At 47.0% G+C, this 114,941-nt stretch carries 113 protein-coding genes, 1 tRNA gene and 2 pseudogenes (1 of these 116 running past the window's edge); 55 read left to right on the forward strand and 61 right to left on the reverse strand.

The window, feature by feature from the left end; all coding sequences use genetic code 11:
* Positions 1-105: 105 nt before the first annotated feature.
* A complete protein-coding gene (locus tag ACFW2W_RS04885) occupies positions 106-816 on the reverse strand; it encodes a hypothetical protein (RefSeq protein ID WP_378174097.1) in 711 nt (236 codons plus the stop codon).
* Positions 817-1,023: 207 nt separating this feature from the next.
* Complete coding sequence (locus ACFW2W_RS04890; RefSeq protein ID WP_378174100.1) at positions 1,024-3,081, reverse strand: S-layer homology domain-containing protein; 2,058 nt, start codon at positions 3,079-3,081, stop codon at positions 1,024-1,026.
* A 99-nt stretch (positions 3,082-3,180) separates the two neighbouring features.
* On the opposite strand from ACFW2W_RS04890, the gene ACFW2W_RS04895 reads away from it, so the two are divergent.
* The 5 genes from ACFW2W_RS04895 to purU all read left to right on the forward strand — a co-directional run bounded on the left by ACFW2W_RS04895 (position 3,181) and on the right by purU (position 9,190).
* Positions 3,181-4,233, forward strand: a complete 1,053-nt coding sequence (locus ACFW2W_RS04895) for an ABC transporter ATP-binding protein (protein WP_378174103.1) — start codon at positions 3,181-3,183, stop codon at positions 4,231-4,233.
* Complete coding sequence (locus ACFW2W_RS04900) at positions 4,234-5,037, forward strand: ABC transporter permease (RefSeq protein WP_378174105.1); 804 nt, start codon at positions 4,234-4,236, stop codon at positions 5,035-5,037.
* Between the two features lie 396 nt (positions 5,038-5,433).
* Positions 5,434-7,323, forward strand: coding sequence for a GldG family protein (locus tag ACFW2W_RS04905; RefSeq protein WP_378174108.1), 1,890 nt, complete (start codon positions 5,434-5,436; stop codon positions 7,321-7,323).
* Positions 7,308-8,339, forward strand: coding sequence for a DUF4340 domain-containing protein (locus tag ACFW2W_RS04910; RefSeq protein ID WP_378174111.1), 1,032 nt, complete (start codon positions 7,308-7,310; stop codon positions 8,337-8,339). The genes ACFW2W_RS04905 and ACFW2W_RS04910 overlap by 16 nt, the downstream gene beginning before the upstream one ends.
* Positions 8,336-9,190, forward strand: a complete 855-nt coding sequence (purU, locus tag ACFW2W_RS04915) for a formyltetrahydrofolate deformylase (protein ID WP_378174114.1) — start codon at positions 8,336-8,338, stop codon at positions 9,188-9,190. The genes ACFW2W_RS04910 and purU overlap by 4 nt, the downstream gene beginning before the upstream one ends.
* Before the next feature lie 28 nt (positions 9,191-9,218).
* On the opposite strand, the gene ACFW2W_RS04920 is transcribed toward purU, so the two are convergent.
* From ACFW2W_RS04920 to ACFW2W_RS04930, 3 genes are all read right to left on the reverse strand, one after another.
* A complete protein-coding gene (locus ACFW2W_RS04920) occupies positions 9,219-10,130 on the reverse strand; it encodes a hypothetical protein (RefSeq protein WP_378174117.1) in 912 nt (303 codons plus the stop codon).
* Positions 10,131-10,161: 31 nt separating this feature from the next.
* Positions 10,162-11,109: a peptidoglycan-binding domain-containing protein gene (locus ACFW2W_RS04925; RefSeq protein WP_378174120.1), complete on the reverse strand. Its 948-nt coding sequence runs from the start codon at positions 11,107-11,109 to the stop codon at positions 10,162-10,164.
* A gap of 394 nt (positions 11,110-11,503) precedes the next feature.
* On the reverse strand, positions 11,504-12,415 hold the full coding sequence (locus ACFW2W_RS04930) for a peptidoglycan-binding protein (protein ID WP_378174123.1): 912 nt from the start codon (positions 12,413-12,415) through the stop codon (positions 11,504-11,506).
* 325 nt (positions 12,416-12,740) lie between these two features.
* Here ACFW2W_RS04930 and ACFW2W_RS04935 point away from each other — a divergent pair, with 325 nt between their 5' ends.
* From ACFW2W_RS04935 to ACFW2W_RS04950, 4 genes are all read left to right on the forward strand, one after another.
* Positions 12,741-16,361, forward strand: a complete 3,621-nt coding sequence (locus ACFW2W_RS04935) for an NB-ARC domain-containing protein (protein ID WP_378174126.1) — start codon at positions 12,741-12,743, stop codon at positions 16,359-16,361.
* Between the two features lie 282 nt (positions 16,362-16,643).
* Positions 16,644-17,303, forward strand: a complete 660-nt coding sequence (locus ACFW2W_RS04940) for a sigma-70 family RNA polymerase sigma factor (RefSeq protein WP_378174129.1) — start codon at positions 16,644-16,646, stop codon at positions 17,301-17,303.
* A gap of 65 nt (positions 17,304-17,368) precedes the next feature.
* Positions 17,369-17,500, forward strand: a complete 132-nt coding sequence (locus tag ACFW2W_RS04945) for a hypothetical protein (RefSeq protein ID WP_378174131.1) — start codon at positions 17,369-17,371, stop codon at positions 17,498-17,500.
* A gap of 182 nt (positions 17,501-17,682) precedes the next feature.
* Positions 17,683-18,246 (forward strand): anti-sigma factor family protein, encoded by a 564-nt coding sequence (locus ACFW2W_RS04950; RefSeq protein WP_378174134.1) that lies wholly within the window; start codon positions 17,683-17,685, stop codon positions 18,244-18,246.
* A 56-nt stretch (positions 18,247-18,302) separates the two neighbouring features.
* Here the strand turns inward: ACFW2W_RS04950 and ACFW2W_RS04955 are convergent, their stop codons facing one another.
* The gene (locus tag ACFW2W_RS04955) at positions 18,303-18,518 is read right to left on the reverse strand and encodes a gamma-glutamylcyclotransferase (RefSeq protein ID WP_378174137.1); all 216 of its coding nucleotides are present in this window, start codon (positions 18,516-18,518) and stop codon (positions 18,303-18,305) included.
* 291 nt (positions 18,519-18,809) lie between these two features.
* Between ACFW2W_RS04955 and leuS the strand changes: the two genes are divergently transcribed.
* Positions 18,810-21,383 carry a leucine--tRNA ligase gene (gene leuS / locus ACFW2W_RS04960; protein ID WP_378174140.1) on the forward strand — a complete coding sequence of 858 codons (2,574 nt, stop codon included), beginning with the start codon at positions 18,810-18,812 and terminating at the stop codon, positions 21,381-21,383.
* Positions 21,384-21,482: 99 nt separating this feature from the next.
* Here the strand turns inward: leuS and ACFW2W_RS04965 are convergent, their stop codons facing one another.
* Both ACFW2W_RS04965 and ACFW2W_RS04970 read right to left on the reverse strand, forming a co-directional pair.
* A complete protein-coding gene (locus ACFW2W_RS04965; protein WP_378174143.1) occupies positions 21,483-22,655 on the reverse strand; it encodes a patatin-like phospholipase family protein in 1,173 nt (390 codons plus the stop codon).
* Positions 22,656-23,115: 460 nt separating this feature from the next.
* The gene (locus ACFW2W_RS04970; RefSeq protein WP_378174615.1) at positions 23,116-23,913 is read right to left on the reverse strand and encodes an SDR family oxidoreductase; all 798 of its coding nucleotides are present in this window, start codon (positions 23,911-23,913) and stop codon (positions 23,116-23,118) included.
* Here ACFW2W_RS04970 and ACFW2W_RS04975 point away from each other — a divergent pair.
* Positions 23,861-24,049 carry a hypothetical protein gene (locus ACFW2W_RS04975; RefSeq protein ID WP_378174654.1) on the forward strand — a complete coding sequence of 63 codons (189 nt, stop codon included), beginning with the start codon at positions 23,861-23,863 and terminating at the stop codon, positions 24,047-24,049. The genes ACFW2W_RS04970 and ACFW2W_RS04975 overlap by 53 nt on opposite strands.
* A 25-nt stretch (positions 24,050-24,074) precedes the next feature.
* Here the strand turns inward: ACFW2W_RS04975 and ACFW2W_RS04980 are convergent, their stop codons facing one another.
* Both ACFW2W_RS04980 and ACFW2W_RS04985 read right to left on the reverse strand, forming a co-directional pair.
* Complete coding sequence (locus ACFW2W_RS04980) at positions 24,075-24,524, reverse strand: VOC family protein (RefSeq protein WP_378174146.1); 450 nt, start codon at positions 24,522-24,524, stop codon at positions 24,075-24,077.
* A gap of 359 nt (positions 24,525-24,883) precedes the next feature.
* Entirely contained in the window at positions 24,884-28,336 is a 3,453-nt protein-coding gene (locus tag ACFW2W_RS04985) for a lipoxygenase family protein (RefSeq protein ID WP_378174148.1), read from the reverse strand.
* A 1,058-nt stretch (positions 28,337-29,394) separates the two neighbouring features.
* Between ACFW2W_RS04985 and ACFW2W_RS04990 the strand changes: the two genes are divergently transcribed.
* Entirely contained in the window at positions 29,395-30,846 is a 1,452-nt protein-coding gene (locus ACFW2W_RS04990; RefSeq protein WP_378174151.1) for an NB-ARC domain-containing protein, read from the forward strand.
* A gap of 10 nt (positions 30,847-30,856) precedes the next feature.
* On the opposite strand, the gene ACFW2W_RS04995 is transcribed toward ACFW2W_RS04990, so the two are convergent.
* The 5 genes from ACFW2W_RS04995 to pstC form a co-directional block, all read right to left on the reverse strand.
* Positions 30,857-32,389 (reverse strand): family 10 glycosylhydrolase, encoded by a 1,533-nt coding sequence (locus ACFW2W_RS04995; RefSeq protein ID WP_378174154.1) that lies wholly within the window; start codon positions 32,387-32,389, stop codon positions 30,857-30,859.
* 455 nt (positions 32,390-32,844) lie between these two features.
* Entirely contained in the window at positions 32,845-33,246 is a 402-nt protein-coding gene (gene psb27, locus ACFW2W_RS05000) for a photosystem II protein Psb27 (protein WP_378174157.1), read from the reverse strand.
* Between the two features lie 387 nt (positions 33,247-33,633).
* On the reverse strand, positions 33,634-34,440 hold the full coding sequence (pstB, locus tag ACFW2W_RS05005) for a phosphate ABC transporter ATP-binding protein PstB (protein ID WP_378174161.1): 807 nt from the start codon (positions 34,438-34,440) through the stop codon (positions 33,634-33,636).
* Between the two features lie 230 nt (positions 34,441-34,670).
* The gene (gene pstA, locus ACFW2W_RS05010; protein WP_378174618.1) at positions 34,671-35,573 is read right to left on the reverse strand and encodes a phosphate ABC transporter permease PstA; all 903 of its coding nucleotides are present in this window, start codon (positions 35,571-35,573) and stop codon (positions 34,671-34,673) included.
* Between the two features lie 136 nt (positions 35,574-35,709).
* Positions 35,710-36,630 (reverse strand): phosphate ABC transporter permease subunit PstC, encoded by a 921-nt coding sequence (gene pstC, locus ACFW2W_RS05015; RefSeq protein WP_378174621.1) that lies wholly within the window; start codon positions 36,628-36,630, stop codon positions 35,710-35,712.
* 293 nt (positions 36,631-36,923) lie between these two features.
* Between pstC and bioB the strand changes: the two genes are divergently transcribed.
* Positions 36,924-38,009, forward strand: coding sequence for a biotin synthase BioB (bioB, locus tag ACFW2W_RS05020; RefSeq protein ID WP_378174163.1), 1,086 nt, complete (start codon positions 36,924-36,926; stop codon positions 38,007-38,009).
* Here the strand turns inward: bioB and ACFW2W_RS05025 are convergent.
* On the reverse strand, positions 37,999-38,325 hold the full coding sequence (locus ACFW2W_RS05025; protein WP_378174166.1) for a hypothetical protein: 327 nt from the start codon (positions 38,323-38,325) through the stop codon (positions 37,999-38,001). The two genes, bioB and ACFW2W_RS05025, sit on opposite strands and share 11 nt — an antisense overlap.
* Here ACFW2W_RS05025 and ACFW2W_RS05030 point away from each other — a divergent pair.
* The 3 genes from ACFW2W_RS05030 (at position 38,312) to ACFW2W_RS05040 (ending at position 42,153) form a co-directional block, all read left to right on the forward strand.
* The gene (locus ACFW2W_RS05030; protein ID WP_378174169.1) at positions 38,312-38,896 is read left to right on the forward strand and encodes a biotin transporter BioY; all 585 of its coding nucleotides are present in this window, start codon (positions 38,312-38,314) and stop codon (positions 38,894-38,896) included. The two genes, ACFW2W_RS05025 and ACFW2W_RS05030, sit on opposite strands and share 14 nt — an antisense overlap.
* A gap of 359 nt (positions 38,897-39,255) precedes the next feature.
* Positions 39,256-39,759, forward strand: a complete 504-nt coding sequence (gene lspA, locus ACFW2W_RS05035) for a signal peptidase II (protein WP_378174172.1) — start codon at positions 39,256-39,258, stop codon at positions 39,757-39,759.
* Between the two features lie 144 nt (positions 39,760-39,903).
* Positions 39,904-42,153 carry a transglycosylase domain-containing protein gene (locus ACFW2W_RS05040; protein WP_378174175.1) on the forward strand — a complete coding sequence of 750 codons (2,250 nt, stop codon included), beginning with the start codon at positions 39,904-39,906 and terminating at the stop codon, positions 42,151-42,153.
* Between the two features lie 80 nt (positions 42,154-42,233).
* Here the strand turns inward: ACFW2W_RS05040 and ACFW2W_RS05045 are convergent, their stop codons facing one another.
* From ACFW2W_RS05045 to ACFW2W_RS05060, 4 genes are all read right to left on the reverse strand, one after another.
* On the reverse strand, positions 42,234-42,461 hold the full coding sequence (locus ACFW2W_RS05045) for a type II toxin-antitoxin system MqsA family antitoxin (RefSeq protein WP_378174178.1): 228 nt from the start codon (positions 42,459-42,461) through the stop codon (positions 42,234-42,236).
* 17 nt (positions 42,462-42,478) lie between these two features.
* The gene (locus ACFW2W_RS05050; protein ID WP_378174181.1) at positions 42,479-42,625 is read right to left on the reverse strand and encodes a hypothetical protein; all 147 of its coding nucleotides are present in this window, start codon (positions 42,623-42,625) and stop codon (positions 42,479-42,481) included.
* Between the two features lie 197 nt (positions 42,626-42,822).
* A complete protein-coding gene (locus tag ACFW2W_RS05055) occupies positions 42,823-43,419 on the reverse strand; it encodes a Uma2 family endonuclease (RefSeq protein WP_378174184.1) in 597 nt (198 codons plus the stop codon).
* Positions 43,420-43,520: 101 nt separating this feature from the next.
* Positions 43,521-44,885 (reverse strand): NB-ARC domain-containing protein, encoded by a 1,365-nt coding sequence (locus ACFW2W_RS05060; RefSeq protein ID WP_378174187.1) that lies wholly within the window; start codon positions 44,883-44,885, stop codon positions 43,521-43,523.
* Between the two features lie 305 nt (positions 44,886-45,190).
* On the opposite strand from ACFW2W_RS05060, the gene ACFW2W_RS05065 reads away from it, so the two are divergent.
* From ACFW2W_RS05065 to ACFW2W_RS05075, 3 genes are all read left to right on the forward strand, one after another.
* Positions 45,191-45,436, forward strand: a complete 246-nt coding sequence (locus ACFW2W_RS05065; protein WP_378174190.1) for a hypothetical protein — start codon at positions 45,191-45,193, stop codon at positions 45,434-45,436.
* A gap of 254 nt (positions 45,437-45,690) precedes the next feature.
* Positions 45,691-45,891, forward strand: a complete 201-nt coding sequence (locus ACFW2W_RS05070; protein WP_378174192.1) for a hypothetical protein — start codon at positions 45,691-45,693, stop codon at positions 45,889-45,891.
* A complete protein-coding gene (locus tag ACFW2W_RS05075; protein WP_378174195.1) occupies positions 45,891-46,145 on the forward strand; it encodes a hypothetical protein in 255 nt (84 codons plus the stop codon). The genes ACFW2W_RS05070 and ACFW2W_RS05075 overlap by 1 nt, the downstream gene beginning before the upstream one ends.
* A 119-nt stretch (positions 46,146-46,264) precedes the next feature.
* On the opposite strand, the gene ACFW2W_RS05080 is transcribed toward ACFW2W_RS05075, so the two are convergent.
* Entirely contained in the window at positions 46,265-46,501 is a 237-nt protein-coding gene (locus tag ACFW2W_RS05080) for a hypothetical protein (protein WP_378174197.1), read from the reverse strand.
* A 23-nt stretch (positions 46,502-46,524) separates the two neighbouring features.
* On the opposite strand from ACFW2W_RS05080, the gene ACFW2W_RS05085 reads away from it, so the two are divergent.
* From ACFW2W_RS05085 to ACFW2W_RS05100, 4 genes are read left to right on the forward strand one after another with little or no spacing between them, the layout of a single operon-like run.
* Positions 46,525-46,881: a hypothetical protein gene (locus ACFW2W_RS05085; protein ID WP_378174200.1), complete on the forward strand. Its 357-nt coding sequence runs from the start codon at positions 46,525-46,527 to the stop codon at positions 46,879-46,881.
* 12 nt (positions 46,882-46,893) lie between these two features.
* A complete protein-coding gene (locus ACFW2W_RS05090) occupies positions 46,894-47,391 on the forward strand; it encodes a type II toxin-antitoxin system VapC family toxin (protein WP_378174624.1) in 498 nt (165 codons plus the stop codon).
* A gap of 29 nt (positions 47,392-47,420) precedes the next feature.
* Complete coding sequence (locus ACFW2W_RS05095; RefSeq protein ID WP_378174203.1) at positions 47,421-47,552, forward strand: hypothetical protein; 132 nt, start codon at positions 47,421-47,423, stop codon at positions 47,550-47,552.
* Positions 47,549-47,737, forward strand: coding sequence for a hypothetical protein (locus tag ACFW2W_RS05100; protein WP_378174204.1), 189 nt, complete (start codon positions 47,549-47,551; stop codon positions 47,735-47,737). Before ACFW2W_RS05095 ends, ACFW2W_RS05100 begins: the two co-directional genes overlap by 4 nt.
* Positions 47,738-47,789: 52 nt before the next feature.
* Here ACFW2W_RS05100 and ACFW2W_RS05105 read toward each other — a convergent pair whose 3' ends face one another.
* From ACFW2W_RS05105 to ACFW2W_RS05125, 5 genes and pseudogenes are all read right to left on the reverse strand, one after another.
* The gene (locus tag ACFW2W_RS05105) at positions 47,790-48,209 is read right to left on the reverse strand and encodes a type II toxin-antitoxin system VapC family toxin (protein WP_378174206.1); all 420 of its coding nucleotides are present in this window, start codon (positions 48,207-48,209) and stop codon (positions 47,790-47,792) included.
* Complete coding sequence (locus ACFW2W_RS05110) at positions 48,209-48,481, reverse strand: hypothetical protein (protein WP_378174209.1); 273 nt, start codon at positions 48,479-48,481, stop codon at positions 48,209-48,211. The genes ACFW2W_RS05105 and ACFW2W_RS05110 overlap by 1 nt, the downstream gene beginning before the upstream one ends.
* 32 nt (positions 48,482-48,513) lie before the next feature.
* A complete protein-coding gene (locus ACFW2W_RS05115; protein WP_378174212.1) occupies positions 48,514-48,828 on the reverse strand; it encodes a hypothetical protein in 315 nt (104 codons plus the stop codon).
* Positions 48,815-49,214: pseudogene (locus tag ACFW2W_RS05120) on the reverse strand (PIN domain-containing protein). The gene ACFW2W_RS05115 and the pseudogene ACFW2W_RS05120 overlap by 14 nt, the downstream one beginning before the upstream one ends.
* A complete protein-coding gene (locus ACFW2W_RS05125; protein WP_378174214.1) occupies positions 49,211-49,411 on the reverse strand; it encodes a type II toxin-antitoxin system VapB family antitoxin in 201 nt (66 codons plus the stop codon). The pseudogene ACFW2W_RS05120 and the gene ACFW2W_RS05125 overlap by 4 nt, the downstream one beginning before the upstream one ends.
* A 330-nt stretch (positions 49,412-49,741) precedes the next feature.
* Between ACFW2W_RS05125 and ACFW2W_RS05130 the strand changes: the two genes are divergently transcribed.
* Together ACFW2W_RS05130 and ACFW2W_RS05135 are read left to right on the forward strand one after the other, a co-directional pair.
* Complete coding sequence (locus ACFW2W_RS05130; protein WP_378174217.1) at positions 49,742-49,897, forward strand: DUF2281 domain-containing protein; 156 nt, start codon at positions 49,742-49,744, stop codon at positions 49,895-49,897.
* A gap of 114 nt (positions 49,898-50,011) precedes the next feature.
* Positions 50,012-50,149: a hypothetical protein gene (locus ACFW2W_RS05135; RefSeq protein WP_378174220.1), complete on the forward strand. Its 138-nt coding sequence runs from the start codon at positions 50,012-50,014 to the stop codon at positions 50,147-50,149.
* Positions 50,150-50,165: 16 nt separating this feature from the next.
* On the opposite strand, the gene ACFW2W_RS05140 is transcribed toward ACFW2W_RS05135, so the two are convergent.
* Positions 50,166-50,453 (reverse strand): hypothetical protein, encoded by a 288-nt coding sequence (locus ACFW2W_RS05140; protein WP_378174222.1) that lies wholly within the window; start codon positions 50,451-50,453, stop codon positions 50,166-50,168.
* Positions 50,454-50,596: 143 nt separating this feature from the next.
* A complete protein-coding gene (locus ACFW2W_RS05145) occupies positions 50,597-52,561 on the reverse strand; it encodes a dynamin family protein (RefSeq protein ID WP_378174225.1) in 1,965 nt (654 codons plus the stop codon).
* Positions 52,562-52,647: 86 nt separating this feature from the next.
* On the opposite strand from ACFW2W_RS05145, the gene ACFW2W_RS05150 reads away from it, so the two are divergent.
* Complete coding sequence (locus ACFW2W_RS05150; RefSeq protein ID WP_378174228.1) at positions 52,648-53,913, forward strand: hypothetical protein; 1,266 nt, start codon at positions 52,648-52,650, stop codon at positions 53,911-53,913.
* 116 nt (positions 53,914-54,029) lie between these two features.
* Here the strand turns inward: ACFW2W_RS05150 and ACFW2W_RS05155 are convergent, their stop codons facing one another.
* The gene (locus ACFW2W_RS05155) at positions 54,030-54,176 is read right to left on the reverse strand and encodes a hypothetical protein (RefSeq protein WP_378174657.1); all 147 of its coding nucleotides are present in this window, start codon (positions 54,174-54,176) and stop codon (positions 54,030-54,032) included.
* On the opposite strand from ACFW2W_RS05155, the gene ACFW2W_RS05160 reads away from it, so the two are divergent.
* Together ACFW2W_RS05160 and ACFW2W_RS05165 are read left to right on the forward strand one after the other, a co-directional pair.
* Positions 54,159-54,335: a DUF6888 family protein gene (locus ACFW2W_RS05160; RefSeq protein ID WP_378174231.1), complete on the forward strand. Its 177-nt coding sequence runs from the start codon at positions 54,159-54,161 to the stop codon at positions 54,333-54,335. The genes ACFW2W_RS05155 and ACFW2W_RS05160 overlap by 18 nt on opposite strands.
* Positions 54,335-54,559, forward strand: coding sequence for a DUF6887 family protein (locus ACFW2W_RS05165; protein WP_378174234.1), 225 nt, complete (start codon positions 54,335-54,337; stop codon positions 54,557-54,559). Before ACFW2W_RS05160 ends, ACFW2W_RS05165 begins: the two co-directional genes overlap by 1 nt.
* Positions 54,560-54,903: 344 nt before the next feature.
* Here the strand turns inward: ACFW2W_RS05165 and ACFW2W_RS05170 are convergent, their stop codons facing one another.
* The 4 genes from ACFW2W_RS05170 to dapF form a co-directional block, all read right to left on the reverse strand.
* Positions 54,904-56,022 (reverse strand): hypothetical protein, encoded by a 1,119-nt coding sequence (locus tag ACFW2W_RS05170; protein ID WP_378174237.1) that lies wholly within the window; start codon positions 56,020-56,022, stop codon positions 54,904-54,906.
* A 39-nt stretch (positions 56,023-56,061) separates the two neighbouring features.
* Positions 56,062-56,202: a hypothetical protein gene (locus ACFW2W_RS05175; RefSeq protein ID WP_378174239.1), complete on the reverse strand. Its 141-nt coding sequence runs from the start codon at positions 56,200-56,202 to the stop codon at positions 56,062-56,064.
* Positions 56,202-56,972, reverse strand: a complete 771-nt coding sequence (locus ACFW2W_RS05180; protein ID WP_378174242.1) for a glutathione S-transferase family protein — start codon at positions 56,970-56,972, stop codon at positions 56,202-56,204. The genes ACFW2W_RS05175 and ACFW2W_RS05180 overlap by 1 nt, the downstream gene beginning before the upstream one ends.
* Positions 56,973-57,117: 145 nt before the next feature.
* Entirely contained in the window at positions 57,118-57,957 is an 840-nt protein-coding gene (dapF, locus tag ACFW2W_RS05185; protein ID WP_378174244.1) for a diaminopimelate epimerase, read from the reverse strand.
* A gap of 116 nt (positions 57,958-58,073) precedes the next feature.
* Here dapF and ACFW2W_RS05190 point away from each other — a divergent pair, with 116 nt between their 5' ends.
* Positions 58,074-58,286 (forward strand): RNA-binding protein hfq, encoded by a 213-nt coding sequence (locus tag ACFW2W_RS05190; protein WP_378174247.1) that lies wholly within the window; start codon positions 58,074-58,076, stop codon positions 58,284-58,286.
* Positions 58,287-58,314: 28 nt separating this feature from the next.
* On the opposite strand, the gene ACFW2W_RS05195 is transcribed toward ACFW2W_RS05190, so the two are convergent.
* On the reverse strand, positions 58,315-60,651 hold the full coding sequence (locus ACFW2W_RS05195) for a cation:proton antiporter (RefSeq protein ID WP_378174250.1): 2,337 nt from the start codon (positions 60,649-60,651) through the stop codon (positions 58,315-58,317).
* Between the two features lie 217 nt (positions 60,652-60,868).
* Here ACFW2W_RS05195 and ACFW2W_RS05200 point away from each other — a divergent pair, with 217 nt between their 5' ends.
* Both ACFW2W_RS05200 and ACFW2W_RS05205 read left to right on the forward strand, forming a co-directional pair.
* Positions 60,869-61,807, forward strand: coding sequence for a M23 family metallopeptidase (locus ACFW2W_RS05200; RefSeq protein ID WP_378174253.1), 939 nt, complete (start codon positions 60,869-60,871; stop codon positions 61,805-61,807).
* A gap of 501 nt (positions 61,808-62,308) precedes the next feature.
* Positions 62,309-62,866 (forward strand): late competence development ComFB family protein, encoded by a 558-nt coding sequence (locus ACFW2W_RS05205; RefSeq protein WP_190816154.1) that lies wholly within the window; start codon positions 62,309-62,311, stop codon positions 62,864-62,866.
* A gap of 24 nt (positions 62,867-62,890) precedes the next feature.
* On the opposite strand, the gene ACFW2W_RS05210 is transcribed toward ACFW2W_RS05205, so the two are convergent.
* A complete protein-coding gene (locus ACFW2W_RS05210) occupies positions 62,891-63,538 on the reverse strand; it encodes a L,D-transpeptidase (protein WP_378174257.1) in 648 nt (215 codons plus the stop codon).
* A gap of 122 nt (positions 63,539-63,660) precedes the next feature.
* Positions 63,661-65,568 (reverse strand): DUF1565 domain-containing protein, encoded by a 1,908-nt coding sequence (locus tag ACFW2W_RS05215; protein ID WP_378174260.1) that lies wholly within the window; start codon positions 65,566-65,568, stop codon positions 63,661-63,663.
* Positions 65,569-65,948: 380 nt separating this feature from the next.
* Here ACFW2W_RS05215 and ACFW2W_RS05220 point away from each other — a divergent pair, with 380 nt between their 5' ends.
* From ACFW2W_RS05220 to ACFW2W_RS05235, 4 genes are all read left to right on the forward strand, one after another.
* Positions 65,949-66,107 carry a hypothetical protein gene (locus ACFW2W_RS05220; protein ID WP_378174262.1) on the forward strand — a complete coding sequence of 53 codons (159 nt, stop codon included), beginning with the start codon at positions 65,949-65,951 and terminating at the stop codon, positions 66,105-66,107.
* A 13-nt stretch (positions 66,108-66,120) separates the two neighbouring features.
* Positions 66,121-67,230 (forward strand): thiamine phosphate synthase, encoded by a 1,110-nt coding sequence (locus ACFW2W_RS05225; protein WP_378174627.1) that lies wholly within the window; start codon positions 66,121-66,123, stop codon positions 67,228-67,230.
* Positions 67,223-67,444, forward strand: coding sequence for a sulfur carrier protein ThiS (thiS, locus tag ACFW2W_RS05230; protein ID WP_378174265.1), 222 nt, complete (start codon positions 67,223-67,225; stop codon positions 67,442-67,444). The genes ACFW2W_RS05225 and thiS overlap by 8 nt, the downstream gene beginning before the upstream one ends.
* Positions 67,445-67,750: 306 nt before the next feature.
* Entirely contained in the window at positions 67,751-68,743 is a 993-nt protein-coding gene (locus ACFW2W_RS05235) for a DUF1517 domain-containing protein (protein WP_378174268.1), read from the forward strand.
* A gap of 324 nt (positions 68,744-69,067) precedes the next feature.
* On the opposite strand, the gene ACFW2W_RS05240 is transcribed toward ACFW2W_RS05235, so the two are convergent.
* Positions 69,068-69,919, reverse strand: coding sequence for an ABC transporter permease (locus ACFW2W_RS05240; protein WP_378174271.1), 852 nt, complete (start codon positions 69,917-69,919; stop codon positions 69,068-69,070).
* Between ACFW2W_RS05240 and ACFW2W_RS05245 the strand changes: the two genes are divergently transcribed.
* Both ACFW2W_RS05245 and ACFW2W_RS05250 read left to right on the forward strand, forming a co-directional pair.
* Positions 69,909-70,046 carry a hypothetical protein gene (locus tag ACFW2W_RS05245; protein ID WP_378174274.1) on the forward strand — a complete coding sequence of 46 codons (138 nt, stop codon included), beginning with the start codon at positions 69,909-69,911 and terminating at the stop codon, positions 70,044-70,046. The two genes, ACFW2W_RS05240 and ACFW2W_RS05245, sit on opposite strands and share 11 nt — an antisense overlap.
* Before the next feature lie 225 nt (positions 70,047-70,271).
* Positions 70,272-70,664: a hypothetical protein gene (locus tag ACFW2W_RS05250; RefSeq protein ID WP_378174276.1), complete on the forward strand. Its 393-nt coding sequence runs from the start codon at positions 70,272-70,274 to the stop codon at positions 70,662-70,664.
* On the opposite strand, the gene ACFW2W_RS05255 is transcribed toward ACFW2W_RS05250, so the two are convergent.
* A complete protein-coding gene (locus ACFW2W_RS05255; protein ID WP_378174278.1) occupies positions 70,639-70,827 on the reverse strand; it encodes a hypothetical protein in 189 nt (62 codons plus the stop codon). The genes ACFW2W_RS05250 and ACFW2W_RS05255 overlap by 26 nt on opposite strands.
* On the opposite strand from ACFW2W_RS05255, the gene ACFW2W_RS05260 reads away from it, so the two are divergent.
* A complete protein-coding gene (locus ACFW2W_RS05260) occupies positions 70,817-70,960 on the forward strand; it encodes an HNH endonuclease (RefSeq protein WP_378174281.1) in 144 nt (47 codons plus the stop codon). The genes ACFW2W_RS05255 and ACFW2W_RS05260 overlap by 11 nt on opposite strands.
* Positions 70,961-71,121: 161 nt before the next feature.
* Here ACFW2W_RS05260 and ACFW2W_RS05265 read toward each other — a convergent pair whose 3' ends face one another.
* The 5 genes from ACFW2W_RS05265 to ACFW2W_RS05285 all read right to left on the reverse strand — a co-directional run bounded on the left by ACFW2W_RS05265 (position 71,122) and on the right by ACFW2W_RS05285 (position 75,086).
* Complete coding sequence (locus ACFW2W_RS05265) at positions 71,122-71,220, reverse strand: type II toxin-antitoxin system RelE/ParE family toxin (protein WP_378174284.1); 99 nt, start codon at positions 71,218-71,220, stop codon at positions 71,122-71,124.
* Positions 71,221-71,381: 161 nt separating this feature from the next.
* Positions 71,382-71,666 carry a type II toxin-antitoxin system prevent-host-death family antitoxin gene (locus tag ACFW2W_RS05270; RefSeq protein WP_378174286.1) on the reverse strand — a complete coding sequence of 95 codons (285 nt, stop codon included), beginning with the start codon at positions 71,664-71,666 and terminating at the stop codon, positions 71,382-71,384.
* Between the two features lie 28 nt (positions 71,667-71,694).
* A complete protein-coding gene (locus ACFW2W_RS05275; RefSeq protein ID WP_378174630.1) occupies positions 71,695-72,564 on the reverse strand; it encodes an ABC transporter permease in 870 nt (289 codons plus the stop codon).
* A gap of 188 nt (positions 72,565-72,752) precedes the next feature.
* Positions 72,753-73,880: a PotD/PotF family extracellular solute-binding protein gene (locus ACFW2W_RS05280; protein ID WP_378174288.1), complete on the reverse strand. Its 1,128-nt coding sequence runs from the start codon at positions 73,878-73,880 to the stop codon at positions 72,753-72,755.
* 78 nt (positions 73,881-73,958) lie between these two features.
* Positions 73,959-75,086: an ABC transporter ATP-binding protein gene (locus tag ACFW2W_RS05285; RefSeq protein WP_378174291.1), complete on the reverse strand. Its 1,128-nt coding sequence runs from the start codon at positions 75,084-75,086 to the stop codon at positions 73,959-73,961.
* 367 nt (positions 75,087-75,453) lie between these two features.
* Between ACFW2W_RS05285 and mrdA the strand changes: the two genes are divergently transcribed.
* Complete coding sequence (gene mrdA / locus ACFW2W_RS05290) at positions 75,454-77,250, forward strand: penicillin-binding protein 2 (RefSeq protein ID WP_378174294.1); 1,797 nt, start codon at positions 75,454-75,456, stop codon at positions 77,248-77,250.
* A 68-nt stretch (positions 77,251-77,318) separates the two neighbouring features.
* On the opposite strand, the gene ACFW2W_RS05295 is transcribed toward mrdA, so the two are convergent.
* Positions 77,319-78,710 (reverse strand): DUF4335 domain-containing protein, encoded by a 1,392-nt coding sequence (locus ACFW2W_RS05295; RefSeq protein WP_378174296.1) that lies wholly within the window; start codon positions 78,708-78,710, stop codon positions 77,319-77,321.
* Positions 78,711-78,892: 182 nt separating this feature from the next.
* Positions 78,893-79,516, reverse strand: a complete 624-nt coding sequence (locus ACFW2W_RS05300) for a DUF3038 domain-containing protein (protein ID WP_378174298.1) — start codon at positions 79,514-79,516, stop codon at positions 78,893-78,895.
* A 400-nt stretch (positions 79,517-79,916) separates the two neighbouring features.
* Between ACFW2W_RS05300 and ACFW2W_RS05305 the strand changes: the two genes are divergently transcribed.
* The 4 genes from ACFW2W_RS05305 (at position 79,917) to ACFW2W_RS05320 (ending at position 82,521) form a co-directional block, all read left to right on the forward strand.
* Positions 79,917-80,429 (forward strand): adenine phosphoribosyltransferase, encoded by a 513-nt coding sequence (locus ACFW2W_RS05305; protein WP_378174301.1) that lies wholly within the window; start codon positions 79,917-79,919, stop codon positions 80,427-80,429.
* Between the two features lie 108 nt (positions 80,430-80,537).
* Positions 80,538-81,599, forward strand: coding sequence for an ABC transporter permease (locus ACFW2W_RS05310; protein WP_378174633.1), 1,062 nt, complete (start codon positions 80,538-80,540; stop codon positions 81,597-81,599).
* Between the two features lie 69 nt (positions 81,600-81,668).
* Complete coding sequence (locus ACFW2W_RS05315) at positions 81,669-81,959, forward strand: hypothetical protein (protein WP_378174304.1); 291 nt, start codon at positions 81,669-81,671, stop codon at positions 81,957-81,959.
* A gap of 178 nt (positions 81,960-82,137) precedes the next feature.
* Positions 82,138-82,521: a low temperature-induced protein gene (locus tag ACFW2W_RS05320; RefSeq protein WP_378174307.1), complete on the forward strand. Its 384-nt coding sequence runs from the start codon at positions 82,138-82,140 to the stop codon at positions 82,519-82,521.
* Positions 82,522-82,709: 188 nt separating this feature from the next.
* Here ACFW2W_RS05320 and ACFW2W_RS05325 read toward each other — a convergent pair whose 3' ends face one another.
* Both ACFW2W_RS05325 and ACFW2W_RS05330 read right to left on the reverse strand, forming a co-directional pair.
* A complete protein-coding gene (locus ACFW2W_RS05325) occupies positions 82,710-83,336 on the reverse strand; it encodes a methyltransferase domain-containing protein (protein ID WP_378174636.1) in 627 nt (208 codons plus the stop codon).
* A gap of 319 nt (positions 83,337-83,655) precedes the next feature.
* Positions 83,656-86,856, reverse strand: a pseudogene (locus ACFW2W_RS05330) (zinc-ribbon domain-containing protein); the annotation flags it as partial.
* A gap of 51 nt (positions 86,857-86,907) precedes the next feature.
* Between ACFW2W_RS05330 and ACFW2W_RS05335 the strand changes: the two are divergent.
* The gene (locus tag ACFW2W_RS05335; protein ID WP_378174310.1) at positions 86,908-87,099 is read left to right on the forward strand and encodes a hypothetical protein; all 192 of its coding nucleotides are present in this window, start codon (positions 86,908-86,910) and stop codon (positions 87,097-87,099) included.
* Positions 87,100-87,128: 29 nt separating this feature from the next.
* On the opposite strand, the gene ACFW2W_RS05340 is transcribed toward ACFW2W_RS05335, so the two are convergent.
* From ACFW2W_RS05340 to ACFW2W_RS05375, 8 genes are all read right to left on the reverse strand, one after another.
* Positions 87,129-87,533, reverse strand: a complete 405-nt coding sequence (locus ACFW2W_RS05340; RefSeq protein WP_378174313.1) for an endonuclease domain-containing protein — start codon at positions 87,531-87,533, stop codon at positions 87,129-87,131.
* Between the two features lie 232 nt (positions 87,534-87,765).
* A complete protein-coding gene (locus ACFW2W_RS05345) occupies positions 87,766-87,888 on the reverse strand; it encodes a hypothetical protein (protein ID WP_378174315.1) in 123 nt (40 codons plus the stop codon).
* Positions 87,859-87,929: transfer RNA gene (locus ACFW2W_RS05350), tRNA-Gly, on the reverse strand. The genes ACFW2W_RS05345 and ACFW2W_RS05350 overlap by 30 nt, the downstream gene beginning before the upstream one ends.
* 81 nt (positions 87,930-88,010) lie before the next feature.
* Positions 88,011-89,255: a hypothetical protein gene (locus ACFW2W_RS05355; protein WP_378174318.1), complete on the reverse strand. Its 1,245-nt coding sequence runs from the start codon at positions 89,253-89,255 to the stop codon at positions 88,011-88,013.
* A 43-nt stretch (positions 89,256-89,298) separates the two neighbouring features.
* Entirely contained in the window at positions 89,299-90,009 is a 711-nt protein-coding gene (gene modB, locus ACFW2W_RS05360) for a molybdate ABC transporter permease subunit (RefSeq protein WP_378174321.1), read from the reverse strand.
* Entirely contained in the window at positions 89,999-93,769 is a 3,771-nt protein-coding gene (locus ACFW2W_RS05365; RefSeq protein ID WP_378174324.1) for a response regulator, read from the reverse strand. Before ACFW2W_RS05365 ends, modB begins: the two co-directional genes overlap by 11 nt.
* 70 nt (positions 93,770-93,839) lie before the next feature.
* Positions 93,840-94,205: a hypothetical protein gene (locus tag ACFW2W_RS05370; protein WP_378174326.1), complete on the reverse strand. Its 366-nt coding sequence runs from the start codon at positions 94,203-94,205 to the stop codon at positions 93,840-93,842.
* Positions 94,206-94,328: 123 nt separating this feature from the next.
* Complete coding sequence (locus ACFW2W_RS05375; protein WP_378174329.1) at positions 94,329-94,526, reverse strand: hypothetical protein; 198 nt, start codon at positions 94,524-94,526, stop codon at positions 94,329-94,331.
* Between the two features lie 107 nt (positions 94,527-94,633).
* Here ACFW2W_RS05375 and ACFW2W_RS05380 point away from each other — a divergent pair, with 107 nt between their 5' ends.
* Positions 94,634-95,305: a GNAT family N-acetyltransferase gene (locus ACFW2W_RS05380; RefSeq protein ID WP_378174332.1), complete on the forward strand. Its 672-nt coding sequence runs from the start codon at positions 94,634-94,636 to the stop codon at positions 95,303-95,305.
* Positions 95,306-95,754: 449 nt separating this feature from the next.
* Entirely contained in the window at positions 95,755-96,306 is a 552-nt protein-coding gene (locus ACFW2W_RS05385; RefSeq protein ID WP_378174335.1) for a hypothetical protein, read from the forward strand.
* Between the two features lie 66 nt (positions 96,307-96,372).
* Here ACFW2W_RS05385 and ACFW2W_RS05390 read toward each other — a convergent pair whose 3' ends face one another.
* Positions 96,373-97,515, reverse strand: a complete 1,143-nt coding sequence (locus tag ACFW2W_RS05390; RefSeq protein WP_378174337.1) for a histidinol-phosphate transaminase — start codon at positions 97,513-97,515, stop codon at positions 96,373-96,375.
* Between the two features lie 25 nt (positions 97,516-97,540).
* On the reverse strand, positions 97,541-98,374 hold the full coding sequence (locus ACFW2W_RS05395) for a metallophosphoesterase (protein WP_378174340.1): 834 nt from the start codon (positions 98,372-98,374) through the stop codon (positions 97,541-97,543).
* Positions 98,375-98,780: 406 nt separating this feature from the next.
* On the opposite strand from ACFW2W_RS05395, the gene ACFW2W_RS05400 reads away from it, so the two are divergent.
* From ACFW2W_RS05400 to ACFW2W_RS05410, 3 genes are all read left to right on the forward strand, one after another.
* Entirely contained in the window at positions 98,781-101,459 is a 2,679-nt protein-coding gene (locus ACFW2W_RS05400) for a PAS domain-containing protein (protein ID WP_378174342.1), read from the forward strand.
* 319 nt (positions 101,460-101,778) lie between these two features.
* Positions 101,779-102,249, forward strand: coding sequence for a Panacea domain-containing protein (locus ACFW2W_RS05405; protein ID WP_378174345.1), 471 nt, complete (start codon positions 101,779-101,781; stop codon positions 102,247-102,249).
* Positions 102,250-102,762: 513 nt separating this feature from the next.
* A complete protein-coding gene (locus tag ACFW2W_RS05410) occupies positions 102,763-103,524 on the forward strand; it encodes a Uma2 family endonuclease (RefSeq protein ID WP_378174348.1) in 762 nt (253 codons plus the stop codon).
* Positions 103,525-103,537: 13 nt separating this feature from the next.
* On the opposite strand, the gene ACFW2W_RS05415 is transcribed toward ACFW2W_RS05410, so the two are convergent.
* On the reverse strand, positions 103,538-103,858 hold the full coding sequence (locus ACFW2W_RS05415; protein ID WP_378174351.1) for a TMEM14 family protein: 321 nt from the start codon (positions 103,856-103,858) through the stop codon (positions 103,538-103,540).
* A gap of 88 nt (positions 103,859-103,946) precedes the next feature.
* On the opposite strand from ACFW2W_RS05415, the gene ACFW2W_RS05420 reads away from it, so the two are divergent.
* The 5 genes from ACFW2W_RS05420 (at position 103,947) to ACFW2W_RS05440 (ending at position 110,592) form a co-directional block, all read left to right on the forward strand.
* Complete coding sequence (locus tag ACFW2W_RS05420) at positions 103,947-105,272, forward strand: ATP-binding protein (RefSeq protein WP_378174353.1); 1,326 nt, start codon at positions 103,947-103,949, stop codon at positions 105,270-105,272.
* Between the two features lie 63 nt (positions 105,273-105,335).
* Positions 105,336-106,430: a tellurite resistance TerB C-terminal domain-containing protein gene (locus tag ACFW2W_RS05425; RefSeq protein WP_378174356.1), complete on the forward strand. Its 1,095-nt coding sequence runs from the start codon at positions 105,336-105,338 to the stop codon at positions 106,428-106,430.
* Between the two features lie 145 nt (positions 106,431-106,575).
* Complete coding sequence (locus tag ACFW2W_RS05430) at positions 106,576-107,898, forward strand: ATP-binding protein (protein ID WP_378174359.1); 1,323 nt, start codon at positions 106,576-106,578, stop codon at positions 107,896-107,898.
* Entirely contained in the window at positions 107,895-110,075 is a 2,181-nt protein-coding gene (locus ACFW2W_RS05435; RefSeq protein WP_378174362.1) for a DEAD/DEAH box helicase, read from the forward strand. Before ACFW2W_RS05430 ends, ACFW2W_RS05435 begins: the two co-directional genes overlap by 4 nt.
* Positions 110,076-110,145: 70 nt before the next feature.
* Positions 110,146-110,592 (forward strand): acyl-CoA thioesterase, encoded by a 447-nt coding sequence (locus ACFW2W_RS05440; RefSeq protein ID WP_378174365.1) that lies wholly within the window; start codon positions 110,146-110,148, stop codon positions 110,590-110,592.
* Between the two features lie 16 nt (positions 110,593-110,608).
* On the opposite strand, the gene ACFW2W_RS05445 is transcribed toward ACFW2W_RS05440, so the two are convergent.
* The 3 genes from ACFW2W_RS05445 to menA are packed head-to-tail and all read right to left on the reverse strand — an operon-like array spanning position 110,609 to position 114,042.
* On the reverse strand, positions 110,609-112,021 hold the full coding sequence (locus ACFW2W_RS05445; protein ID WP_378174368.1) for a 2-succinylbenzoate--CoA ligase: 1,413 nt from the start codon (positions 112,019-112,021) through the stop codon (positions 110,609-110,611).
* An 11-nt stretch (positions 112,022-112,032) separates the two neighbouring features.
* A complete protein-coding gene (locus ACFW2W_RS05450) occupies positions 112,033-113,112 on the reverse strand; it encodes an o-succinylbenzoate synthase (RefSeq protein ID WP_378174371.1) in 1,080 nt (359 codons plus the stop codon).
* A 3-nt stretch (positions 113,113-113,115) separates the two neighbouring features.
* Positions 113,116-114,042, reverse strand: a complete 927-nt coding sequence (gene menA, locus ACFW2W_RS05455) for a 2-carboxy-1,4-naphthoquinone phytyltransferase (RefSeq protein ID WP_378174374.1) — start codon at positions 114,040-114,042, stop codon at positions 113,116-113,118.
* Between the two features lie 722 nt (positions 114,043-114,764).
* Here menA and ACFW2W_RS05460 point away from each other — a divergent pair.
* Positions 114,765-114,941: the 5' end (the start) of an isochorismate synthase MenF gene (locus ACFW2W_RS05460; RefSeq protein ID WP_378174377.1), read on the forward strand. Its footprint extends 1,263 nt past the window's final position; only the first 177 of its 1,440 coding nucleotides appear in the window; the start codon lies at positions 114,765-114,767; the stop codon falls past the right edge of the window.

Raw genomic sequence — 114,941 nt, forward strand, 5'->3', positions numbered from 1 at the left:
GAGGAACGAAACCCAACACCCATAAGTTGGGTTTCGTTCCTCAACCCAACCTACTAGCTACTAAAAATTAAAAATGGGGATTATTCATTTTTAATTTTTAATTGCTTAAGCATCTTCATCACTCTGGGCGACGGCTTTGAGTTTGTGGTAAAAATCCGAATCATCTGCGGTTGGGATGAATTGGTGTATTGGGCGTTTGCTGACATCCCAACGCGACCAATTTGCTTGATAATTTTTGTGACTAGAACGCAGCGAGAAACTGGTGCTGGCGTCTTCTGAATTGGCAACGTCCCTAGGGTTGTTGGTGTCCGTCGGTTCTGAGACGGAAGCGGCAGCCTCTGGGGAAAGCGGCGTCTGGGCGATCGCTCGACCAGTTGCGATCGCTCTAGCATCGTCACTGGCATCTGCGGCTGCTTCCGTTGAGGATGAATAAACTGGATTCATCGCGTCTCTAGCATTGACTCGCTCTAGACTTGACTCAGAGTTAGAAGCTAAGTTTGCCGGTAGCGGATCGGCTGCTTCGGTCAAATTTTGGGGAAAATTGCGACAAACCAAGCGCTCAAAATCATGGTTAAAGTGATACAGCGCTTGACCGCGCCGAGACCAGAAATTTAAGATTTGCTCGACAGAAATCGCTTTGTAACGTCCCTGATAGAGCGCCTCAATCACGGCTAGACGCACCCAGTTGGCACCATAGTTGTGGAGCCACTGGGCTACCAATTCCTCAGCCGTGTAACCCCTAATCAGTTCAAAACAATAGTAAAGAAGCAGCGTTGTTGCGTAGGCAGTAGCTGAGTCTTGAGTTGACTCTGTCATCAGACCTTAACTTGGCAGACCAGAAATAATATTAATCGCAGATTAGCGATTAGCTGTCATCAGTCATTAGTCATTGGTTATATTTACATCTTGCACTCTAAGCGCTAGTCCAGTAGAAGTATTTGACAAGACAAGCAAAATATGCATTCTTTAAGGGTTTACGCCTACGGGCGATAATTTATCGCGATCGCCCAAATGCGAAAGCCCCTACTGAGCAGGCAATCGCCCAGTGGTGACTAATGCCTGATAAACCATAGCAGCTGCCTCGGCTCGCGTGGCTTCTCGATTTGGATTGAGTTGTGCGGGTGCCGGGTGGTTGACAACGATGCCCCGTTGTGTAGCGGCAGCAACAGCAGGGCGGGCATAGGCGGGAATCGCCTCGCGGTCTTCGTACTTGTCTAAGAGTTTTTCATCCCCAGAGGCAAAGCCCAATCCACTCACCAGAGAAACAATCAGCTGGACTCTCAGAACCGGCTGCTGGGGGCGGAAGGTTTGGTCGGGAAATCCGGTAATGAAGCCACCGCTATAAGCTTGTTGAATGACCGCCTGCGCCCAAAAAGTAGGGGGGATATCGGTGAACTGGATGGCGGGGCGTTTGGAAGTGGGGTTAAAGGCTTTGACCAACAAAGCAGCAAATCCCGCCCGATTGAGTCGATCGTCTGGTTTGAAAGTGCCATCGGCAAAGCCACCCAGCAGGTTTTGATTAGCCAATCCTCGAATAGAATTTTCTGCCCAATGTCCCTGAATGTCGCTGAAGCTGGGAAGGGACGAGTCGGGATTGGCATCAGGATTGACAATATAGGGAGAAGCGATCGCCTTGAGTTCCCCAGTCGTGACTAATGCCTGGTAAATGAGTGCGGCAACTTCGGCACGGGTAATGTCTCGCATCGGTTCGAGTTGTTGAACTTGGGGATAATTCACCACCATGCGCCTCGTGGTGGCAACGGCGACAGCATCTGTGGCGTAGCTGGGAATTTGAGCGCGATCGCCATAAACTCCCAAGACGCTAGAATTGCCCCCGGTGAGTGCCAAACCACTGACTAAAGATGCGATCGCTTGCACCCGCGTCAGATTTTGCCCCGGTCGAAATGTGCTATCTGGAAACCCAGAGATAAAACCCATAGACGCAGCCTTAGCGATCGCCCCCGCCGCCCAAAAATCTGCTGGAATATCCTTGAAACTGCTGGGATTTCCCGGTCGTGGCGGCAAGTTAAAGGTTTTAGCGATCGCTGCTGCATATTGGGCGCGAGTCATTGCCGCTTCTGGCTGAAACGTCCCATCCGGGAAGCCACTCATCAGATTTTTCGCCACCAGCGCCTGAATAAACGCTTCCGCCCAATAACCCGCAACATCGCTAAACTGGGCAGGTCCCATTGTAAAATTAGCGGCAACCGTCGCCGCCACAAATTCCACCGTTCCCTGCACCCGCGCCGGATTCAGCTGATTTCCCGCTGAGACAATTGTGAACCGGGTCAGATTTTGCAGATCGACTTCCCCATTATCCCGCAAAATATTCCCCGCTGGCTCTTGACGACTCCCTAGCTGGGGTTTTGCCGCATCATTGACAATTAGCCCTGCTTGTGTATTTTTCTCAATTAGATTGCGACGCAGCACGGGTGTGGCGTCACGAGACAGAAAAATCCCCGCCCGATTCGCAAAAATCTTATTATCGGTAATTAGGGGAGCCGCCCGATCCCCAATCAAAATCCCGTAACCCGTTCTGTCTGCCACATTCCGCCGCACTTCCCCCTTGGCATTACGGAAGAGGGAAAGACCTGTGGCGGCATTTTGGGTAAATACATTATCCAAAATTGCCGGTTTAGCCGTACCCGTGACAAAGACGCCATCTCGACTGCAACTGGTGAAAGTATTATTTGCCAGCCTTGGCGATGTAGATTCTATCCAAACCCCTGTCCCCTTCGCCCCCCGATTTGTCACCGTTACTCCCCGCAGTTGGGCATCCGTTTCCAGCCGCAGGGTAATGTTTTGGGAGCCAAAGCTTGGGCTAATATATTCCCCACTGCCTTCTATTTGAATTCCCTTGCCTTTGCTGGATTCATTCCCTACCACCGTCACCCCAGCCGGGATAACCAGGGGAAACACTTCTCCCCCAGCCGCATTGTAAATCCCCGATGCCAACTGAATCGAAGTTCCGGCTTGAGCCTGCTTCAGGGCACGAGTAAGCGTCTTCAGTGGGGCAGATGAGTTACCGACACTGTTATCTTTGCCAGTCGCTGGGTTGACATAAAGCATTGGTTGACCCATAAAGTAAAGAGTTTTGAATTTAGTCCTTTGTCATTCGTCCTTAGTTGTTTGCTTTTGACCAATGACCAATAACCAATGACCAATGACCAATGACCCATAATGATCGAAGTTGAAAATTTAAGCAAAATCTATGGCTCGACCCCAGCCATACAGGATGTCACCTTTAAAGTGGAACCTGGGGAAATTTTGGGTTTTTTGGGACCGAATGGTGCCGGAAAAACGACAACCATGCGGATTTTGGCGGGATATTTACCCGCCTCCAGTGGGACTGCCCGGATTGCTGGGTACGATGTGCATGAAGATTTAATGGCGGTGCGACGGCGGATTGGATATTTACCGGAGACGCCACCTTTGTATCCTGACATGACCGTGGAGGGATTTTTGCATTTTGTGGCGCGGATTAAGGGCGTTCCCAGACGCGATCGCAAAGCCCAAGTCAATTCGGCAATGGAACGCTGCAACCTCACTGAAAAGCGCAAGGTACTCATCCGCAAGCTTTCTAAAGGCTTCCGCCAACGGGTTGGCATTGCCCAAGCGATCGTCCACGACCCACCCGCTATTATTTTAGATGAACCCACGGTTGGTCTCGATCCCCGGCAAATTATCGAGGTTCGCAACTTAATTAAAAGCCTTGCCGGTAGCCACACAATCATTCTCTCTACCCATATTTTGCCGGAAGTTAGCATGACTTGCAGCCGAGTGGCAATTATCAATCGCGGTCGGCTTGTGGCAACGAATAGCCCGGAAAATCTGGTAGCACAGCTAGCTGGCGGATCTGGCTATGAATTGGAAATCGACGGGGATGTAGAAGCTGTGCAACAGATGCTTTTAGTTTTGCCAGGAGTTCGTTTTGTAGAATCCATCCCCAGCCAGGAATTACCGCCCAATCGCTGTCTAATCCGTGTAGTATCAGAACCGGGCACCGAACCGGCGCGTGATATTGCTGCGGTTTTAATTGGGGCGGGGGTGGCATTGTATGAAATGCGCCGCACTCGCGCTAGTCTTGAGGACGTGTTTATCGAACTGACGACCCAAGAAAAGGTAGTCGTAGATCCCGATACGGATGAAACCGATGGCAATGGGACATCCGCCACCTCGCCCGCAGAAGCTGCTGTCATCGTTGCCAATGAGCAATCTGGAGGAGTTGAATAAATGGGCGTAATCATTAGTAATATTTTGGCAATTTACCGCAAGGAATTGCATGGCTATTTTGCTTCGCCGCTGGCATATATAGTGGCGGGTGCTTTCTGGTTTTTAGCTGGATTATTCTTCCTCACTGCATTGCAAGCTGAGAGCGATCGCGCTTTGGATATTTATTTTCAAGGACAGCAAATCGGCGCACCCGTTCCTCCTATCGATGTCGCCTATAACACTCTCCAAAGCTTTCTAGGGGCAATGTTTTTTTTATCGTTATTTATTCTGCCCATTCTCTCAATGGGGCTGTATTCCGAGGAACGCAAGCGAGGGACTTTAGAGCTATTAGCCACCTCGCCGATCACAAACTGGGCGGTGGCGGTGGGTAAATTGTTGGGGGTACTGACATTTTTTATCACAATGGTGGTGCCGTTGCTGGTATACGAAGCGATCGCTTTTAATGCCTCAAGCCCACCCCTGCCGCCTGCGGTACCGCTATTGGGTCATGCAGCATTAATCTTGGTTGCCGCAGCGATTCTTAGCTTGGGAATGTTTATTTCTTCCCTCACCGAAAGCACAATCTTGGCAGCCATTCTTACCTTTGTGCTAATTTTATGTTTCTCGCTGATCGAGCTTTTAGCTAAACTGACTGGCGGCGTTTTAGGAGAGGCGTGGAATCATTTATCCTTAGTCAAACATTACAACACTCTGGTGCAAGGTGTGGTTGATACTAGCAGTCTGATTATGTTTGCTAGCTACATTATCTTAGGCGTGTTTCTCACTGCCCAATCTATCGATACCTTGCGCTATCAGCGTTCTTAAATGGAACAGTGGAGTTGTTTAGATGGGAAGACCGAATGCGTGAAAACTTGCAAGTAGCCCACACCCTAAAGGGTGGGGCTGGCGCGTACAAAGACCGCCTTCGCGGTCTCATGCATCTCTATAGCCTGCTCCCGGCAGGCTTCGTTTGTATAGCCCTAGGCTTCAGCCTACGGGGTAGATTTATTGACAGATGAACAGATCAATACACTCAAACCTATAGCAATCCTAAATGATTCGCGAACCCTTGTAGAGACGCGATAACCCTTGTCTCTACACTAAGGCGAATACTCGCGCACAACTTAAATAGGATTGCTATATCATTGATGAACTGTCACCCAAGCTAAACGCTTACCTAAAATCCATTGGCAGCAGTTAGCAATCCTTCAATTAGCCAACATGAAAACCATCAATTGGAAGTATTTAAAATATCTCTTTTTGCTTGGCCCAGTTCTGGCAATTACGGGTCTAGTTGCTGGATTGGTATCCAGTAGCTGGGGGGCGGTGCCCGTAGGTTTAATCGTTGCTGGAATCGTAATTATTGGGTTATGGCTGCTATCTTTGGGCGGTTCGCCAAATGGCTTTTGGGGACGCAGGTCAACTCAGGCGGGAACCAATGCTCTGGCGGCAACGCTGGCGGTGGTGGTGATTTTGGGGCTGATTAATTTTCTGGGTGTTCGCCGTGCCGTGCGAGTGGATTTAACTGAAAATCAGCTATTTACCCTCGCCCCCCAGTCGCAGCAATTGGTGCAAAATTTGTCGCAGCCAGTCAAGGTGTGGGTATTTGAGGAAAATCCCAATCCTCAAGACCAACAATTGCTGGAAAATTATCGGCGATATGGCTCTCAATTTAGTTTTGAATTTGTCGATCCGCAACTGCGACCCGGACTGGCTCAAAGGTTTAACCTTCAATCCCTAGGGGAAGTTTATCTGGAATCGGAGGGGCGACGAAAGCTCATCGAGACAGTGAACCCGCAGCGGGGGGAGAGCCTTTCGGAAACAGGGCTGACGAATGCGATCGCCCAAATTACTAGCGATCGCGTGGGCAAGGTTTATTTCCTCCAAGGTCACGGCGAACGTCCCTTACAAGCGGCGCAAGGAAGTATCTCTCAAGCGGTGAGTAGCCTGGGAGAGAAAAGCTACACCACTCAAACCCTAGACTTGGCTAAAACTTCAGGAATTCCCCAAGATGCTAACCTCATCGTCATTGCTGGCCCCAAACGGGCGCTGTTTGCAGCCGAAGTCACAGCTTTGAGCGATTACCTGAAGCGTGGCGGTAGTCTGCTGGTGATGGTAGACCGGAATACCAATCCCGGTCTGGATAGCTTGCTGAAAGATTGGGGAGTGAGGCTGGATAATCGTCTTGCGATTGACCTGTCCGGCGGTCAGGCGGGGCTGAGTCCGGCGGTGATTATGGTTACGCGCTACGGTCAACATCCCATTACTAAAGATTTTCAGGATGGTCGTTCTTTCTACCCGTTTGCACGACCGATTGAAGTGACTCCCATCGCCGGTATCCAGGCGACGCCTTTGCTGGTGACAAAGGACGAGAGTTGGGCTGAGAGCAATCCCCAAAGCGATCGCTTGCAGTTTAATCCCGAAAGCGATCGCCAAGGACCTCTAATTCTCGGCGTCGCCCTAAATCGCGTCTATCCTCCCCAAAGCGCGTCTGTACCATCCCCAACCCCAACGGCGACGACATCAGCTTCTCCCACTCCAACTCCAACTCCAACGACAACCGCTAGCCCCAGTGCGTCCCCAACTCCAACGGCGACGACATCAGCTTCTCCCACTCCAACGGCAACCGCTAGCCCCAGTGCGTCCCCAACTCCAACGGCGACGACATCAGCTTCTCCCACTCCAACTCCAACGGCGACAACCGCTAGCCCCAGGGCGTCCCCAACCCCAACGGCGACGACATCAGCTTCTCCTACTCCAACGGCGACAACCGCTAGCCCCAGTGCGTCCCCAACTCCTACCAATTCACCGGCAAAGACGGAAAATGCTGACCAAAAGGCAGCAGAATCCCGTCTGGTTGTCTTGGGTAATTCTGACTTTGCTAGCGATGGTTTGTTCGATCAGCAACTAAATGGAGATGTATTCCTCAACTCCGTCAGCTGGTTAAGCAAACAGGATGAGCAACTTTTATCTATCCGTCCCAAACAAGTAAAAGATCGTCGCATCAACCTGTCCCAAGACCAAGCCAATATATTGGGTTGGATAGCTGTGTTGATTATGCCCTTAATCGGGTTTATTACAGCCGGACTGGTTTGGTGGTTAAGACGTTAGTAATTTTGGATTTTGGATTTAATCTAAAATCAACTCGCGTGTTGATTATGAAGCTAAAACGAACAACTTGGATTCTGATACTGTTGGCGCTTAGTTTGGGGGGATTCGTTTATTTTTATGAAATTAAAGGTGCCCCCCAACGAGAAGCAGCACAGGCAAAACAAAAGGATATCTTTTCTTTTGAAAAAGACCAGATACAGGCTTTGACAGTTAAAAGTCAGGAACAAACCTTGAAGTTTGAGCGAGTCACTCAGCAAGCTGTGGACAAGCCTAGTATTTCTCAATGGCAGATGAAAGCGCCCAGCGACGCCCCAGCCAGCGATCCATCTGTTTCATACTTGCTAGATTTACTGGTAGATGGCAAGAGCGATCGCACTCTCTCTATCTTTGCTAACCAGCTGCAAGAATATGGACTCGACAAACCCCAAGCTACGATAGAAGTAAGGCTGAACAATCAGCAAACTCATCAGATAATTTTGGGGAAGCCTAACTTCAATAGTAGTTTCTTGTATGCTCAAGTTGACCCCCCCGCGCCGACGCCTCAGCAGCTAGAGGTGCTTTTAGTACCAATAGACTTCGAGTATGGTGTAAAACGCCCTCTGTCAGAATGGCAAGCCAAGGAAGCGGTTAAAAAAGATAGTCCGGATAATACCTCTGACAAAGTAACACCATCTCAGTCACCTCAGCCCAGTCCGTCTTCCCCAGAAAGTAAGAAAGATACTTCGGATAAAACCTCTGACAAAGCAACACCATCTCAGTCAGATAAACCTAGTTTTTCTCCCTCTCCAAAAAATACTAAAAACGAGACTTCTGAAACAGCAACACCGTCTCAGTCAGATAAGCCCAGTCCTTCTCCTTCCCCAGAAAGTAAGAAAGATACTTCGGACAAAAAATCAGACAAAGCAACACCCGCTAAGTCACCTCAGCCCAGCCCTTCTCCCTCTCCAAAAAATAGTAAAAACGAGACTTCAAAAACCGAAAAGTTAGAGAATCCCAGTCCCTCTCCTTCCCCATGAACAGCCCCACCGCAACGCTGCTAGTTTCCTGCCCCGATCGACGAGGATTGGTGGCAAAAATTGCTAACTTCATCTACGCTAATGGCGGCAATATTATTCATGCCGATCAGCACACCGACTTTGCTGCTGGGTTATTTCTCACTCGAATTGAGTGGCAGTTAGAAGATTTTAATCTACCGCGTGAGTTGATTGGCCCAGCATTTAACGCGATCGCGCAACCTCTACAAGCTAACTGGCAGCTGCACTTTTCCGACACTGTACCCCGCATTGCCATCTGGGTAAGCAAACAAGATCATTGCCTCTTTGACCTAATTTGGCGTCACAGAGCAAAAGAATTCTCCGCCGAAATTCCGCTAATTATCAGCAACCATCCCGATTTAAATGATGTAGCCGCTCAATTTGGCATCGACTATCATCACATTCCGATTACCAAAGAAACCAAATCACAGCAGGAAGCCAAACAATTAGAACTACTGCGGCAATACAACATTGATTTAGTTGTCCTGGCGAAATATATGCAAATTGTCAGCCCTGATTTTATCAATCAATTTCCGCAAATTATCAATATCCATCACTCATTTTTACCGGCATTTGTAGGAGCCAATCCCTACCACAAAGCCTACGAACGCGGCGTCAAAATTATCGGTGCAACGGCGCACTATGTCACCACCGACTTGGATGCAGGCCCAATTATTGAACAAGATGTAGTGCGAGTCAGCCACCGGGATGAGGTTGACGATTTGATTCGCAAAGGCAAAGATTTAGAGAGAGTCGTGTTAGCAAGAGCAGTGCGATCGCACTTGCGAAATCGTGTGTTGGTGTACGGGAATCGCACAGTAGTATTTGAGTAAGCGATCGCACACTTAAAATGCAACAGTTTTACTGTTTAGGAGGTAGAGTCTTTTCAGGAACACCTAATTTTGACTTCCCTTCTATATCCTTGATTCCCGTAGGATCGAAGCCAAGGGGGACTTTATGTAATTCAGCCAGTTTTAGGTCAATATAAAGAATCAACCGACTGGTTTCTGGACGACTAAACTCATTCGGTTTTTCTGGATCTGCACCGACTGTTGCACCAGTGGCTAAATAGCTGCGGACTTGATTTCTTAGAGAGATATGTCCGAGATATAAATCACGACTGGCTGCACTATTTTCATTATGTCTAAATAGTTCCGGCAAATCTCCAAAAAATATTACAGCACTAGAAGTAACAATGAAGACATTAATTAAAGCATTATTTGCATCCTGCCATCCTTTTTTACTGATAAAGAACAAACAAATCCCCGCTACTAAAGCTGAAGCCGACGTCAGGGAAATTGAGATGTAGTAGTGCTGGTAAAAAAATATCATCATATCTGAGTATCGATTAATACGTAACTCAATTTGATTGAGTTGTTCGGCTAATCTCACTTTTTCAGTTGCTGTAGCATTTAATTTTTCGCCAAGAGGGGTAAATTCTTCTTGAGGTCCCAGCCACTCCTTGGCTTGTTTAGCTCCATACCAGGAGAGTGAAAAGTAACCAAACCCAATTAGGATTAGCAAGCTACTTGAAATCAAGAAATGTCCCAGGAGAGTCGGCTGTTGATTCGGTCTTCCCTTAAATGTTTTCCTAAAAAATTGGCGAAACCTGCTATCTTTTGGTGGGGTAGTGCTTATCTCATTTTGGAGAGATGAGTTTGTCTCTACCCTGGAAAGTTCCAAGTTATTTCCTTGTGTCATTTTATCAACTCCTGAAATCAAAAAAGTTTTTAGAAGGGATGCGATCGCATTAGGAAAAGAAAGCGATCGCATCGCCAGCTTTTAACAAAATTCGCCCTAATAGCTAGCCTGGGAACTGCTTCACCAAATCATCTCCGGGAATAATTGTTGTCACGAATCTGTATTCTTTATTGAGCTGGTAACGCTTGTCCTGCTTGATCAGTGCCATGAAATCCCTGTGACCTTGCCGGGTGCGTCCGACAAGACAGCCAGCGCCAGCCATACCAATGTCATTGCGCGGATAGTCAAACCCATAGTGCTGATTGATGTCAAAATTGCCTGTGTCCAGAAAGTCGCCCTTACGAATAAAGTCTTTGTTTTTGTCCCGGTAAACAGAGACGGGTGACACCTGCTCCAAAGCTTCGTGGGGTTCTGCACCCTTACCCCAATGTGTACCGACCTTCCAGGCTTTATACTGCCCAAAAGCAATCCGAGCTGCTCCTAAGGCGTTCATCGGTGTAAGGGTGAGGGTAGTACCGGGTTCTGTAGTGCCTTCCCAGTTTTGCCTGAGAATTGGTACTTCATTGGGAATCTCAATCACCATGCGGCGATCGTTAAACTGGTTAGGAGCATCGCTATTTAGGCTACCGTCCGCATTCATGCCCTCGACATAAACAATGTTGTACCTTTGCTGTCCTACCGAAACGCGGTAGTTCATTTTCAGCATATAGGCGATGATGCGGGCTTCCAGGTTATTTTTGGTTAGATCCACTTCAGGCTTAGGTACTTCATCGGGTGAAGTTTCAATCAATAACCTGGCTGTCACCACTCCAAGAAACCCTCTTTCCTCAGACACTGCTGGCTCAGACGACTTCATTACATCCTGAAACTCAACCAGAGCGTTAGAAGAAATCGGACCAAACTTGCCATCAGCAGGTGGATCGAGAAACTTCAGCCAAATTAGAACCTCTTGAATATGTGTGGTTAATTCTTCGTCAGCAGCGATCGCGTCAATGCCATAGTCCACACTTTGGTTATTTAGTCTGGCTTGATAGAAAGTTTGCAAACGCATTGCTCTAAACCTCCAAAAGAATAGGTGATATGAGTGCTAAAAAAAGACAGTCAGCAAGCGTTGAATCCCTAATCAACGCTCTGGGATGAACGCCTTAGTCGATTGCAATGTTTTGTACTTAAGGCGGAAGGAGTATCCAAAAATCACTGCCCTATTTCTGCCGAGTTTTATCCTTGAAAATGGCTAAGCGATCTTTGGATAGGTTCTTAGTTTGACTACTCATATCTTGCACTTACGCTGTTAGCCCGCCAGCGATTCAAATCACTGGCTAATAGCTGAAGTCCATTAAAATGGACTGAAACTCTTTCTTAGTCCTCTTCAGAGGACTTTCGCTATAAGCTGTGGAACTCAAGTTCCGGGCAGGTTATCGGGTTAGTGCAAGATATCAGACTATTTAAAGGCTGGGTGCTGCTGCAACAGGGTTTGTCAGTGCTGGCTGCGAGATACCGCTTAACGGAGTCCAACCCGGTAGCTTCTTGTGTGCATCCAGCGCCGCCCAAGTCAGCTGTCCCACGTCACCATCGTCATTCAGTCCCACGCTTCTTTGAAACTTCATAATGATGCGCTCTGTTGCTGAGTCAAAATCGTTATTAACAGTTAGGGGCCCAAATCCACAGCCATTAACTGTATGTTGAGCAACACCAACCCAAAACCCTTTGTCACCGACACGGAGGATCGGTCTTTGCCCATTTGTCAGTGCAGGTACAGTAGGTTGTAATGGATCGAAGCTAATATGTTCGAGTTGTTCGATTCGCTTGAGGATGGCGGCGACTCCTACCTGGGAAGAACCGGCATTTGGATCGAAGCGACCATCTGCGGTGAACTTACCTTTAGTCCAGTGATTAGTCTTAGACCACAGATAGGGCGAACGTCGCGGCGGCGTCGAGTTGCGCCCTGCACCTGTCTGATAACCCCAGCCGTTGTATCTCTCGCAGTACCAAAGAATTTCTTCTGGAGTATCTAAGAAATTGACCTCATCGGTGCGTTTCATTGCCAAAGCATCAGCAGCCGACTCTTCCCAGGTAAAGGGAGGAGTCCCTAAAATCGGTCTTCCTGCTGGAACGTTCTTGGTTCTGGCGCTAAGAGGATCGCCGTTGTGGAGATGCCCCTTAAAGGAAAGCGAGGCTTCAAGGTTATGAATAGCAGCAATGACAGGCCACCACACGCCACTTTCGCGCTGCGCCTGTTCGTACCGACCCCGATTGGACATAATCTTAGAAACAACTGCATCAGTGGCGCTTAAATCGGTTATTTTGACCGTGCGCCAAAGTTGCTGATAAGTGTCTTTCATCTCTGTAAATCGCATTGTCTTTCTTTTTCTGTGACTAAGGTTTTCGTTTTCGCATAAGCCCAAGTTAAGCTTTCTGTACAAGGCTTGACAGTCGGAAAATGTCATGAGAAGTGTCAGATCGATGTCAGATAAATGTCATAAAAATGGCAGGATATATACTGGAAACCTCGTGTACAAAAAGCCAGGACTGATTTTCTAGAGGGAATTCCCAGCTTTTACACGTAATCCTTAAGAAAGTGTTTGAAGTTAGAAGGCAACCTAGATCGGGCAATGCAACTACTACCCGCTATTTGTCGGATTTAAAATCGCTCACATTTACTTCTGAGGCAAGTTTTCACAAATGACTGTTGAAGAAGCGCTAGAAATTGTAGAGAGCGTTCTAGATCGAGGACGCTTAAATAAAGTTCAAAAAATTGTGTTTGAGGAATCTTGGAAAGGACAATCTTACGAGAAGATTGCAAGCAGCTTTGTTTATGACCCTGGTTACGTCAGGGATGCTGGTTCTAAGTTGTGGAAGTTACTCTCAGAGGCGTTTGGAGAGAGGGTGACAAAAAATAATTTGCAGTCAGTCTTGAAGGGGTATTCGCGCCGCGTCTTGCCAAAGTTGCAACAAATGCCGGAAGTGTTGTCTAAACCAGTAACTGCTGTTGGCGTGACTACTAACAAATGTCAAGACTGGGGAGAGGCGGTTGACGTATCGCTTTTCTATGGACGCACAAAAGAACTCGCCACTCTTGAACAGTGGATTGTAAGCGATCGCTGTCGTCTGGTAGCATTACTGGGCATGGGCGGGATTGGCAAAACTGCTTTGTCTGTAAAGCTGGCAGAACAAATTCAGAATGAGTTTGATTATCTGATTTGGCGAAGTCTCCGTAATGCGCCACCCGTTCAAGATACTCTGGCAGACATCATCAAATTCCTATCCAACCAACAAGAAACTGATTTACCAGAAACCGTAGACGGTAAAGTATCGCGGCTGATTGAGTATTTACGCTCATCGCGCTGTTTGCTGGTACTGGATAATGTTGAGTCGATTTTGCGTGAGGGCGATCGCGCTGGACATTACCGAGAAGGATACGAGGGTTATGGACAGCTATTGAGATGTGTGGCAGAAACAAACCATCAAAGCTGCTTGGTGCTAACCAGTCGGGAGAAACCCAAAGGAATAGCATCCAAGGAAGGCAAAACATTGCCAGTTAGAGCTATGCAACTAGCTGGTTTGACAGAGGTAGAAGGACATAAAATTTTTCATGCTAAAGGTTTCTTAGTTTCAGAAGAAGAGCTAAAACTCCTAATGGCTCATTATCGAGGCAATCCACTAGCCTTGAAGATAGTTGCTACGACTATTCAAGAGTTATTTGATGGTAATATTTCTCAATTTCTAGAACAAGGCACAGCAGTTTTTGGTGATATTTGGGATCTTTTAGACCAGCAGTTTAATCGCTTGTGTACTTTAGAAAAGCAGATTATGTACTGGCTGGCAATCAATCGAGAGTTGGTTTCGCTGCTAGAACTGCGAGACGATATTGTACCACCAGTATTGCAACGTGAACTATTGGAAGCGCTGGAATCTCTACAACGGCGATCGCTGATAGAGAAAAATGTGGCAACTTTTACGCAACAGCCTGTAGTAATGGAATACATGACTGACCGATTCATCGATCAGGTCTGTGAAGAAATTACCAGCGGGGAGATTTCACTCTTGAACAGCTATGCCTTAATCAAGGCTCAGTCGAAAGACTATGTTAGAGAGTCACAAATTCGCTTTATTCTGAAACCTCTTACAAATAAGCTTGTCGCAATCTTTAGAAATGTCAACAAAACTGAAGATAGATTAAATCAAATTTTATTAAATACAAAAGAGCATTTTTCAATAAAACCAGGATATGCCGGGGGGAATGTTCTCAATCTACTTTGTCAACTAAAAAGCAATTTGAGCCGTTATGATTTCTCAGGTTTAACGGTTTGGCAAGCTAATCTTAAAAATGTAAATTTGCATCATGTTAATTTCCAGAATGCCGACTTAGCCAAATCTGTTTTTACTGAAACATTCGGCAGCATTTTGTCAGTGGCATTTAGCCCAAATGGAAAACTTTTAGCCACAGCAGGTGAAACTGGCGAGATTCACTTGTGGCAAGTTGCGGATATGAAGCCACTTTTGACTTGTAAAACTCACCTCCGTTGGATACTGTCAATCGCCTTTAGCCCGGATGGTCAAATCTTAGCCAGTTCCAGTGACGACCGAACGGTGAAGCTGTGGGATGTCCGTGACGGTAAGTGCCTGAGAACTTTGGAAGGTCATAGCAGTTGGGTTTGGTCGATTGCCTTTAGCCCAGATGGTCAAATCTTAGCCAGTTCCAGTGATGATAGAACGATTAAGCTATGGGATGTCCACACGGGTGAAGTTTTGAAAATATGCCGAGGACACGCGAGTTTAGTTCGTTCAGTTACCTTTAGCCCCGATGGTCGCACCTTAGCCACTGGCAGTAATGACTGCACTGTCAAGTTATGGGATGTTAGCACGGGTAGCGACGGGTTTGAAACTCACCCTTACAAAACCTTGGAGGGACATACTCATTGGGTACAGTCAATTGCTTTTAGTCCTGATGGTCGCACCTTAGCGAGTGGCAGCGATGATTGCACTGTAAAGTTGTGGGATGTTAGCACGGGTAGGGGCGGGTTTGAAACTCGCCCCTACAAAACTTTTGAGGGACATACTTCTTTAGTGCAATCAATTGCTTTTAGTCCTGATGGTCGTACCTTAGCGAGTAGCAGTCACGACCAGACAGTGAAATTGTGGGATACCAGTACCGGACAATGCTTCAGAACTTTGCAAGGACACGAGAGTCAGGTTTGGTCAGTTGCCTTTAGTCCCGATGGTCGTACCTTAGCGAGTGGCAGTGACGACCGAACGGTAAAGTTATGGGATGTCTACACGGGTCAAGCTTTGAGAACTCTATGGGGATACACGAATCGAGTGCGATCGCTCGCCTTCTGTCCTCAAGGTAAGACCTTAGCGAGTGGCAGTGGTGACGCTACAGTGAAGTTGTGGAATGTTTCGGATGGTGTAAAGACGCTGCATACAACGTCTCTACAAACTTTGCAGGGGCATAGTCACTGGGTATTGTCAGTTGCCTTTAGTCCTCAAGGTAAAACCTTGGCTACTGCTAGCTGCGATCGCACTATCAGGTTGTGGGATGTCCGTAGCGGTCGATGCCTCAAAATATGCCGAGGACATACCAACTGGGTATTATCAGTCGCTTTTAGTCCTCAAGGTAAGACTCTGGTTAGTAGCAGTGGCGATCGCACTGTCAGGTTGTGGGATGTCAGTAGCGGTGAATGTCTGAAAACTTTGCAGGAGTTTACTAACTGGGTTTGGTCAGTTGTCTTCGACCCGCAAGGGAAGACTTTGGCGACTGGGAGTGGCGATCGCACTGTCAGGTTGTGGGATGTCAGTAGCGGTGAATGCCTGAAAACCTTTCAGGGACATACGAATGGAGTTTGGTCTGTTGCCTTCAGTCCAGATGGTCAAATACTCGCCAGCGCTAGCGATGACCGGAGTGTACGGTTGTGGGATGTTATTAGCGGTAAATGCCTGAAAACTTTCCACGGACATACTAACGGGGTTTGGTCTGTTGCTTTCAGTCCAGATGGTCAAATTCTAGCTAGTGCTAGCGATCGCACTGTGCAGTTGTGGGATGTTAGTAGCGGTGAATGCCTGAAAGCTTTCCAGGGACATACTAATGGAGTTTGGTCAGTTGTCTTCAGTCCAGATAGTCGAATACTCGCGAGTGCTGGGCAAGATGAAATGATTAAGCTTTGGGATGTAGCGACAGGCGAGTGCCTGAACACCTTGAGAAGTGAAAGACCCTATGAAGGCATGAATATTACTGGGGTTACAGGTTTAACAGATGCTCAGAAAGCGGCGCTAAAAGCGCTGGGGGCAGTAGAGTTGGAATAATATTTTCCTCATCCTCTGAAATCCTGCGTGTACTTATATTCGCCTCTAACCCCGATTAGAAATGACTTTCTCTTAAATCGCCCCTGCCCTTCTGCCTGGAAAGCCCCTATTTTCCGGATGGAGTGTTACAAGTTCGTATTTATATGAATAACTCCCGACGTTGTATCCTTCGATCCGCTAGATTGGTGTAGAGCGCCATTTAGCATCCCGCCAAAAGCGGGAACCATTGTCAAAGTGGCAGCGTCTTGGAGGGTTAGGATGTTTTAACCCCTATATCCATCCATGACTCAATCGATTCCTGTATCCTGGTCAACGGCTGAAGCAACGGTTTCTCAAGCGCCGGTGCAACCTGAAAAACTGTCAAACTACGATCTAATTCTGCATTGTCAGGCGGGCTTGCGTCCTGACCGTGCTGCCTTTGCCGAACTTTTGCGCCGGTATCAGTCTCACGTCGATAAGATTTTGTACCATCTGGCTCCAGATTGGCAAGATCGGGCAGATTTAGCTCAAGAAGTCTGGATTCGGGTTTACCGCAATATTAAGCGGTTGCAGGAGCCAGTCAAGTTCCGGGGGTGGTTGAGCCGGATTGCCACGAATCTGTTTTACGATGAGCTGCGTAAACGCAAACGGGTGTCTCATCCGCTGTCGTTGGATGCGCCTCGCATGATGGATGACGGCGAAATGGATTGGGAAATTGCATCTGACAAGCCAAGTCCCGACGAAGACATGACGACGCGGGAATTTTATGAGCAGCTGCATGAAGCGATCGCCGATCTGCCAGAGGTGTTCCGCACCACCATCGTCCTGAGAGAAATCGAAGGCATGGCTTATGAAGAAATTGCCGAAATCACAGGTGTCTCGCTGGGAACGGTAAAATCTAGAATTGCTAGAGCGCGTCAGCGACTGCAATCTCAGCTGCAAAACTACCTAGACGGAAATTAATCTAACTTAGGGATAGAATCCAGTTTCAGCTATTCGGTGGATTCGCACGTCCTGGGTTGCCGATTATGCTCAAAGCAGTAAAATTGCATTCCTTGTTCATTGAAGTGCTGCAAGGTGTGGCTTACATCGAACGATTAGGTCGTGAAAAAAGGGTTAATTTCTACTTTTTGCGATCGCTTGCCAAAAAACCAGACTAAGCGTAAATGTAAGTCCACCCTTGGTTGTCACGGATTAAGTCAGCTTGCCATCGCTTGTGTTTTAGTTCTTGACAAAACGGTTAAAATTTTAAGGAAATACAAGTTTCTACGTATATACTGATTGTGGCAAAGATTGGTGACTGCTCTGCTTTCCTGTTGTGTGACTTGCTGGTGATGTGAAAATGACCTCTGATTTTAACAATCGTAAGGATTCTGGACAGCGGTGCCCTGCAAACGCACAAGTCTCTAAGGAGATGGATATTTTGCAGCGCGATCGCTTTGAATTGCTTAGTGCCTATTTAGATAGTGAAGTAACGGCTGCGGAGCGCAAACAAGTCCAGGAATGGCTGAAAAGCGATCCCAAAATGCAGTGTTTGTATACCAGGCTGGTGAAATTACGCCAAGGCTTACAAACGCTTCCCGTTCCAGAGTCCGAGCAATCAGCACAACAAGCTGTCAATCAAGTTTTTGGACGCATCAACCGCCGCAGATCCCAACGGGTTGCTGCATGGGGTGGTGCGGCGATCGCTGCATTGTTTGTCGGTGCTTTGTCAGGAATTCTTCCGGGTAATCACTCCCTGACTCCCCAGCTAGCGCAAGCTCCCATTCCAGAGACAGCAGCGGAACCTTTGATGGTTGCTTTAAATCACCCCGCTGTGGAGATTCCCAAAGCAGCAGTCGCGGCTCCAGAAAAATTTGTCAAGCCATCAGTAGATGGAGCTGACGCCAAGGGATATCAGAATTAATCTGCTCTGCCTTAAAAAATATTGAGCAATGAGTGATGAGTTTTGCAATGAACTCATCACTCATTATTTTTTGTTAAATCAAGAAACGTAAGTAAAAACCCGTGGACTTTTGCATTGCCAGGGATCATCGCGGGATACCCTGCTGGGAGGGAAAAAAGTTCGCCGAAAGCGATCGCTCTTTTCTCTTCCACTACCTTTCCAGCACAGTATCGCTCGTAATTGCACTCTCCCGGTTTCAAAGTGCCGTAAACAAAAACTTGTAAATTACTCAAAATATGCTTGCTATAGATATGTGAAACATTGCTGCTAAAAAAATATTACTCTTGCTTAACACCGTAATTTCAAATGATTTATTAACTCCTATTCTTACTCTTTCTTCACGTTCTATATCTCTAATACATATAGGCTATAGCCCTAGGAGCATGGCAACGCGATCGCTAGTGGGTTCTAAGCGCAAAGCGCAAGTGTAGCCTCCTGTCCAGACTATGGTGAACAGACTATGGTGAACAGTTGTGTCAGAATATTGAGGCAGACACGATTACTAATCCAGCAGGAGTTTTTCCGTGGAGTCCCGTTACAACCCAGCAGCAATCGAGGAAAAGTGGCAACAGACTTGGGCAGAACAAAGCTTAGATCAAACCCCCACAGATAGCACTAAGCCCAAGTTCTATGCTCTGTCCATGTTCCCCTATCCATCGGGCAGCCTGCATATGGGACACGTCCGCAACTACACCATCACGGATGTGATTGCCCGACTCAAGCGGATGCAAGGCTATCGCGTACTCCATCCGATGGGTTGGGATGCCTTTGGTTTGCCAGCCGAAAATGCCGCCATTGACCGGGGTATTGCTCCAGGAAAATGGACCGATCAAAATATTGCTCAGATGCGGCGTCAATTGCAGCAGTTAGGGCTTTCAATCGACTGGAGGCGCGAAGTTGCCACCTGTTCGCCCGATTATTATAAATGGACGCAGTGGATATTCTTGCAGTTTTTAAAAGCCGGACTGGCTTACCAGAAAGAAGCCGCCGTCAACTGGGACCCCATCGACCAGACGGTGCTGGCAAATGAACAAGTCGATAAGGAGGGTAAATCTTGGCGTTCTGGTGCCAAAGTCGAACGGAAAATGTTGCGGCAGTGGTTCCTGAAAATTACCGACTACGCCGATCAATTGCTTAACGATTTGGACAAATTGAGCGGATGGCCCGATCGAGTAAAGTTGATGCAGGCGAACTGGATTGGTAAATCCACTGGCGCTTACTTAGAATTTCCGATTGTCGGGTTGGATGAAAAAATCGGTGTGTTCACCACCCGTCCCGATACCGTCTATGGCGTTACTTACGTGGTGCTAGCGCCAGAACATCCTTTGACCGCCAAAGTGACGACTCCAGACCGAAAAGAGGCTGTAGAAGCATTTATCCAAGAAGTAGCCCAAGAAAGCGAATTGGAACGCACCGCAGAGGATAAGCCAAAGCGCGGCATTCCGACTGGCGGGAAGGCGATGAATCCTTTTACAGGGGAAGAAATTCCCATCTGGATTGCCGACTACGTATTGTACGAGTACGGAACTGGCGCGGTGATGGGTGTTCCAGCCCACGACACGCGGGACTTCCGGTTTGCGTTTGAGCAGAATCTCCCCATTCAGGTTGTAATTGTGCCGCCAGGGGATGATGTAGAGACGGGAAATTTCGCATCTCTACCGGAGGCTTACACCGAACCAGGGATGGTGGTGAATTCAGACCGATTTAATGGGATGGATTCGACTGAAGCGAAGACAGCGATTGTTCAATACGCAGAAAAACAGGGTTGGGGGAAAGCGCGGGTGCAGTATCGCCTGCGGGATTGGTTAATTTCGCGGCAACGCTATTGGGGGGCACCCATTCCGGCAATTCACTGTCCCAACTGCGGTACGGTGCCGGTGCCGGATGAAGACTTGCCGGTTCGATTGCCGGAAGAGGTAGAATTCACGGGTCGCGGGGCGTCTCCGTTGGCTCAGATGGAAGCTTTTGTCAATGTTCCTTGTCCTGCTTGCGGCACCCCAGCCAAGCGAGAGACGGACACGATGGATACATTTATTGATTCGTCGTGGTATTTCTTGCGCTATCCCGATGCGAAGAACGAACAGCAAGTTTTCGACCCAGCAAAAACCAATGACTGGATGCCGGTAGACCAGTATGTGGGCGGGATTGAACACGCGATTTTGCACTTGTTGTACTCGCGGTTCTTTACCAAGGTTTTGAGAGACTGCGGTCTTTTGAACTTCGACGAACCCTTCCAACGCCTGCTAACTCAGGGCATGGTGCAGGGCACTACCTACAAAAATCCTGCCACTGACAAATACATTCCAGCGGCACAGGTAGACCCAGCCGATCCAAAAGACCCAGAAACGGGGGAACCGTTGCAAGTCTTTTATGAAAAGATGTCCAAGTCGAAGTACAACGGCATCGATCCAGAGGAAGTCCTCGCCAAGTACGGGGCAGATACGGCGCGGATGTTTATCTTGTTCAAGGCACCCCCAGAAAAAGATTTGGAATGGGATGATGCCGACGTTGAAGGACAATTTCGCTTCCTCAACCGCGTCTGGCGACTGGTGGCAGAATTTGTCGCTCAGATCCCCCCTAGCCCGCCTGACAAAGGGGGGGAGATGAATAAGGGCGAAAAAGACTTGCGACGGGCAATTCACGGGGCAATTCAAGCCGTTACGGAAGATTTAGAGGGCGAGTATCAATTCAATACAGCGATTTCCGAGTTAATGAAGTTGAGCAATGCTTTAGCTGACGCTAAATGCAAAGACTCGCCAGTGTATGCCGAAGGGATAGAAACTCTGATTTACCTGATGGCTCCTTTTGCCCCTCACATTGCTGAAGAACTGTGGCACACGATAGGTTACAGCGATTCGGTACACACCCAAACTTGGCCTAGCGTCGATCCGACTGCCTTGGTGGTCGATGAAATCACGCTGGTGATTCAAGTCATGGGCAAAACCCGTGGGGCGATTCAAGTGCCCGCTGATGCGAATCGGGAAGCTTTAGAACAGTACGCTTGCGAGTCAGAAGTTGCTCAGCGGTTCATCGAAGGTAAGGAAATTAAAAAGGTGATTGTGGTGCCTGGAAAGTTGGTGAATTTCGTGGTGGGTTGAAAAAAGAGACTAGGCGATCGCACTCTCGAAGAAACTCTCAGTTTGAGACTTCAGAGCGCGATCGCAATTCCATCAAATTGCCAAAGCGTCACATCATTTTCAATAATCTTCGTGCTTGAACTTCTCAAAGTCTTTAAGTGAAACTTGTTCTTCAGCAACTGCCTGACCAATCTTGCTTAATGCTTCAACTTGATCTACGCAGTCGATAGATGTCACTAAGTTTGGGTCGATGTTTGGCGGTAATTTCAACTGCTCAAAGCGTTTCTTTGTAAATGAGGTTGTATAGCGGTGATAGGTGAGCAACTTGCGATTGAAATCATCAACCGCTTGGGAGGGAGGCGTTTCAGGGTTTGAGATACCTGTTTCTAACTGTTGCATCCCGTTAATGGAGGGTACGGAAACATCTGACAGTTCGCGATTAATATGCTTCGATCTAGGTGTATCGCCAATCAGCTTCATTAAAACGTTCTGCTCTACGTTTGCGTCTTCCATTAAGTCTCCGATTGCATAACCTGCCCAGTTGAGCAGCGTGTATTTTTTTGCCTCACCCAACTTAATCGGCTGGTTACTGAACCCTGTACCAATTGAAATCAGCAAGAGGTTATCGGCACCCGTTTCCCAACCAATCCCATATTCTTTTTGAGTTGCTTCGACAAACAACTGAAATGATGGGTTGTTAAACATACTCACAGCACCATCAACAAATTCATACTGTTGATTGCCGACAGCAAACATATGAGGCGGGAAAAAAGTTGGTGCAGCAGAACTTGCTCGAACTATATGCCAGAGGGGAATTTTGCTATTACTCTTGAAGAATTGGTTATTTGGATGATTAACGAAGAACCAGGTTCCATCAGTTGTTACATTCTTGGAAACAATCATCAAGAGTGTTTTTAGTTGCTCCGAGCCAAGCGTGATGTCACCTAAAATAGACTTTAGATTTTGCTCTAGCGGCTCTGAATCGTACTTCGACCACAGTTGACCGAGCAGCCAACGTTTACTAAACATTTTATGAGCATCGTTATAAAAAATATCACGCAATGCTCGTGCTGACATTCCTTTAGCGAGTCCTGCCGCTAAAATTGAGCCTGCACTCGTGCCGCCAATGAAATCGAAGTAATCTGCCAAGCACTTCCAAGGAGAATTAGGTTGGTTGCAGAGTATGTCTTCTAACTTAATTAGAATTTCAGCAACGATCAATCCGCGAATACCGCCGCCATCCATCGACAGTAAGCGCTTGGGTCGTTTTAAATCTAGTTTATTCAAGGTCATCTCCCACTCCTTATTTAGTAGATTTTTTTGCAACATTGAGCCAGTAAAATGTTAAGCGATCGCGGCTTTCAATTACACATTTACTCGTTTAAGTATTGGTAGGTTTACAGGCAAGCTGGTTGAAACTTTACCAAAGTTTCAATTAACCTATTAAAAATGTTTGCAAATCGAATCACCTCAGCTTAAAATTTGCCTCTTGTTGCTACAAAAGCTGCTTTTTGGGATTAATTAAACATTATTTTTTGAGAGCAGTAGTTAAGAATCAGTAATCGGTTTTTCCCAGCCACCATTATCCGCTACCACAAGCAAGTTCCGTTGATTTTCACCGGATTGCTGACCGTTCCTGCTATGCCAGTTGGATTGAAAGTTCGTTGAAGATGACGTGTGGCGGCGCGATCGCAATTTCTACCAATCATAGAACGAGGGAGAATTGCGTCGCAGGTGGTGTTTGAAATCCTCGTCAAGGGAGTCGATCGCCTGACATCGCAACTACCGCATCGCCCGTGGGATCGACATATTTGCTCGATACAAGACTACGAATAAGGTCGGACGTCTGGTATCTGAAGTGTGGCACATCAGCAGTGGCAGCTTCGGCAATGACTTTTGCGACATCATCTCCTGTTTGCCCTACTGTGGCAAAGACTTGCTCCGTTGCGGCGAGGTATGCATCGAGCATCTTACTATAGGCTTCGGGAACGGGTTGCTGCAAATTTTCTCTAGTCTCTAGGACGGATGCGACGAACTCCGTATTGATCGCGCCCGGTTCGATCAGCGACACAGAGATACCGAGGCGTTTAACAACGGGAGCGAGACTCTCCATAAAACCCTCGACTGCAAATTTAGCGGCACAATAGGCATCATTGAATGGGTGCCCGATGAGACCGCCGACGCTGGTAACTGTAACGATCCGCCCAGAACCAGCAGAGCGCATTATCGGTAGGACAGCTTGAGTGACGCGCCAGACGCCGAAAAAATTGACATCCATTGTTTGATTTAGATCGTCAATTGATGTTTGCTCAAGGGTTCCCAGATAGCCTGCGCCCGCGTTATTGACAAGCACGTCGATCCGACCGTAATCGCGGACAACAGAATTTACGCACTCGTCAATGGAGGCTGCGTCCTGAACATCCAGTCTACGCACGTCGAGCGTAACATTCTCTGTCTTCGCTCGCGTTTCCAGAGGATTACGCTTTTCTAGGTTACGCATGGTCGCAACGACGGTGAAGCCTGAGTGCGCCAATAATACCGCCGTACTCAATCCAACGCCGGATGATGTGCCTGTGACGAGTGCGATTCGATTCATTCTTTTCCTCCGTAAAAAAGTATTGCATTATCAGCCCGTCATTAATAAATTTGGTAGCGATCGCACTCAATTGTTCAGTTTACCCCCATAAATATGCTGTTTTTCTCCTTAAATTGTCAATCGTGGTCTCCTTCAACAAATTGAAGTACAGTGCCATCTGGGTCAGTACAGCAAACAAAAGTGAAGTTTGTTCCTGATATGGTTACAGGTTCAGACAGAAAGTTTACGTTCTTCGCCTTCAACTTCTCATACATCTGCTGCAAGTTTTTGGTGCGAATAGAAATCCGATTAATTCCAGTGTGATAGAGATGAGGATAAGGGTCTCCTTCTGTTTTAGGCTCTATAAACTCGACCAGGTCGATTCGCGTTAATTTCGGATCGTCTCCTACACTCAATTGCACTCCCCGCACTCTTGCGTGGACCAAGCCAAAAGCTTTAGCTATTTCTGGGCTGCTCAATCCCTGGCTGTAATCTAGGATGACTTTAAATCCAAGCATTTCGTAAAAAGGTAGCGAGCGATCTAGGTCTGTGACATTCACGTTGCAGTGGAATAATGCTTCTAGCATGGTAATTACCTTTGGTGATGATGTGGACAAAACTTTCTACATATTTTCTTTAAAAAGTGCTTTTTGCCATTAGCAAAAACAGTGGATGGGATTATCATTCTTCCAAAACTATCGTGAAACCACCGTATACAAACATCTAAGTGCCGGTGATAAAAGAAGCCTCATCACTAGCTATAGATCGCAGCGGCATTGCTGATGTCCTCCGGTGTATCCATGAGCTTCATGACCTGCCGTGCCTCGACCTTTTTTACCATTTACATCCTAAGCTCCCTGATGCGGTTCGCCGTCGCTTCATGGCAAAACTTAGTAGTAGGCATTTTTGTGCCTACTACTAAGTTTTTGTGCCAGTTACCTAAGTCTTAGATATCGATGCTGGAAGCAATTCGTTTGGGTGACAGGTAGGGATAGGGAGTCTTGCCTTCCTTTTGCAGCTTTTTGTTCCGCTGCTCAATCTCCACGTCTATAAGATTGAGCTTCGCCTTAAAAATAGCGTGGATATCGGAGAACTGCTCGTTTTTTAACGGTAGTTGGAACAGGGGATTCAAAGACGGCGTGGTGAGCATATAGGCGAAAGAGATTTCAAAGTGAGAGCTGACAAAGCTCTGCAATGAACTCATCACGTATTCCATTGTGATGTCGCCTTCAGTTTCAGGTACTTCCTTATACAGAGCATTGGGTCGGTTGGGAATATAGGCTAAGTATTCCTGCTGTGGGAAGTTCACTGCCGAGTGTTGGGCACTGACTAGGAAAATAATATTGGTCAGGGTTTTTATCAACAACTCCCGCGTCTCAATGGCAGATGGAAAACCAGGAATATCTCCACGTTTTGGATCGGAAGTTTCCTGCGCCCAAGCTTGGATGACTGGATCGGCTGCCACGGCGGCATCGTCCTTATACACAGCATTTACGGTATTGCTAACGTACTCGGTATATGCATTCCAAATCTTGAAGCCATCTTCCCGATAGTAGAAGTCTTCAACGCCGTCCGAACCCTGCTCGTCAAAGCCGCGTGATAAGAGTTCTTGCGGGAAGCTCATCCCAAAAAAGTCCCAATCTTTCCATGCCTTCAGGAATATCTGCAACCCGCCCCCCGTGCCAATAGCGAAGGTGGTATCGGTAAAGGGAGCAACGTAAGAAACCAGGGTCTGACGAGCAAGATAGTTAATACCGATGGTGTCTTGGAAGTGCGGCTTCAGCAGTTGACCGATGGGGTGATCTTTGGGGAAAGCGTTGTGATGGCTGATGGCATAAGGTTCTGCCGCCAGGTGCGCGTAGCCTAAGTGAGAGATAAACTGGTGGTACTGGTTGTCAGCGCAAGACACATGAAGCTTCGCCAGCAAATACTTGTTGGGATTAGGCGAGTTAGGAGTGTAAATTTCGTTTTTGCGGTCTTTGTGGCGCGTTAGTTGGATACCGAGAATATTAAGCCGGGACTTGCCATTCTCCAGTAGTTCCCGATATACCAACATATATGGTGCATAGAAAACTTTACCGGGGCGCGGGGGGAGATCCTCCATATATTTGTAATCGAGGATGAACAGCCGTTTTTGGGCGATTAGCTCTGGAATAGTTTTCCCTTGCGCCGTGAGGTTCGCCAAGTCTTTGGGGATAACCGTGTCCTTAGTGCAGAGTGTAATGGTCATCGGGTTAACCCCTTGGATTAGCTGGCGGCAGAATTCGACATCATTTTTCCAAGTTTTGGGAATGTCGTATGGCTGCTTGAGCCAGCCAGCGTAGAAGGCTGTCCAGGGGTCGCCGCCCTCCTGCTGGAGCTTCTGTGCCCTTAGTGGAAATCCTACCTGCGAGTAGAGGTATTCGTGGGCACGCTGCGAAATTAATCCCAGCTTCTGCGGAGGTAGTACTTCACCAGGCGGTAGACCTTTCACCATGCGTGGAAGGTCTTCCATTGGCACGTCAGGTCTATCATTCCGACGAGGATACGGTTGATATTCATACTTTTGATCCTCGCCACCAGCATACTGCTGCACGATTTGCAACACTTGCTGCTTCATCTCTTCCATCACACCAGTGAGGAAAGCGATCGCCTCTTGCTGTTCCATTTCTTTGGTGTCGGACAGTTCGTCCCCAGATTCCAGCAACAGCCGCAAGGAAACAACAATCTCTCCTTGATCGGTACGCTGTAGCTTGAGAGTTTTGCGCGATACTTCACCGGATTTTAGCTCGTGCAAATCAAGCTCGGCAGTACCCATAAACTCATCTTTACCAATGTTGGCATCCCAAACGCTGAAACGCAGCTTGCCTTTGTTGCTTACTACATCAAGAGTGAACTTTTCATTCCAGATGGGGTTGCAAGTACGCAAACAAGACTTCGATTCTTGTGGCTTCGCCTCGTCAAGATCGATCACGACATAAGGATCGGGATTAAACAATCCTGTTTTGTGCAAATCTTTGCCGCTAATCAGTTCAACTTCCAGCTTGCCAATACTGGGATTAAAGTGCTTATCCAGAGATTTGATGGCTTCCGAGTAAGTCTTCTCCTGACCGCCCGTGATTTGTCCGGCAAAAACCGGGCTAACTTCACTTTCAGCAAACCAATGAACCACCGTCTCGGTCGGACTCTTGGCTGACATCTCGATAGTGGTGAGGGCACTCGTGATGGGGAGACTGGGTTTGACTTCCACAAAGGAGTATTTCAAGATGTGCTTCTGGTCGTCGCGCATCTCTAGACGCTCTTTATACTCGCGCCCTGTATGCGTCTTAAAGGAGCGCACAGCCCCGACCTCATCTTTGCCAGGGGCATCCAATTTAACCCACTCATAAATGGGCCACCATTTCATAATCTCTGGACCAAAGGATCTGAAGACAGCCCACACTTTGTCGATGGGTGCGCCGACTGTACCTGTTACATTTGCGCTGCTAGTCATTTTCTTAGTGTTTTCCTTGTTTCTAGTATCAAATTCCGATTTGATCCACTCAAATCGCTGGTTGAACATCTTCTCGATGTTGGCTTTGAGCTGCTGACCATCTACCCCCTTTTGAGGGATGAAGATATTGTCATAGTTCACCTTAGTGACTTCGGCATTTACCGCAGACAGCTTGACCGTACCCCTGTATAGATTGACAGGCATCGAAGCACTTTTTGTCATCTCGTAGACTAAGGTTCGCTCTTCGTCCGAGCGAGATACGAGGGTCTCCTCCACAACACCTTTCGGGAAGACTATCTCTCTCTTATTACCCGGTCCCATGTTCACGCCAGTGGCGTATTGCACCCACGAGACATCCTGCCAATTGCCAACCACAGCCCACAACTTATCTACGGGACAGTGGACATCAAACTCGAACGAACATTTAATGCCGTCTCTTTTTAGGACAAAATTGACGACTTCAGGAATGCGCGTTGGCAGGAAATGCTCCATGATTTCGAGTGATTTGGCGCGTTCTTCTTGTTTTTCGCTCCGCATCACCACGTCGAAAGTCAGCGACGCTTCTGGACCAGTCTCAGTGTCATAGACTCGTGCGGTAGCTTCGTAGAACGTGAACAGCACATTCGGCTCTGGGATGTCGATCTTCCACACATGGTTTTGATCGTCCTTGAGGATCAGCCGTTCGCGAGTGATCCCACCCATGAAATCGAATCGGATGATAGCTCCTACGCCGTTTTGCGGTTTCCCATTATCAGTTTCCAGTTTGGTATTCTCGTGTGCGCCGAGAACTTTCTGCAACGAGAGGTAGTCGTCGAACCCAGACCAAAACTGGTTTACAGATATGGGTATCTTTTGGACGTTTGTTCGCGAGACACGTTTGCCGAACTCTAAATCGTCTGTAGAATTTAAGTTGGTTGATGAGGTCATTGTCATATCTCCATAGGTAAAAGCGTTGGGCTGCTTATAGCAATAAAAGTGATTTCAGCCTTCTTGAGGTAGCAAGACTACCTTTGCTTATCCGTAGTTTGGTAGACTTCACAGTTCTTAGACGCTCATGCGATCGCATCAAGTAGGTGACTTTAAATGTTCTTGACTACGGTCTGTACTTAGAACTTGAAACAGTTGATTTATGTTTTTCGTCCCTTGTGACGGAACTCAAACAATATCCATCCAATCAACTTCTGCAAACCTTATCCAGCAACAAAAATTTCATCCTTAAGCTAGATGTGACTTACATTTAAGGTAAGTTAAGTTTGCACCTTCAAAGCCGTCTGTGCAACCGAAGTTTAGGAACTTAAGTACCGAACTTAAGATTTTTTGGCAATCGACTTGTAAAAGCTAGGAATAGTAAGCATTTCAGCTTTTTCAAAATTGAGCAATTAGCAAAATTTATCGCCAGTTAAACTTTAAAAAATCCTTAAGTTTAAAAAATCCTTAAATGACATTGCTTAGCTTGTAACCACTTGAAACGAATTAATTAATGGTTAATTTGTCAATAAATTTTTGTTAACTTTTTTATATTTAATCAAAGCTGCTCCTAACCAATCCCTCAGACTCTACTAACAATAGGCGGAATAGAGGTTTATTATACTGGCTTGGCATTTCTTTTTATTAAGACTTTGTGTTTCCCTTAACAATTATGTCAGTCCGGATATAAAAACCAAACCCTACTTTTCCTACTTTTCCTACTTTATGTTGGGTAAAAGATGGAAAAAAGCTCACTACAATCATATTTGAGCCACATATTCCTACAAATTTAAAAGTTACACATTAGGGGGTTTGTTATTATATTTATGTTCAAAGCAAAATCAAATGTTGCTCTTATAGCCATATCTATCGTTTAGCTCTGGCTAAAGATAAGCGCGAACAGTTGTGTCAGTCCCATGTATGTCTAATTCGAGTAAATAGAGTTGGCATCTTGTTGGAATAGCACAAGCACTTCGTTTTCCTTGTCCCATAAATATATATAGCCATAAGAAAGGAGCATGAAAAATTCAGTGAAGCAGAAACGCAAGCGCGGCGTAATTTTAACCAATCAAGGATTTGAGAAACTTCTGGCAGCAAAGTCTGAGGCGGAAAGTTGCAAAAACTCGGACAAGCATTACACCCTGGAAGCTTTAAGTGATCGCACTGGGTTAGATCCAGATACCTTGACAAAGGTATTTATTCGTCAAGATGGGGTTGATAAACGAACCCTGAATCGTTGTTTCACAGCATTTGACTTAGAGCTGAAGTCAGGTGATTATCAGCTGCCTTTCCCCGATGAAGCAATTAGCACTCAGCAGCCAATTCAAGCTCCTCAAGCGTTGGCGCACCTTAGTATAGCGGACGCGAAACATATCGCACAATCTAAAATTCACAATCAAATTGATTGGGGTGAAGCACCTGATGTTTCTGTTTTCTTCGGACGAGAAGAAGAACTGGCAACGCTAAAGCACTGGATGCTGATAGATGGCTGCCGACTGGTGACGCTTTTAGGGATGGGCGGGATAGGCAAAACCTGTTTGTCGGTAAAATTAGCTCATCAAATTCAAGATAAATTCGAGTTCGTAATTTGGGGAAGTCTACGCAATGCCCCACCAGTCAAAGATATGCTAGCCCAGCTGATCTTATTTTTGTCGAACGGACAGGAAACTGACATACCAGAAACTTTAGAAGGTGGAATTGCGCGACTGATTTATTATTTACGAACTTGTCGCTGTTTGTTGGTATTAGACAGTTTAGAAATGATTCTCAAAGGGTGCGATTATGGTGTTGGGCGCTATCATGAAGGCTGTGAAGGTTACGGTCAACTTTTCAGACAAGTGGCAGAATCACAGCATCAAAGCTGCTTGCTGCTGACAAGTCGAGAAAAGCCCAAAGGAATTGGGCTACTGGAAGGAGAAAGATTACCTGCGCGATCGCTACAACTAAAAGGCTTGCAGGTAGAAGAAGGAAAGGAAATCTTTAAAGCTAAGGGTTGTTTCTGGGGTTCGCCAACTGACTGGAGCAGGCTGATTGAGCGCTACGCAGGCAACCCATTAGCATTGAAAAGCATTTCTTCCACAATTCAAAAGTTATTTGATGGTAATATTTATGAATTTTTAAAGCAAAACATAGCAGTTTTCGGCGATATTCGCAATCTGTTAGAGCAGCAATTTAAACGCTTGTCAGATGTAGAAAAGGAAATTATTAAGTGGCTGGCGATAAATCGTCAACCTGCTTCATTTTCAGAACTGCGAGAGAAGATACCGCCCTCGATATCACCGCAAAAACTGCTTGAGGCGCTGGAATCTCTGTCAGAGCGATCGCTAATCGAAAAAAAGGCTGCACTTTTCTTTTTGCAGCCTGTCGTTATGGAATTTGTAAGCGACCAATTAAGGGAAGAAAAAATTACCCAAGTCCCGCTGAGAGTCGTGTCTAGTGACGAGTATCCCAGATTGGTGGCTAGCAGCTAAAAGCGCATTGCTACTTGGCACCACAGAACTTGCGATCGCGGTCTACTTCCGGTTCTTGCCAGGAAAAGGCAAAATGGCTGACTGAATTGACTTGCGGTGCCCCAGCGCGGATCGCTTGCATCTGTTGTTCTAAGGACGGACGAGAATTGAACGACTTACCCCAAGCCCCCGCCAGTACGGGTGAAACCTGAGTGCCAGGTGGTGCAAGACTTAAGACCCGCTCAACTTGCGAGACAATACAGCTAGTATTGCCGCAGGTTCCGTAGGACATCGGATGCCACTCCATATAAGTAGGAAACCGATCCCACGGTTGCACTCTCGAATCATACCCCCCTTGACCGATGGATTGATTCCCCTCAGGGAAAAACACTGCCCCCGTGCGGATTCTTTGTCGCTGGGCAGGAAGGCTGGCTAACGCCACAAAGTCTACGACGCCTTGAGCCGCATGGGCAACACTCAGTTGCCACAACTCCCATTGCAGCAGGGCTTGACGCTGTGAGGCGGTTGCTTTCATTTCGTTGGCAGCGGGATTGCGTCCCTGCCAGAGAGGCGATCGCTCATCTGGGTAAAGTTTATCCACGCCTGCAACATCGCCAGCGCTAATGAATCCCTTGGTAATATATCGCTCGATCAGCTCTCGTCCTTTATTGTTGAGGGCGCGGTCATACAAAGCCTGCCGAGAACCATCCCCATAAATCCATAAATCTTGGACTTTCGTTACCACGGAAGCGCTTCCTGACTGGCGGGGATACCGAATGTAGTCAAAAAGCACTCCATCGGGGCGGCGACGAACCACCTCTTGAACCAGCTGGTAATAATCTCGTTTTGCTTGGGGGTTGTAAGGATCGATGAATGCTTGGGAACCGTCCTCCGTGACCGACAAACTGGTTTGTCCCTTGCCATCGCGGGCTAGCACCTGCTGTCGATCGGGTCGCTGGGAGTAGGAGTAGCCGAAGTTCATGGCAAACATCCAGGCATAGACTTGCAGCCCCCGTTCGCGCCCTTTGTTAATCGCTTGTGCTAGCAAGTCCACTTTCTCAGCGCCTGGAGTTCTGACGACAGATGGCCAGGGTGTGGAGTTTTCTGCCTTAGGCAGTAGCACCTGACCGTCAGAAAAAACTTCGACATAGACCTGGTTGTAGCCTCGGTTAACCAAGCGATCCATTAATTGATCCAGTGCCCCAGGACGGATGTCGCAAGGATACAGGCGCAGCCAGATTGCCTGTACGCGCGGCCAAGTTTGCTGACGACACTGCTGCAAACTCTCTGCGTGTTTTTTCAAGAGTGTTTTGTAGCGACCTTGGGAATCCGCGTTTCCTTTTACGGCTGAAGCACGTAAGCTTTCTTTTTGGGCGATCGCATCTGCTGAAAGCTGGCAATATGCCTTTGTTTGAGCTAGGGCAGGTTGCGAACCCAAGTAAGGATTGATAAGACTACTACTGGTCAGAACTGCTGCAACTAAACCGCGATAGACACGCTGCCAAGTTTGCGGCAATCTTAACGATGCCTGACCCACGAACTTCCTCCTACACACCAATCTCATAGAACTCTTAGATATGTCTACCGATCAGACGAAATGATTGGACATAAGGTGTCATCCGAACCTATTTCACTGGTTGAGCATCATATCAGCAATTGTCAATTGACTCTATATAGAGATTTACCAGCTTTTCCGGGAAAATCTCTGCTTTTTAGTAGAAATATGCACCCATAAGACCGACGATACCAACTGCCACGTCTTTTGCCATTTGGGATGGTCACTCCCATGCCCAAACAGGATTTCCAGATTTGAGCTTCTGAAATTTAAAACAAAATGGTGTAATCTGCGATCGCTAACGCCGTCCTTGCTGCGTGTTGCGCCGGATGCGATCGCTTAACTGGTCACGGTAAATTCACTCCATCTGCCATCATCCCCAACCGAGTCTGGAGGCTATTAAAGCGATTAGCTATTAGCCAGTCAATGAACAGCTAACAGCTAACAACTCGCCAGCTAATTCTTCAAGCCTCTCGTCTCAGAGCTGTTTCCACCTGCTGAAACTCTTGCTCTAAGCGATTCTTCAGTTTTTCCGGCAGCGGACGATTCGGATAAGAGCTGTAATGCCCCGCTAACGAATTCAACGCAGTTCGCATCGTCGTGTAAGAACTCAGTTTAACCACAGAGGTATTCCTCCGGTAGCGAGAGGCAAAGTCATTAATGATCTGACGCGCTTGTGACTGAGCTGCGGCTTTATCTGCCGAACCTTCTGGTAATTCAATCGCTGTTCTCAAGCCTTGCAATAAAGCCAAGGTATCTTGGCGGTAATCTCCACTCAGTCCTAGCGAGCTGCTGGAGGAACAGCCCATCAATCCCATCGTAACCACCAAAACCAGGGCTAGGAGACGTGACCAATAACGCTTCATAAGTATTTTTTTACCAAACGAGATGGAAAATTCAAAATCAGAGTTTATCCTATCCCGAATTGGAACCTTGGGAATTTTAGATTTTTAATTTTAGAGATAAGCAGGTTGGTGTAAATAAACGTAGACTCTTGATGGTTCATGGTTTATTGCTCATGGTTCATAGGAATAAACCATGAATCACCCCAGTGACATTTATTTGAACCCATCTATTTCACTATTTTCATCCCTTTAGCAGAGGCGGAAAAAGATGAAAGTGCCTACTCTTTTCGGCGCGAGCTGAATCAAACAATCTGGTAGGGGTATTTAATAATGGTTATCCCGGCATGGGTAAGGACAGAAGACCTGCCCTTACATCATTTCATCAATTCAATCGTTTTTCTGAACTAATTAACCGAAGCGACCGCTTACATATTCCTGTGTTGCTTGCTGCTGAGGACTTTGGAAGATAACTTCGGTGCGGTCGTACTCGACTAAATAACCAATGCGACCTCCTTTTTCTGTCGGTTCGACATTGAAAAAGGCTGTCATATCGGATACTCGTGATGCCTGCTGCATATTGTGCGTCACGATCACAATGGTGTATTGCTCCTTGAGTTGGTGGAGCAATTCTTCAACTCGCAGCGTTGAAATGGGGTCGAGAGCGGAGCAGGGTTCATCCATCAGGATCACGTCTGGCTGAACGGCGATCGCTCTGGCAATACACAACCGCTGCTGTTGTCCACCAGACAAAGATAAACCACTTGCTCGAAGTTTATCTTTCACTTCATCCCACAGAGCCGCTTGCCGCAAACTCCGCTCTACCAATTCATCCAAATCGCCCCGATATCCATTAATCCGGGCACCAAAGGTGATATTGTCATAAATCGATTTGGGAAATGGGTTTGGTCTTTGGAACACCATCCCAATCCGTCGCCGCACCTCTACAGGATCGATTTCTGAAGCGTAAAGGTCTTGACCGTGGTAAGTTACTTTGCCTTCTGCCCGAAAACTTTTAATTAAATCATTGAGGCGGTTGTAGCACCGCAACAACGTACTTTTTCCACAACCCGAAGGTCCAATAAAAGCCGTAACCCGGTTTTTGGGAATATCTATCGAAATGTCCCGAAGTGCTAAAAAATTTCCGTAGTATACCTTTAGATTTTCCGTCTGTAAAACAGTCTCAGTTTGATTTTTGGTTTGAGGATTCGACAACATAAAAAGTCAGATCGGGTTTTGGGTTTAACGGGCTAACAAAAACCGTGTGGGCTTTTGGGCAGATGATTGGGCGAAGGATTGTATTGCTTAGGAAGTAAAGAGGATTACGGCTGCGTCCTTAATGTTAAAAACAGCGCCTAGCATAGTATTAAACCTTGGTATGTATTCATTGTTGCATTAGTTTGTTTAAGTTTCCGTATCATAGCAACACATATTTGAACAATCGTTCATCAATAAACTCGACGAGCCGTTGCCAGACGAGAGACCATGCTGGTTATCAGAACCAGTAAAACTAGGATGAAAGAAGCCGCCCAAGCGAATGCCTGCTGATTTTTAAATGGAGACGTAGCGAAGTTGTAAACTAAAACCGCTAGGGAAGCCGTTGGTTCTTTTAATTGATTATTCCAATTAGGCCAATACTGGGCAAAGAGGGCAGTAAATAACAGGGGTGCCGTTTCACCAGCAGCACGAGCAATTGCCAGAGTCGTTCCCGTCACAATTGCTGGGAGTGCTGCTGGCAAAATCACGCGAGACACCGTTTGAAAGTTAGTTGCTCCCAGTCCTACCGCAGCTTGTCGGATTTCTTGCGGAACCAATCTCAGAGCTTCTTCGGTTGCCCGAATTACGATTGGCAACATCAAGATGGATAAAGCAAACCCTCCCGCCCATGCGGAATAAGTTCCCAATGTGAGAACGACGGCGGCATAAGCGAAGACACCCACAATGATTGAAGGAACTCCACTAAGGACGTTGGTGGCAAAGCGAATCCAGTAAGAAAACTTACCCATACTACTAAATTCAGACAAATAAATGGCTGCCATGATGCCAAATGGAATGCTAATCAGGGCAGCAATCCCGACCATAATTAGGGTTCCCAGAATGGCGTTGCCAAACCCTCCTCCGGGTACCAAGGGCGGTGGCGGCAGTTCCGTGAACGCACTCAAGTTAAGCTGGCTTACACCCTGGATGACCACGTAGGAAAGCACCGCTACCAAAGGCAGGATGGCAAGGACAGCACAAAGAAACGTCAGCGCCGACATCAGTGTCCCAAACAGCGTTCGGGGGGAGGTGGGATTTCGCTTCAAACTACGACTGGGAAATCCGGAAACTGGTCGATCCTGGGGTTTAGACATCATCATATTTGTGGTCAGTGGTCAGTGGTCAGATGTGGAGGGGCGGCTTTTACCAGATATCTGCCAGTAGATTTCCTATACTGAATAAACCCGCCCGTGCTGCGTCAGCTGTCAGTTTCTCAGAACAACGAACAACTTAAATTCGCTGTACCCGCTCAATAAGTATCTGAGCTAGGATATTGACTAAAAGCGTTAAAGCAAACAGAAGTAATGCGGCATACATTAAAGCTGCCACTTGCAGACCACTTGCTTCTGCAAATTGGTTGGCGAGTAGGGAAGCAATCGTGTTAGACGGGGCCAAGATAGAAGGACTGATGTTGTTAGAATTCCCAATTAACATCGTTACAGCCATTGTTTCTCCCAAAGCTCGACCCAGTGCCAGCATTACTGCGCCCACAATTCCAGAGAAAGCGGACGGTAGTAGCACTTTGAGAATTGTCTCCCAACGAGTCGCTCCTAGCCCAAATGACGCCTGCCGCAAGTCTGGAGGCAAAGAGATGAGGGCGTCACGGGAAAGGACTGCGATTGTCGGTAGTACCATAATGGCGAGGACAAGCGCTGCGGGGAGCAAGCCAGGGCCGCGTAGCGGCGTGCTAAAAATGGGCAGCCAACCAAAGGAAGCGTTGAGCCAAGTTCCCACGCCTCTTAACAGGGGAATTAGAACAAAAATTCCCCACAAACCATAGACCACACTGGGAATCGCTGCCAGTAGTTCTACTAGGAAAACAATTACCACCTGAATTCGTGGCGGCAAATAATCTTCACTTAGAAAAAGGGCTACGCCAATCCCCACTGGCACGGCAAGCAATAGGGCGATCGCTGAGCTAGCTATCGTGCCGTATAGTTGAGGCAGCGCTCCGTAATGATTGCGAACCGGGTCCCAATCGGTGGAGGTAATAAAGCCAAAACCAAATTCTGTAATCGCAGGCCAAGCTTTAATTGCAACTTGTACCGTTATCCAAATCAGGATTGCAGCAACTGCAAAGGCAAAAATTCGAGTTAGCCAAATAAAGCCCCGATCCATCGTCCGATCCCAATCGGAGCGGGGTTTCATCATCTGCGAACCGGAGGTCACGGAACTCACGGGATTATTTTCCTCAGACACTGGTTAGTAAAAGCAATAAACACTTGTATTTGTTGATGCAACCTAGACTCGTACCGTCTTTTTTACTCGGAATGCAATTTTTTCAATTGCTGGACATTCCAGTTTAGCGGGGGCACTTTTGCTATTAGCCTACCGTTTAATCGTAAAGGATAGAGTAAAGGTCAGGTTAAGGTATGGCTTTAGTTGTCTGCAAACCAAGTGATAAAATGCCATCGTTTCAATAAATACGATCAAAAGGGTCGAACGTGGTTCAAGCATCGGTGTCAAACGTGGATGTTAACAGCAAGTCTCAGGAGTCACTGCGGCAATGGCTGCAAAACCTGACCTCTCGGATTATTGCTGGTGAGCGGATTGGGAGAGCCGAAGCGATCGCTCTGTCCCAAATTGAAGGTGAAGAAAATATTTTGCTGCTATGCGAAGCAGCTGACAAAGTCCGTCAAGCTTGTTGCGGAAACATAGTCGATTTATGCAGCATTGTCAATGTAAAATCTGGTAATTGCTCGGAAAACTGCGGCTTCTGTTCCCAGTCTGCTCACCACCCCGGTCAAGACTCGCCAATTTATGGCTTGAAATCCACCCAGGAGATTCTTGCCCAAGCCAAAGCAGCTGAAGCAGCCGGGGCAAAGCGGTTTTGTTTAGTTTCTCAAGGACGCGGCATTAAGTACAACAGCCCCAAATCGACGGAATTTGCCCAAATTCTGGAAACGGTACGCCAAATTATTGCCGAAACCCAGATTAAACCTTGCTGTGCTTTGGGAGAAGTAACGCCGGAACAAGCCCAGGCGCTGGCTGAGGCTGGGGTAACGCGGTACAACCATAATTTAGAGGCATCGGAGAACTTCTTCGAGCAAATCGTGACAACTCATACTTGGCGCGATCGCGTTCAAACCATCCAAAATCTCAAAGCAGCGGGAATTCAAGCCTGCACTGGTGGAATTATGGGATTGGGCGAAAGCTGGGAAGACCGAGTGGATCTGGCGTTGGCGCTGCGGGAATTAGAAGTCGAATCCGTACCGCTGAATTTATTAAATCCTAGGGAAGGGACACCCCTAAGCGATCGCCCGAAAATCGATCCTTATGAAGCCCTCAAAGCGATCGCCATTTTCCGCCTCATCCTGCCCGAACAAATTCTGCGCTACGCTGGCGGACGGGAAGCCGTGATGGGAGAACTCCAAGCAATGGGCTTCCAAGCAGGAATGAATGCCATGCTGATTGGACACTACCTCACCACCATCGGACAACCGCCAGAGCAAGACCATGCTATGCTCGAATCCCTAGGGCTTACGGGCGGCGAAGCACCCATTCCCGGCGAATACGCTGCTAAGGTATGAGTGCTGAGGGCTGAGGACTGAGGACTGAGGACTGAGGACTGAGGACTGAGGACTGAGGACTGAGGACTGAGGACTGAGGACTGTAGGCGCTTCGCCTTCCCGAAGGGTGGACTGAGTGCTGAGGACTGTAGGCGCTTCGCCTTCCCGAAGGGTGGACTGAGGACTGTAGGCGCTTCGCCTTCCCGAAGGGTGGACTGAGGACTGAGTAATCTTTCTCCCCTGCGCTCCGACGCCCCCTGCTGCTCTCCGACGCCCCTGCGCCCCTGCTCCCCCGCTCCTTTACTTCCCTGACTTTTACCCTTGTGTTTGCTCCCACTGAACTACTGTGGGCCTTGATTGGCTTACTCCTGACGATTGGCGGTACGTTTCTGGAAGCGTATGTTCCCAACCTTCCTTGGAATTGGTCTGGGCAAGGGATTCAAACTCACTCGCTGGGCGTGACCTATCAAATTGGTGCCGTGCTGCTAGTTGGCTGTATGGGCGGTAAAAATGCTGGCGCACTCTCTCAAATTGCTTACCTGGCGTTGGGTCTAACTCCTTGGTTTCCAGTCTTTTCCCAAGGCGGAGGTCTTGACTATCTCACAGAACCCAGCTTTGGCTACTTACTAGGCTTTATTCCGGGTGCGTGGATCTGTGGCTTAGTAGCTTTTAAGGCACCGCAGCGATTGGAGTCTTTGTCCTTCAGCTGTATCTGTGGCTTGCTGGTCATCCATATCACTGGTTTGACTTATCTGATTGTGACCCATTTGTTGACCTTGGGAGCGGTATTACTGCCTTTATGGGAAGCGGTTTTGAAATACTCCGTCTATCCTTTGCCAGCCCAGATGGCAATCGTTTGTGCAGTGACAGTCTTGGCTTATTTCTTACGCCAGCTAATGCTTTATTAAGTCGTTAGTCCGGTCATTAGTCAAGCGCTCGTTGGTCAAGCGGTCATGGGGTAGTGGATTGATAGTCTACCTATACTGATTACCAAACAGGACTTACGCAAAGCTTATACCTATAGCGTTCTTGTCGGTTCAATCCCCCTGCGATAGCGAAGCGCCGACCTGTCGGTTCGCCCTCAGATGTCGCGCAAGTTGCGTAAGTCCTGTACCAAAGAACGATTGACTAATCACTCATCACGAATAACTAATCAGGACTTACGCAAAGCTTATACATATAGCATTTTTTCGGGTTCAATCCCCAGGGGGATTGCGTCTTTCAGATGTCGCGCAAGTTGCGTAAGTCCTGCTAATGACTAATTACAATGAATTTCAAAAATCACTTTTTTTGGCTCGCCGCTTTCGTTAGTCTGATTCTGGATCGGGTAACTAAATATTGGGTGGTGCAGAATTTTGTCTATAAAGAAACCTGGGCGCTGTGGTCTAATGTATTCCACTTTACCTATGAATTGAACCCTGGGGCAGCTTTTAGCTGGTTTCAGGGAGGAGTTTGGTTGCCCTGGCTATCTTTAGGGGTGAGTCTATTCTTGATCGGATTCGCTTTAGTAAACCCCCATTTGGATCGTTGGGAACAATTGGGCTGTGGCTTTATCTTAGGTGGAGCAGTGGGCAATGGAATTGACCGATTTTTCAACAGTTGCGTCATCAATGACAAATTTTTCAACGGTTGCGTCGTTGATTTCTTGGATTTTCGGCTGATTCACTTTGCAGTATTTAATCTGGCAGATATGTTTATCAATGTGGGCATGGTGTGTTTGTTGATTGCCTGGTTTTGGAATCCATCCACCTCATCTGGCAGACCGCGATGAAGAGATGAGGGGATGACTTGAAGAGGAAAGGAAAGTTGAATTGTTCTCCCACTCTCCCACTCCCCCGCAACGTCTCCCTAGGCTTGCGATTAGAATGTTGAATACAAACCTCTTGCTTGTTGCATTAAGCCTTTTGCCTCTGACATGACCTCACCCCAACAACCGCCTAAAACCATCCTGGGTCAGCTAACTCAGGCAGTACAAACCATTCAAGCCAAGGTAAATTTTAATGCGCTGGCGCTGAAGCCCAATGCCAAGGTGCCGGAACTTTGGGTGCAGGATGCCGGTGCTGCTAAGGCAGAGGTTTATCCACTATTGGGAGAAAGATACCTACTCGGACGCAGTTCTAAATCTTGCGAGATTGTGGTGCGGAACCCTGTTGTCAGTCAGATTCATCTTTCATTAAACCGAGAAGGACGGCGCGGGCATTCCTTTGTGATCAAGGATGAAGGCTCCACCAATGGCATCTACCGAGGGAGACGGCGGCTGAATAGCTTCACGCTACGTCACGGGGATATCCTCACCCTGGGACCGCCAGAATTAGCGGATGCGGTTCGGCTTCAGTACCACAATCCGCCTCCTTGGTACGTGCTGGCGACTCGTTACGCCCTCTATGGGGTGGGTGGACTGACCAGTTTATTGGCATTGTGGATTCTTTTTGAGTGGCGCAATATCCCGATTCGACCTTTGCCCGCTGGCGTACAAGGGCCAGTAGTGATTAATTCTGATGATGGGACGCCGTTACAGCGTCCCAGAACGGTGGCGCACCGGGAACTGAGGCAATTATCAGATTTTTCTAAGTATCTGCCTCAAGCGGTGATTGCATCGGAAGACAGCCGCTATTACTGGCACTTTGGGGTCGATCCTTTTGGCACGCTGCGGGCGGTGGTGGTGAATGTCAAGGGAGGCGGAATTCGTCAAGGCGGTAGTACAATTACGCAACAGTTGGCGCGGAGTTTGTTTCGGGAGTATGTGGGGACAGAAGATAGTGCGGGGCGGAAAATCCGGGAGGCGATCGTCGCTCTGAAGCTGGAGACGTTCTACAGTAAGAACGAGCTGATGCGGAATTATCTGAACCGCATCTACCTGGGTGTTGGTGCTAACGGGTTTGAGGATGCGGCTCAGTTTTATTTCGACAAATCTGCCAGAGATTTAAATATTTCCGAAGCGGCGACGCTGGTGGCGATTTTGCCAGCACCGAATAATTTTAATCCGATTCGGGATTATAAAACGGCGATTGGACTGCGCGATCGCATTATTAACCGCATGGCAAATTTGGGGTTTATCAGTGCGGAAGAAGCTCAACGATCGAGGCGATCGCGTATTGACGTTAGCCCCAAAGCCAGAGAAGCTTTGGCTAGCATCAAGGCACCCTATTTTTATAGCTACGTTTTCAACGAACTCCAAGTCTTGTTGGGAGAGCAACTGGCAAAAGAAGGCAATTTTTTTGTCGAAACCAATCTGGATCTGGAGACTCAGCAGAAGGCGGAAACTGCCCTCCGCAACGGAGTCAATACCAGTGGGGGAACTTACGGGTTCTCTGAGGGAGCGATTGTGACTCTCGACTCCAGCAACGGGTCAATTCGCGCTTTGGTCGGTGGCACAGATTATCAAAAAAGTCAATTTAATCGCGCCACTCAAGCCAAGCGACAGCCCGGATCGACTTTCAAAATCTTTAGCTACGCCTCAGCACTAGAACAGGGGATTTCGCCGGGAAAGTTTTATTCCTGCGCCCCTGTAGTGTGGCAGAATCAACGCTTTCGGGGGTGCGAAAGAGTTGGGGGTAGCGGGACGGATATGTACACCGGGCTTGCTCAGTCTGAGAATGCGATCGCGCTGCGGGTGGCGCAGGATGTCGGTTTAAATAAAGTGGTAGATATGGCTCGGCGGCTGGGCATCACAACGCCCCTCAATCCAGTTCCTGGCTTAGTGTTGGGGCAAAGCGAAACCACTGTCTTGGAGATGACGGGGGCTTTTGGTGCCTTGGAAAATGGCGGCGTCTGGAATCGCGCCCACGCCATTCAGCGGATTCGAGACAGCAGCGATTGCCAAGATTTCAATAATCCGCAAACCTGCCGGGTGATTTACTCCTTCGAGGAGGAAGCAGGGGCAACGAAGCGGGTGCTGCCACAGGGAGTGGCAGATACCATGACGGATCTGCTTCGGGGCGCGGTGCGAGGCGGGACGGCACGGGCGGCGGCGATTGGCTTCGGAGAGGCGGGTAAAACGGGCACTACGAATAGCGGTGTTGACTTGTGGTTTATCGGCTATATTCCCAGTCGGGATCTCGTCACCGGCATCTGGCTGGGAAATGACAACAACACGCCGACACGAGGGAGTAGCGGGCAAGCGGCTCAGCTTTGGGCAAACTATATGCGGCAAGTGGTGCGTTAAACAAGCTGTGGCGATTAGCGATCGCGGCTATACAAACGAAGCTTGCTAGGCAGCGGGCTAAGATGATTGAACTGTTTGAGCTACGCGAAGCTAGCTACTTCTACGGGACGTTCAACAGCCAAGCTTTTACGGTGGAGTTTAATCCGCTCGATTTCGTGAAGTGTCTGTGCTGTCAGGTAACTTTCACCGCAATGAGGGCAACTAACTACTGGAATATTCTCTATCACCAGTAAGTCTTTACCTTTGCCATAAGTCCTAGCAATTCTGCGGATTCGTACACCCTCTTGTCCACAAATATCGCACAACATTTGGCTTTTTCCTAATATTAGGGTACATATACAGTAATAATAACGACCTTGCCAGCTAAACTCAGTTTGGCGATAATTTCGACTTCCCCACCGTCAACGGTTTCGCCACTGTGCTTTTGGGCGATCGCGTGGTCAACTTCGTGGGGAAAAAGGCGATCGCCCACTTGTGCCAGTTGCTCTGATAGTGCTTCGGGTACTTCGAGGGAATTCTTGGTACGGTCGCTCTCTACTGGTGTAGGATCTTTTCAGAATTCTATCTGTGTCCCTGCGATCGCACTGCTGCTGTAAAATATCTTTCAAATCTCCTAATCGCAATAGCTATTTCAGTTACACTCAACAATTTTCAGGAATTGAAATACAATCAACCAATTTGCCGCATCCCATTAATAAACTCAGTCCTCGCTGCCAAAATATCAGACATTTGCACGCAGCGCCCTAGCAAAGCAATATCTAAATCTGGCAAAAATTCACTCCTGGAAATTTGCTCATAATTATGTTCGCGCAGTCGATAAAGCACAAGCTGGTTATTTTCCCAAAACCAGACTTCAGCAATTTTCAACCGCTTGTACTTTTCTAGTTTATCTATGCCGCCGCTGGTAATAGTGACTTCAATTGCCAAATCTGGATGTTCTTTTTTCTCCCCTAAATAGTAAGATTCATCCGGCTCAAATGACACATCTTTGCTCTTGTCCCTGCGAGTTGCACTCCCTACCGGAATAAATTTCATTTCTTTCTCAAACAAGTAAAGTTCTATAAATATAGCCAAAACACTCTTTATCTGTTCGTGGTATTCCCCCAGTGTCATAAACTCCACACACCCATCTAAATAAGTAATTCGCACAGGCGCATCTGCGGTTAATGATTCTATCGCCTCAAATTGCTCCCAAGTATAATAACCTGGTAAAGTAAATCGCTGTTCTTTAACAGTTGTTATTGCTTCTGAAGCTTGTAATATCATGGGCGTAATGCTTTACTAAAAATGAGTAGCTATTATCTAGTATAAAGATAGGCAGGGGCTACCGATCAAAGTTAATTTTATAGTTTAATATTTCTGGATAATTATTTGATATACTGCCTCAGTACAGGTGGTATAGTGTAAAAGCTTCCTTGTTGTTCTATCAAGCAGCGCCGAGATAAAGAGTGCAGCGCGTTTAGTAAATCTGACGCTGGAATTGTGCCATTTCCTAGCAATTTTGCCAGATTGACTGCTGAGCTTTCTTTAGCCAACAAGGACATAACTTGTTTTTCTATTTCGGATAAGCGGCTAAACTGTTGCTGTAGAATATCTTTCAAATCTTCTGGCAATAATATCGTATCATTTGGTAATAAACCAGTCGCACCTCCTCCCAACTCTTGAATCAGAGCCGCCACGCTTTTTAACCATAAAGGGTTGCCTTGGTAGCGGTGAATGAATGCCTCCAAATTATCAATTTCTTCTAACCCGTAATCTCTCAGGATTTCCCGTCCAGATGCAATATCTAAACCTGTAAGTTGTAAGGTACGAATAGGATTATTTTGGCTTTTAACTTGAGTCACTTCTCTCGGTTGTTCCCAACCGATTAACAAAAAGCAACTTTGATGGGATAATTTTTCTATCTGTTTGAACAAAGAGCGATAGTCTTCGTATTCTGGTTTATACTTTCCTGCCAATTCACCGCTACTGAAAAGGTTGTGAATGTCATCTAAGACGACTAAACAGCGATGCTTTTGCAAATACTTAATCAGCGGTAATGATTTCTGGTTAGTTGCAGGTGAATCTTGATTTTCAGACTGGGAAAAAAGCTGTATCAGTTTATCTTGAAATTCAGCTAGGGTGGGTGATGCCTCTAGACTGCACCAAATTACATACTCAAACTCATTTTTTATTTGTTGAACGAGTTGCACTGCTAATGTTGTTTTGCCGATACCGCTGATGCCTGTGAGTGCTATTAGGCGGCAGCGTTGTTGTAAAATCCATGTAGTGAGGATGTCGAGTTCGGGAGTGCGCTCATAGAAAGCACCCAACTCTGGCATCTCGCTTAAATCTTGATACAGAGTTTGAGTTTGTTTTGTGTTAGATGTTTTCTCATTATGTGAGTTTGGTATATCTGGCGAGTTTATACTTTCTCCACACAGGTTAAAACTACCGCTCACTACAACGTCTTGTGCAAAGTTTAAAACATTAGATATTTGCAACCTCTCCATTGCTGCTCTAAAATTCGATTTACTGACATCTTCCCCTAACTCTTCTGAAAGTTTCCGCCATAACTTTGAGCCAACATCTCTAACATAACTCTCGTTACAGTGAATCTCCTCGGCAATTTGGGTGTATTTCTCACCTTGCATGGTTCCCCGCAGAATCGCCTCTTGCAAGTCATCAAGGTGCTGACCCGTTTTGGCAAACACCAGATCGTCAGCCATTTTTAACACTTCCTTAAGATTCATGCAGTATCGCAGATGTTGTGATTTTCCGTATTCTACCTAACGTTTTCCAACATTTTCTGGCATTTACCAACATTTTTCACATAAAGCGAGTTTGAGCAGCAGACAAAAGTGCCAACAAAATTGAACATTCTTTGACTAGACAAAGCTTGGATTTATAGGGAATGATTGGAGAGGTATTAAAGCGTAAAGTTAGGGATTGAACGCTTGCCGTTTTATACTCTGTAATTGCGTGTTAAACCGCAACTTTGGTCTAATTAATAGTTAGATTCCTTTGACACTTGAATTTCTAAATGGAGGACAAAATTATGAGCGGATGGGCATCTGCGGGTAATGGTCTGGAGGCAAAAGTTACAAAGAAAGGACAGCTTATGATCCGCGAGGCTGGCAAATACCCCTCTAATGATGACTATCCCCACTTTATTGTAAGTTTCGATAGTCAAGGTAATATCGTTGATTATCACTCTTCTGATTCTCGTCATAGCAGTCGTTTTGGACAAAATGAAGTCGTTGCGACTGCTTTGGCAGTTCTCAGAGGGCAAGGAATGCTATAGTGTGATTCCTAGAAAGTTTGGTTTTACTTCGTCAAGTAAACCTCTTTTTCCACTCACAATATCATTCATTTTCATCATACCAATACTATGATTGGACGGAGAGCGATCGCTCCACTAAAATAAAGAGCGATCGCCCCTCTTACAATTACCAAACAATGTGATGATTGGACGGAGAGCGATCGCCATTAGGCACGAATAGCGATCGCTCTTTTAGCAAGCTATAATTTGCTCAGAGTTAAGATGATGCAACCCCAATGCTAACACTTGAGCAAATCGAGTCTGCTATTCTTCAGCTACCCCCAGATGAGTATAGAAAACTGATCGAGTGGTTTGCCGATCTAGACTATCAACGCTGGGATGAACAATTAGAGAAAGACATTGCTGATGGAAAGCTGGAAGCGCTAGCAAAAGAGGCGATCGCTGAATTTGAGGCGGGGCACTGTCGAAGCATCTGATGAATTACACAACTCGTCGATTCTGGGAATGTTACAACGCTCTACCTGAAGAAGTTCAGCGAACAGCCGATCGGTGTTATGATTTACTTAAAGCCGATCCTTCCCATCCATCGTTACACTTCAAGAAAGTTGGTAATTACTGGTCAGTGCGAACAGGACAAAATTATAGAGCTTTGGGTGTGGAGGTTAAAGACGGTATTTCATGGTTTTGGATTGGGACACACTCAGAGTACGACAAACTCATTGACATATAGTACAGTAGCGAAACTTGCCGCAGGCGATCGCACTTTTACAAGTGCGATCGCCCTTCCTGATAAATTAAGTTGAAACAAAGAAAACCAACCTCTTTTTCCACTCACAATCTTATCCATTTTCACCATGACAATGCGATGATTGGACGGATAGCGATCGCCCCATCAAAAGAAACGCGATCGCACCTCTTACAATTACCAAACAATGTGATGATTGGACGGATAGCGATCGCACTACCGAAAAAAAGGGCGATCGCCCCTCTTACAATTACCAAACAATGTGATGATTGGACGGAGAGCGATCGCACTACCAAAAAAAGTGCGATCGCTATCTGCGTTACAATAAAGGTAAAACTCATAAATTAGTCTTTCAAAAATTAACATGATGAACCTAGACTTGTCGCAGTCCGATCCATTCACCAACCTCAAAGTCACACTCCTGCTAGAAGCACTCACATCCGGGCAAGTTGCGGCATCTGTCAGAGAGTTTCCTGACTGTCGAGTGAAAGCAGAAACAAGAGAAGAGGCGATCGCACAAATTCAAGCTATCTTTTTAGAACGGCTAAAAAATATGGAAGCGATTTCATGGAACGTGCCGATTCAGACTTCAGAAGCAACCTGGAAAAAATTTGCAGGTGTCTTTAAAGACGATGCCGATTTTGCAGCAATTAGCTCGTCAATTCGCGCCGAACGAACCTCAGATGATGAATCGGAAGTCGATCCTTCCTATTACCTGTAGAGGTGTCTTTTGGTGTGTCAATATATTTTGGATACCGATTGCGTTTCACTGATTCTCTACAATCATCCCCAAGTTATCGCTAATGCGGCAAAGCATCAGTTTGCCATCACGATTATCACAGTTCAAGAACTCTTCAATGGCTGGGTTGTCAGAATTAACGATCCGTCCCAGGTGCATAACCTACCTGCACTCTATTCAAAACTTTGGACAACTGTAAAATATCTTCAAACTATTGAGGTACTAAACTTTACACCAGAAGCTGATACTTGTCTCAAAAAACTATTAAAAGATAACCCGCCCCTGCGGAAAAATCGCTTGCAAAAAGATATGCGTATTGCAGCGATTGCGTTGTCCATTGGTGCTATTATTGTCACCCGCAACCAACGAGACTTTGGTCAAGTTCCCGGATTTTCGTTCGCGCAGCGTGTGCGTAGCACGTATCGAAGATTGGACGTTGTAGGAGTACATTTGTGTAGGCGATGCGTAGCACGTTCGCGCAGCGTGCCGTAGGCAATCGCCCATCTTGTAGGTTTGGGTTAATGCAAGGAAACCCAACCTCTTTTTCCACTCACAATCTTATCCATTTCCACCATGACAATGCAATGATTGCACGGGTAGCGATCGCACAAGGCAAAACAAAGAGCGATCGCACCTCTCGTAGGTTGGGTTGAGGGACGAAACCCAACATTTATCGGCGTTAGTGTGGCTTTGGGAAAGAGCGATCGCACCCACAAAAGAAACAGCGATCGCCTTGAATTTTTTTACTTGGGAGCAAATAGCAAACACTGCAATGATTGTACTCCGAGAGCGATCGCACTTTATGCTTGACTCCAGCGATCGCCCCTTCAATCAATAGTTCTTTAAATTACTCTTTTCAGTTGCATTATTATCAATCCGTCTGGAGGAATTTACCCATCAACAACTACCAACCCCACCCCACATCGAGTTGCCGCTTCCGCTAAACGGGCATCAAGTGTTGCCATCGGCAATTCCAATCGTAGTGCTAAGTCTAAATATGCTGCATCATAAGCAGCTATTCCTTCTTGTCGTCCCAATGTTAAAGTGGACGAGAGTGCATGAGTATGTGTAGTGTCGTCAACGTGAATTAACAGTGACTGTAACAAAGCAATAGCTAGTTCGGATTGCTCAGTCGTCATGCGGTTGCGTCGTTCTGCAACCAGTAAAGTATTAGCAACTTCTAACGACCAAATGAGCGGTACAAATGCTTCAGAGTCCGGCATCATTGCAAGTAGTGCATTGGCATAATCGTCATTTTCATCCACTAAGCACCAATTGATTGCGACAGAACAATCCAATACAAACTGCATTAAAACCTGCGCCCCTCTTCAATCATTTCGCAGATTGATGTTTTATCCAACGCAACTTCTTGCCGCAGTTGTCGCATTTTGGCAATTGCTTCAGTAATTGATTTTTTAGTAGTCAGCTTTCCCCAAGCGTTATATTCTGGCTTAGTTTCCTCAGATGATAGCGGCTGTACAACTACCACTACCTCAACAAAAGTATCTTTAAGATCGGAGGGCATCTGGATTTGTAATATGCAATCTTCTCCAATATGCGATCGCAGCTTCATTGTTTCCATGTCAGACTCCAGAAAGTTTGAGCAATTGTACCTTACCTCATAGCAGAAGAGTGCGATCGCATCTCTCTCGTAGGTTGGGTTGAGGGACGAAACCCAACATTTATCGGCGTTAGTGTGGCTTTGGGAAAGAGCGATCGCACAAGGCAAAAGAAACAGCGATCGCCTTGAATTTTTTTACTTGGGAGCAAATACCAAGCACTGCAATGATTGTACTCCGAGAGCGATCGCACCTCAAAGCAAATACCCAGCAGTGCGATGATGATACGGTGAGCGATCTCTTGAGTCAAGCATAAAGAGCGATCGCCTCCAATCCAACTCTGAACCGTTACTGATTCATAGCAAGACAACTGGAATATACAATTGGAAATTCTCAAAATCTTCATCAGTGGTAAGAATCCTGTAGCCGCGACGATGAGCAACTGCACACAGCAGAAAATCAGTATTTGAACCCTGAACGCCATTGCTGCGACAAGTGTTGAAAAACTCTGCCGCTAGTTCATAGTCTTCAGATGTTAACTCTATGTCAGGAAAAGCACGAAGATAGTCTCGCAATCGGATGAACTGTTCCGCGTAGCGAATGCCAGAAAGCACTTCCTGACGAATCACTCCCAGTAAAACGACTCATCCATCTGCAATCAAGTCGCGCAGTATATTAACAGATTGCGATCTCATCATTTGGTGTGTTGCGCCGCAATGCCAGCGACCAAACAGAAGTATCAACAATAACATTCATATTGTTTGTCGCTGTTGCTTGTAGTTATACTCTTCCTCATAGTCAATAGTACCGAACAATTCCAATACTTTCAGTTGTTTGCGACGTTGGATGTACTCGCGTAAAGCGGCTTCGATCAATGCAGTGGCTGTTGGATGGCTACTCAAAGCAAGGGCTTCTTGAAGCAGGATTTGGTCTATTTGGAGGGGAGTCACCATGTGTTTTTCTCCTGAACGCTAATAGGTGTAATCTTAGCTCTATGGTAAGCGATCGCTAACCTTATACTGCGATCGCCCTTCCTTGTAAGTTAGTTTAACGCAAGGAAACCCAACCTCTTTTTTCACTCATAATCTTATCCATTTTCACCATAAGAATGCGATGCTTGTACTCAAACGCGATCGCTTGAGTCATGCATAAAGAGCGATCGCACCTACTACAATTACATGAATGAGAGATGCTTGCACAGGTAGCGATCGCACCCCATAACAGCTAGACATTGCTACATTTATTTTATGTTAAAATAAACAGGACTGAAACGGGCAATTCTCATGACTATTCGTGACATCGCGATCGGCAAATTGCAGCAACTTTCCGAACCACTGTTGCAAGAAGTGAGTGATTTTATCGATTTTGTTATCCACAAACATCTTGCCAAAACTGCTGACACTCAGCCTGACGCAAAGCTTGTTGAAGCATGGTCATAATGGTTTGAGGCTGTGGATAGCTTAGACATAACTACCGCAGAACCAGCCAGCGAATATCAGCATCTCCTGCTCAACAAGTATCAACAGCAGGGTCTAATGCTATGATTCTCTGCGATGCAAGAGTCTTACTTTGTTTGGTCGATTGCCTACGGCACGCTACGCGAACGCACTAAGCCCCAGCATAATGCTTACAGAGGTGCAGTTATGCGATTAGCAAAAGCTCTCGCCACAACTTGGTCATGCTTGACATAAGCCATGTAGATTGCTCTCAATCGTGGCAATTGGGTGATGCAAAAACAGTTAGGTAAACTTCTTTTGATGGTAGCCTTCCCATTAAGTTATTCAGGATAAATCGCGCCTGGTCTACCTCTACCAGTATCCTGACACCCCATATAGGTGCAGAGGAATGGGGAAAGCGATCGCCTATTTGTGCCAGTTGCTCCGATAGTTTTTCAGGTACTTCAATAGTGATTCTGGGCACGGTCGCACTTTGAGCAGTGTACGTTTTTGTGATAATTGTACCCGTAAGAAGCGCGATCGCGCTCTCTGGTTGCACTTTAATACTAATAGGCGCTCGCTCTAATTTCTCGCCTTTCTGTTTACCCTATTTCTAGCTACAACACCCTATTTAACATCTGCCCAAAGTATTGAGCATCTGTTTCGATAAGGTATTGCTTTTCTCTCTACTTTCTTAAGTTATCAGGAAGGGAGAATTGCTTCAATATTCTTTTGCACCTGCTCAATTTCCCGCCGCTTCTGGCATATCCAAGCTTTTTCTACATCGCATTTATCCACTATCTTTGCGTGTTCTCTTTCCTGAATTTCTAAACAAGCTTCGCAAGTTAAAATTGCTTGTCCAATAATTTCATCTATTAATTTTAATTTAAAGTGAAAAATTTGCTTTGAGATTACTGAATTTATCTGTTCAATAATCTTATCTACTATCTGTTTTTCCTCTTTTGGAAACTGCTTTTTACATTCCTCAAAAACTGCCTTTTTTATCTGATCGTAAATGCTATTGATACCAAATGTACTGGCACCAATAACTGCTGCCACTGCCCCTAAAGCTACAGCAGGTGTAAAAGACAATGCTACTACATATCCTAATAAACCTACTAATCCTCCTAATATCGTACCTATCAAATAATTGAGAAAATCACCACCAAAACCACCAGTGTAACTACTGGCAAAGCCCCCATATTCATCATTAAATCTTTTGTGAAATTTTTGCTCATCAATATTATTTTTTTTGTATAAAGATTTAATTTCATGATTAACCTCCTTATCTAAAATTTCCAGGTTATGCTTAACAATCTCCTTAATATTTTTATCTGTCCATTTATTTATCTCTTCCGAAAGTTCTCGGATGAATTGATTAAGGTAATCCGTTACTATACCCTTTTGATCTAAAATAAGATTTTTATCGGAATTCCATTGTTCAGATTTTTTTCGTAATGTTTCCTCCCACGAACCTTCTTTCACCCACTGTTTCCAAGCTTCACAAACTTCCTGCTTTACTTTATCCATCATTTTAGACATGAGTTTTTGAATTTGGATGCGGATTCTGATACCTTGTCCACTCACTTCACCAATTTGCTCTATAAGCTTTTGTTTTTCTACTTCAGAAGCTTTTATTTTGCAGTTCAAATCATTCTCTAATTCTTGAAGGATATTTAAACCACTTTCAATTATTACCTCAAGTGTTGTTGCAGATTGCTTAATTTCTACAAAGCCACGCTCAGATGTGAGAAAATTTTCGAGCGAACAATAAAATTCTTGAAATATCTTCAAATACTGCTTTTCACTTTTGCCAGGGCTAGCTTTTAGTGCAGAGATAAAATGAACGCGATTCTCACCCGCAATAATAGGGTTTTGACCATATACAAACTTTTCAACCACCTCTTTTACATCCTGTTTATCCTCTTCAGAATCTAGCTGATCCAGCTTATTGACTACTATGAAAAAGTTGTTCGCAGGTTCATTCTTACCTCCACAAAGTTGGTTTCTGAAATCATGAATTAGGTCACGTTCTCCCTGAGGCAAAATGTGTGATGCATTAGTTATAAAAATTACAGCATCAGTATCTTTGAGTAATTTTTGAGTAATAGCAGCACGGTGAGGATGTTCATTTAAACCGGGAGAATCTACAATCTCTACACCATTTTTACATAACTCTAAATCAGGATGCTCAAAAATAATCTCTTCTATCTCAGAACGCCCTAACTCATCACTGCGGTATTCACGCGCCGCCTCTTTAGAAATAGTTACTAAGACTTTATACTGCTCATAAGAGATATTTTCTTGTCGCCCATTTTTGTAATGGCATACAATCCGCTTCTGTAACCCATGTTTTAACACTGTGATTGTACGATTACAGGCAATCGCTCTTACGGGTTGTATGTCTTCACCTACAAGGGCATTGATTAATGTTGATTTTCCTCGGCTAAACTCCCCTACTACTGCTATACGAAATCTCTGAGATTGTAGTTTTTTAGATACCTTCCCTATTTTTGTTATCAAGGTAATAAATTGAGAATTATGCTGATTGCCTTCTTGAAATATCTTAAATAATTGATTGCAACTCTTATCTAGTTCTTTCCGAGATTTTTGAAACTCTGCCAAGGATGAGACACGACGCTGCTGGTTGCCCTGTAAGTTAGTCATCAGTTAATGGTTCCTTTTATCAGCATGAGTAATGCTACGATAGCTGCAACTAACCTTTATCCGCATCTGTAAATCTACCAAAAGTAATGATTTTTGAATTTTCTCCGGTAATACAGGCTGGTATCGCTGCTAGCAAATATGTGCAAGTCTTTACATCCGCAGGGGTGCCGATAGGTATGGCTAGAGATGCAACGACTGGGCAATTCGTTGCTCATGCTGTCGGTGCAGTAGTTAACAACAGCCCTTTGTCACCGCTGATAGCGCCGTTTCAGTTCGCTATGAGCGGGGCACGGATGTATCAAAAACACAGAGGATTTCAAGCTGTCCAGGCTAGCTTGGGAGTTCTCCAAGCGACTACAGCCGTTATTGGTGTTGGTGTAGCGGCTGGAGTTGTGCTGTCAGCGGTAAATCTTCATCAAACTTTGAAGCTGAGGGAAGACGTAAAGAAACTGAGGCTCGAAGTTAAAAACGGCTTTATTGACTTAAAAAAAGCTCTGAAAGACCAAGGAACCGAAATTATCCAACGGATTGACCAAGTTGCCGAAGATGTTGAGTTTAGACAACATCGCACAATTCTAGTTCAGGCTTATGGGCGTTTTCTGGAAGCGACTAAGCGAATGGAAATAGCTATGTCTTGTGAAGATGTAAGTATCAGAGATGCTGATCTAGCTAATGCCCGACAAACATTAGACTTAGCTTTAGCAGACTATAACAATCCTCGTCTATTCTCAGAAACCAGCGCTGCTGGAAAACTTCGCAGGATGGAATGTGCTTGGGCAATTGAACAAGCGATCGCCTTAACCTATCAGTTCCAGAATCAGCCAGCAGCTGTGAGTCATCAACTCTCGAATCTCCAAGAGACAATCTGTCAAGATTCCCTCAATGTTATTAATAGCTGTGAAACTGACGATGAGCTTGATTTTCTCTTTCCTGAAATCACCCGCATTCACAACCACGATTTGGCTGTACTAGAATCCTGGCAAAATCATATTGATTGGATGCGAAGTCTTCCACCTTCAGAACTAAAATTGCTCCAAAGTGCTGATTTTAGCAGTTCAGAAGTACCTGCTAGCACAGATACAACAGCCTTGGCAGTGCCTCCAGAACATTTACTGTATGAAAATTTAAAGGAAAAATCTCATTACTCATCCCTTCTCGATCAGCTTCAATTTATGATGCAGCCTGAGTTGCGTCGAGAGTCGGAATTTTATGTTAGTCAGCAAGCTGCGATCGCCGGTTATAAAACATTAGTTACATCAAATTTACAAAAAGCTTCAAATTTAGCTGTTGCTAATCTTTACTGGTATTTCAAAGTCAGAGATGAAGCGGAAGATGAGGCAGTAACGGCGTAAAAGTTAAATATAGGAAGGTGGCGATCGCAGCCGAATGGGAGAAGATGCGATCGCTTTTTAGAGCAAGTACCTTCACCAGAGATGCTTGCACACAAGCGCGATCTCCCCACCAAAACTCATAGCGATCGCACCTCAAAGCAAATACCCAGCAGTGCGATGATGATACGGTGAGCGATCGCTTGAGCTAAAAGAAACAGCGATCGCTTAGGTGCTATATTAGGTGATGCGTAAAGTAAGTGCTTTGAATGCCTACTAATGCCCAACTAAGAGGTTTATATCGTCTTAGCTATTGGCTAACGTATATTATGCTTGTGCCCATACATCTTGTCTGCATTGATGATCGAACAAGCAACCTGTATGTTTTGGCTGGAAATACTGAAAACCTTGAATTCCAGATTACTCCAAATGGGGAGGTGTTCTGATGAGTCAAGTTAACTATGCTGCTATGTCCGATAAGGAATTAAGACAATATTTTCTCAGACATCGTGAAGACAAGATGGCTCTTCGAGCCTATTTGGATAGGCTTAGTGAGCGCCCACGTCAGATTATTACGACCGTAGACGATCCCAACTTTGATGCCAAAATTCAAGCAGCAATTCTGCGGCAAATGCAAGCAGCAGATAATAACGGTGAAGCGGCAGTCTAAATCTACCAGTATCCTGACGCTTTTTATGGGTGCAGAGGAATCGGGAAGACGATCATCGTGCAACCCATAGCGATCGCATCTCAAAGCAAATAGCCAGCAGTGCGATGATGATATGGTGAGCGATCGCCTTCTCCATTCAAATACAGCAGTTTGCAAGTAAGTGAGTAAATTGCGCTGAAATCTTGGAGATCCCTCCTAACTCCCCTTAAAAAGGGGAGAAAATCTTCTTGCGTCCCCCAATTTATCGGGGGATTTAGGGGATCTCTAACCCATAGCGTTTGAAAAATCAATGGCAACAGTTTAAAAGCTACCAACTCATATTACGTGACAATCTGTATTCGTAATTATGATGCTTTAATTTCCCGAATCGCCCAGTCAATCACTTCTAAAAATTGCTTCGATATCAACTCATCCTTCAGTGCAGACAAGGGAATATACCAATTATAGGCATTAACAGAAATTGATTGACCTAGGACTGAATTTAAGCGGTTGAGGAGTTCAGTCTTTTTGGCTTCCAAGTTAAATGGAGGTTCGTATGCATAAATCTCAATCTTGCCACCAGTCCAAATTGTGAAAAACTTTCTATTTTCTCCCTGGTGACTGATTATTCTGGGAATAAGAGACCCTTCAAGTTTACCTTTACCCCAACTAACTTGCATTTTTTCACGATTTATCCAGTTGAAAACGCTTCTGGCAGCTTGAGCTACATCACTCCCTTTTTTTGCCTCTAATTCTTGAAAGAACAAAGACTCATTCCATTGCTTACTCTCATAATTTAGTAGATATGGCGTTAATTTTGCTGCGGCTGGTTGACCAATAATTCTAGGAACAAGAGTCCTTAAACCTTGACCAACGTATTGCTTAATTTCAACTGCCAATACTTCTGCTGGATTCATTTGTTTATTTAGAAACTCCACGATACGTTGAAGTTCAGGAGGAATCTTGTCAGCCACAAAGACTAGACGGACTTTGCCAGCTTGCAGATTTGTCTTGACCTTTTCCCAAAACTCAGATGGGTTAGCATCAGCACCTAGAAAATTGCTTAGTATCTGTTCAGAATCTTGACTTTTTACCTGACAATTAGCGTTAAACTGGGCAATAATTTTCTCAACAGGCCAATAAACCACTGCATTAGCAGCATAGTCGAGCATCTGTCCAGCTACTTCTCGGCGAATTTGAGTGTTGCAGCTGCGCTTGACTTCCACGAGAGTGGGAATTCCATCTTGGTCGAGAAATAAATGGTCGAGTGCCCATCGGTCGATACCATTTTCTTCACATGGCACGGGCATCTCCTCTGAAACTAACAGCCAACGTCTCGGTGCAGCACTGTTTATCTGGTCGCCAGCCAACAGACTCGGATAGTCGGCTAGCAGTTTTTGCAGCAAAGCTTCCGAGTCATAGGGCTGTTCGATCATTTCAACCAGCTGACCGTTGTCTTGAATTAGGTAGATAGCGCCAGTCATCAAAATTCCTTTGGGTTGACCTATTTAAGGTTCCTGTTTTCAAGGTTCGATGTTACATGGCGGCTCGATTCTGCCTGCGAACAGGCTGGTCTGTTTGTGACCATGCAATTTCCAAGCAACCGCCGCGTCATTCAACGGTGACGATGCGATCGCTTCCCACTCTCTGTGGCAACGAACCATTACCGCTGGCGTTCCTCACGGAATAGGCGCAAGATATAAGCTCCCGCCGGGGTTTCCCGCAACTCTTTAATTGCCGCTGCAATTTCATCGGGTAACTCATCTAAGTGGGGCAGACTCGCCCCATACTCCGCAGGCAGTACAGCCGGAGCCGCGAGACAGGCAAACGTGAGGTCTGCTGCCGAAAAGCGATCGCCAACTAAGTAGGAACGTCCATCAGCCAACCGCTCGTTGACGTTCTCGAAGATGCGCTTAATCTTGTCGTGGGCACTGGCTGACGATTCTGCCGTGATATTGTAAGCTCGTCGAGCCATCGCCCGAATCAACGGAAAGACAATTGGAAATAACGCCCGTTCAACAGGGGGTACACCATCGCACCACAGCCTCCGCATCAACTGGCGGTCGTCTAGCAGATAAAAATACGCCCAAAGACGGATGCTGGGACCGAGCTGCTTGTTAAACAAATCTTCGAGTTTTTCCACCTCGCGGCGCAGCTTGGGATCGGCTGGGTGAAGTTTTGCACTTTCAGCCGTCATGCCATCTAGATACTGCAAGATGTCCGAGGAATCGCTCAAAGTAACCGCTTGCGTCACCAGAACGGGAGTCGTTTGTCCGCCGCCACTTTTGCGGGTGGCTAGCCGATGAAAAAGCGGCATATGGCGTTCTTCAATGTAGGGAATCTCAAGCCGTTCTAATGCCCATCGGGCTTTTTCGCAGTAATGACTGACTGAGATGGTGATGAGTCGGGGAACATTTTCTGGCTGCTTTTGCATTTTTGCTAGATCGCGCGATGTGCAACTTTACAGTGTAATCCCCCCAATTGATCGGGGGCTAGGGGAATCGAACAAAGAGAGCAGTTCGCGTTTTGCTCCCCCAACCCCCATTTATCGGTAGGCTAAGAAAAAGTTGCACATCGCATTATATCTGACCTGCGAATACGCGCTCCGCTGGCCCTGTCATGTAAACTCGCTGGTCTATTTCCGACCAGGCGATTTCCAAACAGCCGCCGGGTAATTCAACGGTGGCGACGCGATCGCATCTCCCCGATAACACTCCAGCGACCACAGTTGCACAAGCACCCGTGCCGCAAGCTAAAGTTATCCCAGCGCCGCGTTCCCAGACCCGCATTTTCAGGTAATCTGGGCGCACCACTTGAATAAACTCGGTGTTAGTCCGCTTGGGAAAAACGGGATGATGCTCGAACTGAGGGCCAATGTTTTCTAAGGGAATCGCGGCAACATCCTCCACAAACGTGATGCAGTGAGGATTTCCCATGCTGACACAAGTCACCAACCAAGTAGAATCGGCCACTTCCAAAGGTTGAGCGATTACTTTCTCGTCAGCTGCACCAAGCGTCGTGGGAATTTCCGCTGCCAGTAGTCCCGGCATTCCCATATCGACGGTGACTTTACCATCCGGCTTGATTTGCGGTTTCATGACACCAGCCAGGGTATGAATGCGATATTGAGTTTCTTGAGTAGATTTTCCTTCTAAATCAGCGAGAAATTTGGCTAAACAGCGAATGCCATTACCGCACATTTCCGGTTCGGAACCATCGGAGTTGAAAATCCGCATGGTGTAGTCGGTGCCGTCTTGTCCCGGCATGGCAAAAATCACGCCGTTGGCACCGATACCGAAGTGGCGATCGCAAAACGTGACCGCTTGTTCAGGCGTTAGCCTGGGTTCTGATGAGGAACGATTGTCAATCAGAATGAAATCGTTTCCCAGTCCGTGATACTTAGTAAACTTAATTCCCATTTAGCAATCCTGCGATTAGCAATTTTCGATTAGCATAAACTATGTAATGGGTAATGGTTAATGGCAATCCTTCAATCCTTCAATCAGGCAATTAGCATTAGGAAAAATCTGGCATTATGACAACTGAACTGGAAACAGGCTTACCAAGCACTCGTCTAGTCCAAACATTTGTGAAAGATGGACAAAGGGTTGAACTGAAACTACTCACGAACGATGTACTCGTTGGTAAACTGCGTTGGCAAGATCAGAACTGTATTTGTCTACAAGATGAATCGGATCGGCAGACGCTGGTTTGGCGACACGCGATCGCTTATGTGAAGCCAAAATAATCGGGAATCACCTTTTCCCCAATTACCTTTATTCGCCTGTTCGCTGATTATCAGATGGAAAATACTCTGGCATCGCTTCGCTCACCGGCACATTGAGTGTAGACACCGGGAAAACAGGAGTTTCAGATTCGGGTGCCAACCACTGTTGCACTTGATTGAGGGGAAAACTGCCGCCGCATAAGAGCAGCTGATCGCCCGCTTGCAGCTCGGTGTCGCCCCCCGGAAAGCGGATGAACTTCCCATCTCGCCGAATCGCTTGCACTTGCACCCCGTACTGGCGGCGCATATGCAGTTCGGACAGAGGTTTACCGGCAACTGGGCTGGACTCTGGAACCTGCAACCACTGACAGGGAGCGGTTTCGCTAGGGATTGCCACTTCACCCTTTGCCAGTTGATTAAAGGCAGACTGTTCGTTTGATTCTCCCACCACCAAGAGGCGATCGCCTGCTTGCAGAGAAGTTTGCTTGTCTGGATAGTCCACTTCTTCCCCTCCATTTCGCCGAATTGCCATCAAAGTGACACCCGTCAATCGGCGCATATCCGTCTCCTGTAGCGTCATCCCAATCAGGGGAGAGTTGGGCGGTAGGGAATACCACTTGCTATTCATTTGGGCAGTGGCAATTTGTAAGTCATGAGCAATCTCCCAAGGCGATCGCTCTGGACGCAATGCTAGATAATGGCTATTGCGAATTTGCTGCATTTCCTTCTGGATCTGCCATGTCGGCAATCCACTACCAGCTAATAGATGCGCCGCCAGTTCCAAACTTGCTTCAAACTCCGGTTGCACCACCTCCCGCGCCCCCAGCTGATAAAGCAGTTCGATATCGTTGTTGTGGTTGGCGCGAACCACAATATCCAGATCCGGAGCCAATTCTAAGGCGCGTTTCAGGCAAAGGCGGGTACTCATCGGATCGGGAAGAGCGATCGCCATCCCCTTCGCCTTATCTACCCCCGCAGCTTCCAGCACGTGCAAACTCACCGCATTCCCATAAACATAAGAAACTTCTGCTTCTCTTAACTGCTGAATCCGACTTTCAGACTGGTCAATCACCACCACCGGATAGTTATGCTCCTGCACCAGTCTGACCAGATTTCGTCCCACCCCTCCATAGCCACAAACCACCACATGATTTTGCAAAGGCAAGTCTACCGCCACTTCCCGCGGGTCATCCACGGGATCTAGATACGGCTTCAGCCAAGGCAACTCCAACAATTTTGGCACCAGCCGCATCACAAAAGGCGTCAGTACCAGTGTCACCGCAGTCGTACCCAAAATCAGCAAGTAAACCCGGCGAGAAACCAGCCCCAAAGCTTGTCCCTCACTGGCAAGAACAAACGAAAATTCTCCAATTTGAGCTAACCCCAACCCAGCAATTACAGCAGTTTTCAAAGGATAACCAAACGCTCTGACAATCGGCGTCACAATTAAAAACTTGCCGACAAAAACCAGCAAAACTAGCCCCAGAATTAACTCTAGGTTGTTCCACAGGAAAATCGGGTCGATGAGCATCCCAATCGCCGCAAAAAACAGAGCCGCAAACACATCCCGCAACGGCTCCACATAACTCAGGGTTTGGTCGGCATATTCCACCTCCGAAATCATTAACCCGGCGACAAATGCCCCCATTTCAATCGAAAGCCCTAATGCCTCCGTGAGCAACGCAATCCCCAAACACAGCGCCACCACGCCCAACAGAAACAACTCCCGGCTTTCCGTTTGAGCGAGTAGGCGCAGCAAGGGAGGAATCAGCCAGATGCCTGCTGCCACAGCCCCAGCCGCAAATAATCCGATTTGTAACAGCGCTAAAGCCACAGCCTTGCCAATCGCTTCTGGCGGTTTATCCAGCGCTGGTAAGACAGCCAGCATCAATCCCAATGCCAGATCCTGTACCACCAAAATCCCCAGCATCACCTGAGCGTGAGGCGTCCCCGTCTCATTTCGCTCCATCAGACACTTGAGGACAACAGCGGTTGAAGACAAAGACAGAATTGCCCCCAGGAAGACACCCTTCGCCGGTAAGGTATCCCAAGCTCCGGCGACTCCACAGACTGCAACCGTGACCGCAATCGTCAGGGCAATCTGTAGTCCGCCTCCGCCCAAGGCGATCGCTTTAACTTTTTTCAGTTCCGCAAACGAAAACTCAACGCCCAAGGCGAACAACAAAAAGGCGACGCCAAATTGAGCCAGGGTTTCTATCTGAACCAATTCTTTAATCAGTCCCAACCCCGCAGGCCCAACGACGATTCCCCCCACGATATAGCCCAGTAACGCAGGTTGCCGCAGCAGCGCTACCACCACTCCACCGACGGCTGCTGCTGCCAGAACGGAGACTAAGTCAACAATCAGTCTAAAGTCTTCTTGCACAAGTTTCTTTTATGAGAACAAGTATAAAGGTATATAAACTTTAGGATACAGAGTTTTATGGACTGTGTTAGCGCCATTGCGTCAGGTTTTCCATCGGCAACTGGGATCAAATGATGGAAGGCGGTGGAAACAGTCCAGGCAAGGTGATAGTCTATCCGCTAGTAAATAAAGGTCATAGACGCTTTGTCAATTACTGGATCGGAGAAAATTGCCCGTGATGTCGCTTAAGACTCTGCTTCAATCTCGCCATGCCCGACGGCTGGTTTCTACACTCTTTTCCAGTCAAAAGTCCCAAGCGAACCGTAAAAACCAAGAATTGTTTCTGCTGCCTTTTGCCTTTTTAGTTTCTACTGCTTTGCCAGTTAGAGCTTTGCAGGTACAGGTGGCACCCACCAATCCCCAGCTTGGGGATACGCTATCGATCGTGATTCAGACAGACTCCGCTGGTTCGCAGAGTCCCACGGTTTCTCTCAAACAGAAGACTTACCCCGCATTTTCCCTCGGTCAAAATCGCTTTCGAGTCTTGCTGCCGACAACGCCTTTAGACAAGCCGGGAACGCTACAAATTCGGGTTGCCGGTGATAGGGAAGTCAAAAACCTGTCGCTGCCACTGCGAAATCGCAGCTTCCCCGTGCAACGGATTACGCTACCTCCAGGAAAAGCCGGACAATCAGCAACACAATTTGAACTCGATCGCGTGGCAGCTTTTAAAAAGTTGGTGACGCCGCAAAAGTTCTGGAATGGCCCCTTTCTCAAGCCTAACCGAGGCAGCATCACCAGTATTTACGGGGTTCGCCGTTACTACAATGGCAAATTTGCGAATGACTACTACCATCGCGGGGTTGACTACGCGGGTGGGTATGGTTCGCCGGTAACGGCACCGGCATCTGGAAGAGTGGCGCTGGTGGGACGGGTTGCTCAGGGTTTCCGAGTCCACGGGAATGTAATTGGGATAGATCACGGTCAAGGCGTCACCAGTATTTTTATGCACTTGAGCCGGATTGATGTGAAGGAAGGGGATTTTGTAAAAGCGGGACAGGTGATTGGGGCAATTGGTTCAACGGGGGCTTCAACTGGGCCTCACTTACATTGGGGATTGTATGTAAATGGTCTTTCCGTTGACCCAGTACCTTGGCGAACTCAAGGAGTTGAATGAGGGTTTTTGAAGTTTTGATGAATTTTTTTAGGTTTTAATGTATTTGGTGTTGTATTAAGGAAAGATTGTGGCAGGGTTGCGTCTGCTTGCACGAGATGGCGAAGCATTTTTCGATGCCTTCGACTACCCTACCGGGAGCCAGTGTAGGCTTTTCCTGAGCGAAAGCTTTGCGGACGGGGATTGTAGACAGTCATCTGTGCTACGCAAATGTTGAATAGCCTACTATGGGAAAAATCCCGAAAATTCCCACTGTCAAAGCAATTGTGTTGGTTCGACAACCGACTAATGTTAAGCCTGCGTAGTTTTGCGTATTTTGAGGCGCTGGTTATGCCAGGATAGATGAGTGGGCATGGGCGAAAAGACATCAACGCAGGTTTCGGTTTCGTTGAGGGCGTATAAACCCTCGAAAACGGGCAAGCACTTTTAGGGAAGCGGTAATCCCTGCCTCGCTTTCCTAGCCAACCAAAACAGTTTGGATGGGGTATCCAGCAGGATTTTTAGATGAGTATTGAAAAGATTGTTGAACAAGCCCTGCAGGATGGTTATCTGACGCCAGCTATGGAAGCAGAGGTGGGGCGCATCTGTGACACGGCTTCTGAGCTTTCGATTGAAGAATACATGGCTCTAGACCGTCTGATGGGCGCACTGTTAACTGGGGAAGTGGTTGCAGTTCCTCGAAAACAGTTCATCAATGTGATGGAAGAGTTGGTGCTGACGGAAGCGATCGCCAGAGTCGCAGAAATTGAGGCAACGAGCGATCGCGTTCTGGATGTCGGCGATATTGCCGCCTACGCGCTCAATCGCTTGCCTCCGCTGTATGCCACGACGGAGGAAGGTGCTAGCTATCAGCGAATGCGGGCAAAGGATGAACTCCAAGAGCTGATTACCCAGCAAGTGAGTGAAGCGATCGCCCGGAATCTGGATCGTCCCGAATTTTTCCCAGAACGGCAAGCTCTCAGCAAAGCTAACGACAGCGACGTGTTCAAGCAGGTGAGTTCCTTACTACAAACCTACGCACCCAGCTTTGAACCCCAATCCAGTAACTATAGAAACGAATAATGGGCAATCGATAACTCTTCCGGGCTACCTGCGAACCAGCACTAGCGTCCCTTTAGCGACCAGAGGATACAGCATCCGAATATCTTGATTTCGCATTCGCAAGCAGCCGTGGGAGACTGCTTGCCCGATCAGGTGTTCTTCGTTGGTGCCGTGAAACCCAATTTGATGACGCCCATCCGACCAAAAGCCAATCCAGCGATCGCCTAAGGGATTATGATTGGCTCCAGATGGGATGACTTCACCCGTGATCGGTTGACGCCACGCCGGATTTTGGTTCATTTGCAAAACTTGGAACGAACCCGTGGGCGTTTCCCAACCCAACTGCCCCACCGCCACGGGGTAACTGGCTTGCAGCCGATCGTTACGGTAAATATAAACCAGGCGATCGCTTAAATCGACAACGAGATGCGATTCCCTTGCAAATACCGCCTGAGCGATTTGGGGCACTGAATATTCCCGATCGATTGAGCGGCTAAACTTTGAAGAGCGATTGTTTCTCCACAAGTCTCCAAGCTTCCTTACTGCCAAATTGCCAACATTGCCCTGACTCTCAATCGGGGAAGCCAACGTCAACCTTGAAAAACTTGTCCGCCAAGAAACTGAGAACAACACCACCGCTGTTCCAAAACAAATTAGCATCAAGCTCCCTTGGAGCGACTCATCTCTTGGCATAGCGGTATGAGCTTAAGAATGATTACGGGTCAAAATAACCAGCTGTAGAGCATCATCGTCGTGGGTAATCATCCGGGGTCAATGGCAACTGACAACTCACCACCAACCCCGGACAAAAGAGATCAATTTCTTGACTCAATCGTGGCTGCTAAACCTTTAGAGTTGAGCATTTGCTGCATTTCCAAAGCGCGATCGCGGGTGCTAAAAGCTCCCGCCTGCATCACCGTCCGACCGTTGGAGAGCGTGCGGAAGGCATCGGGTGCGAGCGATCGCACTAAAGCCTCTTGGCGCGAATTCTGGGCATCCACCACAACCCGATAACGCAAACCTAGAGCCGGTTGACTACCCCCAGCTCGGCGGGGCGTCCCGCTCCCGCTAGCAGTCCGACTGTTGCCGATATTCCCCAAAGGGACATCAGGGTTTGGCACTGGCAGCAAATCTGAGGACGCCGAAGCTGGGAGAGGCTCCTGTGGTGCTACCCCGAAGTCCAGAGTCCGGGGTAAAACAGGCGACGGTAGCGCCGGTAATGTGGAAGCTGACGACGGTAGCGCCGGTAATGTGTTAGACGCTCTGGGCTTTGGGGAAGTCGGCAGCGGCGACCTGGCAACGGTCGGACGGTCGGGAATTCCTAAGGGTGTCGTTCGGGGAAAAGGCGATATCGGTAAAGGAGATGACGCTCTAGGCTGCTGGGGCGGCTGCAACGTCGGTAATCCGTAAGCTGACGTTCTCCGTGGCTGAGAGGTTGGGGCTGGCGGCTGAACGGGAATTCCGATCCCGGTGCTGTCGGTGGGTGCCGATTGTACTGGAGCTAAAATCGCTAGATTCGGGCGTGGGAGTAGCGGCAATTGAGAATTCCCATTCCCCGCCAGTGGCTGAATCGGTGTCAGGGCTTCCTGTGGTGGCAGGGAAGCGGTGGGAAGCGGTTTCAGAAGACCGCTGGCTACGGGAGCGTCTGCAAGCGGGGTGGGCTGGCTTGCCATGCCCGTCAGGTCAATGCGTCCTTCCGTTTTGGCAGCGATCTGATTGCCAAAGGCAGGAATCACTTGGCTCGAAGCCTTGGTGTTAATGTCCAATAGACCATTGGCACGAAAAATATTGCCTCCCGGTTCGCCAGCAGTTCCTAAATCGGGACGGGCTTGGGAAATTGCCACCAACCCATAGCGAGAGTTGTTTTCAATAATATTATTCCGGAGAACGGGTGTTGCCTTGGTTTCTACGACGACCCCATCTTTGTTGCCACTGATGCGATTAGCAATTAGCTGCGGGGCAGCATTATGACCCACACTAATGCCAAATCCCGTATTTTCAAACACATTCTCCCGCACTTCCGGTCGGGAAGTCCCGTAAATCGTCATCCCATTGCCCCCGTTTTCAGAGAAGTAGTTGTTGCGAATGATGGGGGCACTGTTGCCAGTGACGGCAATTCCATCGTGGTTACTTCCCGTAAAGGTGTTATCCACCACCATCAAATTGGTGGATTCAATCCAAAGACCGTAACCTCGTGGATTCGGATTGGTTACGGTGACGCCCATCAGCCCTGCCTGATTTGCCCCAGCGATCGCTATATTTTGACCGCCAAAGAAGCGACTGAGAAACTGACCGCCGCCGAGTATGACAATATTCTCACCTTTGCTGGGGCGATCGCCCTGAATCGTTACACCGGCTTTTAGTCTTAAAGGAAAGGTTTCACCCGTCTCGGTGCTGTAGGTGCCTGGTGCCAGTACGATGGCGGTATTGGGCTGAGCTACCTGCAAGGCATGAGTAATGGTTTGGAACGGTGCCTGCTCGTCTCCAGTACCATTGCTGTCATTTCCCGCAGAGGGGTTGACATACAACCGATTCATTTGTGACATCTGCCCATCCGGGGGAACCTGAGCCACAGTAGACTCTGCCTTGATTGCCGTAACGTCTAGGCACGGTGTTGCGATCGCAGTCACTAATCCTAGGAAAATGCTACAGGTACGAACAGACGGGCGGCATTTTCCGACTAGGGCATTCAATTGACGATTGTGGGGGCATCTCAAACTCACGGATCTACTCCTCTCAAGTTGGCACTGCAATATCGGGAAAGGCTGATGGAAGAAAGCACCTAGTTTTAGTCCATGCACACCTATTCTGGTATAGAGGCTACCCGTCTGTTTACATTTCTTACATTTTTAAAAAGACCCCAACAGCTAACAGCTCATCAACCTGAGTATCCTCTTCAAAGTGAGGAATTCGGTGGGCATCACAAAAGAAAATTCTGTGGGGGCATTCTTTGAATGATAATACTGCTGTTAAACGCTCTTAAATAGGTAGGTACAAAAAACTAGAAAAAAGTAGGCTAAAGACTTGGGATAAGGACGCTGCTTGCTCCTAACCCATAGACGAAACGCCACTGACTTAGTTCACAACCCGCACGATATCAGCAATGTTCGTTTTGCTCAACCTCGTTAATCCCCGCATTCTATTTTTTATTCAGTCGGATAAAATATATGGGGCAATTGAGACAATTTGGCTGGTACGTGCTACCCTGTTACCTCAAATATTTCGGAAATTAGGGGAACTAGACTGCTACGATGAAAAATAATGGAGTGGTTGCGATGGGCGAGAAACACAGCGTTCGAGAGCCAGTCGGTGACTTGCTCATACAAGCACAGCCAGCGGTTTGCCGCATTCTAGACGCTAATTTAGACCGAGCCAGAGAAGGCTTGCGGATTATCGAAGAATGGTGTCGCTTTGGCGTGAATAGCGCCCAATTAGTCAATGAATGCAAGCAAATGCGACAGGAGCTAGCCAAATGGCATGGCATCGAGCTTCGGGCGGCGCGGGATACCCCAGGTGATGCGGGCACGGAGTTGACCCATCCTCAAGAACAACAGCGCTCTAGCATTCAGCAGCTGTTGCAAGTCAATTTTGCGCGCGTGGAAGAAGCCCTGCGGGTGCTGGAAGAATATAGCAAGCTTTACGACCCCGACCTAGGCTCGGCGGCTAAGCAAATGCGCTATCGGGTGTATACGCTGGAGAGCAATTTGCTGGCTTACCGGCGACATCAGGTGCTGTTGCGATCGCATCTGTACCTCGTTACCTCTGCCTCAGAACAGCTATTTTCCATCGTTGAAGCCGCCCTGCAAGGGGGATTGACTCTGGTACAGTATCGAGAAAAAATTGCCGACGATTCTGTGCGAGTCGCTCACGCTTCCAAACTCCGCCAGCTATGCCATCAATACGGTGCCCTATTTATCATGAACGACCGGGTGGATCTGGCTTTGGCAGTGAATGCCGATGGCGTGCATCTGGGACAACAAGATATCTCCATTGCCCTCGCCCGACAGTTGCTGGGGCCACAACGCCTGGTTGGTCGCTCTACCACGAACCCGGAAGAAATGCAGCAAGCTATCCAGGAAGGTGCTGACTATATCGGAGTTGGCCCCGTTTATGAAACTCCAACTAAAGTAGATAAAGCTGCTGCCGGTCTAGATTATGTCCGCTATGCTGCTGAAAATGCCTCGATTCCCTGGTTTGCCATTGGGGGCATTGATGCGAATAACTTAAATGATGTGCTGGAGGCGGGAGCCGAACGAGTGGCAGCTGTCCGCGCCATCATGCAGGCAGATCAGCCCATGTTAATGACTCAGTATTTCCTCTCTCAGCTGAGCCGTCTGCAAACTCTCCGCGCCGTTGATGTTCGCGTTGCCCAATCTCATGTTTAGTCCGTCTAGTCAAATCGCGCTGCAAGTGAATGGGGAACCCCGCACCTGCCCGCCCCAAACTAAATTGCCCCAGTTGTTAGAACATCTGGGGTTAAACCCTCGCTTAGTGGCGGTTGAGTACAACGGTGAGATTCTCCATCGACAGTTTTGGTCGCAAACGGAGATCAAAGAGGGGGACGCGATTGAAATCGTCACCATCGTCGGCGGAGGCTAATTGGAAGATGAGAATGGCTTAAGATAAATTCCAGGTCGTTTCTCGGAAAACAGCCACAAGATTTGCTCCCCATACTGTGCTTTTCATCTGTTGTTTCTAGTCCAGTTTCTGGATAACGCATATCGATCCCGTCATCCTTTCGAGTACGGATTCCCGATGAGGAAATCCGCCCCGAATTGCTCCCGCGCCAGTCGAGTGGAGGCGATACATTAATAGATGTAGCCCGGATCGCTCGATAGTTAGGAAGATGCTGGGAGTTGCTGCCAGCCGCTACAGTTTTAATCAGATTGAATAGGCACAGTATGTATGCGTAATAAACTGCTTTCAGCAATTCAACCCCTTTTGAAATCTTTGTTCGTCTTTGGTCTGCTCCTTACCCTAACGCTGGGTCATGCTGACGGAGCCTTAGCAGCCCGCACCGGCGGTCGGATTGGAGGCGGTTCTTTTAGAGCGCCCAGTCGCACCTATGCGCCTCCTAGCCGTACCTATGCACCACCATCCGGCGGATATTATCCGGCTCCTTATCCTGGGGGTGGATTTGGGTTCCCGTTGCTGTTTCCCTTCTTTGGCATCGGGGGCGGATTTGGCGGTGTGTTTACGATTTTGATTTTCCTGGCGATCGCTAACTTCCTGATTTCCAGCTTCCGTCGCGTTGGGGTTGGTGATGCGGGTGAAGCTGATTCTCTGGGCTACGGCAATCCCAAAGTTTCCGTGGCAGAGGTGCAAGTGGGTCTTTTGTCAGAAGCTCGCAGCTTGCAAGGAGAATTAGACGAGTTGGCGCGTACATCTGATATGAGTTCCGCCATCGGTCGTGCCCAAGTGCTTCAGGAAAGTACCCTAGCTTTGCTACGTCACCCGGAATACTGGGTGTATGGGGCAGCCGAATCTCAGCGAACAGCGTTACAAGCCGCAGAAGCCAAGTTTAATCAGCTAGCTCTGGGCGAACGCAGCAAATTCACGGAAGAGACTCTCTCGAACGTTAACAATCAGCTCAAGGCAGCAGCACCCAAAGCATCTTTACCGGCGGCATCTGAGGAAGCTGGCAAGCTGGCAAATCAGCTGATAACCGAAGGTCCTGGGGAATACATTATTGTGACGATTTTGGTGGGTGCCGAAGGCGATCTGCAACTACCGAAAATCAACAGCACTGACGATTTGCGTCAAGCCTTGCGTCAGATTGGTGGCATCTCTAGCGATCGCCTACTTGCTGTAGAAATTCTCTGGGCACCTCAGGCAGAAGGCGACACGCTTACCTCTGATGATTTGCTGGCTGAGTATCCCAATCTGAAACTTGTTTAACCCACAACGGGTAAAGGCACTCTGGCTATACGCCTTTACCCATTTCTTCTGAAAGTGAGGCTGGGAATCAGCCTCCTTTTTTCAATTTTGGGCAAAATAGGAGGGATTCATTATTTACTTTTTTCCCGTTGGATGGTATTATTTAGATAATAGAAATCTGTACATTTTTAAAAATTTCTTGAATATTTCCATTATAAAGAATTAGATCTAAGATCATGAAATGATTATACCAACAAACTAGCTTAATTTTTGACAATTTTTTGTTCATCGTTAAATTTTTAAAACCCTGAAATCAGGTGCAGCGACATCTCTACAAATTCAAACCTATTTAAAGCGTTTCTGCTCGCTGCGATAGCGGAGCAATTCAGCGACAAAGGCGACAAAACCTGACACAATCATCAGCATCACGCTGAGAGCGTTGATATCTGGTTTGACGCCAGTGCGGATGCGGCTAAAGATTTCTAGCGGTAAAGTTGTGGCACCCGTACCGGCAGTAAAGCTGGCAATCAGAAAGTCGTCCATGCTGAGGACAAAGGCTAGCAGGCAACCGGAAATAATCGCTGGCATTAATTCCGGAAGCAACACTTGGATAAAAGCTTGTACTGGCGTCGCCCCCAAATCGAGGGCAGCTTCTTCTAAATGGGGGTTTAAGCCGCTAATTCGAGAAGAAACCACTAAGGCGACGTAGGCAAGACAAAAGACGACATGAGCTGCCACAATTGTCCACAGGCTCAACGGCGTGCCAATTACTGCTAAAAATACTAGAGTGGCAACTGCGATCGCAATATCGGGAATAATCAACGGCAGATAAGAAACACCGCGATACAAGCTTTTCCCCGGAAAGGTATAACGGGCTAAACCAACTGCCATTAAGGTGCCTAAGACGGCAGCGATCGCTACTGCACACAAAGCCACGGTTAAGCTATTTTGCAGCGCCGTCAGGATGCGGGAGTCCTGAAACAGCTTCAGATACCATTTGAGGGTGAATCCTTCCCAACCGGCGCTATAAGTAGACTCGTTAAAGCTATAAAACGTCAGTACCAGAATCGGCAGGTACATATAAAAGAACATCAGCAGTGTGAAAATAACCTGCCAAGAAAGACGAGGTTTATCCTGGGACTTCAACATAATCTCTAAAGGGATTTCCTCCTGCTGATGGCTGACGGTGCCTGTCATTCAATTTCACCATTTGTCGGGGAAAGCGATGCTGCTAGCGCAGCGGCTTCGCTACGCACTGCTATTTCTATCACTTTACTTGATGCGATCGAATGTCTGGAAGAGTGCGATCGCGTCTCAAGTGTAACGTTTCGGTAATTTTTTAAATATTTGTATCATTTTATACTATTTTTTTGTGAATTAGGGTTATACTTATAGAATGGGGATCTGTGCGTTCAGGTAAATTGATTTTGAAGCATACGCTTTAGACACTGCATAGCGCGTTGGCGTTCGCGAAGCGCTTAGGAAAAAGGGAAAAGAAGGCGATCGCGTTGGTGTTATAGTGACAGAAGTTGCGGCACTATGGGAAAAGATGGCTACCCGACAGCTTACGGTGGAACTCCCTGAAGCAGTATTTCAACGGTTAGCTCGTATTGCCGAGTTGACAGATCAATCGCTGGAAGCATTAGCGGTACAAAGCATTACTAGCAACTTACCACCCTCATCTGAAAATGCACCGCCAGAAATCCAAACTGAATTGTTTGTGATGCAGACGCTTCCGGTTCAGGAACTTTTGAAAGTCGCTCATAGCCATCTGCCATCCACCCAACAACAACGCCATTTGGTACTTCTGGAGAAAAATCAAACTGGTTTAATTACAGCACCCGACGAACGCCAAGAACTTAGGGATTTAGGTAAGGCATCTGACCAGCTTATGCTGCGAAAAGCTTATGCTTGGGCTATCTTACGCTGGCGGGGTCATTGAGTGCCAGCACTAGAAGAATTACCAGTGGAATAACCAGTGGAATAATAGTGTCCTCAATTCCTAACATAGTTCGGAAGCAGGTTTCGGCAGAAGCCGGACACCGCTGCGAATATTGCCGCACATCTAGCCGATTAATCGGGATGCCGTTAGTAATGGACCACATTATACCCAAGTCTGCTGGTGGTAGTGATGAGCGTGAGAATTTGGCTGCATCCTGTTATCGCTGCAATGAGTTTAAAGGTACTAAAACTCATGCTATTGATTCAGAAACGGGCGAATTACTGCCTCTGTATTAAATTTAACAATTACTATATATGGACGCACAGATTCCCATTATATAAATATACCACTTAAAGCAGCAATTGTCTAGTACCAATTACCAATTATTTGAAAAGATAATTCCCTGAAAATATTGGCTGATAAAAAAAGGATTACTGAGCTTAACAAATCGCTATTCCTACAAATTACGATAAACATCCTGGCGGCTTCCAATTCTTATCAGAATTACTAACAATTCCAAATCCCGAATTTCGTAAATAACTCGGTAGTCTCCCACTTGAATCCGGTACTAATTTTCTTGTCCTTGTAGCTTTTTTACTCCTGAAGGACGCGGGTTTTCGGCTAAAGTATCGATTCTATGCTGGAGACGTTCCTGAAATTCCCTAGACAAAGCGTTGAATTGCTTCTGGGCTGGGCGCGAAAACTCTATTTAGTAAGTCATGACAGCCCTAATTCTGTCTTAATCGATTCCCAAGAAACAGTTCCTTCCTTTTCTACCGCCGCCATTATCTTTTGGGACTCAGCTATGTCAATTCTGTCCTCCTCCTCTTCAATTAAACGCTCTAAAAGATACAAATCCTTAAGGGAAATCAAAGCAGCTACGTTTTTTCCGTTGTGCTGTAAAATAACAGATTCTCCAGAGACTACCTGTTTAACAAGGTTAACCAGGTCTTGATGAACCTCAGTTAAATTGAATCTGGTGATGTCATGGTTGTCGTTCACGATGTCAACTCTTAATAGTTCTATCGCCTTACTTTTGCGGTGTGCTATCGCCGTATTTAATTAAAAGCGCGATCGCTATACTCACCGCAAAAATTAAAACCATACTCAAAGACGAGCCAAATCCCCAATTCTGAGTTGCACCTAAAAACTGGTTATAAATCAAGCGGGATATCGTCATGCTGGAGGCACCGCCCAGCAATTCCGGATCGACAAAATCCCCTAAAGTGCTAATAAATACTAGCAAAGAACCCGCAGCAATTCCCGGTAGCGTTTGAGGGACAGTCACTTTCCAAAAAGTGTCAATCGGATTCGCCCCCAAATCGGCAGATGCCTCCAGCAACCGCCGATCCAGTTTTTCTACAGAAGCGTAAAGAATTAACACCATGTAGGGCAAATAACTGTAACCCATCCCAATAAATACGGCTGAACTCTGGTTGAGCAACTCCAAAGCAGGAAGTCCTAAAGCCGTTAACATCGTGTTCAGGACACCCGTAGGGCGCAAAATTGTAATCCAGGCGTAAGAACGCAGCAGCGATGATGTCCACAAAGGCAAGACAAAGCCTAGCAGCAGCAAATTTCGCCACTGTTTCGGTGCCATTTGACCAATCCAGTAGGCAACCGGGAATCCTAGTAAAAGACAAACGATTGTAGTGCCAATTGCAAAGAATAGCGATCGCGCGATCACCTGCAAGTAAACTAGCTGAAATACCAGCGCATAGTTATCCAAACCGCTAGGATTCACCACATCCCCAGGTCGGATTCCTGGCACTAAACTCAGCTGAAAAATCACCAGCGTTGGCAGCACTAGCAACAAAGCCAACCAGATCCCAGCAGGGCCAAGCAGCGCCATTGGTTCCAACCACTTCAAGCCGGGGCGTCCTTTGCTGCCAATTAGCACTGGCGATTCTACAGTTCCATCAGAGGGAGTGGGATTGGGAATAGAGGGAGGGGAAGTTGGGGTAGACACAATAGAAAAGAGTTTTGAGTGCGTGAGTGCGTGAGTTTTAAGTTAGTAATGAAAGATGATTGATATGAAGTATCGATTATTGCTTCAATTCATAATTCAAAACTCAAAATTATTTAATGTTAGCTGCTCGTCAATCGAGTCCAATAAGATTCATAAACTTCGGCAACTTTTCCAAGTGGTGCCACGCCTTCACATTGGGCAAGTACCGACTCTGGGGGAAATAAAATCTGATTGTTACGGATTTCATCTGGTAACTGGTTGTAGCCAGCTTGATTGGGTGTCGCAAAACTTAAACGTTCGCAAATCTGGGCGGCGACATCAGGTTGCAGCATAAAGTTGATCCAGGCATAAGCTGCTTCTGGATTGGGAGCGGTTATTGGAATGACCAGAGTGTCAGTCCACACCGAAGAACCACTCCGAGGAATTAGATACTGTAAGTTTTTATTTTCTGGAATAATTTCATTGGCATCAGATGAAAATCCCATCGCCAGCAGCAAATCCCCAGTTAAAATTTGAGTTTTCCAGGCATCAGAGGTGAAAGAAGCGAGCGCGGGTTTGAGCGCTACTAACTTTTCATACGCCTGTTTAATTTGCTGCGGGTCTTTTGAGTTGTAAGAGTACCCCAGCATTTTCAACACCGCACCCATGACTTCCCGAACATCATTCAGCAAGGTCATCCTTCGAGACAGTGCCTGCTGATTGTCCCAGAGATAATTCCAATCTTCTGGCGGTTGCTTCAGCTTTTGGGTGTTGTAAATTAGACCAGTTGTTCCCCAGCTCAGGGGTACGCTGTAGCGGTTTTCTGGGTCATAGACGGGATTTTGGAAGCGGGGAAACAGCCGATCCAAACCTACGATGCGGGAGCGATCTAATTCACTGAGCAAGCTCAGTTCTACCATCTTTCTCACCGTATAGTCAGATGGGTAAATAATGCTGTAGTCCCCGCCTCCCAACGCTTGAATCCTGGCTAGCATCGCTTCGTTGGAATCATAGACATCAGCAATGACCTTGATTCCGGTCTCTTTGGTAAAGCGCTTTAACAAATCCTCATCTGTATAGCCCGCCCAAGTGTAGATATACAACAACTTGTTGTTGGATGTATCGGAGTTGGCTGGTGCCGAGCGCACTTGGGCAAGCGTCCAGCCGCACCCAGACATTGCCAGTCCGAGGGTAGCGGCAGCTGACGTTTGTAAAAACCTACGTCGTGTTGGGTGTTTTGGGGTCGTCTGTTGAGCAGTTGGAGGCACGGGATTCAGCAAAATTGCACTTGTATAAACTGTATTCAGCCCGGTCGGTTCCGGGAATGTCGCGCCTGTGCATTGTCTCTAAGCATTCATTGCCAGACAATCGGTAGCCGCCCAGTGAGCATAGATGGGGGTATGGAAGGCAGGCTCAATACCCACAGTATTCATCTGCCGAACTGTTAAGCGATCGCCTAAAAGTAACTCCACCACATAATGAACATGGGTTCCCATGTACATCACATGCTTCAGACGACCTTCAAAGCAGTTGATTGGCATCGCTGGCGGATACAGACTCAGCTGAATCTTCTCTGGACGCACGCATACCACAACCTCCTGAACACCAATCGCATCCCAAGGCTCCAACGGCTGCACTACAATTGGCAAACCGCTTTTGGTCACAACTTTCACCGTTGAGTAGTCAGAAGCTTCAATCCGCCCCTCAAACAGATTGGTATCCCCAATGAAATCCGCCACAAATGGCGTTTTGGGATGCTCGTAGATTTCAGTAGGCGAACCAATTTGCTCAATCTTGCCCCCGCGCATTACCGCAATCCGGTCGGAGAGACTCAGCGCTTCCTCCTGGTCGTGCGTCACCATCACAAACGTCAAGCCCAGGTCTTGATGTAAATTGGATAATTCCACCTGCATTTGTTTACGCAGCTTCAAATCCAATGCCCCTAGGGGTTCATCCAGCAAAACCACCGCTGGACGATTCACCAGCGCCCGCGCTAAAGCCACTCGTTGCTGCTGTCCCCCGGAAAGTTGGGAGGGAAAGCGGTTGGCATAGGTTTCCATTTTGACCAGCTTCAGCGCTTCTTGCACTCGCTCGGCAATTTCTGTTCTGGGTCGCTTTTTAATTCGCAATCCGAAAGCAATATTTTCCCAAACGCTCAAATGGCTAAACAAAGCATAGCTCTGAAAGACAGTGTTCACCGGACGCCGGTGGGGCGGCACATGGTTCATGGTCTGCCCCTGAATCAGCACCTCTCCCGCCGAGGGAGATTCAAACCCAGCCATTAAGCGCAGAGTTGTGGTCTTGCCACAGCCAGAGGGACCTAGAATACTGAAAAATTCTCCTCGGCGGATCTCCAGATCAACCCCCCGAACCGCTGTTTCTCCATTGAATACCTTAAAAACCTTGCGGAGTTCCACATCCAGTTCATTTGTAGTCTCCGGAGAGCGTTGTTCTGCTAAAGAAGTTTGAGACATAGTTGATGATTCCCAGTCGCGATGCCCCACAGAGTTTTGAATTGCTCAACACACGCCGTCGCGTCTGTTTTGTGAAGGCTGAGCCGATGATGCTAGGTTGAGCGTTGATTGCTAACTTTGGTTTATTTTAGCTGTCGGACTCAGTCCTATTGCGATTCGCTTAAAAATTTGCCATTCTCCGATGCGTTGAACCTGAAAAAGTACAAGTGATTCCCGCTCTCTGCGAGATCCCATTTCCACGGCACCGCCGCTTCATCTTATTGAAGTGTGAGGATACACTATGTAGGAGCAATCCCTCTGTGAATTGCCGCCCACTGAAAATACCTTTTGTTTGCCTGTTTAGAGCCAATTTATCCAGCCTCCTGCTATGACCTTAATCGCTCAGTCTTCCTCAATTGGGCGTCAATCGACCCCCCGAACTGTGGGCCGACGCTTCCAATCTGTAATTTTCATGCTGGTCGTTACCTTACTCTTGGTGGGTGGGATTGGCTCTCGTTTAGTTTATTTACAACTGGTTCAGGGGGAACGTAACCGACAACTGGCAGAAAACAATCGGATTCGTTTGATTCCCAAACAGCCAGCACGAGGCACCATTTTCGACCGCAAAGGCAGAGTTTTGGCAAGCAGTCGGCTGTCTCACTCGGTTTTTTTGTGGCCCATCGCCCGCAAGCAGAAGGAGTGGCCCGCTACCCTCAGACGCCTTTCAGAGCTGTTAAATGTTCCTCAGAGCGAAATTCAAAAGCAACTAGAAAAAGCCGGTTATACCTCTACCTCGCTGTTACGGATTGCTCGTGACATCAATCCTGCCCAAATTACGGCGCTGGAAGAGTACAGGAGCGAACTAGGGGGCGTAGAGGTGGATATTGAAGGGGTACGGAACTACCCCAACGCTGAGGTGGCAGCTCACGTCTTAGGGTATACGGGGGAAATGAACGATGAAGAGCTAGCTTTGATGAGAGATCAAGGCTACCGCTTGGGTGATGTGATTGGTCAGATGGGTGTGGAGGCAGCTTTTGAAAAACCGCTACGGGGGGAATGGGGCGGTCAACAGGTTGAGGTAGATGGTGCGGGTCAAGTGTTGCGGATTCTCGGTCAGAAAAAGGCAAAGGCTGGGAAGGATGTGCATTTAACGCTGGATCTGGATTTGCAGAAGGCAGCGGAGCGGGCACTGGGCGATCGCAAGGGCGCAATCGTGGCAATGGACCCCAACAATGGGGCGATCTTGGCGATGGTTAGCCGTCCCGCCTTCGATCCCAATGTTTTCTCTAAGCGGATTACCCCAGAAACCTGGAAGAAAGTGCAAAGTAAGGGCAACCCCTTCGTCAACCGCGCTTTAAGAGTCTTTCCACCGGCGAGTACCTTCAAGATTGTCACGGCTAGCGCGGGTCTTCAATCGGGTAAATTTTCTCCGAACACGGTATTAGGAACCTATCCTTACTTAACCGTCGGCGGGATTCGGTTTGGGGAATGGAACCATGCTGGATTTGGCCCCTTGGGATTTGTCGGGGCGCTAGCGATGAGTAGCGATACTTTCTTTTATCAGATTGGCAGAGGAGTGGGCGGTCCTACCTTGATTGAGTGGACTCGGAAGTATGGCTTTGGTCAAAAAACGGGGATTGAGTTATCTTCAGAAGAACTGCCAGGGTTGGTTGCGGATGCCGCCTGGAAGCAGAAGCGATTGAAGCAGGAATGGACAGTCGGAGACACGGTAAATATGTCCATTGGTCAGGGTTTCTTGCAAACGACGCCGCTACAAGTTGCCGTAATGTTTGCGGTTCCTGCAAATGGTGGCTATCGAGTTAAACCTCACCTGCTGAAAGATAATGAGGCGTCCAAAAATTGGCGAGAGTCCTTGAATATGAAATCAGAAACGGTGCAGGTGCTGCGCCAAGGGCTGCGGCGCGTTGTGAGTAGCGGTACTGGGAAAGCGGTGAATGTGCCAACTCTTCCCCCAGTTTCCGGTAAGAGCGGTACGGCAGAGGCTCCACCGGGTCTGTCTCACGCCTGGTTTGGTGCTTATGCGCCAGCGGACAAGCCAAAGATTGTGGTTGTGGCTTTTGTGGAACACTCTGGAGGCGGCGGCGGTAAGGTGGCAGCCCCGATGGTGTTACAAGTTTTGGAGGCTTATTTTCAGGTCAAGAAACCCGCTAAACCAGCTAAGTAAGTTGTGAGGGGTCAGTTGTTAGCGTTTGGGTAAACAACTGACAACTGACAACTGACTCCTGACTGCTATCAATTTCTCTGCAACGACCTAACTTCGATGACGCCGTTGGGTGCGAACACCACGCTGAATTGGGCGAGGGGTTCCTGGGGGACAGCGTCTGGCGAGTTGCTCGGCTGGAATAATTTAGGAAGGGGAGTTTCATCCTCGTAATCAAAGGCTGGTTGATTTTTTGGCTCGTAATCGGCGACGACACCGTCTTTGGTTACGGCGACGCGGTATTGTAAACTCCTGGGGAAACTGGGAGTGCCTTGCCAATTTTGCTTGAGTTGTTCGGAAAGCCGATCTTTCAAACTTCCTAGCTGAGTGGGATCGGTAATTTCTGGGCCCAGACTGGGTTTTTCTTTATACCCATACCAGGGACTCACTTGCGGGACGCCTCGCCTAGTAAATACCACCCGGAACTGAGCGAGCGGTTCTTTGGTTCTGTCGCTACCAGTGGCGGGGATATAGAGCAATTCTGGGAGCGGGGTTTCTTCTAAGCGATCGCCTGCTGCTGAGTTAACTGGCTTGTAACCCACCACGGCTCCGTCTTTCCCCACACCCACGCGATAAACTAACTCTTGCCGAAACTGGCGGCGAGTCGTCCACTTTTGATAAATGTTGTTTTGCAGTTTCCGTTGTAAGAAGTACAGCTGGGTGGGATCGGTAATCTCCGGTGCTGCCGTCACCAGGGTTTCTAAGTCGGCAGCTTCAGCGCTGGATGGCGTCGGGCTTGTCGTAGGCTGCTCGGACGCCACGGGGCTAGCAGGCGTCGTCGAGCTGGAGTTGGGCTGAGGCAAAGGATCTTTGGGATTCTTGACTTCGGGAGGGGGAATCATGAAAAACGCGATCGCTGCCAATGCCAAACTCGTAACCCCAACAGCTGCCGGTGCCGCACGTTGTGCCACCGGCACTTCAGCCTTCGCATAGCGTTTAGAAACCGGCGCGATTGACAGCATGATGTCTGGCAGCGTGCGACCATCAGCCAGGAACTGATCCACAGCCTCCACCAAATCAAACAGCTGTACCGTCGTGATATCAACTTGCCTCGCTGGGACGGTTGTGGATGCCCCAGAGCTATGAGTCGAGTCGGCACTACTTCCTGGCGACTGAACAATTAACCGATGCAGATGGTCATCTACTTTTTGAAACTGCACTAAGCTCGGCTTGTCCTTCAGACTATGCGAGTGAGGCACCCCACTCAAGAATTCTTGAGCATAGTTGCTGGCTGCTGTCACCAGGCTTTCAAAAAAGTCACGTCCTCCCGTTAATGGCTTCTCCTTACCCGCAAAATGGCACTCAGCATTAACCAGGATAGACATTAAGGGTCGGGTGTCCACCTGACCAGCAGCTGTAGCATCGCTTAACCCTTCTAGGATCAGCGTGCAATTAGGCAGACTGTACGGACGGCGAATAGTCATTTTCAGTTGGTAATTGGTAATTGGTAATCGGGAAAAAAGTAATTGGTAATTGGTAACTGGTAATTGGGGAAAAGTTCTAAGTTTTGAGGGTTGAGTTTTCAATTCAAGAACTTTCTTTTCGTCTCAAAACTCAACACCGATGCTCATAACTCTCATTACCGATTATCCCTTTTCCATGAAAGTTACACTTCTCCATCAAAAAGACTACTCCAAAATCTTTGCATTCCAGACGTTCCCGTACAAAATAGCAGCTCGCTTAACAGCTCAATAGCCAGATTGTTTAACTTCTCATCAGAGTTATAGGCAGTGACACCAGCGCGGCGCGGATTCATTCGACTCCGGAAGTGAGCGCGGAACCTTTCTAAATACTCAGACAAGCGAAAATGATGTTCCAATGGCACCTGCTTGTCACGCAGTTGTTGATAAGCCAGTAGCAGCTGCCGGATTAAGACGGTTAACCGCCGCGCTAGATGGCAGACTACGATCACCATCGCTTTGGCTTCATCTAGGGTTAGCAAACGGCGTGTATAAGATCGTCGTAGCGGGTTGGTGCTTCGGATTCGCCATAGGTGTACCCGATTTTTGATAATTCCCTGGAGTTCCAAATCCTTAGCCACTGTCAGCATTGCTTCAGACCCTCCCAATTCCAGGGCTTCTATTGCTAGTAGCATCAGGTCAATTTGTAGCCGAGTTCGACGCGGACACCCACTAGACGAAATCGGTGGGTCAGGGAGATTGTCTAAAATCAGCGGCATTGACTCTTGCGGAGGACTGTTTAATGGCATTACGCTCACAGAAAGATTCATTCCAAATAGCAGGACAGTTGAACTGGTTGATGGCTTGCACGGGCTACAACGAATTGCATACGGGAATCAATGACTTTTGACGGTTACATTTGTGTCCATCTGCGATCCGATTATTTATATGCCCAGCTGGATTTTACTAAAATCAGGATGTCGCGATCGCCATTGCAGCTTCGGGCAGGTGGATGACTTCGGAGGTGGTTGTACTTGAATCATAAGAGACACGACTACTCACTCGCCTCAATAGCCGCCCGCTGGCTCTTGAGTGTCAGGAATGCTCCAAAACCGTGCAGCCTTCTAGTGTACGATTTTCCAGGTATATCCTTGCACATCTGGGGTAGATCCTGCCTCTGTGATGCAACGGATACCGAGTTCACTTACAACCCTCTTTTCACGAGCTGCTATGGATCTTAAGTCTCTGATACGCGACATTCCAGACTTTCCTAAACCAGGAATTCTGTTTCGGGATATAACGACGCTACTGAGCGATCCCGAAGGACTGCGCTACACCATTGAAACCTTAACCGAAAAGTGCGCCCAGTTGTCTCCAGAGTACGTCGTCGGCATGGAGTCGCGGGGTTTTATTATTGGGGCACCTCTGGCATACAAACTGGGAGTTGGGTTTATCCCCGTCCGGAAGCCTGGAAAGTTACCAGCTGCCGTTCACACGGTTGAGTATGAATTAGAGTATGGGATGGATCGGCTGGAGATGCATCAAGACGCCCTACATCCCGGAAGCCGTGTTTTGATTGTGGACGATCTGATAGCGACGGGTGGAACCGCAACTGCTACGGCTGAGCTGGTGCAGAAAATTGGCTGCATCTTAGTGGGATTTGGATTTATCATCGAGCTAAGAGATTTGGGTGGGCGTCAACGACTTCCTGATGTGCCAATTATGACGCTGGTTGAGTATTAGGGAGCAAATGCTAATGGCTAATGGCTAATGGCTAATGGAAAACCAGCTATTAAACAATTAGCGATTAGCAACTTACAAAAAATTTGGCGATATGGGATTCTGTATTTCATGACTTCTACTAGAAATTCTTCAGGTCAGAATGGGTTGACGGCTAGTTGGAATTTGCTCAAAAGGCTGGTTACGAGTGAAACTTTTCTCTACGTGGCGAAGCGGCTATTACAGGCAATTTTGACTTTGTTTCTAGCCTCGACGCTGAGTTTTGCAATTAGTCAGATGGCTCCGGGAGATTATTTAGATACTTTGAGGCAGAATCCCAAAATTTCCCCGGAACGGATTGAGGAACTCAGACAACAGTTTGGTTTGGATAAACCGGCGGTTGAACAGTACCGACGGTGGCTGTGGCAGATTTTGCGCTATGGCAATTTTGGTACGAGTTTTGTCTATCAGCGTTCGGTATCATCGCTGTTGTGGGAGCGGATTCAAGCGACATTGGAGCTAGCGATCGCTTCGGTGATTCTGACGTGGGCGATCGCAATTCCACTGGGGATCGTCGGTGCGGTTAACCAAAATCGCGCTAGCGATCGCCTCTTGCAAGTGTTGAGCTACGCCGGACAGGGATTTCCCAGCTTCATCACGGCTCTAGTGCTGCTAATTTTCGCACAGTACACTTCACCCCTATTTCCAGTCGGTGGCAGAACCAGCATCAATCACGCCGATTTATCCTGGTTGGGCAAAATTTTGGATATCGGTTGGCACATGATTTTGCCCACCCTGGCGCTGAGTGTCACCAGTTTTGCAGGTTTGCAGCGAATTACCAGAGGAGAATTACTGGATGTTCTCCGCCAAGACTACATCCAGACAGCTCGTGCTAAGGGACTCCCAGAAGACCGGGTGATTTATGTTCACGCCCTCCGCAATGCGATTAATCCCCTAATAACGCTCTTAGGATTTGAGTTTGCTAGCTTGTTAAGTGGGGCATTTATTGCCGAATTTTTCTTCAATTGGCCTGGATTAGGGCGGTTAATTTTACAGGCAGTCACTATCCAAGACATCTACTTAGTAATGGCAAGTTTGATTATGGGGGCAGTTATGCTGATCGTCGGCAATCTTTTCGCCGATTTATTGCTTAAGGTAGCCGATCCGAGAATTAAGCTGGAAAATCTTAAATGAGGAAATGGCTAATGGTTTCTTCCCGCCCAATTACCAATTACCGATTAGCCTACTAGCTTTGCATTTACTATGTTTTCCCAAGTTTATTACCTCATCCGTTCGAGAGCTGATGGTCAATATCTTTTAGCTCAACCCGATAGAAGTTCTTCATCAACTAGTGGCTACTTGTTGATGTTTGGCGAACATTTTGATGCGCTAAGCTATCTCAATGCCCATGCCCCAGATGTCAGCGATCGCTTCGCTGTCGAGTCAATCTCTGGAAGCCAGGTAAAAGGGTTGCTGCAACGGTGGGGATTTAAGGGAATTGGTATGGTTGAAGACCCACTATTACCCAAAATTCAGTTTTTATCGCCGAGTTAAGCCAAATTATTGACTTCTGTTGCCTTTTCTAAAGATTTATTGCAAGTATACCTAGGTATAGATGTCAGAAGCTCCAAAATTTGAGCAAATAAGAGAGGTCGTTCAGGCAGTTGTTTGGTCTGAACTGGTCAAGAAACTTAATAGTGCTAATTTCGACAAATTAGGAGAGAGGTACTGTATGAAATCGATCCGCTTCAACCTGTCTGCCTGGGTACGTCCAGTACGTATGGCGATCGCTGCTTGTTTTTGCGCTTTACTAATGTTTAGCTATGCAACCCCAGCCTACAGCAGCACAAAAACCCCCGCAGGATATAGCGGCACCAACAGTCGCCCCGGAGACGGAGAAGCCAATCTGACGAAGATTGAGGAGAAATCACAAAAGGCGGTTCTGAAAGACCCCTATTCGCTTAAGGAAACTCAGAAGGAAGCAAGCCAGGGTCTGAATGAAATTCAAGGAGCCGCTGATGCTGACAAGATGAGTACCAACGAAAACTCGCAAGGTGTGGAGTCAGTTGAACAAAAAGTTCAGAAGGCTCTGGAAGGCATTTCTGGCAAAGACTAAGGAGACGGTATTTGCTCAAGACTGAGTGCCCTAGTATCTGCTGAGTGCGGATGCAGGGTCTCATCATCAGGGCAACTCCGCTGGGGTTGTTCTTGATGTTATATAGGGCAGGCTCCTGCCTGCCTTGTTTTTTTGGCTGGCGATGCTGAACTGCTGACTCGTTGGAGCGTGTGGCGGCAATAAATGCCCTAGAACTGGAGTTTTACTGTGGTTTGGGGTCTACGTTCAGTCTTTAAAGCGCGGATATGGGTAAATTTCCATACATCCTGAACGCTGACAACAACGAATCCTAAAGCCTCTAGGTCAGTTTGGAATTGAGCGCGATCGCTAAATGTTGAAGTTGCCTCGATAATATGAAGCTGACCATCCAGTTTCAGAGTGCGGTTCGCCTCCCGCAGGTAATCGGTGAAATTCGCTCCCATGAGTGACAGGCAGAAAATCGCTACATCCAGCCTTTCATCGTCAAGGGGAACGTGAGCGATGTCGCAGGCGATAACGTCCGTATTCACCGCAACATGGTCAAAGCTGTAAACTGTATGGCGATCTGAAACCGCCTCAGCCAGTTTTGCCTCACCACAACCGAAGTCCCCGATAGTGTAGCCGCTACGTTGTTGGCACCAGCGAATCATCTCTTGATAAGGGATGATCGCCCAATTTTTTCTTGACTCGGTGTATAAAGTATGATATCGCGACCACTCCTCTGGATTCTCCTGTAGGCGTTGGTGAGTAGTTTCGCTTTGGGTTTGGTTCCAGTGGCGGGGCGGAAAAGTCGCCGTAACGCCGCAGTCGTCGCTGCACGTCTGCTGGGTCGTTATCTGGAATTGGAATTACAATCTTCGGACGGGTGATAACTTCGACAACGCCCGCTTCGAGGCTTTCTAGCCAAGCGATCGCATCTTGATAGGCTTGGGCAGGCGATCGCAAGTATCCCTCTGGAACTACACCGTCAACAGCAGCATCAGCGATGGACTTTTTAAACCGCAGTCGCTGCATCTTCGAGCCGCACCAAGACCAATGTTCACCATTAACATCGGCGTAAGTTAGGGGAATGACTATGGTTACGGGGTTTTGTTGCCCTTGGCGGTAGATGCGACCGATGAGTTGCTCGAATTCGGCGTGAGTCCAGGGGAGGACGTTGATGATTAAGCGATCGCATACTTGTTGTAAACCATCAACGCCTGTTGCGATCGCGCTTGAGCCGATGAGAACATCGATGTTGCCATTCAAGAATCCTTCTAAACCGGATTTGTCTTCGCCCGTGTAGAAGCCAACGTTCCAGCCATCTTCTGCGAGTGCATCTCTGAGTAGCTTGTCAATTCCTTGAACGTAGTGGGTATAAATGAGGGTTTTCGGTTTGAGTTGCTCTCGAATAACGGATAAACGGGCGCGGGTGAGGATTTGCTCAAGTGCGAGTGGGGTGCCATTGTGACCGAGTGCGCGAATTTCGTCGATGAATTCACTACAGTCTACTGGGATAGACAGATCCTTGGGTTCTCCGAGTTGTTGTTTATAATCCGGCATCCAACGTATCCCCAGTGTCACGAGTCGCTGGTGGAGTTTCATGCAGTTGGGGATGGTTGGGCGGATGTCGAGTTCGTCGTGGGCGACTCCTGTTACCAGTTCAACTAAACTTTTCCCTTCTTGCAAATTATTAATTACTGGTGTTGCGGACATCCCAATGATGTGTAAGTTTGGGTTGCGATCGCTTGCGGCGGTGATGAGTGCGCTTACCAGTTGCTTGCGGCGCGATATATTCTCGACATAGCGTTGTTTTGTGTAGTGGATTTCATCAATAACGATGAAGTTGATTAACTCGCCTTCCACAAATGAGCGCACCCAATCAGCGGAATCTGGCTGCTGGAACATCTCATAGTTCAGGATGATGTAACGGTGAGCGTTTGGATGCAGCGCCTCACCTAACCCAGTCTCGTCAGCGAAAGCTTTTTCCCAATCGGGTGTAAAGGTTTTGGTAGCGATCGCGCTATCAGGGAAAATGTTGAGAATCGCTTTTTTCCAACCATCAACAACGCTGTTAGGGCAGCAGATAAGAGTGAGATGGGCGTTAATGACGCGACTGGCGAGGACGGCGGAGAGGGTTTTGCCTGCACCAGTTCCCGACCAATTGCCGACTCGTTTCTTATCGCGTACCTGAACGGCGGCGAGTCGCTGCATGAGATTGGGTTCTGCTAATTTGCCGTTGATACAGAAGGCGTAGCCTGTTGGGATGGGGAGATTCTTGGCTTGATGATATTCGTCTAGAAATTCTGATTTAACTTTTTCAGCGTAGCTGTCGCCTGTGTAGTTTTGAGCCTGCGCTACGGCTGCTGCTTCATGCCGAAAGACGTGCTTCCAAATCTTTGCTTTTGCGGAGGCGATAAGGAATTCGACGGCTTCTTCATCTGCTGAGGATACGACGGAGTGATCTAAGGATGCTAGGACTTCCCGTGTTTGGACAACTGGAAGGTTAAGGTCGTCCTCTTCTTCGGATGGCTCAACAGTCTCGTCTATCTGGTCGTCAAGATTAACCTCAGAGGTTACATCTTTATTAGAGATGTCATTATTGCCGCTAGTTTCAAGTGCTTCGAGAGTTAGCTGCTGATCTTGCAGGAATTTATCAACGATTGACGGCTCATTATTGACGAACTTTTCAATTTCTTCTTTTGGGAAGCGTCCAGTGATAAGAGCTTTCACGAAGCTTCTTCCGCTGCCTGTACTTTGAAGCAATCCATTCTGCTGGAAGAGTAGATAGAGTTCGGCTGGAGTGAAAGTTTCAAGATGGTTTATCAATGAGGCAACAAATCCACTGATGGCTTGCACTGTCCACCCCTTATTGCAAGCAGGACAACCCCTCCCGTTGACTCTATTATTTATAGAAGCTTGCCACTCGTGATTAGGATTGTTGGTGCATTTCCACCAAATTTTTTGGTTTGAACCTGCGGTCACTTGGTCTGGAGTAAGACCACCGTTCTTCGTCAGATGCCACTCCTTAGCAATGTCAGGGTAACGGCTTCCAAGTGAGTTGGTAGTTGAGGTCTTGTGTCCAGCACAAAAAGGGCATCCTCTCCTTAATCTCACTCTGTTCACAATAGAAGCTTCCCATTCATGATCAGAGCCATTGGAGCATTTCCACCAGACTTTCTTCGCTGAGCCTGCTACGATCTTGTCCAGAGTGCGTCCACTATTCTTCGTTGGATGCCACTCCTTAACAATTTCAGGATAAACACTTGCTAGAGAGTTCATGATGGACACTTTTAGACCACGACAAAAGGGGCATCCATTACCGTTAGTTCTTGCCACAATAGAAGCTTCCCATTCATGATCAGAACCGTTAGGGCATTTCCACCAAACTTTTCGGTTTGAACCTGCGGTCACCTGCTCTGGAGTTAAGTCACCGTTCTTTTTCAGGTGCCACTCCTTAGTAACTTCAGGGTAAAGACTTGCTAGAGAGTTGGTGACTGAGATTTTATGACCTGCACAAAAAGGACATCCTTGTTTTCCTTTAGCTCTCTTTTCAATAGAAGCTTGCCATTCATGATCGGAACCGTTGGAGCATTTCCACCAAACTTTCTTCTCTGAACCTGCGGTCACTTCCTCTGAAGTCAGGTTACCGTTCTTTTTTGAGTGCCACTCCTTAGCAACTTCAGGGTAAAAACTTGCTAGAGAGTTAGTGACCGACGGTTTTACCCCACCACAAAAGGGACAAAAGGGGCGTATCTTACTTTTAACTCGTTGGTTAATAGAAGCTTGCCATTCGTGATCAGCACTTTTGGGACATTTCCACCAAGCTTTCTTTGTTGAACCTGCTACTACCTGCTCTGGCGTGAGTTTCCCGTTCTTTGTCTGATGCCACTCCTCGGCAATCTCAGGGTAAAGACTTGCTAGGGAGTTAGTGATGGATACTCTTTGACCAGCACAAAAAGGACATCCTTGTTTCCCTTTAGCTCTCTTTTCAATAGAAGCTTCCCATTCATGATCAAAACCGTTGGGGCATTTCCACCAAACCTTCCTTCCTGAGCCTGCTACTACCTGGTCTGGAGCCAGTGTTCCGTTCTTTGTGGAATGCCATTGCGCGGCTAACTCAGGGTACAGATTTGCTAAAGAGTTAGTAACTGATACTTTGTAGCCGGAACAACAGGGGCATCCATTACCTTTGACTCTGTTCGCAATAGAAGCTTCCCATTCGTGACCAGAACCATTGGGACATATCCACCAAGCTTTCTTATTGGAGCCTGCCGTCACTTGGTCTGGACTGAGGTTGTCATTATTCGTTGGATGCCACTGCGCGGCTAGTTGGGGATGCGTAAGTGATAGCGGGTCTTTCAGGAGAGGCACCATAGTTCTGGCATGGTACAATTGTACTGAATTTCTAACTTAGGAGAAAAAATTATGGCAGTTGATAACGGTAACACTTTGGATATACAGCGATGGAATGAGCCTTGGGGAAGTGGTGTTTGGGCAAGCGGACTGAATCTTAATGACGAAAGCTCTCCTGAGATGCAGCACTCAGATGAGCATCTTGATCACAATCAGATTGAGGATTTCACTAGAGACGCTGAACAGAATTCTGATAATGGCTGATGGAATATGTGCGATCGCACTTCCTCACCTTAGCCCCCCTTTTGAAGGGGGGTTGGGGGGATCTCCTCTTCAATTCGCCTACAAACTCCCTCCCAATCCTTCAACACCTCATCATTAGTAAACCGCAAAACCTTCAGCCCATAACCTTCTAAAATTTGTGTTCTTTCCCAGTCATAATCCTTGCCATCATCCGTAAAATGACTCTCTCCATCCACCTCTATTACTAACCTCAACTGAGCGCATAAAAAATCAACAATAAAATTATCTATGGGTCTTTGCCGCAAAACCCGAAACTTGAATGTTCTTAGATAGCCATACCAAAGCCTTTTCTCGGCTGGCGTCATATTTTTTCGTAGTTCTTTCGCCTTCTCTACTAGCTGTCGGTTGTAGGGTAAGTGAAAATCTGTATCATTCCAGTCGTTGGTGTTAGACATTTAGATCCCCCCAACCCCCCTTAACAAGGGGGGAGAAGAATTGTTCAACATTTAGTCGTGGGTAGCATAGCCATTAGGGTTATCGCACCATCTTCCAGTATTCCCATCAATCCCTGAGAAATCATTTAGACGCACAGCAGAATTACTGGCTGACTATTAGAAACGAAGTGCGATCGCGCTTTACCTAAGATGATGAGAAAAGTGCGATCGCTTCCCAATTTAACACCATAGACTAAGAGCGATCGCCTGATTCTGCTTCAAAAACAAAACGCGAACGCGCCTTTGCAATCTCAGCGATCGCTAAACTCTTCTGTATAAAACAAAAAGCGGGTGGCGAGAATCGAACTCGCATCATCAGCTTGGAAGGCTGAGGTTTTACCACTAAACTACACCCGCAAATTGAGGTATGGTCAAACCATAACTAGATTAGTATACCACAATTTTTTAGAGCTTGAGTAGGGGAGGCGTGCATTATTTTCACTGGGAGAGAGGAGAAACGCGGATAGAGACTTCCAGCAAGCTGTCAACGGCTCCACCTCCCATATAAGCCGGTTGAAATCTCCAGCCTTGAATTAGCTCATTGACAAACTGCGAATCGTCAAAATTTCCGCTTCCTTGCAACACTCGCTGCACTGACGGTTTGCCCGTGTTATCAATCAACAATAAAACTTGCAAGACAATAGGCTGGTCGGGAGCTTGCCCAGTTAGCAGCGGATAATCAAGGTCGGGAATTTGTTTGTGCTGTTGCTGCGGTACGGCTAATTGGTTCGGCTCATCAGCGCCAGCGTTACCAGAGCGGACATTGAACAAAGTTGCCATAATACCTCTACCTTGGGCGGCGGGCGCTGCGGGTGCAGGTGACGGTGCGCTTTGTGCCTCCCCAGCAGGCGGTGCTGGTGGAATGGGAGCTGGGGCTGGGCTTGCCTGTACGGGAGGAGCTGGCGGAGGGGTGACAGGTGCTGGGGGGGGTTCGACGGGTTGGGACGATGATGGCTGCGGTTGAGATGGCGGTGCAGGGGTTCCCGTATCTTGGGAGGATGTCCCAGGACGACCCCTTTGGGGGGTTCGCTGGGGCACAAATGGCGGGAGAGGAGCGGGTGTAGGGATGATTGGTCTGGTCGCAACCACATCGGAGTTCGGCTGCTGTCTTTGCGGGGTAGAAGGCGGGTTAGCAGAAGGGTTTGCAGCTTGAGGGAAGGGATTTAAACGGATTCTGACAGAGCGTTGAATCCTTGATTGAGAATTTACCGGCGGATTTTCCTGGTGAATCGGCGCGGGGATCGGCTGCTGTACTGGGTTTCTACCTGGGTTAAAGTTGCGATTTACCGACGGACTAGGAGCCGCTAGACGCGGATCAACAGAGCGATCGCCCTCTGGTCTTTGTTGGGGAGAACTGGCGGCTTGTGGCTGCAACCTATCTTCGGAATTGGGAACGGTGGTAATCAGGTCAATGGGAATGAGTTCCGTACCTAGATCGACGATAGCAGAGCGCATGATTAACCGCTGCAACATCCACATCCCCAATACATGGACGATTACAGAAATTAGGATGTAAATACTCCACAGCGTGGGCGATGTAGACCTACGGGCATCTCTGCGCTTCTGGGAGGCGATCGCATCAAGCTTCTCTAAGGGAGCTGGAGCCGATGCACTAACAAGATGTAAGTGCCGAGTAGTAGGAATCTGAGCAGGATCGTCGCTGCGCTGGTTTGGTAGTACCATTCTCAAAACTTGAAGGATTCTTATTGTTAGAAACAATAGACGCTCACCTGAATCCGCCACGTTCCAAAAAATTTGTCAGAAAAAGAATGAACAGAGACAGCGAACTGAGAATAACGACCAAAATCAAGGCGATGTTGTCGCGTCCCGACTGAACGGCTTCGTAGATTGCCATTGGCATCGTTTGCGTGACACCGGGAATATTGCCCGCAATCATTAAAGTTGCGCCAAATTCCCCTAAAGCGCGGGCAAAACTGAGGACAATTCCCGCGAGGATGCCTTTCCAGGCTAAAGGCAACCAAACGCGCCAGAGTATTTGCCCATTAGATTGACCCAATGTAGCAGCGGCTTGCAAGTAAACTGGGTCAACACTTTCTAAAGCTGCCTTTGTGGTTTTTACCATTAGCGGTAACGCCATAATGCTTGCCGCTAAGACTGCGCCTTGCCAGGTAAAAATGGGCGTCCAACCAGTAGCTTCGTAGAGAGGGCGTCCGATTAAGCCTTGGCGTCCAAATAGAATCAGCAGATAGAATCCCACGACAGTCGGCGGCAAAATTAGGGGCAGAGTGACGATAGCATCCACCCAGTTTCGACCGGGAAAGCGGTAACGTGCCAACAGGTAGCCCAACAATCCCCCCGCGATCGCTACGAAGACGGTGGAAATGAGCGCCACCCACAGCGACAAGCGCAAAGCAAAGAAGAGTGTTGAGGACTCAGTACTGAGGACTGAGGCGAGTAATGAGGACTCAATCTTCATCACTCTTTTTAGGTTCGACCGCAAAGGTGAGAACCGTCTCATCGATGCCTTTGAGCTTGAGTGGACTGCACTTAGTCATTTCCTTCTCGTCCAGGTAATCGGCAACGGCAGCAGAAACCAGGATGCAATTAGGTTCCGCTGCTTCTTGAAGGCGAGAGGCAATATTCACGCTGGGGCCAATGGCGGTGTAATCTGACCGTTGGCTGCCTCCAAACATTCCCACCACAGCAGTTCCTTGGTGAATGCCGCAGCGGAACTGGACGGGTGCGCGATCGCTAGTGCCGACAATGCCTGCCTCCAACCATTTCTGATTGAGTTGATCCAAAGAGGCGTGCATTTGCCGCGCCGCTGCGATCGCGCGTCTTACCTGTTCGTTGGGCGTCAGCTCTTCTGGGGCACCAAACAGTGCTAAAATCGCATCCCCCATAAACTTGTCCACCGTGCCACCGTTATCAAACACGGCTTTGGTCATTGCTTCCAGGTATTCATTGAGCAACTCAGCCACTCGTCGCGCTCGCAAAGTATTTGCCAAACTGGTAAAACCCACAATGTCACTAAATAAAACCGTAACCAGCTTGGGTTCCGGACTCAAATCCAGCTTCAGTTCGCCTTTTGCCGCCTTCTGCACCATTATTGGCGGTAAAAAGCGCTTCAGCACCGACTCTGTCAGATAAGAATTCAGCTCCACCACCCGGCGCTCATTTTCCTTTAGCGCTAGCAAATTGTGGACTAACGCTAACAATTCCCGGTCGTTAAATGGCTTAGCGAGATAGGCATCCGCTCCCCTCTCGGTGCCTTCAATGCGAGTATCTTCGTCTACTTTGGCGGTGAGCAAAATAATCGGCGTTCCCTTGAGTTCTGGGTTTTCGCGGAGCATCCGAATCATATCCAAACCGGACACCAAGGGCATCATCAAATCCGTCACGATCAGAGAGGGACGCCTTTCCTTAGCGACGGCGAATCCTTCATTGCCGTTTCGAGCCATGCAGACTTGATAGCCATCATTTAGCAAAATGCGAGACACATAAGCTCGTAAATCCGGATTGTCGTCCACCACCAAGATGGTGTGAATGACTGAGGAATTGACGCGGTCGGGGGATACTGGCTGCGACTCTGTTGCCAGTGTATTTAGAGAAGATTCTGCTTCTTTATCCTGACTCAAAAGTTCCCAGTCTCCAGTTCCTTCTTCCACCTCCAAATCTGCCAATTCCACAGCAGCGCGATTCGATTGGGCTTCAGTTGGCACTTCCAACACCAGATCCAGCGGTAGGTGTGCGGTTCCAGTTTGCAGCCAGACGGTAAAGGTGCTGCCTTCTCGGTAAACCGACTCGATAGAAATTTGACCGCCGTGGAGTTCCACCAGTTCTTTCACCAGCGCTAAACCCAAGCCACTGCCTTCATAGGAGCGGTTGACCGATCCTTCCGCTTGACGGAAGCGCTCGAACAGATGGGGGATTTGTTCCGGGCGAATGCCAATGCCAGTGTCTGAAACCTGGATTCGGACGTGATCTCCAGCGGGTTGCACCAGCACGGCTATCGTACCTCCCGCTTCGGTAAATTTCATGGCATTGGATAGAAGGTTGTAGAGTACCTTGTCAAATCTTTCTAAATCTAAATAAACCGGCTTACAGGATTTCATTTCCAGCGTCAGCTGCAAGCCTTTTTTCTCGCAGTAGGGGCGAAAAGCTTCGACAATTGTTTCGATAAATTCTACTAAGTTACAAGGACGGAAACTGGCTTGCATTCGACCGGCGTCGAGTCGTTGGATATCCAGCAGTTGATTGACCAGTCGCAGTAAGCGGCGGGAGTTGCGTAGGGCGATCGCCGCTTGATCGTAAGGCAAATCTTGATGCTGATTCACCGCTGACTCTAGCGGCCCTAGCATCAGAGTCAGCGGCGTGCGAAATTCGTGAGAAACGTTCTGGAAAAACTCAGTTTTCTGTCGGTCTAATTCTAGTAACCGCTCCGCCTGCTGCCTGGTTTTTTGATACAGTCGAGACTGAGTCACAGCGATCGCTGCCTGCGCTGCCACCGCCTGCGCTAATTCCACCTCCGAAGCGTGCCAGCGGCGAGGTCGGTTCGTTTGGCGCAAGGTAATGCTACCAATAATCTGACCATCGGACAGTAACGGTACCACCAACAGCGCCCGCGCCGGACTCCGCAACGGGAGATCGAACCCGTTCATTTCCGGGTTCCGATCCAGATCGTGGACTGCCACCGGGTGTTGTGTATTCAGCAGCTGTTGCAACACCGGATTTCCGGCAATTGGGACAACCGAGTGGGGCAATAGAGGATTCTTTGCTTGCAAGGGCGAAGCATTATTGCCGAAATGCGGGTCTAATTCCATTTTGGCGACAAATGCTCCGCTTGTACTTGCGAAAATCGAGTCCTCGGTCACCGATGCATCCAGCACCCGGCTTTCTGTCCCGTCATACAAGCCCACACACTGAACAAACTCATCCTCCTTTCGCCACAGAGACAGGGCACAGCCATCCACCTGCAAGGCTTGTCCCAACTGTTGAGTAATCGCCGCAAAGATGTCCTGCGGGTCAAGACTGGAGCGGATTGCCGTCGTAATCGTATTGACAAGAGCCTCTCTTTGTGCAAGTCGGGAAACCTGTTCGTAAGCCCGCGCCTGAGAAAGAGCCAGAGCAGCTTGATCCGCCACCATCACCACCAGCTGAATCTCATCATCCTGCCACACGCGCGGCTGTCCGCACTGATGCAGCGCCAGAACTGCCATCAATTCCAGTTGGCAATACAGCGGCACCACCAAGCTAGAGTGAATATCCGCCTGTCGCATTGCCTCTAGACGTTGCCTAATTACAGGGGTATCGCCTGGGAGTTGCTCATCCGTTTCAACATCATTAATGACTTCTACATCGTGCGTTTCCCACACCAACTGACTGAGAACTGAGGACTGAAGACTGAGGACTGAGTGGGGATCTTCATTTTGCTGCCCAGTCTCGCTATCTCCCAAAGAAGACTCAGGCAGCAAAACTGAAGACGGAGTCGTGTATTCTAGTGACTCCTGACTCCCGGCTTCTTCCTCCGCCCTCAGTCCCGCCGTTCTCTGTCCTGACGATGGACTCAGTTCCGAAATGATCAGTCCTGAGGATTGCCGCTTGCCTTTTGCCTCTTGACGCTGATAAATGAATCCTTCATCTGCCATCCCGTCTTCCTGGAAGGGACGCAAAATGCACACGCTCACCTCCAGCATATGACCCACGGTTTCCACAATCGTCTGGAGGACTTGCTGAAGGGGCGAACCGCCCCGCCGGTACTGGGCGTTGCGAATGGTATTCGTGACCGTATTGAGCAGCGATTCGCGGCGCAGGGTCCGGCACAATTCCTCAGTGCGAACCTTCAAAACATTGTGGGTATCCATTGCCTGCTGCACCAGCGCTTTTAGCTCAGCAGCATCCCAGGGTTTGGTGACGTACTTGAAGACCTTCCCGGCGTTGATGGCTTCCACCAAATCTTCCACATCGGTGTAACCAGTCAAAATGATCCGGATAATATCTGGGTACTGAGTGGCGGTGAGGCTGAGAAATTCCGTGCCGCTCATCAGGGGCATCCGCTGATCCGAGATGATCACGGCAACATCCCCTTCATGCGCCAGAATCTCCAGTGCCGCAGGACCGTTATCTGCCCTGAGTACCTTATATTCTCGATGAAAAGTGCGATAAAGCAGGTCGAGGTTATCGGGTTCGTCATCGACGACCAGAATTTTGGGCTTTTTAGTGGCTTGGGATTTCATGCCCCGCTCTCCTGCTGTAGTATGGTGCAGCTCATGCCTACGCCCATGCAAATGCAAAACAGTCTCCATTTCATGCACAGATTCTTCCAGCGATTGAGATGGAAAAGCGGATGGGAGATAAAGACGGGCGATCCCTATCCAAGCTACTATCCGCATTCCACTGTTTCCGAATCCGGAAGCTGTGGAAATTGCCTGGTTGCACCCCAATTAATCTTAATTTTTCAGTTTCAGTACGGCTGTACTTTCTGGTGTCGATTTTAGAGAAACACCCCGGTTCTGGCTCCTGCTCCCCGATGCCCCTGTGAGGAAGCCTTCCTCGTACCCCACAGAGCTTCCTGAGGGATAGGGGTAGGGTGTAGGCGATGCTTGTCGTCAGACGACTGACAACGACCCTGCCCCGCTCAATAACTTTTTGGGGAGAAAATGCACTTGTCACTTGCTTTTTATTTAAGATACCCGCTCTTTATTACTGACTTTAACGTTTGGGCGTGAATCTCAGTTATAACTGCTGCGATCGCGCTTCCATTCCCCTGCTTTGAAATTGATCGATAACAGGCTGTTAGAGAAATACCTGGACGAGCGCTGCTGCTCCGGACAGGATAGCGATGCTGGCTCTACTGTCCGATGCCGATTCTCCAAAGGTCGATGCACTCCTTGTACAATAGTATCCTTGCTGGAAGGAAAGAAGCTTTGCCAGGGGTAGGCATTCTTCCAGGCTAACTTGCCCTAGAAACTCTCCGACGCGGCGACTTGTCAATCTTCCCAGTTAATTCATTTTGCTCCAGTACCGGATATTAAACCTGCGAAAATCAGTGCAAAATGATCTAGGATGAAACCTGCTAGATATTCAACTTACGCTCGGCTGTGAATCCCTGCTTTCCACTCTTGCACCGCCAACCTGAAAGAGCCGCACAACCGAATGGTGCCTCTGACTTTATCATCCGGGCAGCCCACCAAAATGATTTGACCAGCCTCACCGAGATCCTGGCAGATAGCTTTCACCCTCGATCGGGAATTTGGGCTTTGGCCTATCCGTTATTTCGACTGGGAATTTACGAAGATTTGCGGACTCGGCTGCGCTTGATTCCTCCAAATTACATCTGTTTAGTCGCTGTCGATCCGACTGGTAGCACCAATCAGGGGAGTGGAGAGGAAACTTCATCCCTGGTCCCAAAAGCACAAGAACGCCAAGCAGCAAACGCTGATTCCGTGGTGGGGACGGTCGAAATAGGACTCCGTCCCTGTTCCTGGCAACCCTGGAATTCTCAATATCCTTACATCTCGAATTTGGCTGTCCATCAGTCGTGTCGGCGACGGGGGGTGGCGCAGCAGTTACTGCTGTGTTGCGAACGAACAGCTTTGGAATGGGGATTCTGCGACCTCTACCTGCACGTCTTAGAAAACAATCATCAGGCAAGGCAGCTTTATCTGAAGGCGGGATATCGACTGCACCAAAGCGATCCCAGCTGGAGTGACTGGCTGCTGGGGCGTCCTCGACGGCTGTTCTTGCACAAACACTTGGCTCCTGGAAGCTAAAATAACCGTCCCCTCGCCTCGCTGGGATTCCTTAGATTTGAGGATGATTGCGTTGGAAATTGCTAGCCAGAAAACACGTTTAATCAATTCAATCAGTCCTTAAATCAGTGAGTGACTCTTGCTTATAGCAACTTCACATTAACTTTAAACAATGGTCACTTTTGGGGGTAGATTATTGAAGAATACCCAATACAGTGCGGTTGTGGGCTACTGGCTGTTGTATTTCCTGCGTTCGGGCAATATGCCATAAAATTAAATTAAGAAATTACCGCTTGGTGACTTATACTAATGTCAAATGTTTTGATAATGTAATTATTGTTTACATACATAATAGATGGCAAACTGAATCTCAAGCTTGCAATCCATCCAGAACTAACAGAATTGGGTTTGCCTCTGTGCTTCCGGTTCGGGTGCATGCCCAAAGAAAAAATATAGCAGTAAGAGTTGACATGGATAGCGACAACCAACAGCGCTACCAGACTGCCCTATATAAAGCGGATGCCAATCAAAGCCCTACCTGTGTCGCCCGCTCTCAAGGCTCTAATGGCATGAATAACGAAAGCCCGAACCCTGACGAGGAATCGTCTGATATCCTCAATCAGCTGCGTGATAAACAGCTGTTAATCGTGAATAGTCGCCGCCGGAATGGCTTGATCCTCTACAAACACTACCATGCAGAGTTTGCAGGGCCAGGAGCGGCTGTGGGCGGATTGTTTGATGTGGATGCTAAATGGGTGTTGCCAGTGGGCAATTTGTCGTTGGTAACTCCTGAATCCGCTCAGGAACGGCAGAATGCTTATTTGATTCGGCGACAGTGGATTCGACTCACGAAACAAATTACGGATAACCCGGTGCCGCTGCAACGAGCGCAGAAGATACTCGAACAGTTTAAGCAGTTCTTTGGCACGGAGACGCTGGCGCAAGTCCCGGATGATGCTTTTGCGCTGTTGGTGGGGGTATTGCCAGAGACTATCCGCAGGGCACGGGATCTGGGGGATTAATTAAAAATTAAAAATTAAAAATTAAAAACTCCCTATTTTTAATTTTTAATTTTTAATTTTTCCTTCCTAGCTCATCGCTTTTAAGACTGCCAGGAGATGCTGGCGCGATCGCTCATTTTCTTCCTCACTACCTACTGTCAGACGAATGCCGCCGCCGGTGTGACGAACCAAAGTTCCCAATTCTTTGAGTTCCTGTGTCAAGAAGGTCAAGGCTTGATCAAGCGAACTAGAGCCTGTTGCTAAAAGACGCAGGTAGATGAAGTTTGAGGCACTGGGCCAAACTTGTAAGGCGGGTTGCTCTTTGAGAAAGTCGAGTAACTTGTCTCGTTCGGTGAGAATTTGGGGAATGCAGCTAAGAAGCAGTTGCTGCTGGGAAAGGGCAAGTAAAGCGGCGGCTTGGGTGAAGCTGGGGAGGTTGTAGGGGAGACGGACTTTTTCGAGGGCGACGATGAGTTCTGGGTGAGCTAGAGCATATCCTAGTCGCAGTGCTGCCAGCCGAAACGCCTTGGAAAATGTTCTGAGTACCACCCAGTTTGGACGCTGCGGCAATTCACCAACCACGGTTGTCTGGCTAAATTCAAAATAAGCTTCGTCAATTACCACCAAAATATGCTCTGGCAAACTCCGCAGCCATTCTAACTCGGCGGCAGTTAAGGCGTTGGCGGTGGGGGAGTTGGGATGAACCACAAATACCACCCGGATTGGCGGATTCTGGGTTTCCTCAATGGCTTTTTGGGCAGCGGCAAGATCCATTTCAAAATTCGCTTCCTTGCGCCCTACACTCACGACAGGAATGCCTAGCGTCTTTGCCAGAATCGCGTACATGGAGAAGGTGGGATCGGCTACCAAGATCGCACCTTCTTTGCCTAGACAGGTGGCAATCAGGAGGGAACGAATGAGTTCATCTGAACCGTTCCCGACAGAAATGCTGGCTGGGGTAATAGGGGCATCTAAGGATTGGTTCGCGTACTGGGCGATCGCTTCTTTGAGTTGGGCATGACTGCCATCAGGATAGCGATTCGTCTCAATTAGCTGCTGATAAGTCCATGCCAACTTTTCTTTTAATTCTTTCGGCAAATCAAAAGGGCATTCATTGGTATCCAGCCGATCGATCGGAATTGAACCCGCGACTGGACTTCCTGACGTGCCGCCTGGGTGGGGCATATAGGCGCGTAACTGAGATAAATCTGACCGGATGAACGAGAGCATAAATTCTTGATCTAACAACTAACAACTATTTTTGACCCACCAGCGCGATCGCCGTGACTTCTGGCGGACAAAATAGGCGTCCGGGCGCATAAGTTCCCAGTCCCCGATTCACATATAGCTGGTTTTTTCCCACCTGATGCCACCCTTGCGACCATTCCCAATGTTCTACCACTTTGTTGCATTCCTTCATAAAAGGCACCCAGCGCTGCATCGGTTTGGGAATGATGTGGCGGAAGCTTTGCAGCAGTTGCGCCGCAGGGCCATATCCAGGAATCACCACTTGACCGCCGTGAGTATGCCCTGACAGTTGCAAATCCACCCGCCATTGTTGCAAAATCTCGGCGGTATCTGGGTTGTGGGATAAGACGATTCGGGGTATATCCCGATCGAGTTGATTCATGACTGGCGCTGGATTAAATTCCCGCGACCAAAAATCAGCCAGTCCTACTATTGGTAATTCTTGTCCCAATGGATAAGCAATTTCATTCCAGAGGACATGAATCCCAATGCTAGTCAGGGCGTCTTGCACCTCTTTTTTTGAATGGCGGTAATAATTATCGTGGTTGCCTAGTATGGCATAGATACCGGCACGACTTTGCAGGTGTTTTAGCCGCTGCACCAGGGCGTGAATCGGGGCTGGGTTGTCGGTTACGTAGTCGCCAGTCAATAGAACGAGATCGGGATCGGCTTGATTGCTGGCTTCAATTGCCTCTGCCAGTAGCTTTTCCGATAGTCGCAGACCATCGTAGTGCAAATCGGACAATTGCACCAGCTTTGTGCCGTGTAACGATGCAGGTAAATTCGCGATCGCTACTGTCACATTTTCTACACTTAAAGGTTCGGTTAATATCCAGTGCATTCTGCCAACTCAACTCAAGCTTAACTGGCGATTCCAGCATAGCTTAGAGATCGGATTGGTCGCGTCCTTACTCCGATAGCGGACGATTTAGGCGTGGGGGAATGAGGATGCGATCGCTAAATTGTTCTTTTTACAAGGGTCTAAGGCATTTATCTGTGAATTTACTTAATTTTTGGCTAAGAACAGATAAATGGTCAATATAAATACGGTTTTATAATAAGTAAAAACCTTTTATCTTTATTCTAAACAAATTTATAGTTCCTTCTGGATTTCCGCATAAATAATCGGTTTTTGTTTCAAATAAATTAGATAATTCATAGAATATAGCTACAGCAAAATTTAAAAATATTTTTTGTATTAATCGATACAAAACTATTAAATTGCCATTAATTAGAGTCCGCCTCTTATGACTAAAAAGACGGAATTCGCCGCGTCTCTACAATCTTCTTCCAGGAAAGCCGCTATTATTGTCACCCTAATTGGCTGTGTTGTTTTATTGGGGTGGATATTAAATATTACAGCCCTTAAAAGCATTTTACCGGGGCTGGTCAGCATGAAAGCCAACACAAGTATAGCCTTGATTCTGAGTGGCTTGTCTTTGTGGTTATGGCACGCGGAAGACAACCGAAGAAAGTCTTCATTTTACCTTTCTCAAGTCTTGGCAATTATTGTCATTGTAATCGGTTTTCTGACACTAATTGAGTATGGATTTGGGTGGAACTTAGGGATTGACGAACTGCTGTTTAAAGAACCAGCCGGTGCTGTTGGGACTTCTGCACCAGGGCGGATGTCTCCCAATAGTGCCCTGAGTTTTATGATGCTTGGCTGTGCCGGAGTGCTGTTATCTAGAAGGGTGTACTATTTGGCTCATTGCTTTAGCTTACTCAGTTTTTTGATTGGTTTTTTGGGACTACTGGGATATATCTACGACATCACCTCTTTTTACGGCACGAATTACCAGACAGCGACAGCCGTGGCATTGCATACAGCGATCGCATTCATCCTGCTTTCCATCGGCATCCTATTTGCTTGTCCAAATCGAGGGCTGATGACAGTTGTTACGACCGACAAGGCAGGCGGATTGATGGCTCGACGGATGTCGCCAGCCGCGATTGGCATTCCCTCCGCCTTAGGCTGGTTCATTTTATGCGGCTACCAATCTCAGATTTTTGACCACAAAGTTGGGCTGGCTCTTTTTGGCGTCTTCAACGTAGTTATTTTTGCCTTTTTAATTTGGTGGAATGCCAGATTCCTGAATGCTGTTGACACCCAGCGCCACCGAGCCGAAGCAGCACTAAAACAGGTGAATCAAGAGCTAGAAGATAGAGTTGAGGAGCGCACGATCGAGCTGAGTCAACTGAACGAGCAATTACACCAGCGAATTGCCGAACGCCAGCAGACAGAGGACGCGCTCCAGGTAAGCTATAACCTCTTGCATGCAGTCATTGAAGGAACTCCCGATGTCATTTTTATCAAGGATCTTCAGGGTCGCTACTTGATGGTCAACTCTACGGGTGCCAGCCTACTTGGCAAGTCTGTAGAGGAGATGATTGGTAAGGATGACTCCGAGTTATTTCCACCTGAGGTTGCCCCTCAAATCATGGAGACTGACCGCAGAATTATGGCTTCTGGGACAACTCACACGTTAGAGGAAGTCGTCTGTATCAATGACATCGCGGTGACGTATCTCTCAACAAAAAGCATCTACCGCGATCCCCAAGGAAACGTTATCGGTTTGATTGGGATGTCGCGAGACATTAGCGATCGCAAGGCATTAGAAAAAGAATTAGCACAGCGCGAACAGCTTTTGAAATCATTTATTAGCGTTGCGCCTGTCGGACTCTGTATTCTTGACGACCAGATGCGGTATCTGCAAATCAACGAGGCGCTTGCACAGATCAATGGCGTGACTGTAGAAAAACATTTAGGCAGATCCCTTGCTGAAGTCTTGCCTGACGCTGCACAAGCGATTGAATCGACGTTACGCAGAGTACTGACGACAGACGAAGCGATTCTCAACATTGAGGCGTGCGGTGAATTACCTGCCAATCCAGGCGTCCTGATGCACTGGTTAACTTCTCAATTTCCCATACCTGGGGAAGACGGCAAGCCGATGGCTATTGGTGTCACAGTGATGGATATTACTGCTCGCAAACAAGCTGAGGAAGCTCGTCGGGAGAAAGAAGCTCAGTTGCAAGAAAAAAATCAGCAGCTAGAACATACTCTCCAAGAACTTCAACGCACTCAATCCCAACTGATTCAGAGTGAAAAAATGTCCAGTTTAGGACAACTGGTTGCTGGGATTGCTCACGAAATTAATAACCCAGTTAACTTTATCTTTGGGAATCTCAGCCATGTCAGGGAATACAGCCAAGATTTATTAAATCTATTGCACCTTTATCACCAGCAGTACCCTAATTCAACGCCAGAAATTCAGGAGGAGATAGAAGCGATTGACCTAGATTTTATGATGGAAGATTTTCCTAACCTGTTGTCATCAATGAAGGTGGGGGCAGATCGCATTCGGGAGATTGTTCTTAGCTTGCGGAATTTTACGCGAATTGACGAAGCTGAAATGAAGGCGGTTGATATTCACGAAGGAATTGATAGTACTTTAATGATTCTGCATAACCGCCTGAAAGCAAAACCGGATCATCCTAACATTCAGATGATTAAGGAGTACGGTCACTTACCTAAAGTTGAGTGCTACGCAGGACAGCTGAATCAAGTGTTTATGAATCTGCTCGCTAATGCTATTGATGCGTTGGATGAGTACAACAAACAGCGATCGCTTTCAGAAATCAAAGCAAATCCCAGCCGGATCAAAATTCGCACTGAGGTACTAGACTCCGATCGGGTAGTTATCAAAATTGCGGATAATGGCTCTGGAATGACAGAGGCGGTGAGGCAACAGCTATTTAATCCCTTCTTTACCACCAAACCCGTCGGTAAAGGCACTGGACTGGGTTTGGCAATTAGCTACCAGATTGTTGTAGAAAAGCACAAGGGTCAATTGCAATGTCTCTCAGCACCGGGTGGGGGAGCGGAATTTATTATTGAGATTCCACTTCGGCAGATAGTTTAGGAAATCGATGCTTTATGCGATCGCGTTCTAGACTAGAAAAACGGGAAAATGAGAATGCGATCGTACAGAAAACTCTTTTCCTCTTGGCTAAGGAAAAACTCTAATACACCATTATTCTTTGTGGTGATTTCACTAAAACTCTTTATCCTTGTTTATGTCTAAACCAATTAGACCAGTTTAGTGAAGTTAAGTGTTGATACAACGACTTTTTAATGATACAATTGTACTATCAAGCTTAAGGTGTATAATTTTTGAGCTTTGTCCGGTGACAAAAACGCTAAGAGCTTGTTTAATATCATTAACACAACAGGAGGCAGCTATGGCTCCTACAACCGCAGCCGCTATTGCCGATTATTTCATTCATGTAGCTAATGAGACTGGCTCATTTATCAGTAACCTCAAGCTACAGAAGCTGGTGTATTATGCCCAAGCTTGGCATTTGGCTGTCTATAATGCTCCTCTATTTGATGAAGACTTTGAAGCTTGGGTGCATGGGCCTGTTATTCCTACTTTGTATCAGGAGTACAAGCAGTTTGGATGGAAGCCTATTGACAAGCAAGTAGAGCAACCAAACTTCTCCAAAGAAGTGCAAGAATTGTTGGACGAAGTAGCAGATGAGTATTTCGGATGTGATGCTTTTGAGCTAGAGCTGATGACTCATCAGGAAGACCCTTGGATTATGGCAAGGAACGGGTTACCCAAAGATGAAACTTCTAATGCTATAATTCCGAAGCCATTAATGGGAGAATATTACAGGCAGGGTCTTGGGGAAGAAAATCAAGAAGAATAAGGTCCGGCATGACAACCCAAGGGTCGAGAAGAATGAGCCGAAACAACCCTTGGGTATCACTTTTTCTTTCAAGTTCTTGATAGATAACAATGAAAAGTTTTCGATTAAAAATAAGGACGCAAGATATTTAGAAGCCTTGCTAAACAGACTGCGTCACTTATCAACGATGAGAGTCAATGAAATGAGGGATAACCAGAGTCTTCGATGCCATCCTATAGATTGGGATGACACTACTGAGACTTGTTTTGGCTTTCCTGGTGAAGAGCAGCTCGTAGACCTACCATACCAGTTCCAAATATCATCGAATGAACATGGTAGAGTACATGGATTTTTTATTGAAAATATTTTTTACATTGTTTGGCTTGACCCTGACCATAATCTTTATAGCTGAAGTACGCGATCGCTTAAAAGCTGCATAGACGAAGCGATCACCTCGTCAAATCAAGCTATCCAAAATCAGATTTCGGATAATATAAATGTACTAATCCAAAACCTCAAAGTAGGGACTGTGCTATGTCAACTGAGGTAACAAAAGAGACAATCTCCCAGGCTGTAGATCAGTGGGACTGGGAAAACCCGCCGATGCCTCCCACTGACTTGATTTTTGATGATGGTGAACCAATGGAGAGCAACCGCCACCGCATTGCGATGAATGTCTTGATCCGGTCGTTAGAGCAAGCTTGGAGCGATCGCAACGACTTCTTCTGTGGTGGTAATATGTTCGTCTATTACAGCAGCGAACAGGCTCGTAATCGAGACTTTCGAGGGCCAGATTTCTTTGCAGTATTAGACGTTGATGGCACCAGATTGCGGCGAGGATGGGTAGTCTGGGAAGAAAATGGTCGTTACCCGGATGTAATTGTAGAATTGATGTCGCCCTCGACTGCTGAAGTTGACACGGGAATCAAGAAAGATATTTACGAACGCACTTTCAAAACGCGGGATTATTTTGTTTTTGACCCTTTCGATCCCACTTCCCTACAAGGATGGTGCTTAGATGGGAACTTGCATTATCAGCCTTTGGTTCCCAATGAGCGGGGATGGCTTTGGTGTGAAACTTTATCGCTTTGGCTGGGAACCTGGGAAGGAAAGATTCAGCGAGATCCGGCTGTGTGGTTGCGCTTTTTTGAAGTTGGAGGCAATCTGGTTCTGTTACCAGAGGAAGCAGCTCAAGCTAGAGCGGAACAGGAACGCCTTCGTGCGGAACAGGAACACCAGCGTGCGGAACGCTTGGCGGCACAGTTGCGATCGCTTGGGATAGATCCAGAAAGCTAGAGGTGCGCGATCGCTATACTAGAGCAACCAATTGTTGGCTCATCACTGCCAGCGTTATCAAACCTAACAGAGTCATCAATCCCGCAGGCATAAATTTGCGAGTTTTCGCCAACCGGATGGCAAAGACAATGACGAGAACAGCGGTGACAACGGTTGCTAAAATCAGCCCCCACTCTTGACCCTGCAATAGCATCACGCCACCGAGAATGAGTAATAAGCCGCTGATGCTGCCAGAAATCAGCGAAACTTTGCTTTGAGCTTGAGAGTAGCCCATGATGCCGCCAATAATGGCTAAAATTCCGTAAGCGATCGCGGCGATAGTACCCGGATTCATCTAGTTAAAACCTCATTGCTTGAGTAGAAATTATTTCTAGCGTTGGGAGACAATTTACCATAGCTGAGATACACCACTCACTTGATTAATGGATACTCAAGCGATCGCCTCAATCGAATTTCTGCAACGCCAAGCTGCCTCTGTGTTACTTTATCAATCCGTCCTCAGTGGCGAAGTCGGCACGGCTTTCCTGAATCTGCTACAAGTTTTAAGCAGTAGCAACACTAATGGACTGGCTTGCCTGCAAGCTTACGGCACTTGGTTTCAAGCTTTAGCCGCCAGAAATCAAGGTTGGCAAGACTACCTGATTACCCAGATTCTCAGAACTGACAATCCTTTTAGCAAGCAAGTCCAGCAAACGTCTTTACTGTCTCCAGCGCTGGTAGCTGCTGCCCAGCAAGATTTACAAGCCTTGCAGAGCCTCTACAATTGCAGTAGCGACCAGTTGAGCCGGTGGGTGCAAGCCGCAGCCAAGCTACTCGCTGCGCCCGTTGCTTGGAACCAGCAGCAGGAATGGGTAGGCGCAATCCATGAATTCTCTATGTGGCAGAAATTTCAAATGTCAGAAAATTGGGTAGACGTGCTGGAATTTCTAGCTGCTCATTACCAGCAGTACGGTACGGGACTATTTGCTTCTTATCGGGCTTTAGGCTGGCAATCTGGGCAGTTGGTGGGCATTTCTTATCCCGATCCCGTGCAACTTTCAGAATTAGTCGGTTACGAGTCTCAGAAAGACACCTTGCTAAAGAATACACAATTTTTACTTGCCGGTTATCCAGCTTTGCACGTTTTGCTCTACGGCAGTCGTGGGAGTGGCAAATCTTCTTTGGTGAAGGGGTTGTTAAATGAGGCTGGTACTGACAACCTCCGCCTCGTCGAAGTTGCCAAAGCTGACCTGAAAGACTTACCAGAAATTGTAGAGCAATTGCGGGGCGTTCCTCAGAAGTTCATCATCTTTGTTGACGATCTCTCCTTTGAGGAAGATGACGACGCTTTCAAAGCTCTTAAAGTGGTGCTGGAGGGCAATTTAACCGCACGTCCTCAAAATGTGGTGGTTTATGCGACTTCCAATCGGCGGCATCTGATTCGAGAATTTTTTAGCGATCGCCCTCGTCCCAAAGATAATGAAGAAATTCACGCCTGGGATACGGTTCAGGAAAAGCTGTCGTTTAGCGATCGCTTCGGTCTGACTTTAACCTTTGAACCCGCCGATCAGAACACCTACCTAAACATTGTTCGCCATCTTGCGACCCAAGTCGAAATTTCCCTCACCCAGGAAGATTTAGAGTATCGTGCCTTACAGTGGGCAACTCGTCACAACGGGCGTTCTGGACGTACAGCACGGCAATTCATTGACTTTCTCAGAGCTGATTTAGCTGTCGATAGCTCAGAATCTTCTAGATTAAACACATAATTAGAATCCTGTTCCTATGGATTATAACTTGGAAGTTGCTGACTTTAGCTAATAAAAAATGATATGCGATCGGTCAAGGTAAGCAATCGGATTTTACTGGGTTCAATTGCCTTCGGTGTGAGTTTTTTCCTTAGCCTTATTGCCAACCGAGATTTCCCGAAAGCCTTGGTTACAGGTTTAATTACTGTACCCGCTACCTATGCAGGAGCCATTGTTGTACAAATTAAACAAAAAAAGCAGAAATTTTTCCTACAAAATGAAATTCAAGCTATCTCTGGCGAAAGACAAAACTTAGAAGATGATATCTATTATTTGGAGTCAAGCCTAAACCAACTGCACGTACAAATATCAGAAATCTCTAACCGAAGAGAGGTAATTAATCGAGAAGTATCCACTTTAGGAGCTTATAGATACCAACTAGAAGAACAAGGGTTTATTCTCCAAACTCAACTTGAAGTTCTGGAAAGACAAAAAGCAGAACTCAATCAATCCTTGTTGACTGCAACAGCGGAAAAACAGAAAACGGAAACCAGCTTAAATTTTCTGAAAACAGAACTCAAGCAACTGCAAGCTCAAGTTACAGATAATCAGAATGAAAAAACGATACTAGACCAGGAAATCACTAACCTTAAAAAACAAAAACGCCCTTTACAATCAGAAGTAGATAATCTGCAAACTCAGCTTCAGACGCTGGAAGCACAGAGATCGGTGCTGAATCAGTCTCTGGGATCTTTAAAAGTAGAATTAGGGCAATTGCAAGGGCAAGTGTCATCTTTAAAGTTGGAACACAAGCAGTTACAGTTACAAAGTGGAATTTCAAATCCCCAAAAAAGACAATCGCAGGCAATCCCTTTTTTAGAAATACAAAAAAAACAATCAGAAGAAAATTTATCAGCTGAATGGACTGCTCTAAAAACAAAACTTACTAATGATGATATTCAGATAATCAAAGCCATAGTAGAACAAAACAATCCAGGTGCAACGCTCAAAAGAATTGCTGAGGCAAATATAACCATGCCTCAACTATTGATAGATGCAATAAACGAGCGTGCTATAGATACCATCGGCGATTTTATCATTGAACCAGGTTCGGCATCGATTCCGCCTGCGATCGCTGAGGAATACTTGACAAAAGTGAATAAGATGCTCGAAACTTAGTTTTATAAAACTAACAATTTATCAAAATTTATTATAAAAACCTAAATAAACCCAATCAAAAACCTTACCCCATTCCTCGTAGGTGAGGGGAAAGGAGAAAGGTCAAAACTTTACCTACTTAGCAAGAAATAAATTATTTTAAACCATGACAAAACTCAAAATTACCAAAAGAATATCGAATGCCTTAATCAATTCTCTAGGTGCAGGCGTTGTACCTAGAATTGGTCTGGAACATATTGCTGTAGGACGAGAAAAAGAAGTCAAAGCTATTGTACAGGATCTCGATAATATTGGCGAAGGAGGTGCAGGATTTCGCTTCATTGTAGGACGCTATGGTTCCGGTAAAAGCTTTATGCTACAACTGATTCGCAACCACGCGATGGAAAGAGGTTTCGTAGTAGCTGACGCTGATTTATCTCCCGAACGCCGACTCACAGGAACTGACGGGAAAGGGGTTGCAACTTATCGGGAATTAATGCAGAATCTTTCCACCAAAATTCGCCCCGAAGGTGGCGCTTTCACGCCGATTTTAGAAGGATGGATTAACGGAATTCAGAACCAAGTCGCGCAAGAAAGTGGGATGCGTCCCAACGACACTGGGTTTGACGATAAAGTGGAAGAGAAAATTAGGGAAGTTGTTAAGGATATAGAAGGTTTAGTTCACGGGTTTGACTTTGCTAATGTCATCATCACCTATTGGCGCGGCTATCGTTCTGATGATGATGATAAAAAGGAAGCGGCGCTACGTTGGCTTAGAGGAGAATTTGGGACTAAAACTGAGGCAAAAACCGCGCTGGGAGTGCGTGTCATCATTGACGATGAAACTTGGTATGATTACATCAAGCTAGTTGCAAAGTTTGTTTCAGACATTGGCTACAAAGGGCTTTTAATTTTGGTGGATGAAGCCGTTCATTTGTACAAAATTACTCATACTGCTTCCCGTCAAAAAAACTACGATAAGCTATTGGCAATGTTCAACGATACGATGCAGGGAAGAGCAGAAAATCTCGGCATTTTGATCGGAGGAACGCCAGAATTTGTGGAAGACAAACGCCGGGGGTTGTATAGTGATGAAGCATTGCGATCGCGCTTAAGCAGCCGTGTCAAAGGAGGTCATCAGGATACCTCAGCACCCGTCATCCAGCTAGAAATATTAACTCCCCAAAATATATCCGAGCTTTTGCACCGCTTAGTAGATATTCATGCTACCCATTACAACTATAATAAAACTCTGAAACCGAGTGACTTGCAAGAGTTTATGCAAGAAGTTGTCAATCGCTTAGGTGCAGACAAATTCTTAACACCCCGTGAAGTTGTCCGCGATTTTATCAGTATTTTGAATATCCTCCAACAAAACCCCAACATCTCTTTCCGAGAACTCATTCATGGTTCTAATTTTAAACCGACTTCTGCTGCCAAAAACCCAGAGGTAGATGGGAATACTGAATTTGCAGAATTTACCCTATGAGCGAACAGGCTTTTGATAAATTAGCGCCTTTTATTCAAAAATATATCTACACCCAAGATTGGACTGAATTAAGAGACGTTCAAGTTGAAGCTTGTCGGATAATTTTTGACACAGATGCTCACTTGTTGATTGCCGCCGGAACCGCATCCGGGAAAACAGAAGCAGCTTTTCTTCCAGTTCTTACTTTATTACATCAAAACCCATCTACAACGATTGGGGTACTTTATATTAGTCCCATAAAAGCGTTAATTAACGACCAATTTGAGCGTCTAAATGACCTGTTAAAAGAAGCAGATATTCCAGTCTGGCACTGGCACGGCGATGTTTCCCAGACTCGTAAGAAACAACTCATAAAAGACCCCAAAGGAATTCTGCAAATAACGCCAGAATCTTTAGAAAGTCTCTTAATTAATAAAAATACTCAACTGTTTCGCTTGTTCGGAGATTTGCGCTTTATCATTATTGATGAAATCCATGCCTTTATGGGTTCTGAACGAGGTTGCCAAATTCTCTGCCAGTTGGCACGCCTATCAAAATTTGTAAAAAATCCCACCCGTCGGATTGGGTTATCGGCTACCCTTGGCGATTACTCACTCGCTGAAGACTGGCTGCGGCTGGGAACCGAAACGCCAGTAATTACTCCGGATATCGAGGGAGGACAACGAAAAGTCAATCTGGCTGTAGAGCATTTTTTTGTTCCTCCCGTTGAAACAAATGATACTGATGATTTAGTCATTAGTCCTTACTACAGGCATATATTTGATATTACTAAATCTCGAAAAAGCCTCATCTTTGCTAACAATCGCTCAGATACAGAATCAGTTATCGCCAACTTGCGCGAAATTGCAGAAACTGAAGGATTACCAGATATTTATCACGTCCATCATGGCAGTATTTCTACCTCGTTAAGGGAAGCGGCTGAGGATGCGATGCGCGATACCATTCCATCTGTTACTGCTGCAACTGTCACGCTTGAATTAGGAATTGATCTCGGTCAATTAGAGCGAGTTATTCAATTAAACGCGCCTTTTTCTGTATCCAGTTTCTTGCAGAGATTGGGACGTTCGGGAAGGAGAGGAAGTGCGGCAGATATGCAGTTTGTTTGCGCTGAAGAGGAACTATCAACAGAGGAATCGCTTCCTAATCAAATTCCTTGGCAACTGTTGCAATCTATCGCGATTATCCAACTTTACTTAGAAGAACGTTGGATTGAACCAATCAAGCCGGTTAAATATCCTTTTAGCCTTTTATATCACCAAACAATGAGTATTTTGGCAGCGATAGAGGAACTCTCCCCCGCAGCTTTAGCTCAGCAAGTTTTAGCCTTACCACCCTTTGCTGCTATATCTAAAGATGATTTTAGGCAATTGCTGCGAAACTTGATAGGAATTGACCACATTCAGCAGACTGAGGGAGACAAATTAATTATCGGGTTAACCGGGGAGAAAATTGTCAAAAATTTCCATTTCTACGCCGTCTTCTCCGACACAATTGAGTATGCTGTCAGGGACGAATCGATGGAAATTGGCAGTATCCTGATGCCTCCGCCTGTTGGTAATTGCTTTGCCTTGGCAGGTAGAACATGGGAAGTTTTAGATAGCGATGCTAAAACAAAAACGGTTTTTGTTAAGCAAGCGCAAGGTCAAGCTAAAATTTCTTGGCATGGTGGCAGTAGCAATATTCATACAAAAGTCCTTGAACGGATGCGAAGAGTTCTGGTTGAGGAGTCTCAGTATAGCTACTTGCAAAGTAATGCTAAAAAGCGTCTAAATGAAGCTCGTCAATTAGCTCGATTTTGGGAATTTGAAAGAAATAATATTGTTTCCTTAGGAAGCAAAACTTGCTGCATTTTTCCTTGGATGGGTACTGTCGCTTACCGCACCCTAGAAAGGTTTCTAAATTTATTTGGTAGAGAGTCTATAGACATCAAGAAAATTGGGAGCCAAGCTCCATACTTTATGACTGTTAAGCTGGGAAAAAATGGAGTAGAAGAGCTTGGCTCAGAAATACTGGCATTTGGCAATAAAAGGATTACAGCGCTAGATTTAGTTGCTGTTGAAGAACCTTTAAAAATGCAAAAATATGATGAGTTTATTCCTAACAACTTGCTTCGCAAAGCATTTGCTTTCGATTGTTTAGATGTTGGAGAAGTGAAAAAAATTATTAGTGGTTGGTAAATGGGAGAATAGAAAGGCTAGAGAATGCGTAGAACAAAGTTTGAGGCGAAGCGATCGCATCTGTCTATAAATGTCATTTACTTATACCCGAACGATTCGTTTTCAGGATACCGACGCCGCCGGTGTTGTCTACTTTGCCAATGTCTTGGCAATGTGTCACGAAGCTTATGAAGAATCGCTAGTGGCGTCGGATATCAATCTCAAGTTGTTTTTCAGCAACCCGAATGTTGCGATTCCCATCGTTCATGCCAGTGCAGATTTTTACCGTCCAATGTTTTGCGGCGATAAGGTGCTTATTCAGTTAACTCCTCAACATCTGTCACTTGAAAAATTTGAAGTGAATTACCAATTTGTTGCGGCGGAACGGGTAGTCGCGAAGGCAATTACTCGGCACATTTGCATCGATCTAAGTAGCAGAAGTAGAAAAGAAATTCCGGCGGAAATGATTCGATGGCTTCAGCAATGGAAGGAAGAAGAACGAACCGCAGAGGCGCAGAGGACGCAGAGGGAGGAGTGAGGAGAGAGGAAGAGGTTTATCTATCTGTGGATTTGTTAGGTGGGGAGATTTGCAGCTTTTCTATAGCAATTTTTTGTAGCTGTTCGCGGTTTACTTTTCCCTGAGCATTTCTCGGTAATGTTTCTACTGGCACCCAATATTTAGGGCGCTTAAATTTGCTCAATTTATCTTCAATTGCTATTTGCAGAGTATTAGTAGAAATGTCTGATTTACTGGGAGCATAAACGGCTGTTACGACTTGTCCCCAATGAGAGTCAGCTAAACCAATTACGCAGACATCAGTAACTAAACCTGTAGCTCGAATTGCGGCTTCTACTTCAGAGGGGAAGACGTTTTCGCCACCCGTGATAATTTTGTTACTGCTACGATCTACTATATTTAAGTTACCCCTTTCGTCAATAAAACCTAAGTCATCTACTTGAAAAGGCTGTTGATTAGGAAAAATCTTGGGATAGTAACCTAGTGCCAAAGAATCAGATTTAATGGTAACATTTCCTGTTTGGTTAATGTCTAATATCTCGCTGTTAGGACTGCAAATTGTCACTTTGGCATGGGGGAGAATATGACCGCAATTGTTAGTACCGTTGAGAAAATATTCTGGTTTGAGGGTGGCAATTTGTGAGGCGGTTTCTGTCATGCCATAGGTGGTTGCTAACCGAATGCTGTGGCGTCTCGCCTCTTCTAGAAGTTCTATCCATGTGGGGGCACCTCCCAAAAGCACTGTCTGAAAGCGGGATAGCCAGGCGGTTAACTCTGGATTTTGTAGGAGACGTTGCAGTTGAGTGGGTACTAAAGATAGAAAAAATTCAGATGGATTAATATAACATTTTTCACCCACTTCTAATTCTTTAAAGGGCACAATTGCTAATTTACCCCCAGAGGTGAAGGAGCGCATAAATTGCATTAAACCGCTGACATGATAGAGGGGCAAAACGCAATAAGAATTAACTTGATTTATTTGGAAATACTCTCTAAAACCTTGTACGGATGCCATTAAGGTTTCCCAAGTGTGGATGGCAAATCGAATCTGTCCTGATGAACCTCCAGTGGGAATCATAATCCAGTTGTTGATAGTTGTAGAGACGCGATAACCCTTGTCTCTACAAGATGGGGAGGTTAAAGGATAAGGACAATCTCCCCAAATTAGGTCTGGTTGGACTAATTCAAAAACTTGTTGCCATTCGTGTTTAACCCAGTTGGGATTACAAAGAAAAACTGGGCAACCAGCGGCACAGGCAGCGATGAAGCTGGCAATAAATTGTATCGGTTCTCGCTCTGCCAGTAATATTTTTGGTTTATTTTCAGAGTTCGCAAGCTGGGTTAATTGATTAAATAATTGCTCGGCAATGTAAATAAATTTGTGGCTGTCGTAACCAATCAGCCAATCATCGTTAGCACGTTTTTTAAGATAGTCTAGCGGCGATTTCATAAGTTCTCAAATCACATTTCTTCATCTTGGTCAAACCAGTGGTTGATGCCAAAACCAACTGCTCGATTGTGACGGGATAATTCTGCTGCTAGGTTCAATGCTGCCTGTCTACCAATAGCGGTTTCAAAGACGGAGGAGAAGACGGCATCAATTTCATGTTGTTGGCAAAATTGGCGCAAACGGGATGGAGAACCGGCGATGCACGGCTTAATGACAAAAATTCCCCGCCAACCGTCACGGTATGCAGCTGCCATCTGGTCAATTGTAGCGACGGATTCATCTAAGGCGATCGCAGTGGCGTAGCACATACTTAATTCCGCCATCCCCTGAAATTGAGTTACAGACAGCGGTTGTTCGAGAAATTCAATTTCTACAGGCAATTCCTCCGCCTTAACATTGTCGCAAGTCCACAGCCACAAGTTTGCATCCTCGTAACTGAGTCCCCCATTCGCATCTAGTCGCAGTTTTGCCGATGCTGGCAGTGTTTGGGTAAGTAGTTGGAAAATTTTTAGTTCATCCGCAATTGGGTAAACGCCAATTTTCCATTTAAAGGTGCGATATCCTTGGTTCCAAAGCGTCTGCCATTGACTTAAGGCAGCTTTCCCAGCGGGTAATAAGCCGCTGTAGCAAATAGAGTTGGCGAATGAATTCGCGGCTAAACAAACGAAGTCCGCCTTCGCGGACTGTAGAGACGCAAAATTTCGCGTCACGACAAATAGATTTGAAACCTGCCCTTCGCTTTGCTCAAGGCTAAACTCCGGCAGGTTTCGTTCGTATAGCCGCGACTTTAGTCGGCAAGTATCTTCCCAAGCGGACTCGAAGCCAAATTGACAGGCGGGAAGGGCAATTGGGATGGAGAAAATCGTCTCAGCGGTAATTTCCTCCAGCAGCTGGCGACAAAATGACAGTGCTTGATCCAAGGTTTCGGAACCAAACCAGCTCAGGGGGGCAATTTCACCCCAGCCGACTTGCCCATTCTCATCGGTGAGGCGGAGGATGATGCCCTCTCGAATGTCCCAGTTGCCGTGACTGGTAGAGAGCGATCGCACAAATCTCCGCCGGTAAGGACGAAACTCAAACCGATATTGCATCAGCTACAGTGGCAGTACAAACCCCAATCCCAACAGCAGTCCACTCCAAAAATGTAGGGCTACCGCGATGAATTTACAGTTACTGACTTTCTCAGGTTGATCGTGATTTTGGAGGACGTGGCGGCATAATTTGATGGCAAAGGGCAAACTCGCAAAGGTTAGCAACGTCCAAACGGGAAAAATTTGCAAAACTACAAATAACCCGGTCAGCGCATAAATGCTGCCGCCAAACCAAGACAACAACTGCGATCCTGTCTTAGTGCCCACTCGGACGATGGGCGATCGCTTCCCAGCTGCCAAATCGTCCGCAACTTGGTGAAAATGGGAGCAAAACAAAATTAAACTGGTGGCAATCCCTACAATAATAGACGCTGCGAGGCTAGTCATCGACCATGCGCCGGTTTGACTATAATAAGCCGCCGCTACTGCTAGGGGGCCAAAGCAAATAAAGCAGATAATTTCCCCCAAACCCTGGTAGCCTAAGCGAAAGGGAGGCCCCTGATAGCTGTAGCCCAACGCACAGCTCAGGAGTACCAATCCGATAACTGTGAGGTCTTGTTGCCACCATGCGATCGCGAATATTCCCAGTATACCCAGCCCTAAAAACAGATTTGCTAGCCAAAAAATTAAAGATTTGTTACCTGTCAATTTAACCAGAGAGTGGGCTTTGTTCTTATCAATACCCGTTTCCGAATCAAACACATCATTGCTGAGATTCAGCCATGCAATAATCAAAATTGCTGACATTAAAAATGTAGAAAATATTGCTCCATGAAGCACTTGAGTTTCAGCAAAAGCAACAGCGGTTCCCACCCAAATCGGAATAATGGCAACGCTGTACATGGGCGGCTTAATTGCTGCCATCCAAAGTCCGGGGTCACTGATGTTTGCCCCTCCACTATTGGGATGATTAATCAATTTTGTATCCATTAGTCTCAATCTATGCTATTGCCAAGAAACTACCAAATTTTACAACCCTAAAGCCGTGATAGGATATTTGCTACAGACTTTGTTACAAGCCCCTGATTAGGGTGGCAAAGGTTTCCAGTGTCGTCCTCACCTATTGAAGACTACCCTATCTCAAGTCTTAAGCAGGTTCTTTCAAAACTAGCTGCTCGTCATGACCTCCCTCATATTAGGATCGGTCAAATCACACATTGTATCTAAACATTGTAGATTTAGATATAGCGGTTCTCGGTTATGTGAGGTACATTCTCAAAACTGGAAAGCTTGATGATAGTAAATTTTTGCGAACCTCACTCGTGTAAGAACCGCTATACAATGTTTAAGGGTTTTTTAAATCTAATCAATGAAGATACCCATGCGGTAATCATCCTGAAGTTTAAAATTAAGGAATCATTAAAAATATGACGACTACCTTGAAACTAGGCGAAAGCCATAGGTTAGAAATCCAACATAGCAAGCAACGCATTGGAATTAAATCTAAATTCGTAGGCTTAGCTTTGTTAATAAAAAAATATCCGGGAATCAGTAAGAGTTTAAATAATTTACTGAGTAGCCAAATGAACATTTTATTAATCTAAAAATTGAGATGATGCGTCGAAAATAGGGTATTTAGGTATACCTGGTCTTCCAAGAAATTGGGCTAATCAGTTGTATTAATATCAAATTGCCAACCTATCCTCGCTTCCATGCTAGTCACACCCTATCGTACTAATCTTTTTCAAGACACTTACGAGCTGCATCAGTTTCTTTTAGCCTTTAAGCAGACCGCTGTACAAAAAAAACAGACACAGATCCTCAGTATTTCTCAAGAAATTCCAGCAGTCGATCCGCTGGTTGTACTTCAGGCGATCGCTAGACCAGAC

The sequence above is a fragment of the Coleofasciculus sp. H7-2 genome (assembly GCF_042747725.1).
Classification (GTDB): Bacteria; Cyanobacteriota; Cyanobacteriia; order Cyanobacteriales; family FACHB-T130; genus FACHB-T130.

Bases quoted from the DNA above. Each gene is read 5' to 3' on its own strand.
- pstC (WP_378174621.1), bottom strand. From the start codon at position 36,630: ATGATGAAACCCCGCTCCGATTGGGATCGGACGATGGATCGGGGCTTT.
- ACFW2W_RS05355 (WP_378174318.1), bottom strand. From the start codon at position 89,255: ATGGTACTACCAAACCAGCGCAGCGACGATCCTGCTCAGATTCCTACT.
- ACFW2W_RS05145 (WP_378174225.1), bottom strand. From the start codon at position 52,561: ATGACTAACTTACAGGGCAACCAGCAGCGTCGTGTCTCATCCTTGGCA.
- ACFW2W_RS05400 (WP_378174342.1), top strand. From the start codon at position 98,781: ATGACTAAAAAGACGGAATTCGCCGCGTCTCTACAATCTTCTTCCAGG.
- thiS (WP_378174265.1), top strand. From the start codon at position 67,223: ATGTTTAGTCCGTCTAGTCAAATCGCGCTGCAAGTGAATGGGGAACCC.
- ACFW2W_RS05340 (WP_378174313.1), bottom strand. From the start codon at position 87,533: ATGTCTAACACCAACGACTGGAATGATACAGATTTTCACTTACCCTAC.
- ACFW2W_RS05255 (WP_378174278.1), bottom strand. From the start codon at position 70,827: ATGTGGTCCATTACTAACGGCATCCCGATTAATCGGCTAGATGTGCGG.
- ACFW2W_RS04965 (WP_378174143.1), bottom strand. From the start codon at position 22,655: ATGACCTTGAATAAACTAGATTTAAAACGACCCAAGCGCTTACTGTCG.
- ACFW2W_RS05190 (WP_378174247.1), top strand. From the start codon at position 58,074: ATGACAACTGAACTGGAAACAGGCTTACCAAGCACTCGTCTAGTCCAA.
- ACFW2W_RS05180 (WP_378174242.1), bottom strand. From the start codon at position 56,972: ATGCAAAAGCAGCCAGAAAATGTTCCCCGACTCATCACCATCTCAGTC.
- ACFW2W_RS05075 (WP_378174195.1), top strand. From the start codon at position 45,891: ATGAATTACACAACTCGTCGATTCTGGGAATGTTACAACGCTCTACCT.
- ACFW2W_RS05135 (WP_378174220.1), top strand. From the start codon at position 50,012: ATGCAAGAGTCTTACTTTGTTTGGTCGATTGCCTACGGCACGCTACGC.
- ACFW2W_RS05055 (WP_378174184.1), bottom strand. From the start codon at position 43,419: ATGATATTACAAGCTTCAGAAGCAATAACAACTGTTAAAGAACAGCGA.
- modB (WP_378174321.1), bottom strand. From the start codon at position 90,009: ATGAAGATTGAGTCCTCATTACTCGCCTCAGTCCTCAGTACTGAGTCC.
- ACFW2W_RS05365 (WP_378174324.1), bottom strand. From the start codon at position 93,769: ATGAAATCCCAAGCCACTAAAAAGCCCAAAATTCTGGTCGTCGATGAC.
- ACFW2W_RS05250 (WP_378174276.1), top strand. From the start codon at position 70,272: ATGGCTACCCGACAGCTTACGGTGGAACTCCCTGAAGCAGTATTTCAA.
- ACFW2W_RS05415 (WP_378174351.1), bottom strand. From the start codon at position 103,858: ATGAATCCGGGTACTATCGCCGCGATCGCTTACGGAATTTTAGCCATT.
- ACFW2W_RS05170 (WP_378174237.1), bottom strand. From the start codon at position 56,022: ATGACTGGCGCTATCTACCTAATTCAAGACAACGGTCAGCTGGTTGAA.
- ACFW2W_RS04975 (WP_378174654.1), top strand. From the start codon at position 23,861: ATGGTCGCAACGACGGTGAAGCCTGAGTGCGCCAATAATACCGCCGTA.
- ACFW2W_RS05225 (WP_378174627.1), top strand. From the start codon at position 66,121: ATGGGCGAGAAACACAGCGTTCGAGAGCCAGTCGGTGACTTGCTCATA.
- ACFW2W_RS05175 (WP_378174239.1), bottom strand. From the start codon at position 56,202: ATGGTTCGTTGCCACAGAGAGTGGGAAGCGATCGCATCGTCACCGTTG.
- ACFW2W_RS05335 (WP_378174310.1), top strand. From the start codon at position 86,908: ATGGCAGTTGATAACGGTAACACTTTGGATATACAGCGATGGAATGAG.
- ACFW2W_RS05345 (WP_378174315.1), bottom strand. From the start codon at position 87,888: ATGATGCGAGTTCGATTCTCGCCACCCGCTTTTTGTTTTATACAGAAG.
- ACFW2W_RS04930 (WP_378174123.1), bottom strand. From the start codon at position 12,415: ATGCGATTTACAGAGATGAAAGACACTTATCAGCAACTTTGGCGCACG.
- ACFW2W_RS05425 (WP_378174356.1), top strand. From the start codon at position 105,336: ATGCGATCGGTCAAGGTAAGCAATCGGATTTTACTGGGTTCAATTGCC.
- ACFW2W_RS05070 (WP_378174192.1), top strand. From the start codon at position 45,691: ATGCTAACACTTGAGCAAATCGAGTCTGCTATTCTTCAGCTACCCCCA.
- ACFW2W_RS05285 (WP_378174291.1), bottom strand. From the start codon at position 75,086: ATGTCTCAAACTTCTTTAGCAGAACAACGCTCTCCGGAGACTACAAAT.
- ACFW2W_RS05060 (WP_378174187.1), bottom strand. From the start codon at position 44,885: ATGAATCTTAAGGAAGTGTTAAAAATGGCTGACGATCTGGTGTTTGCC.
- ACFW2W_RS05130 (WP_378174217.1), top strand. From the start codon at position 49,742: ATGACTATTCGTGACATCGCGATCGGCAAATTGCAGCAACTTTCCGAA.
- ACFW2W_RS04920 (WP_378174117.1), bottom strand. From the start codon at position 10,130: ATGCGATCGCTTTCTTTTCCTAATGCGATCGCATCCCTTCTAAAAACT.
- mrdA (WP_378174294.1), top strand. From the start codon at position 75,454: ATGACCTTAATCGCTCAGTCTTCCTCAATTGGGCGTCAATCGACCCCC.
- ACFW2W_RS05110 (WP_378174209.1), bottom strand. From the start codon at position 48,481: ATGGAAACAATGAAGCTGCGATCGCATATTGGAGAAGATTGCATATTA.
- ACFW2W_RS04935 (WP_378174126.1), top strand. From the start codon at position 12,741: ATGACTGTTGAAGAAGCGCTAGAAATTGTAGAGAGCGTTCTAGATCGA.
- ACFW2W_RS04985 (WP_378174148.1), bottom strand. From the start codon at position 28,336: ATGACCTCATCAACCAACTTAAATTCTACAGACGATTTAGAGTTCGGC.
- dapF (WP_378174244.1), bottom strand. From the start codon at position 57,957: ATGGGAATTAAGTTTACTAAGTATCACGGACTGGGAAACGATTTCATT.
- psb27 (WP_378174157.1), bottom strand. From the start codon at position 33,246: ATGAAGCGTTATTGGTCACGTCTCCTAGCCCTGGTTTTGGTGGTTACG.
- ACFW2W_RS05200 (WP_378174253.1), top strand. From the start codon at position 60,869: ATGTCGCTTAAGACTCTGCTTCAATCTCGCCATGCCCGACGGCTGGTT.
- ACFW2W_RS04905 (WP_378174108.1), top strand. From the start codon at position 5,434: ATGAAAACCATCAATTGGAAGTATTTAAAATATCTCTTTTTGCTTGGC.
- ACFW2W_RS05220 (WP_378174262.1), top strand. From the start codon at position 65,949: ATGTTCGTTTTGCTCAACCTCGTTAATCCCCGCATTCTATTTTTTATT.
- ACFW2W_RS04990 (WP_378174151.1), top strand. From the start codon at position 29,395: ATGAAAAATTCAGTGAAGCAGAAACGCAAGCGCGGCGTAATTTTAACC.
- ACFW2W_RS05410 (WP_378174348.1), top strand. From the start codon at position 102,763: ATGTCAACTGAGGTAACAAAAGAGACAATCTCCCAGGCTGTAGATCAG.
- ACFW2W_RS05165 (WP_378174234.1), top strand. From the start codon at position 54,335: ATGAGTCAAGTTAACTATGCTGCTATGTCCGATAAGGAATTAAGACAA.
- ACFW2W_RS05445 (WP_378174368.1), bottom strand. From the start codon at position 112,021: ATGAAATCGCCGCTAGACTATCTTAAAAAACGTGCTAACGATGATTGG.
- ACFW2W_RS04925 (WP_378174120.1), bottom strand. From the start codon at position 11,109: ATGCGTTTGCAAACTTTCTATCAAGCCAGACTAAATAACCAAAGTGTG.
- ACFW2W_RS05390 (WP_378174337.1), bottom strand. From the start codon at position 97,515: ATGCTCTCGTTCATCCGGTCAGATTTATCTCAGTTACGCGCCTATATG.
- ACFW2W_RS04940 (WP_378174129.1), top strand. From the start codon at position 16,644: ATGACTCAATCGATTCCTGTATCCTGGTCAACGGCTGAAGCAACGGTT.
- ACFW2W_RS05160 (WP_378174231.1), top strand. From the start codon at position 54,159: ATGCCTACTAATGCCCAACTAAGAGGTTTATATCGTCTTAGCTATTGG.
- ACFW2W_RS04900 (WP_378174105.1), top strand. From the start codon at position 4,234: ATGGGCGTAATCATTAGTAATATTTTGGCAATTTACCGCAAGGAATTG.
- ACFW2W_RS05205 (WP_190816154.1), top strand. From the start codon at position 62,309: ATGAGTATTGAAAAGATTGTTGAACAAGCCCTGCAGGATGGTTATCTG.
- ACFW2W_RS05310 (WP_378174633.1), top strand. From the start codon at position 80,538: ATGACTTCTACTAGAAATTCTTCAGGTCAGAATGGGTTGACGGCTAGT.
- ACFW2W_RS05315 (WP_378174304.1), top strand. From the start codon at position 81,669: ATGTTTTCCCAAGTTTATTACCTCATCCGTTCGAGAGCTGATGGTCAA.
- ACFW2W_RS05395 (WP_378174340.1), bottom strand. From the start codon at position 98,374: ATGCACTGGATATTAACCGAACCTTTAAGTGTAGAAAATGTGACAGTA.
- ACFW2W_RS05095 (WP_378174203.1), top strand. From the start codon at position 47,421: ATGCAAGGAAACCCAACCTCTTTTTCCACTCACAATCTTATCCATTTC.
- ACFW2W_RS04995 (WP_378174154.1), bottom strand. From the start codon at position 32,389: ATGAGATTGGTGTGTAGGAGGAAGTTCGTGGGTCAGGCATCGTTAAGA.
- ACFW2W_RS05125 (WP_378174214.1), bottom strand. From the start codon at position 49,411: ATGGTGACTCCCCTCCAAATAGACCAAATCCTGCTTCAAGAAGCCCTT.
- ACFW2W_RS05150 (WP_378174228.1), top strand. From the start codon at position 52,648: ATGATTTTTGAATTTTCTCCGGTAATACAGGCTGGTATCGCTGCTAGC.
- ACFW2W_RS05420 (WP_378174353.1), top strand. From the start codon at position 103,947: ATGGATACTCAAGCGATCGCCTCAATCGAATTTCTGCAACGCCAAGCT.
- ACFW2W_RS05085 (WP_378174200.1), top strand. From the start codon at position 46,525: ATGATGAACCTAGACTTGTCGCAGTCCGATCCATTCACCAACCTCAAA.
- ACFW2W_RS05260 (WP_378174281.1), top strand. From the start codon at position 70,817: ATGGACCACATTATACCCAAGTCTGCTGGTGGTAGTGATGAGCGTGAG.
- menA (WP_378174374.1), bottom strand. From the start codon at position 114,042: ATGGATACAAAATTGATTAATCATCCCAATAGTGGAGGGGCAAACATC.
- ACFW2W_RS05210 (WP_378174257.1), bottom strand. From the start codon at position 63,538: ATGCCAAGAGATGAGTCGCTCCAAGGGAGCTTGATGCTAATTTGTTTT.
- ACFW2W_RS05450 (WP_378174371.1), bottom strand. From the start codon at position 113,112: ATGCAATATCGGTTTGAGTTTCGTCCTTACCGGCGGAGATTTGTGCGA.
- ACFW2W_RS05300 (WP_378174298.1), bottom strand. From the start codon at position 79,516: ATGAATCTTTCTGTGAGCGTAATGCCATTAAACAGTCCTCCGCAAGAG.
- ACFW2W_RS05385 (WP_378174335.1), top strand. From the start codon at position 95,755: ATGGATAGCGACAACCAACAGCGCTACCAGACTGCCCTATATAAAGCG.
- ACFW2W_RS04980 (WP_378174146.1), bottom strand. From the start codon at position 24,524: ATGCTAGAAGCATTATTCCACTGCAACGTGAATGTCACAGACCTAGAT.
- pstB (WP_378174161.1), bottom strand. From the start codon at position 34,440: ATGTTGTCGAATCCTCAAACCAAAAATCAAACTGAGACTGTTTTACAG.
- ACFW2W_RS05080 (WP_378174197.1), bottom strand. From the start codon at position 46,501: ATGAGTTTTACCTTTATTGTAACGCAGATAGCGATCGCACTTTTTTTG.
- ACFW2W_RS05240 (WP_378174271.1), bottom strand. From the start codon at position 69,919: ATGACAGGCACCGTCAGCCATCAGCAGGAGGAAATCCCTTTAGAGATT.
- ACFW2W_RS05040 (WP_378174175.1), top strand. From the start codon at position 39,904: ATGACCTCACCCCAACAACCGCCTAAAACCATCCTGGGTCAGCTAACT.
- ACFW2W_RS05440 (WP_378174365.1), top strand. From the start codon at position 110,146: ATGTCATTTACTTATACCCGAACGATTCGTTTTCAGGATACCGACGCC.
- ACFW2W_RS04945 (WP_378174131.1), top strand. From the start codon at position 17,369: ATGCTCAAAGCAGTAAAATTGCATTCCTTGTTCATTGAAGTGCTGCAA.
- ACFW2W_RS05435 (WP_378174362.1), top strand. From the start codon at position 107,895: ATGAGCGAACAGGCTTTTGATAAATTAGCGCCTTTTATTCAAAAATAT.
- ACFW2W_RS05235 (WP_378174268.1), top strand. From the start codon at position 67,751: ATGCGTAATAAACTGCTTTCAGCAATTCAACCCCTTTTGAAATCTTTG.
- ACFW2W_RS05430 (WP_378174359.1), top strand. From the start codon at position 106,576: ATGACAAAACTCAAAATTACCAAAAGAATATCGAATGCCTTAATCAAT.
- ACFW2W_RS04890 (WP_378174100.1), bottom strand. From the start codon at position 3,081: ATGGGTCAACCAATGCTTTATGTCAACCCAGCGACTGGCAAAGATAAC.
- pstA (WP_378174618.1), bottom strand. From the start codon at position 35,573: ATGTCTAAACCCCAGGATCGACCAGTTTCCGGATTTCCCAGTCGTAGT.
- ACFW2W_RS04885 (WP_378174097.1), bottom strand. From the start codon at position 816: ATGACAGAGTCAACTCAAGACTCAGCTACTGCCTACGCAACAACGCTG.
- ACFW2W_RS05405 (WP_378174345.1), top strand. From the start codon at position 101,779: ATGGCTCCTACAACCGCAGCCGCTATTGCCGATTATTTCATTCATGTA.
- ACFW2W_RS05065 (WP_378174190.1), top strand. From the start codon at position 45,191: ATGAGCGGATGGGCATCTGCGGGTAATGGTCTGGAGGCAAAAGTTACA.
- ACFW2W_RS05045 (WP_378174178.1), bottom strand. From the start codon at position 42,461: ATGTTGTGCGATATTTGTGGACAAGAGGGTGTACGAATCCGCAGAATT.
- ACFW2W_RS05305 (WP_378174301.1), top strand. From the start codon at position 79,917: ATGGATCTTAAGTCTCTGATACGCGACATTCCAGACTTTCCTAAACCA.
- ACFW2W_RS04950 (WP_378174134.1), top strand. From the start codon at position 17,683: ATGACCTCTGATTTTAACAATCGTAAGGATTCTGGACAGCGGTGCCCT.
- ACFW2W_RS05320 (WP_378174307.1), top strand. From the start codon at position 82,138: ATGAAATCGATCCGCTTCAACCTGTCTGCCTGGGTACGTCCAGTACGT.
- ACFW2W_RS04895 (WP_378174103.1), top strand. From the start codon at position 3,181: ATGATCGAAGTTGAAAATTTAAGCAAAATCTATGGCTCGACCCCAGCC.
- lspA (WP_378174172.1), top strand. From the start codon at position 39,256: ATGAATTTCAAAAATCACTTTTTTTGGCTCGCCGCTTTCGTTAGTCTG.
- ACFW2W_RS05295 (WP_378174296.1), bottom strand. From the start codon at position 78,710: ATGACTATTCGCCGTCCGTACAGTCTGCCTAATTGCACGCTGATCCTA.
- ACFW2W_RS05105 (WP_378174206.1), bottom strand. From the start codon at position 48,209: ATGCAGTTTGTATTGGATTGTTCTGTCGCAATCAATTGGTGCTTAGTG.
- purU (WP_378174114.1), top strand. From the start codon at position 8,336: ATGAACAGCCCCACCGCAACGCTGCTAGTTTCCTGCCCCGATCGACGA.